The 115,343-nt window shown below is 32.3% G+C and carries 127 protein-coding genes, 3 pseudogenes and 1 riboswitch (2 of these 131 cut by a window edge); of the genes and pseudogenes, 106 read left to right on the top strand and 24 right to left on the bottom strand.

Features of this window, described 5'->3' with window-relative positions:
* The 16 genes from greA to EDD62_RS03925 all read left to right on the top strand — a co-directional run.
* Nucleotides 1-393, top strand: the 3' portion of a protein-coding gene (gene greA, locus EDD62_RS04000; protein WP_077140107.1) for a transcription elongation factor GreA. It extends 84 nt beyond the left edge of the window; the window shows 393 of its 477 coding nt (coding positions 85-477); its start codon lies beyond the left edge, outside the window; it ends in the stop codon at nt 391-393.
* A 26-nt stretch (nt 394-419) separates the two neighbouring features.
* Nucleotides 420-1,112, top strand: a complete 693-nt coding sequence (locus EDD62_RS03995) for a 5'-methylthioadenosine/adenosylhomocysteine nucleosidase (RefSeq protein ID WP_123807616.1) — start codon at nt 420-422, stop codon at nt 1,110-1,112.
* Between the two features lie 252 nt (nt 1,113-1,364).
* Nucleotides 1,365-1,922, top strand: a complete 558-nt coding sequence (locus EDD62_RS03990; RefSeq protein WP_123807615.1) for a YqeG family HAD IIIA-type phosphatase — start codon at nt 1,365-1,367, stop codon at nt 1,920-1,922.
* A complete protein-coding gene (gene yqeH / locus EDD62_RS03985; RefSeq protein ID WP_123807614.1) occupies nt 1,903-3,021 on the top strand; it encodes a ribosome biogenesis GTPase YqeH in 1,119 nt (372 codons plus the stop codon). The genes EDD62_RS03990 and yqeH overlap by 20 nt, the downstream gene beginning before the upstream one ends.
* A gap of 10 nt (nt 3,022-3,031) precedes the next feature.
* The gene (locus EDD62_RS03980; protein WP_123807613.1) at nt 3,032-3,829 is read left to right on the top strand and encodes a shikimate dehydrogenase family protein; all 798 of its coding nucleotides are present in this window, start codon (nt 3,032-3,034) and stop codon (nt 3,827-3,829) included.
* A gap of 56 nt (nt 3,830-3,885) precedes the next feature.
* Complete coding sequence (gene yhbY / locus EDD62_RS03975; protein ID WP_077140112.1) at nt 3,886-4,200, top strand: ribosome assembly RNA-binding protein YhbY; 315 nt, start codon at nt 3,886-3,888, stop codon at nt 4,198-4,200.
* Nucleotides 4,193-4,834: a nicotinate (nicotinamide) nucleotide adenylyltransferase gene (gene nadD / locus EDD62_RS03970; RefSeq protein ID WP_123807612.1), complete on the top strand. Its 642-nt coding sequence runs from the start codon at nt 4,193-4,195 to the stop codon at nt 4,832-4,834. Before yhbY ends, nadD begins: the two co-directional genes overlap by 8 nt.
* Entirely contained in the window at nt 4,800-5,372 is a 573-nt protein-coding gene (gene yqeK, locus EDD62_RS03965; protein ID WP_123807611.1) for a bis(5'-nucleosyl)-tetraphosphatase (symmetrical) YqeK, read from the top strand. The genes nadD and yqeK overlap by 35 nt, the downstream gene beginning before the upstream one ends.
* A gap of 17 nt (nt 5,373-5,389) precedes the next feature.
* Entirely contained in the window at nt 5,390-5,743 is a 354-nt protein-coding gene (rsfS, locus tag EDD62_RS03960; RefSeq protein ID WP_077140115.1) for a ribosome silencing factor, read from the top strand.
* Nucleotides 5,736-6,470 (top strand): class I SAM-dependent DNA methyltransferase, encoded by a 735-nt coding sequence (locus tag EDD62_RS03955; protein ID WP_148086836.1) that lies wholly within the window; start codon nt 5,736-5,738, stop codon nt 6,468-6,470. Before rsfS ends, EDD62_RS03955 begins: the two co-directional genes overlap by 8 nt.
* A 221-nt stretch (nt 6,471-6,691) precedes the next feature.
* Nucleotides 6,692-6,910, top strand: a complete 219-nt coding sequence (locus tag EDD62_RS03950) for a helix-turn-helix transcriptional regulator (protein WP_123807609.1) — start codon at nt 6,692-6,694, stop codon at nt 6,908-6,910.
* Nucleotides 6,897-7,292, top strand: a complete 396-nt coding sequence (locus EDD62_RS03945) for a hypothetical protein (protein ID WP_123807608.1) — start codon at nt 6,897-6,899, stop codon at nt 7,290-7,292. Before EDD62_RS03950 ends, EDD62_RS03945 begins: the two co-directional genes overlap by 14 nt.
* A gap of 263 nt (nt 7,293-7,555) precedes the next feature.
* A complete protein-coding gene (locus EDD62_RS03940; protein WP_123807607.1) occupies nt 7,556-8,083 on the top strand; it encodes a DUF421 domain-containing protein in 528 nt (175 codons plus the stop codon).
* An 85-nt stretch (nt 8,084-8,168) separates the two neighbouring features.
* A complete protein-coding gene (locus EDD62_RS03935) occupies nt 8,169-8,846 on the top strand; it encodes a helix-hairpin-helix domain-containing protein (protein WP_123807606.1) in 678 nt (225 codons plus the stop codon).
* Between the two features lie 23 nt (nt 8,847-8,869).
* Complete coding sequence (locus EDD62_RS03930) at nt 8,870-9,334, top strand: ComE operon protein 2 (protein WP_123807605.1); 465 nt, start codon at nt 8,870-8,872, stop codon at nt 9,332-9,334.
* A 255-nt stretch (nt 9,335-9,589) separates the two neighbouring features.
* The gene (locus EDD62_RS03925) at nt 9,590-11,812 is read left to right on the top strand and encodes a DNA internalization-related competence protein ComEC/Rec2 (protein WP_170152772.1); all 2,223 of its coding nucleotides are present in this window, start codon (nt 9,590-9,592) and stop codon (nt 11,810-11,812) included.
* A 56-nt stretch (nt 11,813-11,868) separates the two neighbouring features.
* Here EDD62_RS03925 and EDD62_RS03920 read toward each other — a convergent pair whose 3' ends face one another.
* Complete coding sequence (locus EDD62_RS03920; RefSeq protein ID WP_077140120.1) at nt 11,869-12,003, bottom strand: YqzM family protein; 135 nt, start codon at nt 12,001-12,003, stop codon at nt 11,869-11,871.
* 102 nt (nt 12,004-12,105) lie between these two features.
* On the opposite strand from EDD62_RS03920, the gene holA reads away from it, so the two are divergent.
* On the top strand, nt 12,106-13,068 hold the full coding sequence (holA, locus tag EDD62_RS03915; RefSeq protein WP_123807603.1) for a DNA polymerase III subunit delta: 963 nt from the start codon (nt 12,106-12,108) through the stop codon (nt 13,066-13,068).
* Between the two features lie 56 nt (nt 13,069-13,124).
* On the opposite strand, the gene rpsT is transcribed toward holA, so the two are convergent.
* Complete coding sequence (gene rpsT, locus EDD62_RS03910) at nt 13,125-13,376, bottom strand: 30S ribosomal protein S20 (RefSeq protein ID WP_077140122.1); 252 nt, start codon at nt 13,374-13,376, stop codon at nt 13,125-13,127.
* Between the two features lie 175 nt (nt 13,377-13,551).
* On the opposite strand from rpsT, the gene lepA reads away from it, so the two are divergent.
* The 20 genes from lepA (at nt 13,552) to EDD62_RS03810 (ending at nt 33,304) form a co-directional block, all read left to right on the top strand.
* Nucleotides 13,552-15,375, top strand: a complete 1,824-nt coding sequence (gene lepA / locus EDD62_RS03905) for a translation elongation factor 4 (protein WP_123807602.1) — start codon at nt 13,552-13,554, stop codon at nt 15,373-15,375.
* Between the two features lie 253 nt (nt 15,376-15,628).
* Nucleotides 15,629-16,777 (top strand): radical SAM family heme chaperone HemW, encoded by a 1,149-nt coding sequence (hemW, locus tag EDD62_RS03900; protein ID WP_123807601.1) that lies wholly within the window; start codon nt 15,629-15,631, stop codon nt 16,775-16,777.
* Between the two features lie 120 nt (nt 16,778-16,897).
* Nucleotides 16,898-17,905 carry a heat-inducible transcriptional repressor HrcA gene (gene hrcA / locus EDD62_RS03895; protein WP_123807600.1) on the top strand — a complete coding sequence of 336 codons (1,008 nt, stop codon included), beginning with the start codon at nt 16,898-16,900 and terminating at the stop codon, nt 17,903-17,905.
* A gap of 66 nt (nt 17,906-17,971) precedes the next feature.
* Nucleotides 17,972-18,649, top strand: a complete 678-nt coding sequence (grpE, locus tag EDD62_RS03890) for a nucleotide exchange factor GrpE (RefSeq protein WP_249037327.1) — start codon at nt 17,972-17,974, stop codon at nt 18,647-18,649.
* A gap of 94 nt (nt 18,650-18,743) precedes the next feature.
* On the top strand, nt 18,744-20,579 hold the full coding sequence (dnaK, locus tag EDD62_RS03885) for a molecular chaperone DnaK (RefSeq protein WP_077140126.1): 1,836 nt from the start codon (nt 18,744-18,746) through the stop codon (nt 20,577-20,579).
* Nucleotides 20,580-20,721: 142 nt separating this feature from the next.
* A complete protein-coding gene (dnaJ, locus tag EDD62_RS03880) occupies nt 20,722-21,849 on the top strand; it encodes a molecular chaperone DnaJ (RefSeq protein WP_123807599.1) in 1,128 nt (375 codons plus the stop codon).
* A 3-nt stretch (nt 21,850-21,852) separates the two neighbouring features.
* The gene (prmA, locus tag EDD62_RS03875; RefSeq protein ID WP_123807598.1) at nt 21,853-22,788 is read left to right on the top strand and encodes a 50S ribosomal protein L11 methyltransferase; all 936 of its coding nucleotides are present in this window, start codon (nt 21,853-21,855) and stop codon (nt 22,786-22,788) included.
* Nucleotides 22,788-23,549, top strand: coding sequence for an RsmE family RNA methyltransferase (locus EDD62_RS03870; protein ID WP_123807597.1), 762 nt, complete (start codon nt 22,788-22,790; stop codon nt 23,547-23,549). Before prmA ends, EDD62_RS03870 begins: the two co-directional genes overlap by 1 nt.
* 140 nt (nt 23,550-23,689) lie before the next feature.
* Nucleotides 23,690-25,048, top strand: coding sequence for a tRNA (N(6)-L-threonylcarbamoyladenosine(37)-C(2))-methylthiotransferase MtaB (mtaB, locus tag EDD62_RS03865; protein ID WP_123807596.1), 1,359 nt, complete (start codon nt 23,690-23,692; stop codon nt 25,046-25,048).
* 154 nt (nt 25,049-25,202) lie between these two features.
* On the top strand, nt 25,203-25,379 hold the full coding sequence (gene rpsU / locus EDD62_RS03860) for a 30S ribosomal protein S21 (RefSeq protein ID WP_077140130.1): 177 nt from the start codon (nt 25,203-25,205) through the stop codon (nt 25,377-25,379).
* Between the two features lie 140 nt (nt 25,380-25,519).
* Nucleotides 25,520-26,194 (top strand): NfeD family protein, encoded by a 675-nt coding sequence (locus tag EDD62_RS03855; RefSeq protein ID WP_123807595.1) that lies wholly within the window; start codon nt 25,520-25,522, stop codon nt 26,192-26,194.
* A gap of 65 nt (nt 26,195-26,259) precedes the next feature.
* Nucleotides 26,260-27,252 carry a flotillin-like protein FloA gene (gene floA, locus EDD62_RS03850; protein ID WP_077140131.1) on the top strand — a complete coding sequence of 331 codons (993 nt, stop codon included), beginning with the start codon at nt 26,260-26,262 and terminating at the stop codon, nt 27,250-27,252.
* A gap of 8 nt (nt 27,253-27,260) precedes the next feature.
* Nucleotides 27,261-28,076: a hypothetical protein gene (locus tag EDD62_RS03845; RefSeq protein WP_123807594.1), complete on the top strand. Its 816-nt coding sequence runs from the start codon at nt 27,261-27,263 to the stop codon at nt 28,074-28,076.
* Between the two features lie 301 nt (nt 28,077-28,377).
* Nucleotides 28,378-29,322 carry a PhoH family protein gene (locus EDD62_RS03840; protein WP_077140133.1) on the top strand — a complete coding sequence of 315 codons (945 nt, stop codon included), beginning with the start codon at nt 28,378-28,380 and terminating at the stop codon, nt 29,320-29,322.
* Nucleotides 29,323-29,781 (top strand): rRNA maturation RNase YbeY, encoded by a 459-nt coding sequence (ybeY, locus tag EDD62_RS03835; protein WP_123807593.1) that lies wholly within the window; start codon nt 29,323-29,325, stop codon nt 29,779-29,781. It begins immediately after the preceding gene.
* A gap of 82 nt (nt 29,782-29,863) precedes the next feature.
* Nucleotides 29,864-30,223 (top strand): diacylglycerol kinase, encoded by a 360-nt coding sequence (locus EDD62_RS03830; RefSeq protein WP_249037326.1) that lies wholly within the window; start codon nt 29,864-29,866, stop codon nt 30,221-30,223.
* A 62-nt stretch (nt 30,224-30,285) separates the two neighbouring features.
* The gene (cdd, locus tag EDD62_RS03825; protein ID WP_123807592.1) at nt 30,286-30,717 is read left to right on the top strand and encodes a cytidine deaminase; all 432 of its coding nucleotides are present in this window, start codon (nt 30,286-30,288) and stop codon (nt 30,715-30,717) included.
* A complete protein-coding gene (gene era, locus EDD62_RS03820; protein ID WP_123807591.1) occupies nt 30,718-31,614 on the top strand; it encodes a GTPase Era in 897 nt (298 codons plus the stop codon). It begins immediately after the preceding gene.
* A 5-nt stretch (nt 31,615-31,619) separates the two neighbouring features.
* Nucleotides 31,620-32,402 (top strand): DNA repair protein RecO, encoded by a 783-nt coding sequence (gene recO, locus EDD62_RS03815; protein ID WP_123807590.1) that lies wholly within the window; start codon nt 31,620-31,622, stop codon nt 32,400-32,402.
* Between the two features lie 194 nt (nt 32,403-32,596).
* The gene (locus EDD62_RS03810; protein ID WP_123807589.1) at nt 32,597-33,304 is read left to right on the top strand and encodes a DNA alkylation repair protein; all 708 of its coding nucleotides are present in this window, start codon (nt 32,597-32,599) and stop codon (nt 33,302-33,304) included.
* Between the two features lie 409 nt (nt 33,305-33,713).
* Here the strand turns inward: EDD62_RS03810 and EDD62_RS09425 are convergent, their stop codons facing one another.
* From EDD62_RS09425 to EDD62_RS03785, 7 genes and pseudogenes are all read right to left on the bottom strand, one after another.
* Nucleotides 33,714-33,839, bottom strand: coding sequence for an LPXTG cell wall anchor domain-containing protein (locus tag EDD62_RS09425; protein WP_161485389.1), 126 nt, complete (start codon nt 33,837-33,839; stop codon nt 33,714-33,716).
* A gap of 36 nt (nt 33,840-33,875) precedes the next feature.
* Entirely contained in the window at nt 33,876-34,049 is a 174-nt protein-coding gene (locus EDD62_RS09165) for a hypothetical protein (RefSeq protein ID WP_161485365.1), read from the bottom strand.
* Entirely contained in the window at nt 34,003-34,116 is a 114-nt protein-coding gene (locus EDD62_RS09420; RefSeq protein ID WP_414731055.1) for a hypothetical protein, read from the bottom strand. The genes EDD62_RS09165 and EDD62_RS09420 overlap by 47 nt, the downstream gene beginning before the upstream one ends.
* A complete protein-coding gene (locus tag EDD62_RS09415) occupies nt 34,116-34,187 on the bottom strand; it encodes a YSIRK-type signal peptide-containing protein (protein WP_414731054.1) in 72 nt (23 codons plus the stop codon). The genes EDD62_RS09420 and EDD62_RS09415 overlap by 1 nt, the downstream gene beginning before the upstream one ends.
* Before the next feature lie 494 nt (nt 34,188-34,681).
* Nucleotides 34,682-34,783 (bottom strand): SE2200 family small protein, encoded by a 102-nt coding sequence (locus EDD62_RS09330; protein WP_077140139.1) that lies wholly within the window; start codon nt 34,781-34,783, stop codon nt 34,682-34,684.
* A gap of 34 nt (nt 34,784-34,817) precedes the next feature.
* Entirely contained in the window at nt 34,818-36,317 is a 1,500-nt protein-coding gene (gene lqo, locus EDD62_RS03790) for an L-lactate dehydrogenase (quinone) (protein WP_077140140.1), read from the bottom strand.
* A gap of 134 nt (nt 36,318-36,451) precedes the next feature.
* Nucleotides 36,452-36,869, bottom strand: a pseudogene (locus tag EDD62_RS03785) (L-lactate permease); the annotation flags it as partial.
* Between the two features lie 187 nt (nt 36,870-37,056).
* Here EDD62_RS03785 and EDD62_RS03780 point away from each other — a divergent pair.
* A complete protein-coding gene (locus EDD62_RS03780) occupies nt 37,057-37,275 on the top strand; it encodes a hypothetical protein (RefSeq protein ID WP_123807588.1) in 219 nt (72 codons plus the stop codon).
* A 118-nt stretch (nt 37,276-37,393) separates the two neighbouring features.
* Here EDD62_RS03780 and EDD62_RS03775 read toward each other — a convergent pair whose 3' ends face one another.
* Nucleotides 37,394-38,782: a glycine--tRNA ligase gene (locus tag EDD62_RS03775; protein ID WP_077140142.1), complete on the bottom strand. Its 1,389-nt coding sequence runs from the start codon at nt 38,780-38,782 to the stop codon at nt 37,394-37,396.
* A gap of 556 nt (nt 38,783-39,338) precedes the next feature.
* Here EDD62_RS03775 and EDD62_RS03770 point away from each other — a divergent pair.
* The 8 genes and pseudogenes from EDD62_RS03770 to EDD62_RS09325 all read left to right on the top strand — a co-directional run.
* Nucleotides 39,339-40,169, top strand: coding sequence for a pyruvate, water dikinase regulatory protein (locus EDD62_RS03770; RefSeq protein WP_123807587.1), 831 nt, complete (start codon nt 39,339-39,341; stop codon nt 40,167-40,169).
* On the top strand, nt 40,150-41,979 hold the full coding sequence (gene dnaG / locus EDD62_RS03765) for a DNA primase (RefSeq protein ID WP_123807586.1): 1,830 nt from the start codon (nt 40,150-40,152) through the stop codon (nt 41,977-41,979). Before EDD62_RS03770 ends, dnaG begins: the two co-directional genes overlap by 20 nt.
* A gap of 108 nt (nt 41,980-42,087) precedes the next feature.
* On the top strand, nt 42,088-43,200 hold the full coding sequence (gene rpoD / locus EDD62_RS03760) for an RNA polymerase sigma factor RpoD (RefSeq protein ID WP_077140145.1): 1,113 nt from the start codon (nt 42,088-42,090) through the stop codon (nt 43,198-43,200).
* Nucleotides 43,201-43,300: 100 nt separating this feature from the next.
* Nucleotides 43,301-43,666, top strand: a complete 366-nt coding sequence (locus EDD62_RS03755; RefSeq protein ID WP_123807585.1) for a c-type cytochrome — start codon at nt 43,301-43,303, stop codon at nt 43,664-43,666.
* 376 nt (nt 43,667-44,042) lie between these two features.
* Nucleotides 44,043-44,738, top strand: a complete 696-nt coding sequence (locus tag EDD62_RS03750; RefSeq protein WP_123807584.1) for a tRNA (adenine(22)-N(1))-methyltransferase — start codon at nt 44,043-44,045, stop codon at nt 44,736-44,738.
* Entirely contained in the window at nt 44,725-45,840 is a 1,116-nt protein-coding gene (locus tag EDD62_RS03745; protein WP_170152771.1) for a Nif3-like dinuclear metal center hexameric protein, read from the top strand. The genes EDD62_RS03750 and EDD62_RS03745 overlap by 14 nt, the downstream gene beginning before the upstream one ends.
* A 223-nt stretch (nt 45,841-46,063) precedes the next feature.
* Nucleotides 46,064-46,639: pseudogene (locus EDD62_RS03740) on the top strand (IS6 family transposase).
* A 60-nt stretch (nt 46,640-46,699) separates the two neighbouring features.
* A pseudogene (locus EDD62_RS09325) lies at nt 46,700-46,867 on the top strand (IS3 family transposase); the annotation flags it as partial.
* Nucleotides 46,868-47,096: 229 nt separating this feature from the next.
* Here EDD62_RS09325 and EDD62_RS03730 read toward each other — a convergent pair.
* Complete coding sequence (locus EDD62_RS03730; RefSeq protein ID WP_123807581.1) at nt 47,097-48,062, bottom strand: 4-hydroxy-3-methylbut-2-enyl diphosphate reductase; 966 nt, start codon at nt 48,060-48,062, stop codon at nt 47,097-47,099.
* A 462-nt stretch (nt 48,063-48,524) separates the two neighbouring features.
* Here EDD62_RS03730 and EDD62_RS03725 point away from each other — a divergent pair, with 462 nt between their 5' ends.
* From EDD62_RS03725 to EDD62_RS03705, 5 genes are all read left to right on the top strand, one after another.
* Entirely contained in the window at nt 48,525-49,844 is a 1,320-nt protein-coding gene (locus EDD62_RS03725; protein WP_123807580.1) for a DEAD/DEAH box helicase, read from the top strand.
* 77 nt (nt 49,845-49,921) lie between these two features.
* Complete coding sequence (locus EDD62_RS03720) at nt 49,922-50,812, top strand: deoxyribonuclease IV (RefSeq protein WP_077140150.1); 891 nt, start codon at nt 49,922-49,924, stop codon at nt 50,810-50,812.
* A gap of 50 nt (nt 50,813-50,862) precedes the next feature.
* Complete coding sequence (locus EDD62_RS03715; RefSeq protein ID WP_225971401.1) at nt 50,863-51,612, top strand: metal ABC transporter ATP-binding protein; 750 nt, start codon at nt 50,863-50,865, stop codon at nt 51,610-51,612.
* Complete coding sequence (locus EDD62_RS03710; RefSeq protein WP_077140152.1) at nt 51,609-52,466, top strand: metal ABC transporter permease; 858 nt, start codon at nt 51,609-51,611, stop codon at nt 52,464-52,466. The genes EDD62_RS03715 and EDD62_RS03710 overlap by 4 nt, the downstream gene beginning before the upstream one ends.
* Nucleotides 52,444-52,854: a Fur family transcriptional regulator gene (locus EDD62_RS03705; RefSeq protein WP_077140153.1), complete on the top strand. Its 411-nt coding sequence runs from the start codon at nt 52,444-52,446 to the stop codon at nt 52,852-52,854. Before EDD62_RS03710 ends, EDD62_RS03705 begins: the two co-directional genes overlap by 23 nt.
* Before the next feature lie 43 nt (nt 52,855-52,897).
* Here EDD62_RS03705 and ispG read toward each other — a convergent pair whose 3' ends face one another.
* On the bottom strand, nt 52,898-53,983 hold the full coding sequence (gene ispG / locus EDD62_RS03700; RefSeq protein WP_192843531.1) for a flavodoxin-dependent (E)-4-hydroxy-3-methylbut-2-enyl-diphosphate synthase: 1,086 nt from the start codon (nt 53,981-53,983) through the stop codon (nt 52,898-52,900).
* 1,010 nt (nt 53,984-54,993) lie between these two features.
* Between ispG and EDD62_RS03695 the strand changes: the two genes are divergently transcribed.
* From EDD62_RS03695 to EDD62_RS03640, 12 genes are all read left to right on the top strand, one after another.
* Nucleotides 54,994-55,596: a superoxide dismutase gene (locus EDD62_RS03695; protein ID WP_123807579.1), complete on the top strand. Its 603-nt coding sequence runs from the start codon at nt 54,994-54,996 to the stop codon at nt 55,594-55,596.
* A gap of 212 nt (nt 55,597-55,808) precedes the next feature.
* The gene (locus EDD62_RS03690; protein ID WP_123807578.1) at nt 55,809-57,998 is read left to right on the top strand and encodes a peptidoglycan D,D-transpeptidase FtsI family protein; all 2,190 of its coding nucleotides are present in this window, start codon (nt 55,809-55,811) and stop codon (nt 57,996-57,998) included.
* Between the two features lie 503 nt (nt 57,999-58,501).
* The gene (locus EDD62_RS03685) at nt 58,502-59,653 is read left to right on the top strand and encodes a phosphate ABC transporter substrate-binding protein PstS family protein (protein ID WP_077140158.1); all 1,152 of its coding nucleotides are present in this window, start codon (nt 58,502-58,504) and stop codon (nt 59,651-59,653) included.
* A gap of 78 nt (nt 59,654-59,731) precedes the next feature.
* The gene (pstC, locus tag EDD62_RS03680) at nt 59,732-60,658 is read left to right on the top strand and encodes a phosphate ABC transporter permease subunit PstC (protein WP_123807577.1); all 927 of its coding nucleotides are present in this window, start codon (nt 59,732-59,734) and stop codon (nt 60,656-60,658) included.
* A 1-nt stretch (nt 60,659) separates the two neighbouring features.
* Complete coding sequence (gene pstA / locus EDD62_RS03675; RefSeq protein WP_077140160.1) at nt 60,660-61,556, top strand: phosphate ABC transporter permease PstA; 897 nt, start codon at nt 60,660-60,662, stop codon at nt 61,554-61,556.
* A gap of 72 nt (nt 61,557-61,628) precedes the next feature.
* A complete protein-coding gene (pstB, locus tag EDD62_RS03670) occupies nt 61,629-62,453 on the top strand; it encodes a phosphate ABC transporter ATP-binding protein PstB (protein WP_249037338.1) in 825 nt (274 codons plus the stop codon).
* On the top strand, nt 62,453-63,106 hold the full coding sequence (gene phoU / locus EDD62_RS03665) for a phosphate signaling complex protein PhoU (RefSeq protein WP_123807576.1): 654 nt from the start codon (nt 62,453-62,455) through the stop codon (nt 63,104-63,106). Before pstB ends, phoU begins: the two co-directional genes overlap by 1 nt.
* 89 nt (nt 63,107-63,195) lie before the next feature.
* Nucleotides 63,196-63,756, top strand: coding sequence for a 5-formyltetrahydrofolate cyclo-ligase (locus tag EDD62_RS03660; RefSeq protein WP_077140163.1), 561 nt, complete (start codon nt 63,196-63,198; stop codon nt 63,754-63,756).
* Nucleotides 63,756-65,408 (top strand): rhomboid family protein, encoded by a 1,653-nt coding sequence (locus EDD62_RS03655; RefSeq protein WP_123807575.1) that lies wholly within the window; start codon nt 63,756-63,758, stop codon nt 65,406-65,408. The genes EDD62_RS03660 and EDD62_RS03655 overlap by 1 nt, the downstream gene beginning before the upstream one ends.
* Nucleotides 65,405-65,617, top strand: coding sequence for a YqgQ family protein (locus tag EDD62_RS03650; protein ID WP_123807574.1), 213 nt, complete (start codon nt 65,405-65,407; stop codon nt 65,615-65,617). The genes EDD62_RS03655 and EDD62_RS03650 overlap by 4 nt, the downstream gene beginning before the upstream one ends.
* Nucleotides 65,604-66,578 (top strand): ROK family glucokinase, encoded by a 975-nt coding sequence (locus EDD62_RS03645; protein ID WP_077140165.1) that lies wholly within the window; start codon nt 65,604-65,606, stop codon nt 66,576-66,578. The genes EDD62_RS03650 and EDD62_RS03645 overlap by 14 nt, the downstream gene beginning before the upstream one ends.
* Nucleotides 66,579-66,600: 22 nt before the next feature.
* On the top strand, nt 66,601-66,912 hold the full coding sequence (locus EDD62_RS03640; protein ID WP_123807573.1) for an MTH1187 family thiamine-binding protein: 312 nt from the start codon (nt 66,601-66,603) through the stop codon (nt 66,910-66,912).
* Between the two features lie 88 nt (nt 66,913-67,000).
* On the opposite strand, the gene EDD62_RS03635 is transcribed toward EDD62_RS03640, so the two are convergent.
* Entirely contained in the window at nt 67,001-67,240 is a 240-nt protein-coding gene (locus tag EDD62_RS03635; RefSeq protein ID WP_077140167.1) for a DUF2759 domain-containing protein, read from the bottom strand.
* A 223-nt stretch (nt 67,241-67,463) separates the two neighbouring features.
* On the opposite strand from EDD62_RS03635, the gene EDD62_RS03630 reads away from it, so the two are divergent.
* The gene (locus EDD62_RS03630; protein WP_123807572.1) at nt 67,464-68,102 is read left to right on the top strand and encodes an MBL fold metallo-hydrolase; all 639 of its coding nucleotides are present in this window, start codon (nt 67,464-67,466) and stop codon (nt 68,100-68,102) included.
* Nucleotides 68,103-68,265: 163 nt separating this feature from the next.
* Here the strand turns inward: EDD62_RS03630 and EDD62_RS03625 are convergent, their stop codons facing one another.
* The gene (locus EDD62_RS03625; RefSeq protein WP_077140169.1) at nt 68,266-68,511 is read right to left on the bottom strand and encodes a DUF2626 family protein; all 246 of its coding nucleotides are present in this window, start codon (nt 68,509-68,511) and stop codon (nt 68,266-68,268) included.
* Between the two features lie 225 nt (nt 68,512-68,736).
* Between EDD62_RS03625 and comGA the strand changes: the two genes are divergently transcribed.
* The 10 genes from comGA (at nt 68,737) to gcvPB (ending at nt 77,141) form a co-directional block, all read left to right on the top strand.
* On the top strand, nt 68,737-69,762 hold the full coding sequence (comGA, locus tag EDD62_RS03620) for a competence type IV pilus ATPase ComGA (RefSeq protein ID WP_123807571.1): 1,026 nt from the start codon (nt 68,737-68,739) through the stop codon (nt 69,760-69,762).
* Nucleotides 69,740-70,780 (top strand): competence type IV pilus assembly protein ComGB, encoded by a 1,041-nt coding sequence (comGB, locus tag EDD62_RS03615; protein WP_170152770.1) that lies wholly within the window; start codon nt 69,740-69,742, stop codon nt 70,778-70,780. Before comGA ends, comGB begins: the two co-directional genes overlap by 23 nt.
* Before the next feature lie 85 nt (nt 70,781-70,865).
* The gene (comGC, locus tag EDD62_RS09320) at nt 70,866-71,216 is read left to right on the top strand and encodes a competence type IV pilus major pilin ComGC (protein ID WP_282957916.1); all 351 of its coding nucleotides are present in this window, start codon (nt 70,866-70,868) and stop codon (nt 71,214-71,216) included.
* Nucleotides 71,217-71,235: 19 nt separating this feature from the next.
* Nucleotides 71,236-71,649, top strand: coding sequence for a hypothetical protein (locus tag EDD62_RS03605; protein WP_170152769.1), 414 nt, complete (start codon nt 71,236-71,238; stop codon nt 71,647-71,649).
* A complete protein-coding gene (locus EDD62_RS09160; RefSeq protein ID WP_170152768.1) occupies nt 71,624-71,935 on the top strand; it encodes a hypothetical protein in 312 nt (103 codons plus the stop codon). The genes EDD62_RS03605 and EDD62_RS09160 overlap by 26 nt, the downstream gene beginning before the upstream one ends.
* Nucleotides 71,916-72,377, top strand: a complete 462-nt coding sequence (locus EDD62_RS03600; RefSeq protein ID WP_170152767.1) for a competence type IV pilus minor pilin ComGF — start codon at nt 71,916-71,918, stop codon at nt 72,375-72,377. The genes EDD62_RS09160 and EDD62_RS03600 overlap by 20 nt, the downstream gene beginning before the upstream one ends.
* A gap of 150 nt (nt 72,378-72,527) precedes the next feature.
* Nucleotides 72,528-73,034 (top strand): shikimate kinase, encoded by a 507-nt coding sequence (locus EDD62_RS03595; RefSeq protein WP_170152766.1) that lies wholly within the window; start codon nt 72,528-72,530, stop codon nt 73,032-73,034.
* Nucleotides 73,008-73,102: riboswitch (glycine riboswitch) on the top strand. Its footprint overlaps the gene before it by 27 nt.
* A gap of 95 nt (nt 73,103-73,197) precedes the next feature.
* Nucleotides 73,198-74,286, top strand: coding sequence for a glycine cleavage system aminomethyltransferase GcvT (gene gcvT, locus EDD62_RS03590; RefSeq protein WP_123807566.1), 1,089 nt, complete (start codon nt 73,198-73,200; stop codon nt 74,284-74,286).
* A 52-nt stretch (nt 74,287-74,338) separates the two neighbouring features.
* Nucleotides 74,339-75,685 (top strand): aminomethyl-transferring glycine dehydrogenase subunit GcvPA, encoded by a 1,347-nt coding sequence (gcvPA, locus tag EDD62_RS03585; protein ID WP_170152765.1) that lies wholly within the window; start codon nt 74,339-74,341, stop codon nt 75,683-75,685.
* On the top strand, nt 75,678-77,141 hold the full coding sequence (gene gcvPB / locus EDD62_RS03580; RefSeq protein ID WP_123807565.1) for an aminomethyl-transferring glycine dehydrogenase subunit GcvPB: 1,464 nt from the start codon (nt 75,678-75,680) through the stop codon (nt 77,139-77,141). Before gcvPA ends, gcvPB begins: the two co-directional genes overlap by 8 nt.
* Nucleotides 77,142-77,219: 78 nt before the next feature.
* Here the strand turns inward: gcvPB and EDD62_RS03575 are convergent, their stop codons facing one another.
* Nucleotides 77,220-77,606 carry a rhodanese-like domain-containing protein gene (locus EDD62_RS03575; RefSeq protein ID WP_123807564.1) on the bottom strand — a complete coding sequence of 129 codons (387 nt, stop codon included), beginning with the start codon at nt 77,604-77,606 and terminating at the stop codon, nt 77,220-77,222.
* 83 nt (nt 77,607-77,689) lie between these two features.
* On the opposite strand from EDD62_RS03575, the gene EDD62_RS03570 reads away from it, so the two are divergent.
* Entirely contained in the window at nt 77,690-78,526 is an 837-nt protein-coding gene (locus EDD62_RS03570; protein WP_077140179.1) for a lipoate--protein ligase family protein, read from the top strand.
* Between the two features lie 108 nt (nt 78,527-78,634).
* On the opposite strand, the gene EDD62_RS03565 is transcribed toward EDD62_RS03570, so the two are convergent.
* Both EDD62_RS03565 and EDD62_RS03560 read right to left on the bottom strand, forming a co-directional pair.
* Nucleotides 78,635-79,552, bottom strand: a complete 918-nt coding sequence (locus EDD62_RS03565; protein WP_123807563.1) for a DUF1385 domain-containing protein — start codon at nt 79,550-79,552, stop codon at nt 78,635-78,637.
* Nucleotides 79,553-79,623: 71 nt separating this feature from the next.
* On the bottom strand, nt 79,624-80,220 hold the full coding sequence (locus EDD62_RS03560) for a hypothetical protein (protein ID WP_077140181.1): 597 nt from the start codon (nt 80,218-80,220) through the stop codon (nt 79,624-79,626).
* Nucleotides 80,221-80,399: 179 nt separating this feature from the next.
* Here EDD62_RS03560 and EDD62_RS03555 point away from each other — a divergent pair, with 179 nt between their 5' ends.
* The 12 genes from EDD62_RS03555 (at nt 80,400) to EDD62_RS03500 (ending at nt 91,718) form a co-directional block, all read left to right on the top strand.
* Nucleotides 80,400-81,458: a M24 family metallopeptidase gene (locus EDD62_RS03555; protein WP_123807562.1), complete on the top strand. Its 1,059-nt coding sequence runs from the start codon at nt 80,400-80,402 to the stop codon at nt 81,456-81,458.
* 81 nt (nt 81,459-81,539) lie between these two features.
* Complete coding sequence (gene efp / locus EDD62_RS03550; protein WP_123807561.1) at nt 81,540-82,097, top strand: elongation factor P; 558 nt, start codon at nt 81,540-81,542, stop codon at nt 82,095-82,097.
* A 106-nt stretch (nt 82,098-82,203) separates the two neighbouring features.
* Nucleotides 82,204-82,680 carry an acetyl-CoA carboxylase biotin carboxyl carrier protein gene (gene accB / locus EDD62_RS03545; RefSeq protein WP_123807560.1) on the top strand — a complete coding sequence of 159 codons (477 nt, stop codon included), beginning with the start codon at nt 82,204-82,206 and terminating at the stop codon, nt 82,678-82,680.
* Complete coding sequence (gene accC, locus EDD62_RS03540; RefSeq protein ID WP_123807559.1) at nt 82,680-84,038, top strand: acetyl-CoA carboxylase biotin carboxylase subunit; 1,359 nt, start codon at nt 82,680-82,682, stop codon at nt 84,036-84,038. Before accB ends, accC begins: the two co-directional genes overlap by 1 nt.
* A 36-nt stretch (nt 84,039-84,074) precedes the next feature.
* Nucleotides 84,075-84,428 (top strand): Asp23/Gls24 family envelope stress response protein, encoded by a 354-nt coding sequence (locus EDD62_RS03535; RefSeq protein WP_170152764.1) that lies wholly within the window; start codon nt 84,075-84,077, stop codon nt 84,426-84,428.
* Between the two features lie 19 nt (nt 84,429-84,447).
* Nucleotides 84,448-84,837 carry a transcription antitermination factor NusB gene (gene nusB / locus EDD62_RS03530; protein WP_077140187.1) on the top strand — a complete coding sequence of 130 codons (390 nt, stop codon included), beginning with the start codon at nt 84,448-84,450 and terminating at the stop codon, nt 84,835-84,837.
* Between the two features lie 15 nt (nt 84,838-84,852).
* A complete protein-coding gene (xseA, locus tag EDD62_RS03525; RefSeq protein ID WP_123807557.1) occupies nt 84,853-86,202 on the top strand; it encodes an exodeoxyribonuclease VII large subunit in 1,350 nt (449 codons plus the stop codon).
* Nucleotides 86,186-86,419, top strand: coding sequence for an exodeoxyribonuclease VII small subunit (xseB, locus tag EDD62_RS03520; protein WP_077140189.1), 234 nt, complete (start codon nt 86,186-86,188; stop codon nt 86,417-86,419). The genes xseA and xseB overlap by 17 nt, the downstream gene beginning before the upstream one ends.
* A complete protein-coding gene (locus EDD62_RS03515; RefSeq protein WP_123807556.1) occupies nt 86,412-87,275 on the top strand; it encodes a polyprenyl synthetase family protein in 864 nt (287 codons plus the stop codon). Before xseB ends, EDD62_RS03515 begins: the two co-directional genes overlap by 8 nt.
* Nucleotides 87,276-87,413: 138 nt before the next feature.
* On the top strand, nt 87,414-89,288 hold the full coding sequence (gene dxs / locus EDD62_RS03510) for a 1-deoxy-D-xylulose-5-phosphate synthase (protein WP_123807555.1): 1,875 nt from the start codon (nt 87,414-87,416) through the stop codon (nt 89,286-89,288).
* Between the two features lie 17 nt (nt 89,289-89,305).
* Nucleotides 89,306-90,997, top strand: coding sequence for a DNA repair protein RecN (gene recN / locus EDD62_RS03505; RefSeq protein ID WP_123807554.1), 1,692 nt, complete (start codon nt 89,306-89,308; stop codon nt 90,995-90,997).
* Nucleotide 90,998: 1 nt separating this feature from the next.
* Nucleotides 90,999-91,718 (top strand): glycerophosphodiester phosphodiesterase, encoded by a 720-nt coding sequence (locus EDD62_RS03500; protein WP_123807553.1) that lies wholly within the window; start codon nt 90,999-91,001, stop codon nt 91,716-91,718.
* Between the two features lie 20 nt (nt 91,719-91,738).
* Here EDD62_RS03500 and EDD62_RS03495 read toward each other — a convergent pair whose 3' ends face one another.
* Nucleotides 91,739-91,969 (bottom strand): DUF2627 family protein, encoded by a 231-nt coding sequence (locus tag EDD62_RS03495; RefSeq protein ID WP_123807552.1) that lies wholly within the window; start codon nt 91,967-91,969, stop codon nt 91,739-91,741.
* A 145-nt stretch (nt 91,970-92,114) separates the two neighbouring features.
* Here EDD62_RS03495 and EDD62_RS03490 point away from each other — a divergent pair, with 145 nt between their 5' ends.
* The 5 genes from EDD62_RS03490 to EDD62_RS03470 all read left to right on the top strand — a co-directional run bounded on the left by EDD62_RS03490 (nt 92,115) and on the right by EDD62_RS03470 (nt 96,895).
* On the top strand, nt 92,115-92,993 hold the full coding sequence (locus EDD62_RS03490; RefSeq protein ID WP_170152763.1) for a phosphate acyltransferase: 879 nt from the start codon (nt 92,115-92,117) through the stop codon (nt 92,991-92,993).
* A 23-nt stretch (nt 92,994-93,016) separates the two neighbouring features.
* Nucleotides 93,017-94,117 (top strand): Leu/Phe/Val dehydrogenase, encoded by a 1,101-nt coding sequence (locus tag EDD62_RS03485; RefSeq protein WP_123807550.1) that lies wholly within the window; start codon nt 93,017-93,019, stop codon nt 94,115-94,117.
* Nucleotides 94,118-94,285: 168 nt separating this feature from the next.
* The gene (buk, locus tag EDD62_RS03480) at nt 94,286-95,341 is read left to right on the top strand and encodes a butyrate kinase (RefSeq protein ID WP_077140197.1); all 1,056 of its coding nucleotides are present in this window, start codon (nt 94,286-94,288) and stop codon (nt 95,339-95,341) included.
* 113 nt (nt 95,342-95,454) lie between these two features.
* Nucleotides 95,455-95,889 carry a BrxA/BrxB family bacilliredoxin gene (locus EDD62_RS03475; RefSeq protein ID WP_077140198.1) on the top strand — a complete coding sequence of 145 codons (435 nt, stop codon included), beginning with the start codon at nt 95,455-95,457 and terminating at the stop codon, nt 95,887-95,889.
* A gap of 25 nt (nt 95,890-95,914) precedes the next feature.
* The gene (locus tag EDD62_RS03470; protein WP_123807549.1) at nt 95,915-96,895 is read left to right on the top strand and encodes an aromatic acid exporter family protein; all 981 of its coding nucleotides are present in this window, start codon (nt 95,915-95,917) and stop codon (nt 96,893-96,895) included.
* Between the two features lie 100 nt (nt 96,896-96,995).
* On the opposite strand, the gene prli42 is transcribed toward EDD62_RS03470, so the two are convergent.
* Nucleotides 96,996-97,091, bottom strand: a complete 96-nt coding sequence (gene prli42, locus EDD62_RS09365; protein WP_123807548.1) for a stressosome-associated protein Prli42 — start codon at nt 97,089-97,091, stop codon at nt 96,996-96,998.
* A 102-nt stretch (nt 97,092-97,193) separates the two neighbouring features.
* On the opposite strand from prli42, the gene EDD62_RS03460 reads away from it, so the two are divergent.
* Both EDD62_RS03460 and gndA read left to right on the top strand, forming a co-directional pair.
* Nucleotides 97,194-98,303, top strand: coding sequence for a M20/M25/M40 family metallo-hydrolase (locus tag EDD62_RS03460; protein ID WP_123807547.1), 1,110 nt, complete (start codon nt 97,194-97,196; stop codon nt 98,301-98,303).
* A 29-nt stretch (nt 98,304-98,332) separates the two neighbouring features.
* Nucleotides 98,333-99,739 (top strand): NADP-dependent phosphogluconate dehydrogenase, encoded by a 1,407-nt coding sequence (gndA, locus tag EDD62_RS03455; RefSeq protein ID WP_123807546.1) that lies wholly within the window; start codon nt 98,333-98,335, stop codon nt 99,737-99,739.
* Between the two features lie 58 nt (nt 99,740-99,797).
* On the opposite strand, the gene EDD62_RS03450 is transcribed toward gndA, so the two are convergent.
* Both EDD62_RS03450 and zwf read right to left on the bottom strand, forming a co-directional pair.
* Nucleotides 99,798-100,646 carry an AraC family transcriptional regulator gene (locus tag EDD62_RS03450; protein ID WP_123807545.1) on the bottom strand — a complete coding sequence of 283 codons (849 nt, stop codon included), beginning with the start codon at nt 100,644-100,646 and terminating at the stop codon, nt 99,798-99,800.
* A gap of 16 nt (nt 100,647-100,662) precedes the next feature.
* A complete protein-coding gene (gene zwf / locus EDD62_RS03445; RefSeq protein WP_123807544.1) occupies nt 100,663-102,150 on the bottom strand; it encodes a glucose-6-phosphate dehydrogenase in 1,488 nt (495 codons plus the stop codon).
* 91 nt (nt 102,151-102,241) lie between these two features.
* Here zwf and rnz point away from each other — a divergent pair, with 91 nt between their 5' ends.
* The gene (gene rnz, locus EDD62_RS03440) at nt 102,242-103,171 is read left to right on the top strand and encodes a ribonuclease Z (RefSeq protein WP_123807543.1); all 930 of its coding nucleotides are present in this window, start codon (nt 102,242-102,244) and stop codon (nt 103,169-103,171) included.
* A gap of 81 nt (nt 103,172-103,252) precedes the next feature.
* Here rnz and EDD62_RS03435 read toward each other — a convergent pair whose 3' ends face one another.
* Nucleotides 103,253-104,200, bottom strand: a complete 948-nt coding sequence (locus tag EDD62_RS03435) for an alpha/beta hydrolase (RefSeq protein WP_123807542.1) — start codon at nt 104,198-104,200, stop codon at nt 103,253-103,255.
* Between the two features lie 46 nt (nt 104,201-104,246).
* Nucleotides 104,247-105,158, bottom strand: a complete 912-nt coding sequence (locus tag EDD62_RS03430) for an aldo/keto reductase (protein ID WP_170152762.1) — start codon at nt 105,156-105,158, stop codon at nt 104,247-104,249.
* A gap of 102 nt (nt 105,159-105,260) precedes the next feature.
* On the opposite strand from EDD62_RS03430, the gene EDD62_RS03425 reads away from it, so the two are divergent.
* The 3 genes from EDD62_RS03425 (at nt 105,261) to xerD (ending at nt 107,379) form a co-directional block, all read left to right on the top strand.
* The gene (locus tag EDD62_RS03425) at nt 105,261-105,803 is read left to right on the top strand and encodes an NUDIX hydrolase (RefSeq protein ID WP_077140207.1); all 543 of its coding nucleotides are present in this window, start codon (nt 105,261-105,263) and stop codon (nt 105,801-105,803) included.
* A gap of 163 nt (nt 105,804-105,966) precedes the next feature.
* On the top strand, nt 105,967-106,416 hold the full coding sequence (fur, locus tag EDD62_RS03420) for a ferric iron uptake transcriptional regulator (protein ID WP_077140208.1): 450 nt from the start codon (nt 105,967-105,969) through the stop codon (nt 106,414-106,416).
* A 69-nt stretch (nt 106,417-106,485) separates the two neighbouring features.
* Nucleotides 106,486-107,379 (top strand): site-specific tyrosine recombinase XerD, encoded by an 894-nt coding sequence (gene xerD, locus EDD62_RS03415; protein WP_123807540.1) that lies wholly within the window; start codon nt 106,486-106,488, stop codon nt 107,377-107,379.
* 104 nt (nt 107,380-107,483) lie between these two features.
* Here the strand turns inward: xerD and EDD62_RS03410 are convergent, their stop codons facing one another.
* On the bottom strand, nt 107,484-107,987 hold the full coding sequence (locus tag EDD62_RS03410; protein WP_123807539.1) for a DUF309 domain-containing protein: 504 nt from the start codon (nt 107,985-107,987) through the stop codon (nt 107,484-107,486).
* Nucleotides 107,988-108,089: 102 nt separating this feature from the next.
* Here EDD62_RS03410 and EDD62_RS03405 point away from each other — a divergent pair, with 102 nt between their 5' ends.
* The 8 genes from EDD62_RS03405 to EDD62_RS03370 all read left to right on the top strand — a co-directional run.
* Nucleotides 108,090-108,833, top strand: coding sequence for a segregation and condensation protein A (locus EDD62_RS03405; RefSeq protein ID WP_123807538.1), 744 nt, complete (start codon nt 108,090-108,092; stop codon nt 108,831-108,833).
* Nucleotides 108,820-109,395: an SMC-Scp complex subunit ScpB gene (gene scpB / locus EDD62_RS03400; protein WP_249037325.1), complete on the top strand. Its 576-nt coding sequence runs from the start codon at nt 108,820-108,822 to the stop codon at nt 109,393-109,395. The genes EDD62_RS03405 and scpB overlap by 14 nt, the downstream gene beginning before the upstream one ends.
* Entirely contained in the window at nt 109,385-110,107 is a 723-nt protein-coding gene (locus EDD62_RS03395; RefSeq protein ID WP_123807537.1) for a pseudouridine synthase, read from the top strand. The genes scpB and EDD62_RS03395 overlap by 11 nt, the downstream gene beginning before the upstream one ends.
* A gap of 89 nt (nt 110,108-110,196) precedes the next feature.
* Nucleotides 110,197-110,754, top strand: coding sequence for a thiol-disulfide oxidoreductase ResA (resA, locus tag EDD62_RS03390; RefSeq protein ID WP_123807536.1), 558 nt, complete (start codon nt 110,197-110,199; stop codon nt 110,752-110,754).
* A 114-nt stretch (nt 110,755-110,868) separates the two neighbouring features.
* Nucleotides 110,869-112,530, top strand: coding sequence for a cytochrome c biogenesis protein ResB (resB, locus tag EDD62_RS03385; RefSeq protein WP_077140214.1), 1,662 nt, complete (start codon nt 110,869-110,871; stop codon nt 112,528-112,530).
* Nucleotides 112,517-113,707 (top strand): c-type cytochrome biogenesis protein CcsB, encoded by a 1,191-nt coding sequence (gene ccsB / locus EDD62_RS03380; protein WP_123807535.1) that lies wholly within the window; start codon nt 112,517-112,519, stop codon nt 113,705-113,707. The genes resB and ccsB overlap by 14 nt, the downstream gene beginning before the upstream one ends.
* An 11-nt stretch (nt 113,708-113,718) precedes the next feature.
* Entirely contained in the window at nt 113,719-114,435 is a 717-nt protein-coding gene (locus tag EDD62_RS03375; RefSeq protein WP_123807534.1) for a response regulator transcription factor, read from the top strand.
* On the top strand, nt 114,432-115,343 hold the 5' portion of the coding sequence (locus EDD62_RS03370; RefSeq protein WP_123807533.1) for a HAMP domain-containing sensor histidine kinase. 915 nt of this gene lie beyond the right edge of the window; only the first 912 of its 1,827 coding nucleotides appear in the window; it begins with the start codon at nt 114,432-114,434; its stop codon lies beyond the right edge, outside the window. The genes EDD62_RS03375 and EDD62_RS03370 overlap by 4 nt, the downstream gene beginning before the upstream one ends.

Genomic DNA, 115,343 nt, shown 5'->3' with positions numbered 1-115,343 from the left:
AGACCAGAAGTCGTTGAAAAAATTAAAGTAGCACGTAGTTTCGGTGATTTATCTGAGAACTCAGAGTATGATGCAGCTAAGGATGAACAAGGATTTATCGAACAGGAAATCACTAAAATGGAAACAATGCTTCGTCATGCAGTCATTATCGAAGCGAATAAGAATTCAGATGAAGTACAACTTGGTAAAATGGTAACATTTATAGAAGTACCTGATGGTGATGAAGAAAGCTATCAAATCGTAGGAAGTGCTGAAGCAGATCCATTTGAAGGTAAGATCTCAAATGAAAGCCCGATTGCGAAAACATTACTTGGTAAAAAAGTTGGAGATAAAGTGACAGTACCATTACCTAATGGTTCATCAATGGACGTTGAAATTAAAAGTGTTAAATAATGACCTAGAGAAATGAGGGTAATTCAATGATTGCAATTATCGGTGCAATGCAAGAAGAAATTGATATATTAATCGATGAGATGACAGAAGTACAACAAATGAAGATGGGTGAAACGGACTTTTATCAAGGACAATTGAATGGACGTGATGTTGTCGTGTCTTTGGCTGGTATAGGGAAGGTTAATGCAGCACTTACGACGACAATTCTAATTCAGAAATATAATCCATCACGCGTAATCAATATTGGTGTTGCTGGAAGCTTGAGCAATAAAGTGAACGTTTTAGATACAGTTTATTCGACGGAGTGTACATATCACGATGTCAATGCAACACATTTTGGTTATGACATTGGACAAGTTCCTCAAATGGTTAAATCATTTATTTCAGATGAATATATGTTAGAACAAATGGAGTCTGTATTAGATCAACTACCGTATCCAATTCATAAAGGACAAGTCACGAGTGGAGATCAATTTATCGGAACGATAGAGCAAAAAAATAAAGTCACTGAAGTTCAGCCAGAAGCGATTGCGGTCGATATGGAATCAACAGCAATCGCACATGTTTGTCATCGACATCAGACACCATTTTTGATTATTCGTTCAATTTCTGATAATGCCAATGGTGAAGCGATGGATTCGTATGAAGAATTCTTAGAGGAATCTTGCAAACGTGCATCAAACATTGTAAAATTACTATTGAGGAATATGATAGATTAATTTCTATATCGGAGGCGACATTATGATTTTCATCATGGCAACAGCACTTGTGTTAACAGCAGTGATAGGATTTCTAATTTACACAGATACAGAAGTAGAAGAGACTAGCGAACATCAAATTTATGAATAATTCATTAAACCTCGTCAGCTGTCGAGGTTTTTTGTTTTTATTTAACCTCTATTTTCGATACGATATAGTTGAATTTAAATAAATTGAGTGCAGAGAATTTTATTAGTGAGGATTAATAATATATGAAAAAACAACTTCAAAATACAATCACTCATCATTTCATGCCGAATGAATTTGTTGATAATATATTTGAAATAACTCCTGAGCTTATTAAAGGATTGAATAAAAAAGCGATTATTACCGATTTAGATAATACATTAGTCGGGTGGGATACACCTAGTGCAACAGATGAAGTGAAAGAATGGTTTCACCGAATGAATGAGAATGGTATTAAGATTACAGTTGTATCCAATAACAATTCAGAACGAGTTAAAGCATTTTGTGATCCGCATGATATTGAGTTTATTGCAAGAGCACAAAAACCACGACGTAAAAGTTTAAAAAAAGCGTTGTCACAAATGGAGATGAATTCAGATGATACTGTATTAATTGGTGATCAAATGATGACTGATGTATTAGGTGGAAATCGTTTAGGATTATACACGATACTTGTTGTTCCGGTAAAAAACTCTGATGGTATGTCAACGAAAATAAATCGTATGTTAGAACGACGCGTGTTAAAATATTTCGAACGTAATAACTTGTTAAATAAAGGAGAAGATGACAATTCAAACATATAAGTGTATAGGTTGTGGTACAGCGCTTCAATCTGATCACCCTGATGCAGCAGGGTATGTTCCAAAAAGTGCGATAGATAAAGAAGATATAATATGTAAGCGTTGTTTTAGATTAAAGCATTATAATGAAGTACAAGATGTGAATATATCTGATGAACAATTTGAAAATATTATTCGTGGTTTGAAAGATGTCAATGGCCTTATTGTTAAAGTGGTTGATGCATATGATATTGAAGGCAGTTGGATTGAAGATTTGAATCATCTGATTGGTCGGAAAGATTTAATTCTTGTCATTAATAAAATGGATATATTACCTCACGCGATGAACCATACACGATTTAAACAATGGGTATACAAACGTTTGAAAGAAAATAAAATTAAAGTGTTAGACATCGTGTTGATGAGTGCGATTAAAGGCAACGGACTAACTGAATTAATGGAATCAATTGTGAAACATCAACTTGATCGTGACGTATACATTATAGGGACTACGAATGTTGGGAAGTCAACATTGATTAATAAATTGATTGAATCATCCGTTGGAGATAAAGATGTTGTGACGACTTCATTTTTTCCAGGCACGACTTTAGATATGATTGATATCCCGCTAGACGAGAATCACTTTATATTTGATACACCTGGGATAGTTTACCCACATCAACTGAGCTACTATTTATCGAGAGATGATTTAAAACTTGTCACGCCAAAGAAAGAAATTAAACAAAGAATCTTCCAATTATCGAGTGATCAGTCAGTATTTATTGGTGGGTTTGCAAGAATTTCAGTTGAATTTACTACAGATGACGAACGATTACCATTTGTATTTTTTCAAAACAATGAAATTCACTTACATCGAAGAAAGACAGAAGATAGTGATGCATTTTGGTTAGAACATATCGGTGGGCTTTTGACACCGCCAACGTCATCGATAGAGAATCTGAAAGATTCATTACAAACATATCGGTTTAATGCTGGCCAAGAGCGGTTAGATATTGTCATTTCAGGACTTGGATTTATAACGATTCCAGCATATGCTGCAATCGAAGTGACGACATTAAATCGCTTGAAAGTAGAATCAAGAATATCAATATTTGAGGGATAGGTGAAAGATAATGAATTACGGTTTAATTGGTGATCCAATCACACATTCATTATCACCATCGATACACAATAGAAATTTCGGTGCATTAAATGAATCATCAATTTATCATTTGTATGAAGACTACTCAATAGAAAAGTCATTGAAAGAATTTATGGAAGTCAATGATATTAAAGGTTTGAATGTTACATTTCCATACAAAAGTGTAGTGCTAAAAGATTTAAATGAACTCACTCCGATTAGTAAGCAATTAGGTAGTGTCAATACAATATTGAGAAATCATGATCAATTAATTGGTCATACGACAGATGGATTAGGTTTCATTGATGCATATAAAGAGATGATTATAGATAGTGAACACATTCTTTTAATTGGCTTTGGAGGCGCTTGTAAGCCAATCTTTTATGAACTGACGAAGTTGAACAAGGACATCACAATCATGAAGCGTAATATCTCCGAGTGCCAATATGAACCATTTATACATGATGAATCTAGAAGTGAGGTTAAAACAGTTGAGTTTGATCCTAATCATGTATTAGATGGTTACTGTTTAGTCGTCAATACAACACCTGTCGGAATGAATGATGAGATGGTCTTAACTAATTTTAATGTATTGCCAAAGTATGCCATTGATATTATTTATAAACCACTGATGACTCCATGGCTTGAGAGAATGAAATTACATGGTGTTACAGTGGATCATGGTATTGGAATGCTCGTACATCAAGCAGCACATGCTTACCACTTCTGGACATCAAGACAAGCGAGAATCGATTCAATGATTGAGGCAGTCCAAGACACTTTAAACTAACATTTATAATTGTCAGGGTTACAGTTAGAACAAAAATATGAATTAGAGGTGAAATCATGAAATTAACAGGCGCAGATAAAAGATATTTAAGAAAGTCAGCACATCATTTGAATGCACCGTTACAAATTGGAAAAGAAGGTATTAATGATAATATGTTAACTCAAATCAATGAGTATTTAGAGAAACATGAACTCATTAAAATTAGTGTGTTACAAAATAACGATGATGATATGAATGAGTTAGCAATGTCCCTTGCACAATCCCTTAAGGCTGAAGTCGTTCAAATTATTGGTTCAAAGATTATACTATATAAAAAGAACTATGAACTAAAATCTTCAAAATATAGTTTACCAAGTAAGTCTAATGACTAATATTGGTTTATACGGAGGATCTTTTGATCCGATTCATAATGGTCATGTGAGTGCTGCAATTCAAATGTATGAGTTATTGTCTTTAGATGAGTTAATCGTGATGCCTGCAAAGCAGTCACCACATAAATCAACTAGACCGAATGTAGAAGATCATCATCGTTATGAGATGTTGCAAATTGCGTTTAATGATGTTTCGACTACAATGAATATTGAGATTAGTTCCTTTGAATTAGAGCAAAAGTCGAAAAGCTACACGTTTAAAACGATTGAACACTTGAAGATGATTTATCCAAAGGAACGACTTTATATGTTGATTGGTGAAGATCAATTGTATGATTTCGATCAGTGGAAAAATGTAAAAATGATTATAGAAAATGTTTATGTTGTTATTGTGAAACGTTACAAAGATTCAAAAAAATTGGCTGATTATATTTCGGAACATGAACTGTTTAAGCATTACGAAGCACGATTCATACCAATAGATATACAAATTACTGAAATGAGTTCAACAGATATACGCGATAAGTTAGCACATCATGTGTCTGTTCGTCATATGTTGCCAAAGTCAGTGTATGACTATATTAAGGAGGAGCACTTATATGAAAGAAAAGAAAGCGACTCAATTAATTCATGATAAATTACCTACGAAAAGATACGAGCATAGCCTTCGTGTAAAAGAAACTGCTTTAAAAATTAGAAATGAACTGTCATTAGATGTTAATGAAGAACATTTGGTTATAGCAAGTATTTTACATGATTATGCAAAATACGACGATTTATCTTATATGTACCAAAAGATTACAGAATTCAAATTAGATAACGAATTACTCAGTTATGGCAGCGAAGTATTGCACGGTCCAATCGCTGCGGTAATCATGGAACATGAACATGGCATTACGAATGAAAATCTTTTGAATGCGATGAGGTATCATACAACAGGGCGTAAAGAAATGAGTACGTTAGAAAAAATCGTTTTTATTGCTGATTATATCGAACCAGCACGAGATCAAAAAGATGTCGATACTATACGTGACATTGTATTTAAAGAACATAAATTAGACAAGGCGATTTTTGAAATTACTAAGAAAAATATGCACTATTTGATCAAAAATAATAGTTCAATTTATAAATTGACGTTAGAGTGTTACAACTATTATAATATGACGAATTAATTGAAAAGGATGATTGAATGGAATCAAAAACACTAATGGAAATAGCTTATAATGCATGTGATGATAAAATTGCAGAAGATATTTTAGTCTTCGACATGAAAGGTAAATCACCAATTACTGATTATTTTGTGATTTGTCACGGTAATAGTGAGAAGCAAGTTCAAGCAATTGCTAGACATGTTAAAGAAGAAATAGAGAAGAATGGTGTAGAGATTAAACGATTAGAAGGATTTACTGAAGCAAACTGGATCTTAGTGGATGCAACAGATGTTGTAATCCATGTCTTCAATAAAGAAGAACGTAGCTATTACAATTTAGAGCGTCTATTTAAAGAAGCACCGATTGTAGAAAGTGAGACAATTAATGGGTAATGAATTAACTCAATATAATAATCTCGCTTCAATTTATGATGAATTGACAGACGATCATGATTTGGACGGTTGGATTTCAATCATTGAACAGTTTAAGCAACTTCAACATCAATCGATTCTAGACCTTGGCTGCGGTACTGGGAAATTATTGATGCATGATAAACTGTCAAATCAATTTAAACGTCGTGTAGGAATAGATTTGAGTGAATCAATGATTAATCTTGCACAGACTAAATCTAATCAAGTCGAATACCACGTGATGGATATGGTTGAAATGAAATTCAATGAAACGTTTGATATGTTGACATGTTTATGTGATTCGCTGAATTACGTGACAGAAATCGATAGTGTCCATCAACTGTTCAAACAATCATTCAACCATTTAAGCCCTGATGGGGTATTGATCTTTGACGTTCATACTTTAGAGAAAGTGAAGTTATTTACAGACGGTGTATTCTATGAAGATCGAGAAGAAATTTTTTATCATTGGACGAGTGATGTTGATGATGATGGTTATATTGATCATGAATTAACATTTTTCGTTAAAAAAGATGAATTATTTGAACGATTTGATGAATTCCATACACAACGTACATTTTCTAAAGAAATGTATTTAAATTTATTGGAAGATGTTGGTTTTAGTCGTATTGAAGTATTTTATGATTTCAATCGTGAAGATGTTCATTTCAACAACCAACATAGAATGTTTTTTGCTGCATTCAAATAATGGAATGTATTAAGCACAACAACTGTTGTGCTTTTTTTCATGCGCGCAAACGAGTTTTACGCGCATGATAAATAGGAAAACGATTGAAAAGGCTGCTATGGTGCGCGCAAATGAGTTTTACGCGCATCATATTTTATGTGTAAAGATATCTTTACATAAATGAATAAATATTCTAAACTAGATGTAAAGATATCTTTACATCTAGTTTGGAGGAGTGATTTTTGAAAGTAAAAAATAATATTAAAACAATTCGTCTTGAAAGAGGGATAACTCAAGTAAAGATGGCAGAAGACTTACACATTACTAGACAAACGATTAATGCTATTGAAAAGAGTAAATATAATCCTAGCTTAGAACTTGCTTTAAAAATTTCGAAATATTTTGATACACCATTTGATGAGATATTTAGTTTAGAGGAGGATGACAATGCACAAAAATAATATAACTAACGTGTATTTTACATGTGTTGGGTTAATGATAGGAATAACAATAGGAGCAACATTAATCTATTTATTTCAGGGATTTTTTCCGTATGAAGTCGTAATTGGTGGATTTTTTGGAATCACACTTTATGCATTGTTTCACTTTATAAAAATTAAATCAAATAAATCTAACTTAGTAGAAGTTGATGAACGAACGATAAAGAATTTTATAAAAATGAATTTATTGGGATCACACATTTTAATAATTATTATTTATCTTGGTATTTCACTTTTTACTTTATTAGACTATTCTTCAGTTCCAATTATTTATTTATGGATATTATTATTTATCTATATTTGGTGTGTTAGTATAACTTCAATAATTATAAAAAAACGCTAATATTATTAAATACTTGCGCGCAAAACGAATCTGCGCGCAAGTATGGCAAGAAAATGAATGGAATAGGGTCGTACTTGCGCGCAAAATGAATCTGCGCGCAGGTATGGCAAGAAAATGAATGGAATAGGGTGATACTTGCGCGCAAAATGAATCTGCGCGCAAGTATGGATAGAAAATGAAGTCTGCCTAAATTTATAGTAAAGAATAAAATATATTTCATTAGTTATATATTAATATATAATGTATTTCAAGGAGTTATTAATATGCTAGAAGAAATATTTTTTAAAGATATTAACATTATAATAAAAACAATTGTAATTGGAATTTTATCTTATATTTCACTCATCGTTTTACTAAGAATAAGTGGTAAAAGAACGCTCAGTAAAATGAACGCATTTGATTTAATTGTGACCGTTGCAATCGGTTCAATTCTTGCAACGATTATTATGAGTAAAGATGTTACGATTGCTCAAGGGATTGCAGCGTTATCAACGTTAATTATCATGCAATTTTTGATGACTAAAATATCTTATCATAATCAATTCTTTAGCCGTTTAATTAAATCAAATCCGACGTTATTATTTTATGAAGGTGAATACCTATATGACGCAATGAAAAGAGAACGTATTCTTGAAGTTGAGATCATGCAAGCTGTTCGTGCTCAAGGCATTCATAGTTTAAAAAATGTACAAGTGGTCATTTTAGAAACTGATGGTAGTTTTTCTGTCATTAGTAATGACAAACCAATTGATACTGATGAGAATGAGTTGTTCAATCATGTACAACATTAATTTATTGTAAATTTGTAAAGTTTTATTAAATATTTTAAGAAATTAGACCTTTTTTCACGATATATATAGTGAGGAGGTCTTTTTTATGTCAAAAATAAATCAAATTAAATATTGGTTACTTAACAACATTCCTATCGTGTGTATCTCACTTATGATGATGATTGTGTGTATTAGTATTGGAGTTAGTTATTTTATTAACCCTGTCGAACAAGATTCTGAAATTATGCAACTAACCAATCAAAAAAAATTAGAACAACAGGATTCACCAATAAAATCAGTTGAAGAGGTTCAGTCTAATGAGTCAATAAATGAGCAAATAATGGTTGAAGTGAAAGGGGCTGTTACTCATCCTAAGGTTTATGTGCTTTCAAAAGGTGATCGGGTTGATGATGTATTGAAACTTGCGAAACCAACTCAACATGCTGATTTAGCAAAAGTGAACATGGCAAAAGAGGTGCATGATGAAATGGTGATTTATATACCGGATCAACGACAACGTGATGATAGTATTGAAAAGTTTTATTCAAAAAATAATAATCACTCTAAAGAAACTTCAGACCAAGATATAGATCAACAATGTATCAATATTAATAATGCTTCAACAGCTGATTTACAAACGATTCCAGGTATAGGACCAAAGCGTGCATTAGATATTTCTAATTATCGGTCAGAGCAACCGTTTGATACAATTGATGAGATAAAAAATGTTTCTGGGATTGGTGACAAAACATTTGATACAATGAAGTCATATATTTGCGTGTAACGCTTTAATTATAGGAGGATATTATGAATAGACTACAATGGGATGAATATTTTATGGCACAAGCGAAGTTACTGGCAACACGATCGACGTGTACAAGATTAAGTGTCGGTGCAATTATCGTAAAAGATAAACGTGTCATTGCAAGTGGTTATAATGGTTCAGTGTCTGGTGATGAACATTGTACGGATGTTGGTTGCCTTATTGAAGGAGGTCATTGCATACGCACAATTCATGCTGAAATGAATGCAATTATTCAATGTAGTAAAATGGGTGTTGAGACAAACGGTGCTCACATTTATGTTAGTCACTTCCCGTGCATTCATTGTACGAAATCAATTATTCAAGCTGGGATTAAGAAAGTGTATTATGCAGAAAATTATAAAAATCACCCTTATGCAATTGAATTATTTAAAAAGAATGATGTTGAAATGGTACACATCCCATATGACCGTGAAAAAATGTTAAAAACGTTTAGTGATATTACATAAATAATAACTAGGTGATTCATAAAGATGTGGAAATATTATAGAGATTATTACTATTTGCTAGCGCTCATGTTATTTCTCATGTTTTTAAATGTTCCTATTTATTTGATGGTACTTGTCATATTCTTCTTTGTATGCGTCGTACATTATAAGTATCGCCAATTGATTTTTCTGTCTCGGTATCAGTTTATAAATGTAATGTGTATCATTATAATCAGTGCATTTATGATCGCTGAATATGTTAAATTTAACGATGGAATGATACATAAGCAATATAATGATTTAGATAAAATACTATCCGAGACGAACGATAAAACGTTCGACATATCATTTGATGGCCGACTAGATGAACAATCTGATGGTAAATATGTTGTCGGTGAATTTGTGACCGCAAGACTTAAAGGTGAAACATTTAAAATGAAAGCATATGTTCCAATTGATCTTGCGAGTGAATATGATCTTTACAAAAAGCATTGTAAAGTAACCGCTGAATTACAAATGTTTCAACCTAAACGAAATGATGTACATTTTGATTATCGAACCTATATGATCCGTAAAGGCTTCGTAAGACAGCTGTTTGTCGAAAGTATTGAACACTGTACTGATCGATCCTTAACTATGATTGAACATATACAATATTCACAAGAAAAATTTCTAGAAAAATTAAAAAGTAAATTACCTATAGAGAGTGTTCAAATGCTCGTATTACTTGTGTTCGGTGATCAACGATTTGTCGATCAATCAATGATAGATGAAACATTACACTTAGGAATATATCACTTATTTGCAGTGAGTGGATCACATTTAACGATGACGCTCGGGTTCATCACGTTGTTTATGCACATGGTTAAAGTGCCGCCACCCATCAGAACACTCATCATATTTTCTCTCTTATTTCCAATATTAATATTAACATCATTTGCACCGAGTTTGATGCGAGCAGCATCTTTATTTATTGTTTATGAAATCACTCAATATACCACTTTAAAATTTAAACCGATCGACTATATCGTCATAGCATTTTTACTCTATGTTTTGTTTTTTCCGATGGATGTCTATGATTTAGGTTTTCAATTATCTTTTGTCATTTGCTTAGGATTTGTCCTTCATTTTAAAACATTGCAACAAATTCACTCACCAATAATACTCTTTCTTTATATCAACTTCATGACGTTAGTGTACTCAATGTTTGTCCTTTATTTTATCCAACCGTCGACAAATCTTAACGCTTTAATTCATAATGTATGGGCCATTCCTTTACTCCAATCGATAATGTTTCCAATTGCTTTAATCATCATCGTATTTGAATTTATTATGCTCCCAACAGATCTTTTTATGTTTATATTTAATTACTTTGTATCTATTTATAATCTGATGATGAACATGATTGATACATTTCATTTTGATCGATGGTTGATTCATCATCGACAACTAGAAGGTATAGTTTTAAATTTAACATTGTTGCTTTGGATAATAATATTGAGTTTTATCGATCGGTTTATGCTCAGTGATTATGTCTCGAGGCTTAATATGTTAAAAAATATACGATTTTATTGTGTACTATTATTATTAATCTTATTTATCTATATCAATCATCTATTATATTATCAAGATGATATGGTTGTATCATTCATAGATGTTGGGCAAGGGGATGCAACATTAATCGAACACCGTAAAATAGGGAAGAATATTATGGTTGATGTAGGTGGACAAGTGGATTTAAATCAGCTTAATATATCTCAACCGAACCAAATTCCAATCAAAGAAAGCAATTATCAATTTACAGTAAGGGATGTATTAAAGAAAAGAGGCATTCATCATATTGATGCAATAATGCTGACTCATTTCGATGCCGACCATATAGGAAACATTCAATATGTACTAAAAGATTTTACTGTGGACAAAATTTATATACCAGATATTGATACAGAGAAGAAATTATATTGGCTTAACATGATGAGTCAATATGATGTAGACGTAATACCGGTTAGATTCGGAGATTACTTTCAATTCGGTAATACACGATATACGATACTGTCACCATTTAAAGATGATCATATGTTTCACAATAAGGATGGGTTTGATAACTATTATTCAATGGTGGTACATGTTGATCATGAAGTAGATTATTTATTGACAGGAGATATTAATAGGATAAAGGAGACTCGACTTTTACCTTATGTATCTCAGTTCAATGTTGACGTTTTAAAGGTCAGTCATCATGGAAGTGATGATGCGACGAGTGAGGCGTTGCTAGAAGAAATTCAACCTAAAATTAGTGTCATCAGTGTTGGAGAGCATAATCGATATCAACATCCGAATGAAAATGTCATTGAAAGATTGAATAAACAAAACTCTAAAATTTATCGAACAGATGAATTAGGCATGATTGAAATGCGAAACAGTCATGACAGATTAAAAATTAAACATTATAAGGATAAGAGGCATAAAAAGAGGATCGTTGGCAACGAAAAGGAGTAACCGTGTATTCTACGATTACTCCTGTCATTAAATGATAAAAAGTGATTAACCTGTGACTAACCTGCGACAATTTGGAAAACTTGTGCAATGATATAAATTGTTGCAAGACACCCAAACATTGTTAAGAATCCAATGGCTGAATCTGCTACGTCGTTATTTTTAGATTGTACGTCATGTTCAAATTTGTTCACGTAAAATCCCTCCTATTTAATTAGTATTATATGATAAAATAAATAATAAATCTATGAATATTTCAATTTATTCATCAGAAATTTACACATGGGTGTGACCTTATGATTGAAATACTCTATTCAAATGACGAGCAAATGGTTAAAAGAACTAGAGATGAACGAATTAAATCGTTATTATCTGAACCACGTGATGAATTTAATTGTGTGGTAATGTCTTTAGAACATAATACGACAAATGAAGTGATTGAGGAAATATTAACACTTCCAATGTTCTCACTAGAGAAAGTTGTTGTCATTAAGAACGCAACAATGTTTACCGGTTCAAAGGATAAACAAGTGACGAAAGAAGAAATATCGATGTGGTTAGACTTGTTAGAGCAACAAGTAGATAATCATGTCATTTTCGAAGTGTATCAAGAAAAATTAGATGGTCGAAAAAAAATTACAAAACTGATAGAATCTTCTCACCGAGCAACTGCGGTTGAACCTCCTTCTGAGCGTCAATTCAGTCATTATATCACAGAGCAACTTGCTAAAGACGACTACACGATGGATCAACCAGCGATGAAAAGATTTATCGAAAGAATTGGTGTGAACCTTCAACAAGCTGATATAGAAATTGAGAAGTTGAAAACATACACGTACGATTCGAGAGTGATTACATTAGAGGCGATTAACGATATTGTACCTGAATCAATCGAAGAAGAGATTTACATACTAACTGACTTAATTAAATCAGGAAAAAAACAACTTGCTGCTAAAAAGATAAGTGAATTAATTTTAAGAAAAGAAGAGCCAATTGCTTTACTTGGTTTAATTGCTTCTCAATATAGGTTGTATTACCAAACAAAGCTATTAAGTATGAAAGGGATGAATAAATTCGAAATTGGAAAAACACTTGGTGTTCACCACTTCAGAATTCAATTAGCATTAGAGCAATGTCATCGATTAGAGTTAATGGATATACTGGCGATGTTAAATATTTGTGCCGAGCTTGATTTTAAACTGAAAGATACAGCACTAGATAAAGAAGCGGTTATGCAATTGTATGTTGCTAATTTATAATATTTACAAAAAAGAACAGGATTCTAAGGTTAGAATCCTGTTCTTTTTGTGCATTATTATGCGTTTTTGCTCATTAATTTAGATTTAAGGCGAGCGGCTTTATTCGTATGAATTAAGTTGCTTTGGTTCGCTTTATCAACTAATTTAATTGCGTTGTTTAATAAGTCTTGAGCGTTGTCTGACCCTTCAGATTTTGCAGCTAATGCTTTTTTGACTGCAGTACGCATTTCGTTCTTTTGAGCGATATTACGGTCATGACGAGTTTGTGAAGTCGTTACACGCTTAATTGCTGATTTAATATTTGGCATTTATTTCACCTCCGAACAAAATATATCCCTGTCTAACCAATCTTATAAATTGATTGCAACAAAAAACATTTTATCAAAATAAACAGGACAATGCAATAGAAGATTGAAACTAAGCGTTCTAATTGATATAATCAAACGTATAATTACGGAGCTTAATAGAAAGTAGGATTATTGGATGACTTTTGAAAATAAGAGTGAAAGACAAAAACATATAAGGAATTTTTCAATCATTGCACATATTGATCACGGCAAATCAACGCTCGCTGATCGCTTATTAGAAAATACAAAAACGGTTGAAAGCCGTGAAATGAAATCACAATTATTAGATTCGATGGATTTGGAACGTGAACGTGGGATTACAATTAAATTAAATGCTGTTCAATTAAAGTACGTTGCAAAAGATGGAGAAGAATATATTTTCCATTTAATTGATACACCTGGGCATGTCGATTTTACATACGAAGTGTCTAGATCTCTTGCAGCGTGTGAAGGAGCCATATTAGTTGTCGACGCAGCACAAGGTATTGAAGCACAGACGTTAGCGAATGTTTATTTAGCATTAGATAATGATCTTGAATTATTACCTGTCATTAACAAAATTGACTTACCTGCAGCCCAACCAGAAGTTGTTCGTGATGAAATAGAAAATGTTATTGGAATTGACGCTAGTGAAGCAGTCCTTGCAAGTGCGAAAGCAAATATCGGTATCGAAGAAATATTGGAGCAAGTTGTCCAGAACGTTCCAGCGCCAAACGGAGATCCTAATGCACCCCTAAAAGCGTTAATTTTTGATTCAGTTTATGATGCATATAAAGGTGTCATTTCTTCGGTAAGGATTGTTGACGGTTCAGTCAAACCTGGTGAAAAAATCAAAATGATGGCGACGGGCAAAGAATTCGAAGTGACTGAAGTCGGTATCAATACACCGAAGCCAATGCGAGTGGATGAATTGAATGTTGGTGATGTCGGTTTTGTCGTAGCGAGTATTAAAAATGTCAGTGATGCTAGAGTTGGTGATACGATGACTCACGCAGCAAACCCAACCCCTGAAGCACTTCCAGGTTATAAAAAGATGAACCCAATGGTATTCTGTGGAATCTATCCAATCGATAGTGGAGATTACAATGACTTACGTGATGCATTGGAAAAGCTAGAACTGAATGATTCATCACTACAATATGAACCTGAGACGTCTCAAGCGCTAGGATTTGGTTTTCGTGCAGGGTTCCTTGGTTTATTGCATATGGAGATTATCCAAGAACGTATTGAAAGAGAATTTGGTATTGAATTGATCGCGACAGCACCTTCTGTAATTTATCATGTTTATACGACTGACGGTCATATGATAGAAGTTGATAATCCAGCACAGATGCCAGATCCGCAAAAAATCGATAAAATTGAAGAGCCATATGTTAAAGCAGAAATTATGGTACCGAATGATTTTGTGGGGTCGGTGATGGAATTATGCCAGAAAAAACGTGGTAATTTTATGACTATGGACTATTTAGACGATATTCGTGTCAATATTATTTATGAAATTCCGTTATCGGAAATCGTCTTTGATTTCTTTGACCAATTAAAGTCTAATACGAAAGGTTATGCATCATTCGATTACGAATTGTCAGGATATCAAGAAAGTAAGCTTGTGAAAATGGATATCTTATTGAACGGTGATCAAGTCGATGCGCTAAGCTTTATTGTACATCGTGACTTTGCATATGAACGTGGTAAAGCAATCGTTGAAAAATTGAAAACGTTAATTCCACGACAGCAATTTGAAGTACCAGTTCAAGCAGCCATTGGTCAAAAGATTATTTCAAGAACAAATATTAAATCTATGGGTAAAAATGTATTGAGTAAATGTTACGGTGGAGATATTTCACGTAAACGTAAATTATTAGAAAAACAAAAAGCCGGAAAAGCGAAGATGAAAGCTGTTGGCTCGGTGGAGATTCCACAAGAAGCATTCCTTGCTGTATTGAAGATGGATGATGAATAAGGTTTATCATTAGTTCAAAAAGAAGTGAGAAAGTATAATAGAAGATAGATTAAGTGACTCTTAAGAGTCACTTTTTTTATGAAGATATGTTTATCTATTCAACAATAAAATGACTGATAAATTAAATGATAGATTGAGATTATCGTTAATTATATAAAGATTAAAGAATAGAAATAATGATTAAAAAGAAATTAAATTTATAATGATAATAACAATTCGCTAAAATATAAAAAGTAGAAGAAAGGAGTATTATATGAATACTAAGATAAATAGTGCATATATTCATATCCCATTTTGTAAACATATATGTACTTATTGTGATTTTAACAAATATTATATAGATACCCAGCCCGTTGATGAGTATATTGACCAGCTCATTAAAGAAATAAAAAGTGTGCCTAAACAATCAATGCAGACTGTATTTATCGGTGGAGGTACGCCGACAGCGCTCTCTATTGAACAATTAAAAAGGTTATTCAAAGCAATATATGAACAATTTAATGGTATAGAAGAATTGACCGTTGAAGCGAATCCAGAAGAGTTAACGGATGATAAAATTGAATGTTTAAAAGCACATGGTGTGAATCGATTATCAATTGGTGTACAAACATTTGATGCGGAGTTATTGAATGTATTAGGAAGAGCACATTCTAAAGATCAAGCGATTCAATCTGTTTATAAAGCGAAAGACGTTGGAATAGAATCAATATCACTCGATCTAATGTCTGAATTACCTAATCAATCTTTAGATCAGCTAAAATCTTCGCTTGAAATAGCGTTGAATTTACCAATTGACCATATATCTATTTATGGATTGATATTGGAACCTCAAACAATGATGTATAACGCCTATAGAAAATCTAAATTAGAACTGCCAACAGAAACAACTATTGATGAGATGGATGAAATGATAGAGTCCATGATGGAACAAGTTCAAATGAAGCGGTATGAAACATCGAACTTTGCAACAAGTGAAGAGCATCAGTCAAAACATAATTTAACGTATTGGAATAATGATTATTATTATGGTTTTGGTGCAGGCGCACACGGGTATGTTGATGGTGTTAGATACTCCAACATTAATCCAGTGAATCATTATATTGAATCGATTAAGAAACATCATCATGCAAGACGTGATGAGCATCCAGTGACATTGAAAGAACAATACGAAGAATTTATGTTTTTAGGATTAAGGAAAACAGAAGGGGTTAGCCGTACAGAATTTGAAAGACGTTACGGCGTGACACTCGAATCTATTTATGAAGTGCCTTTGAATCAATTGATTTATCATCAAATGATTGAAGTGAATCCATTAAATGGTGATGATATTTATTTAACGAAAAAAGGAAAAAGACATGCAAACGAAGTGTTAAGTCACTTTATTATTGATGATCAAGATTGATAATAAATAACAGATCAATTATAGAGAAAAAAAGTTAAGTCTATTTGTTGACTTATTTTGACCAATTTGATAAATTATAATTAGCACTTGATACAGATGAGTGCTAAATGAGGTGTTCATGTGCTGACAAATCGACAGCAACAACTGTTAAATGTTATTGTAGATGCATTTATTGATGAAGTACAGCCGATTGGTTCTAATGCACTGCTTGACCGTTATCAATTGAATATCTCTTCTGCTACAATTCGCAATGAGATGTCTCAATTAGAGAAGTTAGGTTATTTATTGAAGCCACATCATTCATCAGGTCGAGTCCCTTCGAATGAAGGGTTAATGATATATATTAATGACTTAATGAATTTTGATATGGCTGACCAGCATGAACTTGAATGGATTCAAACGATCGTGAATACATTCATTGAAGAACCGAATATATTATGGTCAACACTCGCAGATAGTATTGCTCATACGACCGAACAAACGACTTTAATTACAACTGAATTACAACAGCAACCTAGCATTACGAATGTATATATTACACCTCTTGGAACAATTCATGCGGTATTAATCGTTGTTTATAACAATCAACGCATTTTGAAAAGTATGATTGATTTACCAAGGAACATTCATATCGATAGTTTACCGGTCATTTCTAATATTATTCAGCAAGGTAAACGAGGAGATGATGTTCATTCCAATGTTGAGGAATATATGCAAGAAATGTTTATTCAACACGTATCGAGTGAGTATAATTTAGTGAAATGGTTTACGATGCTCATTCAACATGAAGCATTGAATCCATTAAAGCAACAAAATGAAACGATTATTAGCGGTAAAGATCGGTTGTTAAATCAAATCAATGAGCAAAACATAGAATCGATGAAGGCTTTGCTGAAAATTTTTGAAACAGATGAATTGAATGAAGTCCCGTTTCATTCTACACTTGATGGGGTAGACGTTACATTCGGTAGTGATTTTGAGGAGACAATTGAAGGAATTAGCTTCGTATCGACTCAAGTTGAATGGTATGAAGGGTATGATACGACGATTGCAATTGTCGGTCCTATGACAATGAACTACAAAGAAATCATCCCGATGTTTAGAACGATATCTAAACTAGGGGTATAAATTATAAAAAAATACAATTTTGTTATCATCAAGATAGAATGTGCACCTAAAGGAGGTCGTTTTTTGATGGAAAAGGATAAAAAGGAACAATCACCTACGGGTGAACAAAATGAACAACGGCATGAAGACGTTGTGGATATGGAACAGCATGTTTCAGTAGATGGTCAATCAACACAATCAGAAAATGATGAAGTGCAGAAAAATTCAGATGCTAATCATACTGAAGAGTCAACTGCAGATGAAACATTAGAGCGAAATTCTGATGAAGAAACCTCTAAAGATGAAATCATTGAACTGAGTAAATCAGAATATGATCAATTGGTTCAAGATAAAGACTTAGCAGAAGATAAGCATTTAAGATACGTTGCAGAAACTGAGAACTTCAAGAAGAGAACTCGTAAAGAATACGAAACATTGAATAAATATAAATCACAAAGTGTCATCGAATCATTATTACCGACACTTGATAATTTTGAACGTGCGTTATCTCAATTCAATGACAAAGAAGATAGTTTCTATAAAGGCGTTGAAATGACATACAATAGTTTGTTAAACACGTTGAAAGAGCACGGTCTAGAAATCATTGAAGACGAAGGTGCTCAATTTGATCCGAATTTACATCAAGCAGTGATGCAAGAAGCGAACGACGATGTGGAATCAGGATATATCATTGAGAGCATGCAAAAAGGTTATAAACTTAAAGATCGTGTGATTAGACCAAGCATGGTTAAAGTTAGCGAGTAATCATATATTAAGAAGTTCAATTTACAATAAATTATTTATTCATTTAATAATTAATAAAGTTAGCAATATAATTAAAAATTAGGAGGAATTTAATATGTCTAAAGTAATTGGTATAGATTTAGGAACAACGAACTCATGTGTTGCGGTATTAGAAGGTGGAGAGCCTAAGGTTATTCAAAATCCAGAAGGTAATAGAACGACGCCTTCAGTTGTAGCTTTTAAAGATGGTGAAAAGCAAGTTGGTGAAGTAGCGAAGCGTCAAATGGTGACTAACCCTAATACAATTGCGTCAATTAAACGTCATATGGGTACTGACCATACTGAAGAAATTGATGGTAAAAAATATACACCACAAGAAGTTTCAGCGATGATTTTACAAAACTTAAAAGCAACAGCTGAATCATACTTAGGGGAAACAGTTTCAAAAGCGGTAATTACAGTTCCTGCATACTTCAACGATTCAGAGCGTCAAGCAACGAAAGATGCTGGTAAAATCGCTGGTCTTGAAGTAGAGCGTATTATCAACGAGCCAACTGCTGCTGCGTTAGCATATGGTCTTGATAAAACAGATAAAGAGCAACAAATCCTTGTATTTGACCTTGGTGGTGGTACGTTTGACGTCTCTATTTTAGAACTTGGTGATGGTGTATTCGAAGTACTTTCTACAGCGGGGGATAACCGTTTAGGTGGAGATGATTTTGACCAAGTCATTATTGATCACTTAGTACAAGAGTTCAAGAAAGAGAATAGCATTGACCTTTCTAAAGATAAAATGGCAATGCAACGTTTGAAAGATGCTGCTGAAAAAGCGAAAAAAGACTTATCAGGTGTATCTTCTACGCAAATTTCATTACCATTTATTTCAGCAGGTGAAGCTGGACCGGTTCACTTAGAGATGACATTAAGCCGTGCGAAGTTCGAAGAGCTTTCTCACGAATTAGTTCAACGTACAATGGGACCAACACGTCAAGCACTTAAAGATGCTGGATTATCTAAATCAGAAATTGATGAAGTGATTTTGGTTGGTGGTTCTACACGTATCCCGGCAGTACAAGAAGCTATCAAAAAAGAAATTGGTAAAGAGCCTAACAAAGGTGTTAACCCTGATGAAGTAGTTGCATTAGGTGCAGCTGTTCAAGGTGGAGTAATTACTGGGGATGTACAAGATGTGGTACTTCTTGACGTAACGCCATTAACATTAGGTATTGAAACAATGGGTGGTGTTTCTACACCATTAATCGAACGTAACACAACGATTCCGACGTCTAAATCACAAGTATTCTCAACAGCTGCAGATAATCAACCGGCGGTAGATATTCATGTGTTACAAGGTGAGCGTTCTATGGCGCAAGACAACAAAACACTCGGTCGTTTCCAATTGACTGATATTCCACCAGCACCACGTGGTGTACCTCAAATCGAAGTAACATTTGATATTGATAAGAATGGTATCGTTAATGTTACAGCGAAAGATTTAGGTACAGAAAAAGAACAAAAAATTACGATCGAATCTAGCTCAAACTTATCAGATGATGATATCGACCGTATGGTGAAAGAAGCAGAAGCGAATGCTGATGAAGATAAAAAGCGTAAAGAAGAAGTAGATTTACGTAATGAAGCAGATCAACTTGTCTTCACGACTGATAAAACAATTGAAGATTTAGGAGACAAAGTATCTGAAGAAGAGAAGCAAGAAGCGACGTCTGCAAAAGAAGCTTTAGAAGAAGCGTTAAAAGGTGACGACTTAGAAGAAATTAAAGCGAAAAAAGATGCGTTACAAGAAAAAGTACAAGCGTTATCTATGAAACTTTATGAAGAAATGGCTCAACAACAACAAGCCGCTCAAGGTGAAGAAGGTCAACCATCACAAGATGATGATGTTGTAGATGCAGATTTCACTGAAGTTGATGATGATAAAGATAATAAATAAGGCAAAACTTTTTAAACGATTATAATGCACATGGAAAAAGCCAAAGTCTTCAAATTTTGAATGGCTTTGGCTTTTTACTGTAGCATATCGTATATATACGGTATAATCATAACGTGTATAAATTACGGAAGGAGTGGATCATATGGCGAAACGAGATTATTATGAAGTATTAGGTTTATCAAAAGGTGCTTCTAAAGAAGAAATTAAACGTGCATATAAAAAACTATCTAAGAAATATCATCCAGACATTAATAAAGATGAAGATGCAGATGTGAAGTTCAAAGAAATCGCTGAAGCGTATGAAGTATTAAGTGATGAGCAAAAGAAAGCCCAATATGATCAATTTGGCCATGCTGGTATGGGACAAGGTGCAGGCGGTCAAGGATTTGGTGGATTCAACGCTGGCGGCTTTGGCGGCTTTGAAGATATATTTAGTTCGTTCTTTGGAGGTGGCGCTAGACGTGATCCAAATGCACCAAGGCAAGGCTCTGATTTACAATATACGATGTCAATAGACTTTGAAGAAGCCGTATTCGGTGGAGAAAAAGAAATTACGATTCCTAAAGAGGTCGAATGTGAAGTATGTAATGGATCAGGTGCTAAACCGGGCACTAAAGTGAATACATGTACTACATGTCGAGGTGTTGGACAAGTCCAAGTAGAACAAGATACACCATTTGGTCGTGTTGCAACACAAACGACATGTCCAGATTGTCAAGGCTCTGGTAAGACGTTTGAACATAAATGTCATAAATGTCACGGTGAAGGCACGCATACGAAAGATGTCAAAATTAAAGTGAATATTCCTGAAGGTGTCGATACCGGGCAGAAAATTCGCTTAGCGGGTAAAGGTGAGCCAGGCGTGAATGGCGGACCACAAGGAGATTTATATATCGTCTTTAGAGTTAAGAGTCACCCAACATTCACAAGAGATGGTGATGATATTCATCTATCGAAAATGATTTCATTTAGCCAAGCGGCGTTAGGTGATGAAATTGAAGTCCCTACGTTAACTGGTAAAGTGAAATTGACAATTCCGGCAGGTACTCAGACAGGTAAAAGATTTAGATTAAAAGATAAAGGTGTTAAAAATGTGCGTGGTTTTGGTCATGGTGATCAGTTTATCACGGTGAACATCGAAACACCGTCAAAACTTACCGAACGCCAACAAGAATTATTAAGAGAATTTGCTGAGATTAACGGTGAAACATTACAAGAACAACCGAATAATTTCTTCGATAAGACACGTAAATTCTTTAAAGGAGATTAAACGATGAAATGGATTGAACTTTGTATCAAAACGAGTAATGAATATGAAGAAACTTTATCATATATGCTGAATGAAATGGGCTCAAAAGGTGTGACCATTGAGCATTCAATCGACGTCATCAAGCAAAAAGTTGAAGACTTTGAGCGTGATTATAGACTAGACCCTAAAGATTATCCAGATAACCATATGGTTATTAAAGCATATTTCAATGAATTAGAGTTCGATCAAGACATTATCGATGAAGTTCTATCCAATATTTCTTCGTATCATTTACCAATTCATCGAGAAGATATCACCACTCAATCGATTAATGAGCAAGATTGGGAGAATGAATGGAAACAATATTATCATCCGATTGAAATTGGAAATCAATTTGTCATTGAGCCGTCTTGGGAGAAATATGACCAACAAACATCACGTCATGTCATTTCATTAGACCCAGGGATGGCATTTGGTACTGGAGATCATGCGACAACAAGCATGTGTTTAGAAATGTTTGAACAAATTGAAGTTGAAGATAAAGATGTCATTGATGTAGGGACGGGGTCTGGTATTTTATCCATTGGTGCACATCATCTGAAAGCACGTTCAATCGAAGCATTAGATGTTGATCGAATGGCTGTTAAGGTTGCTAAAGAAAACTTTGAACTCAATAATTGCTTAGAACATATAAATGTTCACACAGGTGACTTGCTTAAAGATATTCCACATGATTCGAAAGATATCGTGATCGCGAATATATTAGCCCACATTATTGATCTGATGATAGAAGATGCACACGACGTACTTCGATCAGGTGGATATTTTATCTCGAGTGGAATTATCGATGAGAAGTGTGAAGAAATTAAATCGAGATTGGATAAAGTAGGCTTTGAAGTGGTTGATGAGTCTCATAAAGAAGGCTGGACAGCATTGCTTGCAAGAAAGCGTGATCAATAATGCAACGTTATTTTGTTGAGCATTATGAACGAACTAAAGAACTTGATGAGATTACAATTTTCGATCAAGACATTATTCATCATATGAGAAATGTGATGAGAATGGCTATTGATGATAAATGTATATTGATGATTGAACAGGAACCTTATCAAGTTAAGGTTTTACAGCTTGATAAAGAAAGTATTTGCTGTCGAATCATTTCACGCATTCATGAGCAGACAGAGTTGACTGTGGATGTCACAATGGCTTTCGGCCTAAGTAAAGGGGATAAGCCTGAGTTAATCATTCAAAAGTGTACAGAGCTTGGAGCCAATGCATTCATACCACTAAATAGTGAACGGACCATTGTCAAACTTAATCATAAAAAAGAAAAAAAGAGAATTGATCGGTATGTGAAAGTGGCGAGTGAGTCGAGTGAGCAATCGTATCGACATAGAATACCTACCATTCACAATGTTCAATCATTATCTAACTTTTCGTTAACCGATTATGATCTTGTGATCGTAGCGTATGAAGAAACGGTAAAATCTAATCAATCCTATACACATTTAAGTCAATTACGACAACAAATTCAATCTTCTACAAGTGTATTATGCATCACTGGACCAGAAGGTGGTTTTACATCAAGTGAAATAGATCAACTCCAACAACATGACCATGTTATGACTGTTGGGTTAGGCCGAAGAATTTTAAGAGCAGAAACAGCCCCGATATATATGATGAGTGTTTTGTCTTATATGTTAGAAGCTAATGATTGTTAAAATGTATATAATGATTAATAATATATTGGAACAAACTAAAAAGCGATAACGCCTGTTATCGCTTTTTGCATTGAGAATAATAAAGTATTATGTTATTATGACATAATGAATAACTATATATAGAAAGTATGATGTGTATCATGAATAAAACAGTTGCCTTTCATACGTTAGGCTGTAAAGTAAATCATTATGAAACTGAAGCAATTTGGCAGTTATTTAAAGCTGATGGTTATGAACGAGTATCGTTTAATACAAATGCAGATGTATTTGTCATTAATACGTGTACTGTGACGAATACAGGGGATAAGAAAAGTCGCCAAGTGATTCGTCGTGCAATTCGATCGAATCCTGATGCAGTGATTTGTGTTACTGGATGTTATGCCCAAACGTCACCTGCTGAGATTATGGACATTCCAGGTGTTGACATTGTTGTTGGGACTCAAGACCGTGAAAAGATGCTACCTTACATTGAACAATACATGGAAGAGCGTCAACCGATTAATGGTGTTAAAAACATTATGAAAAACCGTACATATGAAGAGTTAGATGTACCGTATTTCACTGATCGTACGAGAGCAAGCCTGAAAATTCAAGAAGGATGTAACAACTTCTGTACATTTTGTATTATCCCTTGGGCGCGTGGTTTAATGCGTTCTAGAGATCCAAAGATGGTCATAGAACAAGCTACTCAACTTGTTCAATCTGGTTACCGTGAAATTGTCTTAACTGGAATTCATACAGGTGGATATGGTTCAGATTTGAAAGATTACAACTTAGCACAATTATTACGAGATTTGGAAACGATTGATGGATTAGAGCGTCTTAGAATTTCATCCATCGAAGCGAGTCAATTGACTGACGAAGTGATTGAAGTGTTAGATCAATCGAAGAAAGTCGTTAGACATCTTCACGTCCCATTACAATCAGGATCAGATACTGTACTTAAAAGAATGCGTCGTAAATATACAATGGCTGAATTCAGTGAACGCATCCAAAAACTTCATCGAATTATGCCTGATGTTGCGATTACGAGTGATGTTATTGTTGGATTCCCAGGTGAAACTGAGGAAGAATTTATGGAAACATATAAATTTATAAAAGATCATCATTTCAGCGAATTGCATGTCTTCCCATATAGTATGAGAACTGGAACACCAGCAGCGCGGATGGAAGATCAAATTGAACAAACAATTAAAGATGACCGTGTGGCTCGTCTAATTGAATTGAGTGACCAACTTGCGCTGAGCTATGCTAAACGTTTTGAAGGTGAAGTACTTGAGATTATTCCAGAAGAATATTCTAAAGACGATGAAGCGTTAATTGGATATACTGACAATTATATGAAAGTTGCACTTGCTGGTGACGAATCACTTGTAGGAGAGATTGTTAAAGTGAAAATTACACAAGCTGGTTACCCGATTAATCATGGTGAATTTGTAAAAATCGAACAACACGCTCACCATAAGGAAACTCGCTCAGAAGTAGAAGTGACGATATAATATTGCGTATGATGACAATGTTTTATTGAATTCTATTAGAGTGGGTTGACGACTTACTTACTATTCATTATAATATAGTAATATATGCTATCTTTAAATTGAGCATATATGATTTAAAAGTAACGTTGTCAATGTTCGGAGGGAGGGAAAACACATGTCTAAAACTGTAGTTAAAAAGAACGAAAACATCGAAGATGCTTTACGTCGTTTTAAGCGTTCTGTTTCTAAAAGTGGTACAATTCAAGAAGTACGTAAGCGTGAATATTATGAAAAGCCAAGCGTGCGCCGTAAAAAGAAATCAGAGGCAGCTCGTAAACGTAAATTTAAGTAGTTTTACGCTCCCTCGCGTAACATTTTCTTAATAGATAAACTCAATCTACTGTTTGTAGGTTGAGTTTTTTTGTGAATTGAGACGTAACATATATCAATATATGTTATAGATTGATATAATACACATATGGGGGTGATGGGGTGAACGAACTTTGGTCTACAGCATGGTATAACCACCCAATGCTATTGCTATTCTTGTTGTTGATTATTTTTTGTGGTGCACTATATCAACTGTATTCTAGACATATTAATATTGCAGGAATCATGAGTGCACTTGCACTGTGTTTATTTATTGTGACCCAATTTATTGATGGAGAGTCTAATGGTTTAGCAATTGTTTTATTTATTATTGGTATTTCACTTATTTTTGCTGAATTTTTTGTATTTGGTTTGATTACCGGAATTATAGGTGTCATTTGTGTCGTGTTAAGCTTTATTTTGATGGCTGATAACGTTACAATGATTTCTTTATTACTTGCAATCGTTAGTTTTGTATTGATTATTGAATGGGTTATTCTAGTAAAGGTGTTGAAGAAAGAAATGCCATTTTTTAAACGTTTAATTTTAACTGATTCTACGAATAAAGAATCAGGGTATACGTCGCATGATGATTTTACATACTTAATGAATGAGATAGGAACGGCGCATACGGATTTAAGGCCTTCAGGCACGATGTCTTTGCACGATAATCGATACGATGTAGTTGCTGAAAGTTCTTTTATCGCACGTGGTTCAACAATTAAAGTCATCAAAGTTGAAGGATCAAGAATTGTCGTGAGAAACATCACTGAATCAACAGATTCGGTGAATGATTAAATAAATTATTTTTAAAAATAATTATTAAACAATTTCATTATTAAATGAATAGAAGGAGAGAAATTATGGAAGGATTAATTGGTATTATCATTATTATTGTTATTGCATTTATCGCTATTAGTGTGTTCTTATCATTTGTACCGATTGGATTATGGATATCAGCGATTGCAGCAGGAGTAAATGTAGGGATATTCTCACTTGTTGGAATGCGCTTAAGACGTGTTGCGCCGAAAAAGGTCATTAATCCGCTTGTTAAAGCACACAAAGCTGGATTAGATATTAGTACGAATCAATTAGAGTCACATTACCTTGCAGGGGGGAATGTTGATCGCGTCGTTGATGCATTGATTGCAGCTCAACGTGCAGATATTTCATTAACATTCGAACGTTGCGCTGCGATTGATTTAGCAGGTCGTGATGTATTAGAAGCTGTTCAAATGAGTGTAAACCCGAAAGTCATCGAAACACCGTTTATCGCAGGTGTTGCTATGGATGGGATAGAAGTGAAGGCGAAAGCAAGAATTACAGTACGTGCCAACATTGAACGACTTGTCGGTGGTGCAGGTGAAGATACGATTGTTGCCCGTGTCGGTGAAGGGATTGTATCAACGATTGGTTCATCAGAACGTCATACAAACGTATTAGAAAATCCTGACATGATTTCACAAACTGTACTCGGTAAAGGATTAGATTCAGGGACTGCATTTGAAATTCTGTCGATTGATATTGCGGATGTAGACATCGGTAAAAACATCGGTGCAGATCTTCAAACTGAGCAAGCAGTGGCTGATAAGAACATCGCTCAAGCTAAAGCCGAAGAGCGTCGTGCAATGGCTGTTGCGAAAGAACAAGAAATGAAAGCTCAAGTTGAAGAAATGAAAGCTAAAGTTGTTGAAGCTGAATCTGAAGTACCTCTTGCAATGGCACAAGCATTAAGAGAAGGTAATTTAGGCGTTGGAGATTACTTTAATTTGAAAAACATCGAATCTGATACAGATATGAGAAATTCTATTAAAGATATGGGTAAAGGTCAAAACCATTCAACTGATAGAAATTAGGTGATCATATGGAAATCATACCTATATTAATATTTATCGGAGGTATTGTGTACTCACTGATTGAATCAAGCCAAAAGAATAAGCAAAAGAAAAATACAATGCCAACTTTTTCTGGTAAAGATGTGAAAGACCCTAAACCATCACCCCATAAAAAGAGTTCTAATACTCGTAATGAAACACATCAGAAAGGTCTTAATCAAGATAATGGTTCTAATCCTTCAGAAAAACGCGGTAATATTTTTCAAGAGATGTTAAAAGAAATTGAGAACGAAATCAATAAAGAACTCGATACAAAAGACACAGGTAAACCATTGCCTAATCAGAGTATTCCAAAGCATACAAAGCTCACTGAAAAGCAAATAAACGATTTATTACATGCATTAAAGAAGCAAAAATTCACGCAAATTGACTTGAAGACAAATGATCGCATTAAAAAACGTCAAAAAGAATTACATGATATTGCAAAATCATACGGGATATCATATGAACAGTTGATGAATGAAGTTGTTCCGAAAGTGTTGAATCGATTGCCTGTGGATGAAAATGGATCAAGACGTCCAACAAGAAATACAGCAGAGCGTCAGTCAACTCGAAAGATTGATGAGATTCAAAGGAAAACTCGAGATCAATATGAGATTGATCGGAATGAAACAGTTTACAATCGAGATAAAAAGCACAAAGGGACTCAAGAGAAAGATTTCATTAAGCAACATGATTTAACTGAAATACCGCAGCTACAATTTTCTCAACAAGAAGTCATTCAAGGGATGATTATGAGTGAAATTTTATCACCACCGAAGTCTAAGCAACGTATAAAAAGATAACGATTTAAAAGGCTAAGAAGTAAGAATATTAGAGAATTGCTCAATGGATTGAGTAGTTCTCTTTTTTATTTATATTTTTAATTGGATTGATGAATCATTATTATTTAATTTCTCTTGAACTTTTTAATTTTAAATAATACTCTAAATTGCAACATATATAATATTAGTGGTATCTTAATAGTGTAAAGTAAATAATGAAATTTAAGATTAGAGTTAAGATTCAAATTCAAATTAAAGTGAAGAAAAAATTAGGAAATAGTTAAGAAAAAGTCTAAACTAAATTGTTTAAAGGAGTCTTTGAATGCCAAATATTATAAGTATAGATAGTATGGAAGAAGCTCAACTACTCATTGGGAATGGTGATGAGCACATTTTAATGATTGAAGAAGCGTTTAATGTAGATATACATACACTTGGGTCTGAGATTACTGTAGCCGGTGAAGACGATGATATTGATCGTGCTGAGACCGTGTTAATTAATCTACTCAAAATTATCCAAAAAGGTATGTCTATTAGTAAGCAAGATGTTCAATCAGCTATCGAGATGATGAATAAAGGCACGATAGATTATTTAGCAGATCTATACAATGAAGATATCGCTAAAACCGTAGGTGGTAAAGGAATCAAAGCGAAGACAACGGGGCAGCGTAAATATATCGAAGCGATGAAAAAATGTGACCTCGTATTTGGAATTGGTCCAGCTGGGACTGGTAAGACATTTTTAGCGGTTGTGATGGCAGCGCAAGCCCTTCGAACAAATAAAGTGAAACGTATTGTTCTGACTAGACCTGCTGTTGAAGCAGGAGAGAACTTAGGATTCCTCCCGGGTGATTTAAAAGAAAAAGTAGACCCATATTTACGTCCTTTATACGATGGTTTGCATACGATATTTGGTGCTGAACATACACAACGGTTAATCGAGCGAGGAGCGATTGAAGTTGCGCCACTTGCATATATGAGAGGTCGTACATTAGATGATGCGTATGTTATTTTGGATGAATCTCAAAATACAACGGAAGCGCAAATGAAGATGTTCCTGACACGGCTTGGATTTAATTCGAAGATGATTGTGACCGGTGATGTCACTCAGATTGATTTACCGAAATCAGCGAAAAGTGGTCTCGTTGAAGCAACGCATCGGTTAAAGGATATTAAAGGCATTGAAATGATTGAATTAGATGAAAGTGATGTCGTACGTCACCCACTCGTATCGAAAATTATTAATGCATATAAAGGAGCGATATAAATGGGATTAATCGATATCATTGATGAAGAAGTAAAAGTATCACCTGATCATAAAACACTAATCGAAACGGTAATTCAAAAAGCGATGGAAGTCGAAGCAGTTGAAGATGCTGAAGTGTCAATCGTCATTGTGAATGAAGAGACGATACAACAAATCAACGCTGAATATCGTAACAAGAATCAAGTGACTGATGTCATTTCATTTGCGCTAAATGATGATGAAGATGAACCAGTGAGTGAAGAGATGGGGAATATGTTAGGCGATATTATTATTTGCTATGAAGTTGCCGAACAACAAGCGAATGATTACAATCACACGATAGAACGAGAATTAGGATTTTTGGCACTCCATGGATTCCTACATTTGCTAGGATATGATCATATGAATGAAGAAGATGAACATAAGATGAATCAAAAGCAAGAAGAAATATTGAATGAGTTAGAGTTATATCGAGATTAGTTTGTATAAAATGATCTTATTATTGATTAAATTATATTAATTAGTTCAAAAAATATTAGAACAGATTCACAAGGTGAATTCAATGAAGCAAATGATGAAACAAACAATTCAAAGATTTCAATACACGTTCCAAGGTTGTCGTTGGATGTTGAATAAAGACTCAAAGTTTTTACAGCACATCGTCATGGCGGTTGCTGTTGTCCTTTTAAATATTATTCTAGGGATTGATTCGATTCAATTTGCTTTGACGATGACTGCAGTATTTCTTGTAATCATTACTGAAGTGATGAATACAGCGATAGAATATGTTGTCGATCTTGTCACGGATGAATATCATGACCTTGCGATGAAGGCAAAAGATGTTGCGGCATTTGGTGTGTTGCTTGCTGCAATATATGCATTAATGATCGCAGCCATTGTTTATTTGCCTTATATGATGTAAGTTTATTTGTAATTTCATTACACAATGGTATATCCGTTATAACATTAGAAAAGAGTGGTTAAATGTATCGTTTAAATGATAATGATTTCAAAGAAGCCCCGTTAAATGAAGCGTGGTTTAAAGAAGCAAAGCGTGCGCGTGAAAAGGCTTATGTTCCTTATTCAGAGTTCAAAGTTGGATGTTGTTTAGTGACAGATCAGGGTCAATATATACATGGTGCAAATATAGAAAATGCAAGTTACCCAGCGTCAATTTGTGCTGAACGGAGTGCTTTAGTCGGTGCGTATAGTCAAGGTATTACAAATTTTGAAGCGTTAGTTATTGTGACAGATAATAAAGAACCGTCATCGCCGTGTGGCGTGTGTAGGCAAGTGATGAGTGAGTTATGTGACTTATCTACTTATGTTTATATGGCCAATTTAGATGGGGATTATATTGTTATGACAGTGGATGAATTATTGCCGTTAAGTTTTTCTAAAGGAGATTTAAAATAAATGAGTGAACATAAATCAGGTTTTATTAGTATTATTGGACGTCCGAATGTAGGGAAGTCTACATTTATGAATCAAATTTTAGGTCGTAAAGTTGCGATTATGAGCGACAAAGCTCAAACAACACGAAATAGAATTCAAGGGATTTTAACGAAAGATACACATCAATTAATCTTTATCGACACACCTGGTATTCATAAGCCTAAGCATGCGTTAGGTGATTACATGATGAGCATGGCGAAGAATACATTAGATGAAGTGGATGTCATTATGTTTATGGTGAATGTTAATGAGAAGCTGGGTAAAGGTGATGAATATATCATCAATATGCTCAAGTCGACGAAGACACCTGTATTTCTTGTGTTAAACAAGATTGATTTAATTCATCCAGATGAAATGCTATCTATTATAGAACAATATAGACAATTGTATGATTTCAAAGAAATAATTCCTATTTCAGCAATCAATGGCCAAAATATAGAGACGTTAGAAACTGAACTTGTAAAGTATATGGAAGAAGGACCACAATTTTTCCCACCAGATCAAGTGACGGATCATCCAGAGCAGTTCATTATGGCTGAAATGATTCGTGAGAAAATTTTACAGACGACAGAACAGGAAATTCCACATTCTGTTGGAGTTGTTATCGAGTCATTAGAACGCATTGATGAAGATCATGTCGATGTGAATGCGTTAATTTATGTAGAACGAGCGAGTCAAAAAGGAATTATTATCGGGAAAAATGGAGCCAAACTAAAAGAAATTGGTAAAAGAGCGAGAAAAGATATAGAACATCTTCTCGGGAGTAAAGTGTATTTGCAAACATGGGTGAAAGTGCAGGCGGATTGGCGAAATAAACCAAACTTTATGAGACAGATTGGTTATGTAGAGGATGAATAATTCAAATGCTCCAAAAAAAGTCGGGAATATTGCTTAGAAAAGTCAACTACGGAGAGACAAGCAATATTATTACGGTGTTGACTGAGGATAATCAGTTTGTACCGATGATGGTGAGAGGATTGAATAAGTCATCCAGTCCTTTTACTGTGTTGAAGCAAGGATATGTTAAAGCGGTATACATTTATTATCAATCTAAAGGGCTAGGTCAATTGAATGCGATTGATGTGGAACAGCGTTATTCGACGATAGAGCAGCATATTGAGAAGTATAGTTCCGCTCAGTTTATTAATGAAGTCATGTTAAGGTTACAACATGAAGAGGTTGATGGCATTGATTTGTTTAATCTATTGGTTAAATCGATGGAATTTATTGATCAATCAAATGGCAATGGATTGGACGTTGCTTCACTTGTATTATGTAAATTACAACAATTGTTCGGATTGAATTTTCAATTCAATCACTGCACTAAGTGTCATCGTATCAATGTGAAAGAAGTGAAGTTGTCAGCGTTTAGTTATGCGACACACGGCGTCATTTGTGAGCAATGTGTTCAAGCGATGAATGAGTCTAATGATCAAAGCGAATCTTATGCCTTTATTAATCCGAAAGCAATATATGCATTAGATCGGTTAAATACGGTGCCAATCCATCAGTTGAATTCATTGAACTTAAGTGATGAAATATCTCGGGATATGTTTATGTTGATGGAGATGTTATATCGAGATTATGCAGGTCATGTATTTAAGACGAGTCAATTTATAAGGCAATTGAATGAGATGGATATTTAGTTTTCATGAACATTAGATGGTATTTAATGATGATTGATATTCATTAAAAAGTTATTAATTATACAAGGTTATTAATCACAGATTGTTATTTGGTATTTATTAGTACAAAATAACAATCTATTTTTATTATTTTAAACTATTTCTTATAATATTAATTAAGCGAGTTTCAATAAATATATTAAGGCGGTGTATTAATGGATGTAATTGAAGTGATGGATGAATTAGAGCAACTAGGTAAAGAGCGGATAAAGAAAAGATATTTGAAAGAAGGAGATAAAGAACCACTGTATGGTGTTGCTACTGGTGATATGAAACCACTTAAGAAAATGATTAAAAAGAATCAGATGTTAGCTAATGAACTATACTCAACAGGAAATTATGATGCGATGTATTTTGCAGGTGTAATCGCAGATCCGAAAATTATGACACGTAATGAATTTGAACAATGGATCAATCATGCTTATTTTTATATGATTAGTGATTATGTTGTAGCGGTAACATTATCAGAATCACCATTAGTATATGACATTGCAGATGATTGGATTAATTCAGAGGATGAGTTGACTCAATCAGCCGGTTGGCACGCGTATTGTTGGTTAATAGGACATAAGAAAGATGATTTATTAGACATAGATCGTCTTAAATCATTACTTTATAAAGCTTCAGATAATATTCATGATCAATTATACCGTGTGCAAGTTGCAATGAGTTATTTTATAAGTTGTGTCGGTATTTCATGTGAACCTTTGCATGAATTAGCGGTTAGGATTGCTACTGAGTTAGGGGAAATTCATGTCACTAAATCATCTGGTGAAGAAGTGATACTGAATCCATTAGCTTCTATTGAAAAAGCAAAAGAGAAAAATCGCATTGGGTTTAAACGAAGATATGTTAGATGCTAAGTTTGAATTAATGAGGTGAGCACATTGAAAGTTAGATAAGTTATGCCTAAGGATGCACAAAAAAATTATATCGTATACAAAAATTATTGGATAACATACGAATCATTTATTATGGCTCTATACTATTTAGGTCTAGTGATTATCACCAGTCCTAAATAGTATAGAGCCCTTTTAAGTTGTTTAACCTTTTTTGTATTCCTAAAAATCTTTCTATAAGCATACAACATTCTACGTATCCAATTAACATTTAGTTGTTAAATCAAACCATTGAAATTATCATTCTCATAAATGATAAATAACTATTTCTATTTGATATAGAGACATTATAAAAACCCCGATGTTAAACTTTAAAATCCAGCATCGGGGTTTGTTAACATTTTACATTGTCAACATATTTTATGAATTAAATTCATTGCTTATCATTGCTGTTTTTACGGCGTTTACCGAATAACAAGATCGAACCTAGAGCTGCAAATAATTCACCGAATAATGGCGCGTTATTTGTGCTTTCTGTTTCAACTGTGTCAGGTAAAATTTCTTTCTTCTCTTTAGCTGCTTCAGAAGGTTTTTCTTACTTTTCAACTGCTGGCTGTTCCGCGCTTGGAGTTGGAGTAACAGATGGTGTAGTTGGTTCGGCTGGTGTTGGTTCTACTACTGGTTTGTAGAAGTCACTGTCAATTGTGTAGTTGTCCGCATTATCAATCGTAACTGTTGTTGACGCTGTCTGAATCCAATGCGTCGTCACCTACGTTGACAACCGTCGTTTCATAACCTACCGGTTCTGTGAAAATTACTGTATAATCGCCGTTTATTAGTCCAGTAAATTCATATTTACCATCGCTGTTCCTACTGTAAACTTTCTGATTGAATATTTGTTCTGAATATTAGGTAGAAAATCTAGTTTTTCACTAATTTTTTAAATACCACTCCCAATATATACTAATTACTAATCTATTAAATAACTTTATATAAAGTTATTTAATAGAAGTCAATTTGTTTTTTCAGTACAAACCATCAAATTCAAGAGAGAATTTTTGATAATTCTGATAAAATAAGAACTGGCTCAATCCTTCATAAAACTTAATATTCCTTCTCAAAAATATACCTAATAGTAAAAAAAGATCTATACAAATATTCAAAAAATAACCACATTAGCCTATACTGTTCAATACATATACAAATTAACTTGTTTCAATAAAAAAAAGCCGAGAAATCCAAGGGATTTCTCGGTCTTTTCTTCTGTTTTATAGAATTTAGTTGCGTTAACTGAGTAAAATAACAAATAAGAACAACACAAACTAAATGTTAAGCTAAAATAATATATTTTCGTTGTACTTGATATACTCTCTATTACACAATATACACTAAATGTTTTTATTAATATTCGATATTAGGCGCCTTATTAACATGAGCTTGATAACGTTTTAATCCCAAAAAGGCAACAGTAATAACTACTAAAATTGTTAATATCTTATTCATTACAAACCTCCTATATCTCAACTTACGCTATAAATTATTTACTGCTCGTATAATAATTTAATTCTAAGTCTTTTGATGTTTGTTGACGTGTTTTTCTCATCAGTTCGATATCCTCAATTAATGATTTGCCATAAGATGGAATCATTTTTTTAATGATTGGCATCCATTGCTCTTCATATTCTGGGAAATTCTTTTCAATTACTTCTAACGCTACAGATACTGAAGTTGAAGCCCCAGGAGATTCACCTAATAAAGCGATAACTGAATGATCTTCAGAGTTAACTACTTCTGTACCGAATTGAATAAATCCTTTTCCGTATTCTGGAGTATCCTTAATGACTTGAACACGTTTACCAGCAGTGTATAATTGCCAATCTTCATCACGAGCTTCTGGATAGAATGTACGTAAATGATTCATACAACCTTCTTTAGTCATTAAAATTTGGTCAAATGAATATTTGATTAATGGTAAGTTCTTAGCTGCTGAAGCTAATAATGTCATAATATTGTAAGGCTTAACTGATTTGAACAAATCTAAATTAGAACCATTTTTCAAGAACTTAGGTCCTATGCTGGCAAACGGTCCGAACAATAATGTACGTTCTCCGTCAATGTAACGCGTATCCAAGTGCGGTACCGTCATAGGAGGTGTACCTGGTGGTTCTTTACCGTATACTTTAGCATCATGTTTTTCAATTACAGATGGGTTTGTACAAGTTAAAAATTGTCCTGTAATAGGGAAACCACCTAAATTTTTACTTTCAGGAATGCCTGTCTTTTGTAATAGTGGAATTGCGCCACCGCCTGCACCGATAAATACGTAATCTGCAAGCTCTGTTTGAACATCTGCGCTGTTACGTTGACGTACTTTAACTTCCCACTTGCCATCTTTACGATGATTAAAGTCAATGACTTCATGATTGTATTGAACATTTGCATTTGGATGTTCCTCAATACTCTTAGCCATTTTACGAGTAAGTTCTCCAAAATTGACATCTGTACCTTCATCAATTTTACTTGCCGCCATAATGTCGCTAGCACTATGCCCTTGCATCATTAATGGAATCCATTTTCTCATTTCTTCAATATCTTCGGTATATTCAATGTTATCAAACATTGGGGCATCTTTCATAGCATGATAACGGTCTTTTAAGAATTGAACGTTATTTTTTCCTCGCACGAAACTGATGTGAGGTAATGGTTTAATAAACTCTTTTGGATTAGAGATATTGTTACTCTTTACTAAATAGCTCCAGAATTGTTTTGAGATTTCAAATTGCTCATTAATCTCTTTTGCTTTCTCAATATCAATCGAACCATCAGGTTGTCTCACAGTATAATTTAATTCACATAAAGCTGCGTGACCTGTTCCTGCATTATGACGCTCATTTGAGCTTTCAATACCAGGTCGGTCTAAGCGCTCATAAAGTTTTATTTTCCAATTTGGTTCTAATTCTTTAAGCATAGAACTAAAAGTGGTACTTAAAACACCAGCGCCAATAACAACAACTGTTTTTGACTCTTTATTATTCATAATTGACTCCCTTTCTTATTTTGAATACAGAAAACATTATAATACAAAAATCAAATTAATGAAAATACTAAGTTTCAATATAAATCATTCTTTTATGGAATATAAGCCTAGATTTATCATTGTCTAATAGTACCTTAAGTTATAAAAATGCTAAGAATAAATGGCCAAATACACACAAATATAAGGAGACCTATACTAAAACGCATGGTCATTTTCATCAATTGTGATTTCATTCCCTACTTCATTAACTGCTGCGGTAGCAATAGCAATAGATTGTGGCGATACAATTTTAGCAGTTACACCACCAGCAACATTAGCAGCAACCAATAAAGAACCTTTAAGATCAATTTGAGTCGCAACGGATGCTTGGATAGGTGCAAAGAGAACATTATTATTCACAACAGAGCCTGTCATAAATACACTAATCCACCCTAATATCGGAGATAACAATGGGAAAATAGAACCTGACTTCGAAATACCTTGTCCCATTGCACTACTTAAACCACCGTAAGTTGTCACCTTAGATACTGCTAAAATAAAGCAAATTGTTATAAATAACTCATTAATCTATTTTGCTGTAGGATATTATACCTTTCATTATTTTGTTAATAAAGCTATTGATAAGGGGATTTTAGGTAGCTATTAGTCTCAAGTATCAAAATTTATTCATTGGAAATTGTTATAAAGGTTAAACATGTACTGAGTTATTGATTAGAACTTAGATAATAGGAGATTTTTTATGAAAATTTTAAGAGAAATAACGTATGATGATAAAGAAGAGTATATTGAATATATGAACCATTGGGATGATTCTGAAAATATTGTACCATCATCCACTGATTTTAAAAAGTACGACAATTTTGAAGATATTATAAAAAAGTTAGAACTTAGAAAATTTGATCAGGAATGGTTACCTAATACAACATTAAACATATTAAAGATTTACAAAAGTATATAATTGATTAGGAAAAATTTAATACGTTATGGATTAAACGTTGTTCAGATTGGATGAATAATATTGACAACTTATAAAAAAACCATTGCCTATATAAAATATAGGCAATGGTTTAAAATATTTATTGATTAATCTTCTCACGTAAAAAGTCATTCAATTCGCTAATTGGCATACGTGTTTGTTCCATTGTATCACGGTCACGTACAGTGACTTGTTGGTCTTCTAATGAATCGAAGTCAAATGTAATACAGAATGGTGTTCCGATTTCATCTTGTCTTCTATAACGTTTACCAATCGACTGAGATTCATCAAATTCTACGTTAAATTCACTTGATAATTGCTCATATACTTTAATCGCATCATCACTTAACTTTTTAGATAAAGGTAAGATGGCTGCTTTGTAAGGTGCTAATTTTGGATGGAAGCGTAACACTGTTCTTGTCGTGTCATCTTCTAACGTTTCTTCATCATATGCATCACATAAGAATGCAAGTGTTACACGGTCAGCACCGAGTGATGGTTCGATTGTGTATGGGATATATTTTTCATTATTTGCTTGGTCATGGTACATGAAGTCGTCATTTGAATGATCCATATGCTTCTTCAAGTCATAATCAGTACGACTCGCGATGCCCCATAATTCACCCCAACCAAATGGGAATTTATATTCGATATCCGTTGTAGCATTAGAGTAGTGTGATAATTCATCTGCATCATGGTCTCTTAATCGTATGTTATCATCTGATAGGTTCAAATCCTTCAACCAATTGTGTGCAAATTCTTTCCAATACACTTGCCAATCAACTTCTGTTCCTGGTTTGCAAAAGAATTCAAGTTCCATTTGTTCGAATTCACGTGTTCTGAAAATAAAGTTACCAGGTGTGATTTCGTTACGGAATGACTTACCAATTTGCCCGATACCAAATGGTACTTTTTTACGCATTGTACGTTGAACATTTTTAAAGTTGACGAATATACCTTGTGCTGTTTCAGGACGTAAGAAGATTTCATTCGTAGATGATTCTGTAACACCTTGGAACGTCTTGAACATTAAGTTGAATTGTCTTACTTCAGTCCAATTGCTCGTATTACTTTGAGGACATACAATCCCTTTTTCATGGATAAATTTTTCCATTTCATCGAAGCTCATACCATCTGCGATAAAGTTTTCATCACCTTCAACGTTTTGCATATAATCTTCAATCAATTTATCTGCGCGGTAACGAACTTTAGAGTCTTTATTATCGATCATAGGATCATTGAAATTACCTAAATGACCACTAGCTTCCCACGTTTTCGTATTCATTAAGATGGCCGCATCTAATCCAACATTGTATGGAGATTGTTGAATAAATGACTTCCACCATTGTTGTTTAATGTTGTTTTTCAATTCAACCCCCAGTGGACCATAGTCCCATGTATTTGATAAACCACCATAAATTTCACTACCTGGGAAGACGAATCCTCTTGTTTTCGCTAAGTTTACGATTGATTCCATTTTGTTAGACATTTGATTAGCTCCTTTTGTGTTTGTATTTTTGAATTAATAATAAAGATTAAAGAATAAAAATTAAAGATTAAGGATTAAAGATAAAAATGAATTCATTCATTTTATAACTTTAGTACAGTATAATAAAGTTGAAATAAATATAAGAATTATAAAAATTATAAAAGTTGAAATAAATAAAGTCCCAAGACAATGATATTTACATTGTCTTGGGACGAGTGATATAATTTATATTTACCCGCGGTTCCACCCAATTTAGTGTATCCACTCACTTTTAAATATTTAATCTGACCAAAGTTATTGTGTTAAGCTCTCACTATCCTTAACTCGCTTAAATTTATCTTAAGTAAAATATATTGAAGATTGATTGAATTGTCAAGAGAAGTACATTGTTGGTTATGATATATCCATTATGAGCGTATTATATTCTAATTTTTATTAAGGTATTATATTTAATATTTATTGTTTAACATCATTTACTATATAGATAGATATATGTATATGGAGTAAAAAGTAGTAAGTCACTTTAAATACATAATTTACTTAATGGAGGTTCATTATGATTGAAATCATGGTCTTATCAGATTCAGTTGGCGAAACGGCTGAATCCGTCATTGATGCGTGTACTGCACAATTTAATATTGATGAAGAGTCTTTAACATTGACGCGAATTCCATACATTAAATCCACCGACCAATTAAATGTACTATATGATATTGAAGATGTGCAAAATACAATTATTGTGTATACGTTTGTTGTGCCGGAGATTAAATCACACGTTGTAAGGATTGCGGATGAATTAGGGATTGTTGCGATTGATTTAATGAATCCATTATTGGATGTTCTATCGACGAAACTTGGTCAATCTCCGAAGAAAAAACCTGGTTTAGTGCATCGACTGGATGAAGAGTATTTCAAAAAAATTGATGCGATTGAATTCGCTGTCAAATATGATGATGGTCGAGATGTGACGGGACTCGATAAGGCGGATATCGTATTGATTGGTATTTCAAGAACGAGTAAAACACCATTAAGTCAATATTTAGCACACAAAAGTTATAAAGTAATGAACGTACCGCTTGTGCCAGAAGTGGATCCTCCTGAAGAACTATTTAATATAGATCCTAATAAATGTATCGCATTGAAGATAGATTCTGTTAAATTAAATGAAATTAGGAAAGAACGATTAAAACAGCTTGGTCTTGATGACCATGTATCCTATGCACGGAGTGAAAGAATTGAAGAAGAACTTGAACATTTTCACTGTGTTGTGGAACGTCTTCAATGTGAAGTGATTGATGTAAGTCATAGAGCGATTGAAGAGACTGCAAATTTAATTATTAAAATAATTCGTAAGAAGCGTGGTGCGCATGAGAATACCAGAGGATAGAATAGAAGAAATCAAAAGTAAAGTGAATATCGTTGACGTCGTGAGTCAATATGTAAAACTTGAAAAAAGAGGGAATAATTATGTAGGGTTGTGCCCATTTCATGACGAAAAAACACCATCATTTTCGGTTAATGAGCAGAAACAACTTTGTCATTGTTTTGGGTGTAAAAATGGGGGAAGCATCTTTAGTTTTATTCAAAAAATTGAAGGTATTGACTTTCCTGAAGCCGTCATGAAAATTGCGAAAGAATATAACATTGAGTTACCTGACAATATTACCTCGAATACACCTGACATATCGACTGAAGAAATTCAGATGATTAAACTCCATGAAGTGGTCAGAGATCATTTACACTTTATTTTAATGAATACGAAAGAAGCTGAACCTGCTCTTGAATATTTATATTCACGCGGTTTTACTGATGAAATGTTGTCGGAATTAAAGATCGGTGTAACCATTAATCATCCGTCTTATGTGACGACATTTATTAAAGAGGAGACTGACTTTGAACAAGAGTTGGCATATCTTGCTGGTGTCATTAGTAAAAACGAAGAGACGAATCAATACTATGATTATTTCAGAAATCGAATCATATTTCCGTTGAATAATCATAAAGGCCAACCAGTTGGTTTCTCAGGGAGGACATACTCTAATGAAGAACCTAAGTACTTAAACAGTAAAGAAACACCACTGTTTCAAAAACGCAAAATGCTTTATAATTTACATGGCGCACGAAAAGCAATACGTGATCAAGATGAAGTGATTGTGGCAGAAGGCTTTATGGATGTCATTAAAATTAATAAAGCAACTCAAAATGTTGTTGCCACAATGGGAACTGCATTAACAAAAGACCATATTAATGCATTAAAGCGATTAACGAATCATATTACATTGTTATATGATGGAGACCGTGCAGGAATTGAAGCATCTTATAAAAGTTCCGAGCTCATCATGAGTGAACAATTAAATCCATATATTATTCGATTGAAAGATGGATTAGACCCAGATGAATTTATTGAATCTAAAGGTGTAGAGGCATTTAATTCATTTATTAAGCATCATAAAACACATTATCTTATTCAAAAAGTGAATGATTATGAACAGGAAATTCATGATAATGATGTTCAGTTCGAGAGAATTTACAATGAAATCACAAGTGAAATTCCGATGATTAAAAGTAGTGTATTACGGGAAAAAGTAATAAAACATGTATCCTCTGTATTTCAGATTGATGTTCAGACCATTACGCAATCATTACCTGTGTTTCACCAATCTAATAATGAACAAGAATATTATAATGTCCCTGTAGAGCAATCTGTAGAACATGAGTTAAATCGTTATTTAAAACAGAATCCTTATGCTAGAAGTGAATTGATGTTATTGAAATATTTGACGAATCATTTAAATATATTTGAGCAGGTGAGAGAACACATTGATGAGGACCACTTTAAAGAATATGCGACAAAAGATATCTATAATGATTTGAATCGTCAATATGACAATCATAAGCAGTTTGATTTATCTGAAACGTTAACTCAACTACAACATATCGATGACAATTATTCACAAGAACGAAAATCATTAACCAAGTCAGATGTATTGCTATTGATGGATCAAATGAATATTCCTGATGAGCCATCATTACAAGAAGTTGAAGAATATATTGATAACATTGTTTATAAACGTATTCTTGAAGAGAAATATAAATCACTTCAATTAAAGTTGAGTCACCTGGATAATTCTGAAATTGAATTAGTGAGTGAATATGTTCAAAAGATGATTGATATTCAGAAACAGTTAAAAGAGTAAAAGAAGACAAATGAACTAGTAATATAAATAATTCATGTTTGATGTATATATTCATGTGAGATTCTAGTATACTAACAATGAGTAGCATTTGTGCGAGAGGAGATATTTATGACTAAAAAAGACGAGCTAGTAACAATTAAAGCCCAAACGATTGATCCGACATTGACTGTTGAACAAGTAAGACAACAGTTAATTGAACAAGGGAAGAAAAATGGTCAATTAAGCCATGAGGAAATTGCTGATAAATTATCCAATTTCCAAATGGACGCTGATCAAATGGATGAGTTTTTTGATGAAATTAATGCGCAAGAAATTCAACTCATTAACGAGAAAGATTCTAACGATTCAGATGATAAATTAGACTTAAATGATTTAAGTGCACCACCTGGTGTGAAGATTAATGACCCGGTGAGAATGTATTTAAAAGAAATTGGGCGAGTCGATTTATTAACTGCGCAAGAAGAAATTGAACTTGCGAAACGAATCGAACAAGGAGATAAGATGGCTAAAGACCGTCTTGCTGAAGCCAACTTAAGATTAGTTGTAAGTATTGCTAAGCGTTATGTAGGCCGTGGTATGCTATTCCTAGATTTAATACAAGAAGGGAACATGGGTCTAATTAAAGCGGTAGAAAAGTTTGATTTCAATAAAGGATTCAAGTTTTCAACGTATGCGACTTGGTGGATTCGTCAAGCAATTACTCGTGCAATTGCAGACCAAGCGAGAACAATTCGTATCCCAGTTCATATGGTGGAGACGATCAATAAATTGATTCGTGTTCAACGCCAATTGTTGCAAGACTTAGGTCGTGAACCTTTACCAGAAGAAATTGGTGAAGAAATGGATATCCCAGCTGATAAAGTGCGTGAGATTTTAAAGATTGCCCAAGAACCGGTCTCTTTAGAAACGCCAATTGGTGAAGAAGATGATTCGCATTTAGGAGACTTTATTGAAGACCAAGAGGCTCAATCACCAGCTGAACACGCAGCATATGAGTTGTTAAAAGAACAGCTAGAAGACGTGTTGGATACATTAACCGATAGAGAAGAGAACGTTTTAAGATTAAGATTTGGTTTAGACGATGGGCGTACAAGAACTTTAGAAGAAGTTGGGAAAGTTTTTGGTGTGACACGTGAACGTATTCGACAAATTGAAGCAAAAGCGTTAAGAAAGTTACGCCACCCAAGCAGAAGTAAAAAGTTAAAAGATTTTATGGATTAATATATTTTGATTAAATAGTTTGAATAAATGCTTTGAAAATTAAACAAAGTAGTATAAAATAGTATTTGCATATGTGTAAAATAAAAGGGAGGAACTTATTATGAATCGTAATCCTATTATTCCATTCTTACTCATCATGTTATTAGGCGTAGGCTTAATTTTCTTCATGTCTTCAATTGGAGCAAACCAACCTGAAGGTGGAGAAGGTGAAGAAGCTGGACAAGAGCAAGCTGAAGGTGGCGGTGGAGAGTTCGACGCTGCTTCATTTGCTAAAGATAACTGTGCATCATGTCACGGTCAAGATTTATCAGGTGGTATGGGACCTGCATTAGCGGGGAACTCTAAAGATGATGCTGAACTTAAAAAAATCATCCGTGAAGGTAAAGGAAGCATGCCTTCATTTGATGAAAGTAAGATCGCTGATAAAGATCTAGATGCATTAATTAAACACTTTAAAGAAATGTAATACAGTTTAAATAATCATAAAAGAACTTCGGTATTGAATTGAATCACAAGCGTTTTAATTTTTGTGATGCCTTCATATCGAAGTTCTTTTTTTGTTTTATATATTAATTTGAATTTTAAAGTAACATATTTAAATAATGTATGTACAATTGGTATAATAGACTAATAGTAGAATAAAAGATATGACCAAGAATATTATTAATTAAAATAAAACGATAATAAATAAATTTAAAATAATTAATAGTAATTAAAAATAATTAAAATGATTAAAAATAAATAAGAAGGACATATTAATTTATATGAATTATTGCTATTCAATAATCTGATTGAAAGAGTAAATGATATATATTAATTTAGTATAAAAATGGAGTTTAACTATGAATATTCAACAACGATTACAACGAGTATTAGATTATATAAATGGTAACACAAGGATTGCAGATATAGGCAGTGATCATGCGAAGCTTTTGATTAAAGCACATGAATTAGGAAAGCTTGAGTTTGGTATTGCAGGAGAAGTGGTGAATGGTCCTTTCAATGCTTCAGTTGAAGCAATCCAAAGTGCAGGGTTAAGTCATAAAGTCGATGTTAGACTGGGTGATGGGTTAATGGTTGTGAATCCATCGGATGAAATTGATACGGTCACGATATGTGGAATGGGACAAGAACTAATTGCTCATATTTTGCATAAGCAACTTGATCGTTTAAACTCCATCCAACATGTTATATGTCAGAGTAACACATTTTCATATTTGATTCGTGATGAATTAGTCGCTCAAAACTTTGAAATTATGGATGAATTGATCATGCGTGAAAATGGACATACGTATGAAATTATTTATGCAAAACGTAATCATGAGGAAGTTCCAAAATTAAGTGAGAAAGAAAGACAATTTGGGCCTGTTCTGTTAAAAGAAAAGGGTGAAATGTTTAATTTAAGATATCAAAATGAAATTCAACATTTAGAACGAATTGTTCATCAAATTGATGAGTCAAAACATCGTGACAAGGTGGTTGCTTTGACAGAAAGAATAAATATGATTAAAGAGGTGATTGATGATGAAAATCAATAAATTGTTAACTGTATTAAATGATATTGCTCCATTTGAAACGGCTGAGTCTTGGGATAATGTTGGTTTAATTGTAGGTGATTCTAATGAAGAAGTTAAAGGGATTACTGTGACGCTTGATGTGACATTAGAAGTCATTGATGAAGTTGTCGAGCAAGGTCATAATACTATCATAGCCCATCATCCGATCTTGTTTTCAAAGCGACAAAATATTACCAATGACTATGAATCTCAAATAATTAAAAAATTAATTAAACATGACATTCAATTGATAGCACTTCATACAAACTTAGATAAGTTTAATCAAGGTGTCAGTCATATGATGATGAAGCAATTAAATATTGATTCAACAGAAGTATTGTCTAAAGAGACAAAAGATTATTATAAGCTAAGAATATTTGTACCGAATGAATCTGTTCGCGATGTCGAATCAAAACTTTCATCTTATGGTATTGGATCACAAGGTAATTATGATGAGTGCTTTTACAAGTTGCAAGGTGAAGGGCAGTTTAGACCAACGGCTGAAGCGAATCCTCATATTGGGAAGGCTGGGGAATTAACGACTGTTAATGAAGTCGTGATTGAAACAATGGTAAATGATATTCCTAAAGAGAAAATTGAAGCGATAGTGCATGAGATACACCCTTACGAGGAACCTGTCTTTGATCTTTACAGATTAAATAAGCAAGAAGATTATGGAATCGGTATAATTCATGAATTTGAAAATGGAAAAGGTATTGAAGAATTTGTTCAAGATGTGAAGATTGCCTTTAATCTTCCATTCATTGATGTTGTTGCATCATCTAATAGTGTAAAGAAAATTGCTTTAATCGGTGGAAGTGGTTCACCATATTTTGATGTGTGTAGACAGAACGGAGTCGATACGTTATTGACAGGAGATATAAAGTATCATGAGGCACAATATGCTGAGCAAATTGGTTTAAATGTATTAGATATTAAACATTACAGTGAATCATTTTTTAAAGGATATTTCAAAACTTATTTAGAAGAACAATTAACTCGATTAGATAAATACGATCAATCCAATCATTTTATAGAAATTAAAGAAAGTTTAATTAATACAAATCCTTTTAAAGTACTATAAGTTAAAATATTTTAACTTATATAAAATAGATAAAAACTTGTTTAGTGATAGTGAAGTGCACCCTTAAAGTTGAACCTTAAAATTCAACTTTAAGGGTGTTTATTTTGAATAAAAAGCATGATCTTGATGGTTCTGTTGCAAAGTTGAATTTATAGTATAATTTTAACAAAAAGGAGCATGCTATATGAACTATTTCAGATAGAAATAATTTAACAAGGACGTCATCACTGTAGGCGTCGGCTACTATTTAAGATACGCGCTGAGTTATCGCGATATATCTGAAACACTAATAAAACGTGGTGTAAATGTTCATCGTTCAACGATCTACCGTTGGGTTCAAGAATATGCTCCAATTTTATATCAAATTTGGAAGAAAAAGCATAAAAAGTCTATTATAAATGGCGTATTGATGAGGCGTACATTAGATATTTGGTTGCGTAAGCAACGAGATCATCATTCAGCGTATGCGTTTATCAAACGGCTCATTAAACAATTTGGCAAACCTCAAAAGGTGATTACAGATCAGGCATCTTCAACGAAGGTAGCAATGGCTAAAGTAATTAAAGCGTTTAAACTGAATCTCGACTATCATTGTACATCGAAATACCTGAATAACCTCATTGAGCAAGATCACCGTCATATTAAAGTAAGAAAGACAAGATATCAAAGTATCAATACGGCCAAGAATACTTTAAAAGGTATTGAATGTATTTATGCTCTATATAAAAAGAACCGCAGATCTCTTCAGATCTACAGATTTTCGCCATGCCATGAAATCAGTTATATGTTAGCCAGTTAAACGAACACTGACAGGATAAAATGGTGATCAGCTATACTTTTTCTAACTTTGCAACAGAACCAAAGCATGTCTAGAAAAGGTAATTGTCTTGATAATTCTCCGATGGAGAATTTCTTTGGTATTTTAAAATAAGAAATGTTTTATGGAGAAACATTTGATTCTTATGATGAATTAGAAGAGGATATTATTGTTTATATGGAGTATTATAATTTAGTCAGAAAGAAGTGAAAATAAAAAAGCAAGACTCCTGTAGAATACAGAAATCTTACTTTTATGAAAGTAACTTAATAAAAAGTTCAACTTTTTTGGGTTCATTAGATAGAGTTAAACGGGTTTTTGATAATATTCTTATTTAAATTATACTTTCTTAAAACTATTTATATTTTCAAAATTATTTTATATATAATATGATTCGGTTAAATTCAGTTTAAGTCAATAACCTCAAACCTCACCATACCTAATCCATGATCTTAACAGGCTTAGGATTTTTAATTTTAGGTAGTATTTTATTCATCGGAACTTGGCTAGGTCCAATGGGTTGTTTGTTCTCTTCATCATACTTCTTAATATAATCGATCACTTCCTTAACGATCGGTGTTGGTGTTGAGGCTCCGGCTGTAATGGCAACTGATTCAATGCCTTCAAACCAAGTTGTATCAAGTTCGCTAATGTCTGCAATTCGATATGCATTCGTATGTGCAATTTCTTTAGACACTTGTGCTAGACGGTTAGAGTTATTACTCTTAGGGTCACCAACGACGATTAATAATTCGGCTTGTTGTGCTTGTTCTGCAACTGCTTCTTGTCGTACCTGCGTTGCTAGGCATATTTCTTTATGCACTTCAATATGAGGATAACGCTCTTTCAATCGATCCATTAAGTGAGATACATCCCATTGACTCATTGTTGTTTGATTCGTAACGATAAGTTTTTCATTCACTAATTCTTTTGGTAATTGTTCGACATCTTCAAGATTCTCTACTAAATGGACGATATCCGGTGCGACACCTACGGCGCCTTCTGGTTCTGGGTGTCCTTTTTTACCAATGTAAATAACATGATAGCCTTTTGCTTTTTTATTACGAATCAGTTCGTGTGTGACTTCAACATCTGGACATGTTGCATCGATGCAAGTTAGTCCTTTTTCTTTAGCACGTTTTTTCACCTCTGGTGAAACACCATGTGCTGTGAAAATAACAGTGCCTTCCTCAATTTGTTCTAAGATTTCTAATCTATTTGGACCGTCTAATGTATAAATACCATCTTCTTCGAACGCATCCGTAACATGCTTATTATGCACAATCATTCCAAGTATATAAATTGGTCTTGGAAGTGATTTGTCGAGTGATGCATTACGAGCAATCACCATTGCATCGACCACGCCATAACAATATCCACGGGGAGTTATTTTTATAATATCCATATAATCCTCCTACAAATCATTTGTGGTATAATTATATATCATTCTAACAATGAACACAAAAATGTGTAATGCTTATGTTCTATTCTCTATGATTAAGATTAATATAAGATGACTGAATAGAAATCGATTGAATTGTGATTGATTGATTATACTAGATGTATTAAAATATAATGATTACGATTTATAAATACTATCATTCACGTTATAATAAAAGTATTATAATAGTGTTTAATTGTATTAACTCAATGGATTTACGAATTGTATTTAATAATCGCTATTTTTACCTCATGGGTTGTCAATGATCTTTTTGACATTTGTGAGTTTAAACTGATTGTAAAAATATCGTTGAACCAACAGTTTAATACCTGATTTAACGGAATGTTCAACAGAGTAAAAAATTAAGCGAATCGGATTATGTATTTTAAATGATAGATAGAATGAAAAATAAAAGAGGTGAATATTATGACAAACGAAAAACATTCATTTGAGCACTTAGGGCTTAATGAATCATTACTTAATGCCATTACAGATTTAAACTTCAAAAAGCCAACAGAAATTCAACAACGTGTCATTCCAAAAGTATTAGCAAATAAAAATTTAGTTGCTCAATCTCAAACAGGGACAGGTAAATCTCATAGTTATCTATTACCGATTATCGAAAAAGTTGACGCTCTTTCTACAGATGTCGAAGCAATTATTTTAACGCCTACACGTGAACTTGCTCGACAAGTTTTTGATATGACGAATCACTTAATCCGATTTGATAAAGACGTAACAGCAGGTATTTACATCGGCGGTACAGACTTCTTTAAAGATGCGAATAAAAAAATTCCGAATATTGTTATTGGTACGCCTACAAGAATTAAAGAGTTAAATCGTGAAGGTAAGTTAAATATAAATGTTGCCAATACAATCGTACTGGATGAAGCAGATTTAATGATTGATCTCGGATTTATGGAAGATGTTGACCAACTTGTTAGTCACGTTAAAAAAGATGCGCAATTATTAGTATTCAGTGCGACAATTCCAAAGGGTTTACATCCATTTTTGAATAAATATATTTCTAATCCAGAATTTGTGGAGATTGAGCCTCAGTCAAAAACGAGTAAAAACATCGAACATTTGTTAATTCCAACACGATCGATGTCAAAAGAAGATAAGTTGATTGAAATTACAAAGACAATTAATCCATATTTAGCAATTTTATTTGCTAATTCTCGTGAAGCATGTGATGAATATTATCAATATTTATTAAATGCTGGAGTGAATGTAGGAATTATCCACGGTGGTTTAAGCCCAAGAGAGCGTAAGCAACAGATTACAAAAATTAAAAACTTAGACTATGTCTATGTCGTAGCGAGTGATTTGGCAAGTCGAGGATTAGACTTTGACGGTGTGTCACATGTCATAAACATTGATATACCGAATGATTTAGAGTTTTTCGTTCATCGCGTGGGAAGAACTGGACGCGGGGATTATAAGGGTGTTGCCATTACGATGTATACACCAGATGATGAACGCGCGATTGATTTAATCGAAGAGCGAGGGATTAAATTTAATCACGTTGACATTATGAAAGGTGAAATCAAGCCAATCAAACCGAGAACTGAGCGTAAAAACCGTGCAAAGAATCAAATGACTATTGATAAAAACTTAAAACATAAAGTCAAATCATCGAAAAAAGTTAAACCAGGATATAAAAAGAAATTCAAACGTAAACTGGATGATTTGAAGAAGCAAGAAATGAAACGATATGGAAAAGTTCAAAAGAGAAAGAAATAATATCGTTATATTTGTAATTAATAGGAAAAGTAAAGCTGAATAATTCATTAAATCACATAATAAAAGGAGATCAATCAATGCTATTAGGATCACATGTTTCAATGAGTGGTAAGAAAATGTTATTACAATCAAGTGTTGATGCGGCAAGTTATGGTGCGACAACAATGATGATTTATACAGGAGCTCCACAAAATACGCGACGTAAACCGATCGAGGAATTGAATATTGAAGCGGGTCAAGAACATATGAAAGCGAATAATATTTCAAATTTAGTCGTTCACGCACCGTACATTATCAATATCGCGAATACAACAAAGCCGGCAACATTCGAACTTGGTGTAGAGTTTTTACAAAACGAAATCATCCGCACTGAAGCTCTTGGTGCTAAACAAATTGTATTGCATCCAGGAGCACATGTTGGTGCAGGAAGTGACGCTGGGATTCAAAAGATTATAGAAGGATTAAATGAAGTTCTAACAAATGATCATGACGTTCAGATTGCTCTAGAAACGATGGCTGGAAAAGGCAGTGAATGTGGTCGAACATTTGAGGAACTCGCTCAAATTATCGATGGCGTAACACATAACGAACGATTGTCTGTATGTTTTGATACATGTCATACACACGATGCAGGGTATGATATTGTTAATGATTTTGATGGTGTTTTAGAAGAATTTGATCGAATTATTGGAGTAGAACGTATTAAAGTTGTACATGTGAATGATTCAAAAAATGTTTGTGGCGCGCAAAAAGACAGACATGAAAATATTGGGTTTGGAGAAATTGGCTTTGATGCGTTGAATTATATAGTCCATCATGATCAGTTTAAAGATATTCCAAAAATACTTGAGACACCATTTGTTGGTGTTGATAAGAAAAGTAAAAAGCCACCATATAAATTAGAAATTGAAATGTTACGTGCAGGACAATTTAACCCAGAATTGCAAAATACTTTATTATCTGAATAGGTGATATGATGGTGAATGACAACAAAAAATATCAAAAACCTATTTTTGAAATGAATGACGTCAGTTATCAATATGAAAATAAAAAAGCACTAGAGCATATTAACTTAAAAATTTTTCAAGGTGAATTTATGGCCATTGTTGGTCCTAACGGTTCTGGAAAATCAACATTATTGAAATTAATTTTAGGACTTCTTGAAGTGCAACATGGTGAAATTTTAATCGATGGTAAGAAAGTCAATCACTTTAAACATTGGGAAAAAATTGGTTACGTATCTCAGAAGTCTAATGCATTCAATCATGGATTTCCAGCGACTGTTGAAGAAGTCGTTTTAAGTGGTTTGACTAAAAGTAAAAAAATTTATCAGAGATTTAATAAAAAGGATAAACAACTTGTTAAAGATATATTAAAAGAAGTGAATTTAGAAGGCTTCGAAGATCGCAATATTAACGAACTTTCAGGAGGTCAGCAACAACGTGTATTCATCGCAAGGACACTTGTTGCTGACCCTAAAGTATTAGTCCTTGATGAACCGACGGTAGGGATAGATGCTTCTCAAATTGCTCATTTCTATGATATTTTGAATCGTTTAAAACGAAGTCAATTAACGATACTATTAGTTAGTCATGATATTGGAATTGTGGCAGAACAAGCTGATAAAGTGGCTTGTATTAACAAACATCTTCATTTCCATGGGACAAATGATGAATTCAAACAGCTTAATGAAGTTGACTTGAGTAAGATTTATGGTCATCCAGTCAAATTTGTCGATCATGACCATGAAAGGGAGTGTTGCAAATGATTGAAGCAGCCTTTGAATATTCCTTTATCCGTTATGCCTTAATATCAGGATTAATCGTCGGTTTTATTGCACCGTTGATTGGAACATTTATCGTCGTACGTCGCCTATCATTAATTGCTGATGCATTAAGTCATATATCTCTTGGTGGTATTGCATTTGGTATGTATTTAACTTCAATAACATCGATATCTATTTTAACTCCAATCAATATGGGGATTGTATTTTGTGTTATTGGAGCACTACTCATTGAGAAATTAAGAACATTGTATAAAGCATTTGAAGATTTAGCGATACCAATTATTATGTCATTAGGGATTGGCTTAAGTGTTGTATTTATCTCATTAGCTGATGGCTTTAACCAAGACTTATTTGGCTATTTATTTGGTTCAATCAGTGCGGTGACATGGTCTGATATGATATTTATTATCATCGTTTTATTGATTGTGATTATATTCATAACTTTATTTTTTAAGGAGCTATTCTTGTTAAGTTTTGATCATGAATATAGTAGAGTGGTCAATATCCCTCAATGGATACACACATTGTTTATGCTTGTCGTTGCTATTGTTATAGTAGCGAGCATGAGAATTGTTGGGACATTACTTGTGTCAGCCCTTATTACGATACCAGTCGCGATAGGGTTAAGAGTAACGAAAGGATTTAAGCAATTAATGATTGTCAGTATAATTGTGGGTGAAATAGGAGTTATGATTGGAATGTTCACGGCATTTTATCTCGATATTTCTCCAGGAGGTACAATTGTATTAACACTTATATTAATGCTTCTATTTACATTCCTATGGAATATGATTCAGAAACGAGGTGTAACACGTGCAAGTAGAAGCAGCAATTAAATTATTGAAAGATGAAGGATACAAATATACGGATAAAAGAAAAGACATTATTTCTTTTTTCAACGCCCATGATAAATATATTAGTGCGAAAGACTTACAGTTGCATTTAGATAAAAAGTATCCAGGGATTAGCTTTGATACAATTTATAGAAACTTATACCTATTTCATGATTTAAATATTATCGAACAAACAGAATTTAATGGTGAAATGAAATATCGCATTTCATGTAGTGACCATCATCACCATCACTTCATATGTACTGAATGTGGTAAAACAAAAGTGATACATTTCTGCCCAATGGATGAATGGCAAAAAGAATTGCCTGATGTTGAAATTGATTCACATAAAATTGAATTGTTTGGTAAATGTAAAAATTGCAATGCCTAAAATGAGGCATTGCAATTTTATTATACAGCTTTATTCATATTTTTTATTGAGCTTTACGTTCTTCTTCCATTTCTAGTGCAAGTCGATCGATTTCTTTCTTTAATTCGTCAACCATTGTTTCTTCTGGTACTTTACGAACCGTCTTACCTTTCATGAAGAGTAATCCTTCTCCACGAGCACCAGCAATTCCGATATCCGCTTCACGAGCTTCACCAGGACCATTTACGGCACAACCTAATACAGCAACTTTTAAAGGAACTTGCAATTTAGAAATATATTCCTCAACTTCATTTGCAATACTGATTAAATCAATCTCAATACGGCCACACGTCGGACACGCAATTAACGTTGCGGCATTACTTGCTAAACCGAAAGACTTCAACAGTTCACGAGCAACTTTAACTTCTTCAACAGGATCAGCTGATAAAGATATACGCAATGTATTTCCAATACCTAAACTAATGATTGCACCTAATCCCGCAGCTGATTTAACAGTTCCTGCAAATAAAGTACCACTTTCTGTAATACCTAAGTGCAATGGATAATCGAATGCTTGTGCAGCTTTAGTATACGCTTCAAGTGCTAAATTGACATCACTTGCTTTCATAGAAACGATAATATCATGAAAGTCTAAATCCTCAAGAATCTTTATATGATGTAATGCACTTTCAACCATACCATCAGCAGTAGGGTAACCATATTTTTTGATGATATGTTTTTCTAAAGAACCAGCATTTACACCAATTCTAATTGGAATACCTTTTGCTTTAGCAGCTTCAACAACTGCTTCGACCTTTTCACGACGGCCAATATTACCAGGATTAATACGGATTTTATCAGCACCGCCTTCAATCGCAAGCAATGCTAATTTATAATCGAAGTGTATATCGACAACAAGTGGTATATTGATTTGTTTTTTAATCTCTTTGATAGCTAATGCATCTTCTTCTTTAGGACAAGCAACACGCACGATCTGACAACCTGCTTCTTCTAATCTTTTGATTTCAGCGACCGTTGCTTCTACATCATGTGTTTTTGTTGTAGTCATACTTTGAATTACAATCTCGTTGTTGCCACCAATGGTTAAATTTCCAACCTTAACAGGTCTTGTCTTTGTACGATGAATGATTTCAGACATTTATCGGCACTCCTTTAAGTTATTAATACATTAATTAATACTATATCATAAGCTGTCGTGTTGTCATATATTTCGCATATTTTGTTCATACAATTTATCTAAATAATAATGACAAACGTTATTTTTATATGTTAATTAATCATTGATTTTTTATTTGCGTATATGAATTTTAATAATTCTCGAGAGTAAATATAGACTGTAAAGTATGATCAAAAGTACTAAGATCCTTGAAAAATTGTGATTTAAAGTGGTGAAATTATTTTGTATCAAAATATATACAAATAGCAATATATATATAGGTGTCAAGACCAATACAACGATCTTAAACAGTGTACCAAAGGTAATGATACGTTTAGATGATAATATTTTAATGAATATAAAACATAGATAACTTAAAATTATAATAACAATTAAAAGTGATAGATTAACTAAAAATAAATAAAACAATATATAAATAAAGCTCATTAGTTGCCAAATGTCATGGTACATTTGTGTAGAATGAATTGTTTCATAAAAAAAGGGATCTTTAACCATTTCAAGGGATAAAAACAATAGCGATATTAAGACAAGATGTATCCATACATATCTAAATTTCAATGTGCGGATTTTCTGATGGGAGCCTATAGGGTTTATAGCATTCAGTAGATGTTTTGAATAATGGTGCATTGTACTTTTATTTTTTGATTTATAGTTTACGTTTTTTTGACTATTTATCCTAAAACCTTGATGCCGATCTTCTTTTTGTTTTTGTGTCACAATAAATCTCCTTTTCATTACAATAGATTTGATATTAAGTGATTTAATCAATATAAAGTTATAATAGAAATTCTTGTTTAATAAATCATAAATAAAAACAATCAATATTGCTTAATAATTTAATTGTAATTGATTATATTATACAGTATACACACGTAATTAGATTGACCGTGAGCAAAATAATGTTTAATAATACTTCGTTTTGTTAATATAATAAGTGAACAAACTATTAGGAGGAATTAATTATGGCATTTGAATTACCGAAATTACAATATGATTATAACGCATTAGAACCAACGATTGATGCTAAAACGATGGAGATTCATCATACGAAACATCACCAAGGTTATGTTGATAAAGCAAATGCTGCTTTAGAAGGTACTGAATTTGCTGATAAATCTGTTGAAGAAGTTTTACAAAACATCGATTCAATTCCAGCTGATAAAAAGACTGCAGTAACAAATAATGCTGGTGGACATGCAAACCATTCATTATTCTGGTCTATCATGACACCAGGTGGTTCTGAATTAACTGGAGAATTAAAAGAAGCGATTGAAGCTAAATTTGGTTCTGTAGATGAATTCAAAACTAAATTTGAAGAAGCGGCTAAAACACGTTTTGGCTCAGGTTGGGCTTGGTTAGTTGTTAATAATGGTGAATTAGAAGTAACTTCTACGCCGAATCAAGACTCTCCTTTAATGGAAGGTAAAACACCAATTTTAGGTCTTGATGTTTGGGAGCATGCTTACTACTTAAATTACCAAAACAAACGTCCTGAGTATGTTTCATCATTTTGGAATGTTGTAGACTTTAATAAAGTTTCAGAATTATATTCTCAAGATAAATAATTAGTAGTTTTTATTTCTAATTAGATATATTGCTTGATATTACTTTTAGGAAAAGGAATCTCTATATAGAGATTCCTTTTTGTTCGTATTTAACATTGTTGAAAAAGGATCAATGGATATCTATTATTATTTATGACATAGACAATACGCTATGATAAAATAATTATATTCAAATCTTAATCAATAGAATTAAAAGATAATAGGTGAGTTTTGTGGAAAAACGCTTTGATAGAAAAACCGTTCAAGATAAACTAAAACAATCGTTAAACCGTCGAATTAATATAATATTTTTAATTATTACTGCGCTCATTATGCTATTAATATTGAAAGTAGGTTATTTACAACTCATTAAAGGTGAAACATATGCTGCGCAAATTGCAGCAGTTGAAAATGTTGAAATTAATAACTCTGTGCCACGTGGACGAATATTTGATCGTAACGGTGTCCCACTTGTTACAAATAGCTCACAAAAGAGTATCATGTACACTCGAGATCGTGTTACAAGCCAATCCGAATTGTTAGATATTTCTAAGAAACTAACAAACTATATTAAAATGCCTATTGATAACATAACGGAAAGAGATAAAAAGGATTTTTGGATCATTAGTAACCGAGACAAAGTTGAAGAGAGAATGCAAAAAGAACTGGATCTGTTCAAAGATGGTAGTTTAAGTCAACAAGAGTATGATCAAGCATTATTGAAGAAGATTACAAATAAGGATTTAGAATCAATTTCTGATGATGAATTACAACAACTTGCTATCTTCCGAATTATCAATGGTGCGAGTGAACTTGCTCCAGTTGAAGTTAAAGGTGAAGATGTAACAGAAGAAGAATATGCAACTGTTTCTCAAAATTTAGATGAGCTTCCTGGTGTTTCCACATCAATGGACTGGGATAGAGTATACCCACAAGGAGATGTGTTAAAGACAATTTTTGGTAAAGTTTCATCTAAAGAAGAAGGTTTACCGAAAGATTTACTGGATTATTATATGGCACGTGGATATGAGCGTAATGATAGAGTGGGAAAAAGCTTTCTAGAAGAACAATATGAGTTAACACTTAGTGGTAAAAAGACAAAAATGAGATATGTTACCGATAAATCTGGGAAGATTAAATCAACAGAAGTGATTGAACCAGGGCAACGTGGAGATGATCTCGTTTTAACAATAGATATTAAGTTTCAGAAGAAATTAGAAGAAATAGTTGAAAAACATTTAAAGAAACTTCAAAAAATGGATGAAGAGTGGTCTGAAGAGCCAATTATGGACAGAGCATTTATTGTAGTTCAAGACCCTAGAAATGGTGATATATTAGCCATGGTTGGTAAAATAATAGATGAAGATGGTAACGTGTCAGATTATGCGTATGGTACGTATCAAACACAATATATGCTTGGATCTTCGGTAAAAGGTGCGACAGTACTCACTGCATACCAAAATAATGATTTAAAAGTTGGACAAGAAATTGTCGATGAAGGATTGAAGTTTAAAGGACGTACTTCGTTGATGACGTCATTCTTTAACCCTACAGGTAGTAAATACCCAATGGATGATCGAGAAGCATTACAAAGATCATCGAATATTTATATGTATAAATTGGGACTCAAAGCAATGGGGTTAAATTATAGTTACAATATGGGTTTGCCATTAGATGTATCTGAAGCAAGTGAAGATTTTCAAAAAGGATTCCATCAATTCGGATTAGGTGTCGAGACACAAATAGATTTACCTAATGAATCTAAAGGATATCAACCGAAATTGGAAGGAAACTTTGCAGCGATTCAACTATTACAAGCGACAATCGGGCAGCATTATTCGTATACACCAATGCAGGCTACACAATATGTTTCATCGATTGCAAATGATGGTTATCGGTTAAGACCGCATATTGTTAAAGAGGTTAGAAGTGCTACGAATAATGATGAACTAGGACCAATAAAAAGAAATGTAGAAGGTACTATATTAAATCGAATCGATAATTCAAATAAGGAATTTAAGCAAGTGCAAAATGGGTTTTTGGATGTTTATAATAAATTATACGGAACGGGTTATGAATATTTCGCACATAAACTTCCTGTTACTGCAGCAGGAAAAACAGGTACAGCACAAAGATATATTGGTAAAAAAAATGGAGAAGACCAATTTGTTTATAATTTAACAAATGTTGGGTACGCTCCAGCTGAAAATCCAGTGATTTCTTTTGCATCAATCGTACCTGATACACCTATGAAGCCAGATAGAACATTTCTACCGTCACATGAAATAGAAGCTGAAATGATTACAGAGTATTTCAAATTGAATAAACATCTGCTACCTGAGAATAGTAAAGGATTTACAGGTGAAGATGAACAAAGTGTGAAAGATGGTAATGATCAATTAGAAACTATTAATCAGAATTAAAGTGGTTAACAACTACAAGGAAATAATATGAATCAAGAAAATGAAGTTGATTAAACAAACCCTAATAATGTATTGATACAACAAGGGAAAACAACAAATAGTGAGTAGTAATTTGATAATAGAAAGTGATTTTTGATCACAAAAACACCTTCGAGACTTAGAGTATTAAGTTTCGAAGGTGTTTTATATTGTGTAGCATTCCTTCATACAATAGTTTAGTGAACAAAAGTAAATAATTTTATCATTAGGCTTTCTTATTCGATATTTCAATAATGAATGTAATGTAAAGTTTATGTAAATATATTCAATTTTAATTGATTGTTTTTAGACAACATTGTATAAATAAATTAAGTGATACATTTATCAATTAAATTTAATTATAAATTAATTAATGAGTTTATTTAAATAAATCTTTACACTAAATTTACATTAATTTAATTGTTAATTAACAATGGTTGTGTATCATTAAATTGTAAAATTATTTCTTGGGAGGAATTATAATTATGAAAAAATGGCAATTAATATCAACAACAGTACTTGGTTCAGCATTAGTATTAGGAGCTTGTTCTGACGATTCTTCATCTGAAGAGGATTCAAAAGAAGAAACTACTGAAGAAACGAAACAAGAAGAGTCAACTGAAGAAGGTTCAGAAGAGTCGACTGAAGAAGATTCAGAAGAGTCAACTGAAGAAGATTCAGAAGAGTCAACTGAAGAAGATTCAGAAGAGTCAACTGAAGAAGGTTCTGAAGATGAAGCTGGTTCAGAAGAGGGAGCTTCAGAAGCTAAAGTTATCGAATACGAAAAATCAGAAGATGCTCAAGGTACTGTAACTGGTGGTGGTTCTTCAACTGTAGCTCCAATCATGGAGAAAGTTGTTAAAGATGTAACTAAAGAATACCCTGGTATCAAAGCTACAACTTCAGGTGGAGGATCAGGTGCTGGTTTTGAAAAATTAATCGCTGGTGAATATGATTTCTCTAACGCTTCTCGTCCAATCAAAGATGAAGAGAAGAAACAATTAGAAGATGCTGGTGTAGAATTCACTGAATTCAAAGTAGCTAACGATGGTGTTACTGTTGCAGTAAACAAAGAAAATGATTTCGTTGACTACTTAACTTTTGATGAGTTAAAGAAAATCTTCTCTGGAGAAGCTAAAACTTGGAAAGATGTTCGTGAAGACTTCCCTGAAGAAGAATTAAAAGTATTCGGTCCTGACCAAGCACATGGTACTTATGACTTCGTTAACGAAGAAATCGTTGAAGAAGCTGGAATTAAAGGTGACTTAAACAACGATACAAACGTTGCAGTCACTGGTGTTAAAGGAGAGAAAAATGCAGTTGCTTTCTTCGGTTACAACTTCTACTTAGAAAGTAAAGATGATGTTAAAGCAGTACCATTAACTAAAGATGGTAAATCAGCTGATGAAGCTGTAGAAGTTTCTGGTGATACAATTGAAAGTGGAGAGTACCCATTATCTCGTCCATTATTCGTATATGCTAACAATGCGAAAGTTAAAGAAAATCCTGGATTCCAAGAATTCTTAAAATTCGCGATTGCTAATTCACCAGTTGCAGCTCAAGATTCAGGATATGTTCCATTGAAAGAAGATCAATATAAAGAACAAATTGATAAAATTGATGAATTAGCAAAATAATAGCTAGTCATTTTGAATAATAATCAATTGCAGGGACGATATTGCATCGTCCCTTTATTTGATGGATAGGAGTAAATTATGGCAGAAAATAAAGTTCGTGACTTGATCAAACAACGTCAAGGGAATAAAAAAGGTAATTTTATTGAGAAAATTATACCAATTATTCTATTTTTAATTGCTTGTGTGTCTGTGTTAACAACATTAGGAATTGTCTTTACATTACTATTTGAGACAATTACATTCTTTACTAGAGTATCAATTGTAGAATTTTTCACAAATAATAATTGGGCTGCCTTTAATGCAGAACCAGAGTGGGGTATTTTTCCGCTGGTGTTAGGGACACTTAAAATTACTGCTATTGCTGCAGTTGTATCAGTTCCTTTAGGCTTAGGTGCTGCAATATATTTAAGTGAATATGCGACTGATAAGGCACGTCGTATTATTAAACCAATTCTAGAAGTTTTAGCAGGTATTCCGACAATTGTATATGGTTTCTTTGCGTTAACATTCGTAACGCCTTTACTTAAAAATATCGTTCCTGATTTAAATATATTCAACGCTTTATCACCAGGTATCGTTGTAGGTATAATGATTATTCCTATGATTGCAAGTTTAAGTGAAGATGCAATGAACTCAGTTCCAAATGCTTTACGTGAAGGAGCGCTTGGACTTGGGGCGACTAAATTTGAAGTAGCCATGAAAGTTGTATTACCTGCTGCATTATCAGGAATATTAGCTTCTGTTGTACTTGGTTTATCACGTGCAATTGGTGAAACAATGATCGTCTCTATTGCAGCTGGTTCTTCACCAAATAATACATTAAGTATTACGGATACGATTCAAACGATGACAGGTTATATCGTTCAAGTTGCAACTGGAGATGCGACATATGGATCTGATGTTTACTTTAGTTTATATGCAGTAGGAACGACTTTATTTGTATTTACATTAGTGATGAATATCATCTCTCAATGGATTACACGTCGATTTAGAGAGGAGTACTAATATGAATTATATTAATAAAGATAAAGTTAATAACCGTATGGGCCCTCGTGCAACGAAAAATACTGTTATGAAATGGGTATTGTTTGCATGTACATTAGTAGGAATGGTTGTTCTTGCAATGTTGTTATTTGATGTTATTACTAAAGGTGTTAAGTTTTTAGATGGTGACTTTTTAACAAATTTTAACGACACTGCAAACCCTGAAAATGCAGGAGTAAAAGGAGCATTGATTGGTTCATTATGGTTGATGACAACGATGGCTCCAATTGCGATAATATTATCGGTTGGAACAGCGATTTATATGGAAGAATATGCAAAAGATAATTTAGTAACTAGATTTATCGATGTCAATATTGCAAACTTAGCTGGTGTACCATCAATTGTATTTGGACTTTTAGGATTGACAATATTTGTGCGTGGTGCAGGTATTGAACAATTAAGTTTAGGTGTATCTGTTCTTGCAGGTGCCTTAACAATGGCCTTAATGTTACTACCCGTTATTATCGTTTCTTCCCAAGAAAGTTTAAGAGCGGTACCGAATGCAATTAAAGAAGCAAGTATTGGTATGGGTGCGACAAAGTGGCAAACAATTACGAATGTTATTTTGCCAGCAGCAATTCCTGGTATAGTGACAGGGGTTATTTTAGCATTATCTCGTGCAGTCGGAGAAACTGCTCCACTAGTTGTTATCGGTGTACCAGTAGGGATGTACTTTACACCAACGAATGTAATGGATACTTTTTCAGCATTACCAATGCAATTGTTCCAATGGGTACAACTACCAAAGGCTGAGTTCCAAAATGTAACAAGTAGTGGTATAATAATATTATTGGCGTTATTATTCATTATGAACTCTGCAGCTATCTACATTCGTAATAAATACTCTAAACGATATTAATAAGAGGTGTGACACGATATGGAAAAGAATACAATGAACAAGCAAACAGAAAGAACAGAACAAAACGAATCAATGCATGAACCAAAGGCTAAAGTGAATGTAGAAATTAATGAAAATACAAATGATGTTCCTGATATTGATAAAGAAACTGTATTTTTAACGAAGAACTTTAATTTATGGTATGGTGATAATCATGCATTAAAGGATATCAATCTAGATATTAAAGAGCATGAAGTTACAGCAATTATAGGACCCTCTGGTTGTGGTAAGTCTACTTACGTTAAAGCATTAAACCGTATGGTTGAATTAGTTCCTATTGTAAGAACTGAAGGAGATATCTTGTACAAAGATCAAAATATCTTCGACAAAAATTATTCTAAAGAACGTCTTCGTACAAATGTAGGAATGGTATTCCAAAAACCAAACCCATTTCCTAAATCAATTTACGATAATATTACTTATGGTCCTAGAATTCATGGGATTAAAGATAAAAAAATCTTAGATGAAATTGTTGAAACTTCTTTAAAAGGTGCTGCAATTTGGGATGAGGTAAAAGATCGTTTAGATACGAATGCATATGGTTTATCTGGTGGACAACAACAACGTATTTGTATTGCGAGATGTTTAGCAATTGAACCTGATGTTATTTTAATGGATGAGCCTACAAGTGCACTTGACCCAATCAGTACAAATAAAGTTGAAGAATTAACTCAAGATATTAAAGACAAGTATAGTATCATTATCGTGACACACAACATGCAACAAGCAGCTCGTATTTCTGATAAAACTGCTTTCTTCTATGAAGGTGAAGTTGTTGAATTCGATAAAACTGATACGATTTTCTCAAATCCAAATGATAAGCGTACTGAAGATTATGTATCAGGAAGGTTTGGATAATTATGATTATTCGAAAAAAATATGAGGGACAATTACAAGATCTTCACGAACTTGTTATTGATATCGGTGTAAAGTCTTATAACCAAGTGGATAATGCAGTAGATACACTTAATGATGATTCACCAGATCGTGCACGTGAAATTATAGAAATTGATCAAGAAATTAATTTATTAGAAAGACGAATAAATGATGATGCAATTTCACTCATTATGAAGCAACAACCTGTTGCGACTGACTTGCGAGTAATAATCTCTAGCATTAAAATTGCGAATGACTTAGAACGTATTGCTGATAATGCTTCTAATATTGCAGAAGTTAGAAAGCGTGTTAGAATCTCTGATGAATATTTATTAATGAAATTACGCACAATGGAGAAACTTGCGTTACTTATGCTTGCGGATGTACATCACGCTTCCGAAAATGATGATGTTGTCTTGCTGAATGAAATTATTATGAGAGATTCAGATATTGATGAGTTATTTAGAGACATTATTAATTCAAGTAAATTAATTGATAATGATCCATTCGTATCTAATCAAGCAAATTTAGTTGCTAAATATTTAGAACGCATTGGAGATCATATTTGTAATATTGCCGAAAGTGTTTATTACATTAAAACGGGGACTCGTTTTGAAATGCAAGAAGAGATATAATATTTATAACTATATATACAGTGAAATACTGTATATATAGTTTTTTTATTTATGTATGATTCGTGTATAATATACATGAGGTGATACCGTTGAATCACAATAAGTCAAAGATTAGAAAACAAATCATTGATAGATTAAAGAGAAAAGATATTTTAGATAAATGTGAAGAAGAACTTAAAATATATAAGACATTATTTAATATTAATGACTGGAAAGGTGCTAAAAATATTGGCATAACGATTTCAATGGGACATGAAATTAATACATACCCAATTATCAGACAAGCATTAATGGAAAATAAACAAATTTTTGCACCTATTAGTAATTATCAAAATAAAACTATGAATTTCCAACCATATGACGGATCATATAATTTTAATGTGGATCAAAAAGGGATTCCTTATCCATATGAAACAATTTATGAAGAGATTGAATTAGATTTATTAATCGTTCCTGGCGTACTATTTGATCAAAACGGATTTCGTATGGGTTATGGAGGAGGTTTTTTTGATAGATACATTAGTAGATATAATCATTTGAATACAATTGCATTAGCATTTAATGAACAAATAGGTGATGTGATTGTAGAACCCCATGATCAAAAACTGTCTAAAATTATTACGGCAAAAGATGTTATAGAGGTGAAATAGTGAATATTGATGATAAACTTTCAAAGGTTAGAAATATTGTCTATAAATTTGATGAATATTTATTATACGAAAATAAAATACAAGATGATTATTGGCTTTACCATGGTGAAGGGCACTTGATAAGAATATTAGGACGAGAGGTTCATGAGGAAAAATTAAAACAGATTAAAGAACATTTTGTAAAAAACTTTGACCAAGTTGAAGATGAATTTAATATCAAAATAAACAAGCTTTCTGTCATTAGTGTTTCATTAGAACAAAATAAACATTTTAGTATGTTTGATACTGTATATCCGTGTCAAATACAAATTTTCAGACGAACATTGTTAGATATAGAAGAAGAGTTGACTGAATATATTCATAATGAAATATCTGGTACGACAACTAATGATGATAAAAATCAAGCGAATGAGGAAACAAATGAAGAAAACCTTAATTTTGATCAAAAAGATAAATCTTCTAAAGCTTCACATGATGATAATAATGATGTAAGAAATAATGTGAAAGAAAAAATGAATCAAAAGATGAATAAAATTGTTCATATTAAAGATTTAAAAAAGAAGAAAAAGCAAAAGGATAAGAGCAATCGTCGACAAGTAAATCGTTTTAAAAACCATCATATCGATACAACCTCTTCGCTACAATCTATTATGAGTCAAAAAGCTTGGTTTACTTACATAATGATAGGTCTTAATGTAATCGTGTTTATACTAAGTGTAATCACACGTAATTTATCTAAGTTAGATTGGGTTCATGATTTTGGGTTGAATCACTTTTATATTGTCAATGGTGAATATTACCGAATTGCTACATCGATGTTTCTTCATATAGATTTCGAACATTTATTAATGAATATGCTCATTCTTTATATTGCAGGAACTGCTGTTGAAGTAATCTTTGGCAAAATTAAATTTTTAGTTATATATTTATTTGGTGGTTTAATCAGTCATATTATCAGTTTATTATTTCAAACTGAATCTATATCATTAGGAGCGAGTGGAGCAATTTATGCTCTGATTGGTGCATTAATTGTATATATTATTATATATCGCCAGTTTAATATTAAAGCATTATTACAAGCACTATTCATTGTCGTGTTATTTACAGTATTAATGAGTATTTTTGAAATGAGTTCTGTAAACCATTTAGCTCATATCGCAGGGTTCATTGCCGGTGCTTTAATGATGGTGGCCATCTCATCTATTTCAAATATGTATAGAGTGATTGCATTATTACTATTAATTATTGTACCAACTGTTAGCCTTTATTTAATATTCAGTAAAGATACAGAGCATATATTAAATAAGGATGCTAGAATAGCACTAAATAATGCAAACTTTAAAACAGCGCAACAACTGATGAATAAAACTTTTTCGAAAAATATGCAAAATGGAGAGTCATACTATATATATGGATTTGTTTTGGCAAATAATGAAGGGAAAAGACAAGCGGTTGATATGTGGCGTAAAGGATTAGAAAAATACCCTAAAGATAAAGATTTACTTTATCAAATGGCTGTTGTTGAAAGAAGTAATGATCAACTTAAAAGCAGTTATGATTATGTCATTAAAGCGTTAGATAGTGATCCAAAAAATAAACAATATGTTATGTTTAAAGAAGAGCTTGAAAGAAGAGGCGTTGAAAATCAATGATCAATAAAAGTATCACAACATTTAAAGATATTCAGGATTTATTATTAAAATTTGGATGTTTTGTCTATTTTAAAGATGATTCTGAAACAATCGAAATGATTGAATATGAATTAAAATCTTTATACAAATCCAACTTAATAACGAAAGAACAATATATTCAATGTAAATATGTTTTAATTGAAAGGGGGAAAGCCAATGGAACAAAATAAGTATATCCTTGGTGTTGATATTGGAGGAACAACATGTAAATGTGGAATTTTCGATTTGAATTTAACCTTATTAGAACACTTTGAAATTAACACCGATACGTCTCATAATGGGCAAAATATTATTAAGAATATTTATACTTCATTTACGAAATATTTTGACGAACCATTGACTGATATTAATATCGCCGGTATTGGTATTGGTGTACCTGGTCCTGTAGATCATACGAATGAAATCATCAGAGGTGCAATTAATTTAGGCTGGCCGGATTGGTATAATGTCTCAGAACAAATGAAAAAATATATCAATACAAAAGTCATTGTCTTAAATGATGCAAATGCAGCTGCATTAGGTGAACATACTCAATCGAACTCATCTCATGAAAGTTCTGTATTAATTACACTCGGAACAGGTGTAGGCGGTGGGATTGTATTAAATAATCAATTGATCACAGGTGAAAATGGAGCTGCAGGTGAGCTCGGTCATATGCCGGTTGATACAATGTTTAATTTCAAGTGTAATTGTGGTTTAACGGGATGTCTTGAGACAGTAGCAAGTGCTACAGGTATAGTGAATATCGCAAAATATTATTATGAACAAAATGATGAAAAATATTCATCATCACTTTATAACTTGATTGAAACAGATCAACTGACGGCTAAGGAAGTATTTGATGCAGCTAAACAAAATGATAGATTAGCTCATCATATTATTGATATTATTTCATTATATATTGCTAAAGCAATTAGTATGATCTCAGTTACAGTAAATCCATCACTTGTCTTAATTGGTGGAGGGGTTTCAAGAGCAGGGGACATATTGATGAACCGAATTAAAAAGCATGTTGGGTCGTTAACGTTTAATCGTGCCTATGAAGAGTTAACGATTGAATATGCAACACTATTAAATCAAGCAGGTATCTATGGAGCAGCTAGTATTATTAAAACAAGCATTGACTCATAAATAATCATAAGGAGGAATAAACATGGCGATTATAGATTTTGTTGTAATTCCTGTCGGAACTCAAACACCGAGCATATCAAAATATGTAGCAGAGGTACAAACAATTTTAGAAAGATATAAACAACAAGGAGATATAGATTATACGTTAACACCAATGAACACTCAAGTTGAAGGTGATTTGAGTACACTACTTAGTGTGATAGAAGAAGTCCATGAAGTACCGTTTAAACATGAAGATATCAATAGAGTGTCAACGAATATTAGAATTGATGATCGTAGAGATAAACAACGTAAAATGATTGAAAAGATTGATAGTGTGAATAAGCATTTATAAGTTATATTAACTCAATTCAACAGAATACAATTTGTATAATTATAAAAATAGGATGATATGAAAATCATATCATCCCTTTAAATTTTTGTTATTGTTGAAGTAAAGGATATCCATATGTAAAAATCGTTGCTAATGCAAAAAATCCGAAACATAATGTAGATAAACCAGCAAAAATAATTGCAATTATATTTTTTTCACGAATTGCATTAATAGTACCAAACAATGTCAATACTGCTACTGCTAACATTAAGATTGCAAAAATATTAACACCAATATGAATATCTACACCAAATAATGTAAACAATTTACCTGTATCAATAAAAGGCATTGTAACCCTCCTCAAATAATTCCGTAAATTAATATCAAATATATTGTATACTTAATTTAAAACTTTGTCGAGTGATATTTAGATATTTATCATTCGCAATGTAAGTATTTTAACTGTATAATTTGAATCAATATTGACATAGGTATATCATACCGTATTATAAATACTTTAAAGTTATATAGAGTTTACATTATCCAAATATAAAATTAATGGAGGAGATTCAATGATTATAAAATATAAAGCATTAGGACCAGTAGAAACAAATTGCTATGTGATTAAAAATCCAGAAAATAATGATGCTTTAATTATTGATCCAAGTGCTAATGCTGAATCAATCATACAATTAGTGGATGAATTGGATGCTAAACCTGTAGCAGTACTGCTTACACACGCGCATTTTGATCATATTGCGGCATTAGAAGATATAATGAAGCATTATCAAATTGAAGTCTATAGTCATCCGATAGAGCACTCTTGGTTGAAGGATTCATCGAAAAATGGTTCAAATAAATACATTTCATTTGGATTACCTGAAATATCTTTTCAATCTGTCAATCCTATTCAATTAACTGAAGGGACACATAATATTAAAGGATTCAACATTGATGTTAGACATACTCCAGGACATTCACCAGGCAGTTTGACATTTGTTTTTGAAAAATTTGCAGTAGTTGGAGATACATTATTTAAAGAAGGTATAGGTCGAACAGATTTATATCAAGGTGAAGAAAATACACTAATAAAAAGTATTCACGAACAATTATTAACGTTAGATGAAGAGATGATTATTTATCCAGGACATGGAGCAAAGACAACGATAGGTCAAGAGTTAGATACTAATCCATTTTTAAGTGGGTATTAGGATATTGGTATATTGTATTTTTTATTGAATTGAATAATTGTGTATATCTAGTTATTATCGAACAATTGAAACATAACCCCCCAAGTGAATTGAAAATCACTTGGGGGGTTATGTTTGTTGTTTATAATGATAGTAAATTGCTCATTATAAATATTATGTTGAATTATTGGTTACCAAAACTTGGTTCTAGTAAGAATGTTGAATAATATGTAAATCCTACAAAGAATAAAATCAAATACGCACAAAATACATACATATACATACGTTCAGTTAATTTCATATAGCCAAGTAAAATAAAGAATCCAGTTTTAGCAACGAATAGTATTGTCATCATTGGCATATGACCAACGTAGAATAAAATTGCAAACATTGCACACCAAAATCCTAAAGTTTTAAATACTTTATCCACTTGAGTCGCCCCCTTATGGCCTGTAGTTTATTTATCATTAATCATTATACTTAATTATGATATTAAAGTAAATACGTTTTATAAAAATGATTTTTTGAAACAACATTTAAGTTATAGTGACTAATTAATAATAAATTGGACGATTTCACTACTATAAAATTTTGTTTGCATTTTTTAAGAAATTCTCCCTCTGAAAAACGATATATATAGTAGGGGGTAATTTTTATGGAAAAATTGTATCAAATATTAAATAAAGCAATTGCGTCAAAAGTCACTGATATCCATCTTAATCCTAAATATGATGATCAATCTAAGGATAAAAAAGATAGTATGTATGAAATTATATTTAGAAGAAGTGGAGAAATTTATCATTTCGATGTGTTAACAAACGTAGAAAGTATAGCCATTATTAATCATTTAAAATACGAATGCCACTTAGATGTAACGAATAAACATAATGCTCAAAGTGGTCAAATGTCATTGAAATTAAAAAATAAACAATTCAATATTCGTGTTTCGACACTACCGTTATTCTTTGATTGTGAAAGTATTAGTATTCGTATCTTATATGATAGTGAACATGACAATAAAATTGAATATTATAACCAAAGCCAATTTGAAACATTAAAGAAAGCTTCATTGCTTAAAGATGGGTTGATTATTATATCTGGTCCGACTGGATCTGGCAAAACGACACTATTATATGAACTCATTGAACATGTGAATAGTCAATGGAATAGAAGAATATTAACAATTGAAGACCCTGTCGAAAGGCATATCATTGGTGCACTACAAGTGAATTTGAATGACCAGGCTGGGATATCGTATGAAGAAAGTGTAAAAGCATTTATGCGTTGTGACCCTGATATTATTTTAATCGGAGAAATTAGAGATGCAAAAACAGCTAAAGAGGTTGTACGGGCAAGTTTAAGTGGACATTTAGTTTTGACAACAATACATGCACAAAATGCAACAGGAGTAATTCATAGAATGCTCGAATTTGGTGTGGGTCTAAATGAACTTATGCAAAGTTTAACGATTATTAATAACCAAAGACTTATACGATTAGCTGATAAAAAAATGACAATTATATCAGAACAATTAAATTTTAAAAATATTAAACTCGATCAAATGAAACACTTAAATGAAATTGAAACTGTAACGATTCATGAGCAAGTTAAAAAAATGTTTTTAAACAAGGAGATTCTGCCAGAGGAGTATGAAGCGTATGTCTTGGATGAAGTCGAATAAACTTAAGCGCGACAAAATCCTTTTTTTAATTAAAGTAAAGCAACTCATCGAGAAAGGATTCCCACTGCAACATGCGATGAAATTTTTATTTGAACAAATGCATGTATTATCTGATCAAGATAATACATTAATTATCGATGAAATTGAAAGAGGTGCGAGTTTGAGTGACGTACTAAATCAGCTTAACTATCATCAGAAAATAGTGCATATCATTTCGATGGGTGAAAAAACAGGACACTTGTTATTATCTATCCAATCATCTATTGAATTATTAAAGACATATGAAGAAGAACGGAAAAAACTAATTAAAACAATACAATATCCTTTGATGTTAATCATGATTTTTATGGTAATGATTATTGCGCTTAAAATATTTGTATTACCACATTTTAATCATTTATATACATCGATGAATATTGACGATGAAACATCAATTAGACTGTTGAAGGTACTCATATTTAACTTACCTAATGTAGTATTGATTGTTATATTTCTTAGTATATTATTCTTAATTATTTTATATGTTTTAAATGCGACTCTCCCAAAATTAAAGTTCGTTCAATTATTATTGAAAATACCAATTATAAATCTATATTATAAAGAATATTTAACATTTACGATTTGTTATGACTTTTCATTATTTATGAAAAGCAATATCGCATTTAAAGAAATGATTGACTGTTGGAAAGAAGATCAAAAAGACCGATTTTTATATGAACTATCATTAGAAATTGAAAATGAATTAAAGAAAGGCACTTCATTTATTGATGCCTTAGATTCTTTATCTATCGTTACGGGTTCATGTATTGATTATTTGAAGTTATCAAAGTCAACGCATCATATGGATGAGGAATTAAAATTGGTTGCTGAATTTTCACTATTTAACTTTAAGAAATACTTAACACAGGATTTAAAAATAGTGCAGCCCATTCTATTTACCTTGATTGGATTTATCATTATGAGTATCTATTTAATTTTAATATTACCAATGATTCAAATGTTACAAGTGATTGAATAATACAATTTAAGGAGTGCAAAATATGAAAAATATTTTTACTTATTTACAACTGAAAGATTTGAATAACCGTGTTGCTAGTCAAGTAATTGATGATAAATTAGTATATAAAGTTAATAAAGATACATTAACCTCAGATTCTAAATACCATCTAAAAGGGTTTACACTGATTGAAATGTTACTTGTGTTACTCGTGATCTCAGTGTTGATTATATTAATTATTCCAAATATTTCAAAACAAAGTGAGAGTGTACAAGAAACAGGTTGTAAAGCACAAGTTAAAATGGTTCAGGGACAAATTGAGGCGTATAAATTAGATAATGGTACAGCACCGTCTTCAATTAATGCTTTAGTTCCAGACTATTTAAACGATAATCAAATTTCTTGTCAAAATGGGCAAAACATAACGATAACGAATGGTAAAGCGGTTGCGGGTTAGAGGGTTTTCATTAATAGAGATGATTATTATTTTAAGTATCATCTCTATTATGATGGTTTTAACCTTTACACAATTTAATACTAACAAGCCATCACACGTTCAAGGTCAATTAGAAATTAATCATCTGAAAGCAGTGATGTATCAAGTACAGTCTAATGCAATTATAGACGAGAAAGATTATAGTATAATGTTTGATATCGCCAAAGATCAACTGGCCATAAAACAAGTAAAGTCAAACAATTTAACGATTCATTCTCTTAATCTTTGCAATATAAAATCTGCACATAATGTTTCAAAAATGATCTATAGACCAGATGGTACAGTAAATACATTTGGAACAGTAATCATAGCTTGTGGACAAGATTTATATCATATGAAAATTATGTTAGAGAAAGGATTGATTGAGATTGAACGAATTAAAGAAATCACTTAATGGATATATTTTAATAGAGCATATCATTTCATTGTCTATGATTATCTTCTTTGTATTGCTATTTATTCAATTTAAAGAAAATCAAAATAAAGTTATTGAGCAGTATAATCAGAAATTAATGATAAGTAGACATCTTTTTACTTTATCAGAAACTTACACAGAGAATATTACAAATAAACCGATTCAATTTGATGAAGTTAATAGCGTTGAAAACTTTATAATAACACTCAATAAAAATGAATTTTGTATTGAAATGGAAAACGATAATGAATGCAAAATATTATAGCATTATATTTCCAAGTCACAATCAAAGACTGCCTTTAAAGGGATTTACACTCGTAGAAATGATTATTAGTTTAATGATTGCTTCAATGATTGTCATGATTGTACCGCTCTGGTTAAAAATTATGTATGTAGACTTACAAAATTTTAAAGCATACGAACGATATGAATTCGAACTATTTGTAACTCAATTAACGCATGATTTAAAAAAAGCTAAATCCTATGAAATTTTGCCTACTGAAATAACATATATTGATGGAGATGAAAATGATTATAAAGTCTCTGTTAAACATGGGCGGGTTATTAAACAAAAAAATGAGCAAGGATATATTATTATGATTGATCAAATTAAGGGGATGAGCAATATTTGTAATCAATATACATGTGAGATTAATATTGAGAGGAATAATGAACATGAAACTATCTATTATTTCAGACATGAGTAAGGAATTAAAAGGCTTTATCATGCCAATGGTCATTGGTATAATTGTATTAAGTATATGGGCTGTTGATATCATGTATACATCTTATATGATGAAGTTGAAATTGATAGACTCTTTGCTAACCCTATATCAAAGATAAATGAGTGTGAAACTATGTTTTATTTTGTTGGATTTATGGGCACTGGTAAGTCAACCATTGCGTCATTGCTTAAAGAAAGATATGGAATGATAGTGTACGAACTTGATCAACTGATTGTTGAACATATGAATTTATCTATTCCGGAAATATTTAATCAGTTCGGCGAAGAAATATTTCGCCAAGCTGAGTATGAAATGTTAATAAAAAAACGTGAGCAATATAGTATAATCAGTTGTGGTGGTGGGATTGTAGAGACAAAAGATTGCCTTGAATTTTTGAAGGATAAATATGTTATATTTATTGATACACCATTTGAAATCGTATATGACAGAATTTATAACGATAATAATAGACCGAATGCACATAACAAATCTAAAAATGACTTATTTCAGTTGCACAATAAAAGATATTCATTGTATAATGAAATCGCTACCAACAAAATAGATGGATCATTATCGATCGAAGAAATAGTAGATAATGTCTATTATTATATTAAACAAAGTATTAGAGAGAATAAGTGAAAGTAACTTATCGCCGAAGGTGCAACTTTAACAAGGAAACTCTCAGGCAAAAGTATAATACTTTGATACACCTGAAATTGCAATGACAGGGAAGTGAATACTTCCTTGTCTTTTTTTGGTAGTTTATTTTTTGAAAATTTCAATAAAATAAGGAGTGTATAGTATGACTGAACAATTAAAGAAAACGCCTTTATTTAATACATATGAAGCAATGGGAGCAAAAGTAATTGATTTTTCAGGTTGGGCATTACCAGTTCAATTTTCAAGCATTAAAGAAGAGCATATTGCAGTTAGAGAAAATGTCGGTATGTTTGATGTTAGTCATATGGGTGAAATCTTCGTTTCCGGTAAAGATGCAACAGCCTTTTTGAACTACGTTTTAACGAATGATGTAACGAAAGCTACAGCGACAAAAGCGCAATATACAATTCTATGTAATGAACACGGTGGTACGATTGATGATTTAGTCTTGTATAAACTGGGAGAAGAAGAATATCTGCTCGTCGTAAATGCTGGGAATACAGAAATTGATTATGAATGGTTTGTTAAACAGGCTAATGACTATACAGTGAGTATTGATAATCGCTCTAATGATTTTGGTCAACTAGCGATACAAGGACCGAATGCTGTTGACATTGTTTCAGAATTAACTGATGAATCTATTGATGACATGAAGTTATTCGAGTTCATTAGACATGTAAAAATAGATGGTAAAGACGTCTTATTAAGTAAATCAGGATATACCGGAGAAGATGGCTTTGAGATTTATTGTCGTGCAAAGGATACCGTTGAACTTTGGGATAAATTTATAGAATTAGGTGTTGAACCTTGTGGGCTTGGTGCTCGAGACACATTACGCTTAGAAGCAGGACTCCCGCTACACGGTCAAGATTTATCTGAAGAAATTACACCGATTGAAGCGGGGGTGGGTTTCGCTGTAAAAGTAAATAAAGAAAGCGATTTTATTGGTAAAGATAAGCTAGCCGAACAAAAAGAAAATGGACCTAAAGTTAAATCTGTTGGATTAGAATTATTGGAACGTGGTATTGCGCGAACTGACTATACAGTATTATCGGAAAATGGAGAAGAAATTGGTTTTGTTACAAGTGGGACAAAGTCTCCATTGACAGATAAATCGATTGCGGTGGCATTGATTAATTCAGAATTAGCTCAAGTAGATAAAGAAGTGATTGTTCAAGTACGTAAAAAGGAAGTCCGTGCGAAAATTGTTAAAAAACCATTCCATAAATAAGATAATTTATATTAAATCAAAAAAGTTTTCGAGATAAAAAGGAGGAAATTATATGAATGAACATCGTTATCTTCCGATGACAATATCAGATAAAGAAGAAATGTTAGATATTATTGGTGTTGAAACTGTAGATGAGCTATTTTCAGATATTCCTGAATCTGTTCGATTCAAAGGAGATCTAAAGATTAAAGAGAAAAAGAGTGAATCAGCATTATTAAAAGAACTTCAAAAGTTATCAAATAAAAATATAACCGCTGAAACACACGCTTCATTTTTAGGTGCTGGAGTATATGATCACTATATGCCTACAGTTGTCGATCATGTCATTAGTCGAAGTGAGTTTTATACAGCATATACACCGTATCAGCCTGAAATTTCACAAGGTGAATTACAAGCCATATTTGAATTTCAAACGATGATTGCTGAGCTAACAGATATGGATGTAGCGAACTCATCAATGTATGACGGTCCGACTTCTTTTGCAGAATCTGGAATGCTTGCTTGTGGAACTAAGAAGCGTAAAACACTTGTAGTATCAAAAGGGGTTCATTATCAGTCGATTGATGTATTGAAAACTTATGCAAAAGGACAAGGTATTAATGTTGTCGAAGTTGATTTAACTGGTACAACAACTGATATAGAGTCTTTAATAAATATTATAGATGATGATACGGCTGCTGTAATGATTCAATACCCTAACTTCTTTGGATCTTTAGAAGATTTAGAAGCGATCGAAAAAATTACACACGATAATAAGTCATTGCTTGTCGTTTCAAGTAATCCATTAGCGTTAAGTGTAATCACACCACCTGGAACATTTGGTGCAGATATAGTCGTTGGTGATACTCAAGTGTTCGGTATTCCGGCACAATATGGTGGACCTCATTGTGGATATTTTGCCGCAACGAATAAACTCATGCGTAAAATGCCTGGAAGGCTCGTTGGAGAGACGGCAGATGCAGAGGGGAACAGAGGATATGTCTTAACACTTCAAGCACGTGAACAACATATTAGACGAGATAAAGCGACTAGTAACATCTGTTCTAACCAAGCGTTAAATGCGTTAGCATCTTCTGTAGCAATGACTGTTCTTGGAAAACAAGGCATAAAAGAAATGGCTAAACAAAACATTGCAAAAGCAGAATATATGAAAAAGGCACTTATTTCAAAAGGGTTCGAAGTACTTGAAGGTGCTACGTTTAATGAGTTTGTTGTCAATGTTAAGCAACCAGTCAGTATGTTAAATGATAAATTATTGGAAGATGAAATGATTGGTGGATTTGACTTATCAATCGTGGATGACCAATACAAACAACATATGTTAATAGCTGTTACTGAATTAAGAACGAAAGAAGAAATCGACTTATTTGTTGAGAAAGTAGGTGAGTTAAATGCTTAAAGGATCATCTAAATTAATTTTTGAAGGTTCAACAGAGGGAAGAACTGGTTTTTCATTACCAACATTAGATGTAGAGTCAGTTGAATTAAGTGACTTATATGAGGAAAAATATATTCGTCAAACGGATGCAAGACTTCCAGAAGTTTCTGAGTTGGATATAATGAGACATTATACTGAGCTTTCAAACAAAAACCATGGTGTTGACACAGGATTTTATCCACTCGGTTCATGTACGATGAAGTATAATCCTAAAATCAATGAAAAAGTTGCTCGTATGGGTGGTTTTTCACATGCTCATCCGTTACAACATTCAAAAACAGTTCAAGGATCGTTAGAAGTAATCTATGAAATGCAAGAAAGTTTAAAAGAAATTACAGGGATGGATGAGATTACTTTACAACCAGCAGCAGGAGCACAAGGTGAATGGACAGCATTAATGATGATTCGTGCATATCATGAAGCGAATGGAGAAGGTCATCGAAATAAAGTTATTGTGCCCGATTCGGCACACGGTACAAACCCAGCTAGTGCCACTGTTGCAGGATTTGAAACTGTGACTGTAATGTCCAATGAAGAAGGACTTGTAGATATTGATGACTTAAAGCGTGTTGTTGGAGATGATACAGCAGCTATTATGCTGACAAATCCTAATACTTTAGGTTTATTTGAAAGAGATATTATGGAAATCAGAGATATTGTTCATCAAGCGGGTGGTAAGTTGTATTATGATGGTGCAAATTTGAATGCGATCATGTCTAAAGTAAGACCGGGTGACATGGGATTTGACGCGGTTCATCTTAATTTGCACAAAACGTTTACAGGCCCTCACGGTGGTGGTGGTCCAGGTTCCGGTCCAATTGGTGTTAAGAAAGATTTAGTTCCATTTTTACCTAAGCCTATGGTCGTTAAAAAAGATGGTTCGTTTGAATTGGATAATAATATTCCGCAATCCATTGGAAGAGTGAAACCATACTATGGAAACTTTGGAATTTATTTAAGAGCCTATACTTACATTAGAACAATGGGTCCAGATGGTTTAAAAGAAGTATCAGAGAATGCGGTCATTAATTCTAATTATATGATGAGAAGGTTACAAAATTCATTTGTTTTACCGTATGATACACATTGTAAACATGAATTTGTAATTAGTGGCTCTAAACAGAAAAAACAAGGTGTAAGAACACTGGATATGGCTAAAAGATTGTTAGATTTTAATTATCACCCACCAACAATTTATTTCCCATTAAATGTTGAAGAATGTATGATGATTGAACCGACTGAAACAGAGTCTAAAGAAACATTAGATGGTTTCTGTGATACTTTAATTAAAATTGCAAAAGAGGCAGAAGAAACACCAGAAGTTGTATTAGAAGCACCGCATACAACGGTTATTGGTCGATTAGACGAAACTCAAGCCGCTAGAAAACCTGTACTCAAATACAAATTTGAAGATTAAGTTAAATATTGAAGTACTGATTTAGTAAAAATAAAAAGCAACGTGAATCATTTTATTGATTCACGTTGCTTTTTATTTTTATTTTGTTTTAGATTTAATTTTTCCATTCCATTTACTAATACCATCTTTTAGCACATATATGTCTCTATAGCCTTTTTTCTTAAGCACTTGTGCAGCCCTTAATACGGTAACACCATTTTTGTCGTATAAATAAATGGGTTGATCTTTTCGTAAGCCCTGTGCACGCTGTCTAAATAATTCATACGGTATATTTCTTGCACCGATAATATGCCCATACTCATATGAGTCTTTGTCTCTTACATCCACAACTTGTGCTTTACGAATATTTTGTGTAAATTCTTCTTCTGTTAAGAAAGTAATCCCTTTTCGTAACCTAAAATAATTAATTGCTGCAATTACTACGAATGCAACAATCACGATCAATAAAACAATCCACCATTCCATAATCTCACTCCTCAACTTTTGCATATAAATGTATTATAATAGTTATATTGTCATTTGTAAAAGAGATAAAGGAGTTTAATTTTATGTCAAAACAGAATTGGTTATTTATTAATACTAAAAGACAATCAGCAGCCTATAATATGGCATTAGACGAAGTGTTGTTGAATAATGTATCGAAAGGTAATATGCCTCCTGTCATTCGTTTTTATCAATGGGAGAAGCCGAGTTTATCGATAGGGTACTTCCAACGAATACATAGAGATATTGATGTAGATATGGTCCATCAAAAAGGGTATGACCTTGTTCGCAGAGCAACAGGTGGGCGTGGTGTGTTGCACGATAAAGAATTAACATATAGTGTTATTGTGCCTGAAGATTATGAAGGGATGCCAAAGACCGTTAATGAGGCATATAAAGTCATTAGTCAAGGTCTACTTGAAGGGTTTAAAAAATTAGGGTTAGACGCCGAGTTTTCTGTACCAACAACAGTGGCAGAGAGAGAAGTATTAAAGGATACACAACGCAGTGCAGTATGTTTTGATGCGAGTAGTTGGTATGAGTTAGTCGTAGAAGGTCGAAAGGTTGCAGGAAGTGCTCAAACTAGACAAAAGGGTGTCATTTTACAACATGGTAGTATCTTATTAGATTTAGACATTGATGATTTGTTTGATATGTTCATTTATAAATCAGATCGAATTAAATCAAAGATGAAAGATATATTTAAAACAAAAGCTGTTGCAATCAATGATTTAACAGACCATTCGTACACAATAGAAGATTTGGAACAAGCGTTTTATAAAGGCTTTCAAAGTGGATTGTCTATTCAGTGTACACCATTTGAATTAACCGATGAGTTAAAAGATGAAGTGAAAGAACTTGAGAAAGTATATGCATCTGAAGAATGGACATATAGAAGATAATTTCTATTTAAATCATTGATTATTAAAACCATGTATTGAACAGTTTCAATTCAATACATGGTTTATGTTTTTAATTCATTTATTTTTTTCAATCGTTAAAACATCATTCTATAGTTGCTGTTTCGTCATTTCACTTTTAGTAAGTAAATAATTAAACGAATGAATTGCGACTTCAACTTGTTCATCATTTGGTTGTTTTGTCGTCAATAATTGGACCCATAAACCTGGGTAACCTAACCATGATAACAACTTAATATTGCGGACTGCATTCGTTAATTGTAATAATTCAAACGATAAGCCAATAATGAGTGGAATTAAAATAATACGATACACTATTCTTAGCCACAAAGGATCAGTTGGTACAAATAAAAATACAATAAAACCTATAAAAACAGTAAAAAGTATAAAAGAACTACCACAACGATAATGCAGACGACTTGATTGTTGAACATTACTAATCGTCAATGGTAAGTTTTGTTCATAACAATTAATGACTTTATGTTCTGCCCCATGGTATTGGAATAACCTTCTAATGTCAGGGATTAAAGATAATCCAAACAAATATATAATAAGAAATAACAATTTAATCAATGTTTCTAAAATGACTTGCCCAATGTGATTCGGCACGATAAATTCAAACCAGTCTGCTACTAATGCAGGAACTACGGTAAATAATCCCTTTCCTATAAATAATGATATGATTGTAATTAACACCGTTGTAAATACGATAGTCGTTAATGAATTATTAGACTGTTTAATCGTATGATCATCTTTAGGGTCTACGTCATATCTAGATGAGGCAAAATCCATATGCTTCATTCCATACATACTTGATTCAATTAATGCAAAAAATCCCCTGATTACAGGTATTTTTTTTAATGATTTAACCCATTTTTTTTGAACTCTATCAAGTTCAAAGTAGTCAATTGAATGATCATTTCGACGGATTGCGGTCACCATTTTATTAGAATCAGTAAACATTACACCTTCCATAACCGCTTGTCCACCATAAACTTTTTTTGTCATAATATACTCCTTCACAGTTCACATTGTAATTGATTTTTGTTTATTTCGATCAAGTCTACTTCTATAATATTTTATTCATAGAAATGAGTAATTTGTTTTTCAAGAGATTCCAATAGAATGAAACCTTCTTTGATTAATTTTTCGTCTTTTTCTTTATAACCTTCGTATAATTTTTTTATCCCTTTTTTAAATGTATTATTTATTTCAATTAAATCTTTCTCCATCGTTTGATGGCTAGAGTTAAGTAATGGCTTATTAATTGATTTATTGAATTCGTTTGAGCTGCTATTAATATCTTGATCAATTGATTTCAATTTACTTAATACATCTTTGTCGGACTTATTGTCTTTAATATTTGATATGAGTGGTTTCAATTGTTGTAAAGACTTTCGTTGTTTCTTGGTTAATTTAGAGATTGCATCCTTAAATGCTTCAGGTGATGTGTAATGTTTTAGTTCTTTTTCGGATTGTGGTAGTTGTTGAATTTCTAAATTGGCTTTTAACTTTTGCTTTTTTGCATTTAATTTTGAAATCTCATTATTGAGTGTTTTAATTTTGCTGTCATTATCTTTAATAAGTTGTTCATTTTGTTTTGCATTAGATTGACAGCCTAATGAGATTAACATAGTCGTCAAAATGATTAAAAATAATAGAAGAATTTTTTTCATTGATTTAATACCACCTTCATAATGCATTGAATTGAATAAATTTATACTGTATTATGCAAATTATTTATATAAAATAATAAATATATAAACCACCTATAATTATTATGAGTATTATTATATTTTATAATATAATATATTCATGATAAAATAAAACTATTGTAGAAAATGGAGGATATATTATGAGCCATAAAGTTGAACAAATTAGGAATCACCTCATCGAACATAATCATGATGCAATGGTCATTATGAGTGATTTAAACAGACGTTATTTAAGTGATTTCACTGGTAGTAGTGGCGCTTTATTGATTACACAAGAGAATGAATATTTAGTGACTGATTTTAGATATTTTGAGCAAGCAACTGAACAATCTGACTTTCAATTAATTAAGCAAACGGGTAAACTAACAGACCAGTTGAATCAGTTGATCGATGAATTGAAGCTTCAAACGATTCAATATGAATCACATTTGATGACGGTTGATTTATATAATAATTTGAATCGTGATCATATTGAGATGGTACCGAATCAACAAATCGTTGAAACGATACGACAAATAAAATCACCTAAAGAATTAGAATTGATTGAAAAAGCATGTCAAATTGCCGATAAAACATATAGTCATATATTAAAGTTTTCTGAAAAGGGTAAAACTGAGATTGAAATAAAAAATGAAATTGAACGCGTTATGCGTGATCTTGGTGCATCTGGTGCGTCATTTGATATTATCGTAGCAAGTGGGCATAGAGGTGCACTTCCACATGGTGTAGCATCGGATAAAAAACTTGAACAAGGCGATATGGTTACATTAGACTTTGGATGTTTTTATAAAGGGTATGCAAGTGATATGACAAGAACGTTCAGCGTTGGTGAACCATCAAAACAAATGATTGAAATATACAATATAGTACTTGCAGCCGAAGAACTTGCATTGAAACAAATTAAACCAGGAATGACTGCAAAAGAAGCTGATAAAATTGCACGTGACTATATTACTGAGCATGGTTATGGTGATGCTTTTGGTCATTCTCTAGGTCATTCATTTGGACTAGATGTACATGAAACACCTGTTCTATCAAGTAAAGTGGATACTGTATTAAAAGAAGGTATGGTTGTGACTGTTGAGCCCGGGATATATGTTGAAGGTGTTGGTGGTGTTCGCATAGAAGATGACTGTCTTGTGAATAGTGATGGATTGAAAAGACTAACGCATTCTACAAAAGAGTTAATTTATGTATAATTTTAAAAGAATCATGATAAAATATATACATTGATATAAAATAGTAAGATAATTTATTTGATGAATGATGGGGGTTAAAATATGATTTCAGTAAATGATTTTAAGACAGGTTTAACAATTGAAGTGGATAATGGGATATGGAAAGTTATAGAATTTCAACATGTGAAACCTGGCAAAGGTGCAGCATTTGTTCGTTCTAAGCTTAGAAATTTAAGAAATGGTGCTATTCAAGAAAAGACGTTTAGAGCGGGTGAAAAAGTAAGTAAAGCTCAAATAGACAATCGTAAAATGCAATATTTATATGCTGATGGTAACGATCATGTATTTATGGATAACAGTTCGTTTGAACAAATTATTATTCCAGCAGATAATCTTCAAGACGAACTAAAATATTTGCTAGCAAATATGGAAGTTAGCATACAAATGTATGAAGGTGAAACAATTGGTGTTGAATTACCGAAAACGGTTACACTCGAAGTGACTGAAACAGAACCGGGAATTAAAGGTGATACAGCTAGTGGTGCAACGAAAACAGCCACTGTTGAAACTGGAGTCGATTTACAAGTTCCTTTATTTGTTAACCAAGGTGACAAGTTAGTGATCAATACTGAGGATGGATCATACGTTTCAAGAGCTTAATAAATGGAAATAAAAGGGCGAATGCTCTTTTATTTTTTTAATCATTGAATTGGTCTGACCACTAAAGTAAAATAGCAATGTACTCATTGTAGGAGGAGAAAAGTTTATGGAATATAATAAAATTAAAGAACTTATAGATGTATTAAATGAATCAAATTTATCGGAAATCTCAATAGAAGATGATGAACATAAAATCACATTAAAGAAAGAGCAAAAACAAGTTGAATATGTGCAACAGCATTCCATTCAACAGCCTAATGAAAATAATCAAAACTTAGCTAAGCAAGAAGACTCACAAATTCAGATCAATAAAAATGCTAATCGTGAAAATCAAGAAGAAGACTTATCTGTTCAATATGTCAAAGCACCGATGGTTGGTACATTTTATAAAGCACCATCACCTGAAGAAGGAGCATATGTTGAAGTAGGAGATCGTGTGACTGAAAGTAGTATCGTATGTATATTAGAGGCAATGAAGTTATTTAATGAAATACAAGCTGAAGTATCTGGTGAAGTCATAGAAATTCTAGTGGAGGATGGGCAAATGGTTGAATACAATCAACCATTGTTCAAAGTGAAATAATGAAAAAAGTACTCGTAGCGAACCGTGGCGAAATAGCTGTAAGAATTATAAGAGCTTGTAGAGAATTAAATATTGAAACCGTTGCTGTCTATTCTGATGTTGATGCAGACTCGTTACATGTTAAAATTGCGGATGAAGCATATTGTATTGGTCCCGCATTAAGCAAAGAAAGTTATTTAAACATGTCTAACATTATATCTGTTGCAACATCAACTAATTGTGATGGTATACATCCTGGATATGGTTTTTTAGCTGAGAATGCTGATTTTGCAGAGCTATGTGAAGCGTGTAATATAAAGTTTATCGGACCGAGTTATCAAACAATTCAAAAGATGGGAATTAAAGATGTAGCTAAAGGTCTTATGAAAGAAGCGCATGTTCCATGTGTCCCAGGAAGTGATGGAATTATCGATACAGTAGATGAAGCTATCCAAGTTGCTAATGACATTGGCTATCCTATCATTATCAAAGCAGCGCATGGCGGTGGTGGTAAAGGAATCCGAAAAGCATATGATGAGGAAGAATTAATTCAAGGATTCAATATGACACAAAAAGAAGCCGAATCTGCATTCGGAAATAAAAGTGTTTATTTAGAGAAATGTATAGAAAATTTTAGACATATTGAATTTCAAATTCTTGCTGATGAATATGGACATGTGATTCACCTTGGTGAGAGAGATTGTACTATTCAAAGAAGAATGCAAAAACTGATTGAAGAGGCACCATCTAGAGTACTCACCGAACGAATGCGTCAAGATATGGGGGAAGCGAGTGTTAGAGCAGCTAAAGCGTGTGACTATAAAGGTGCTGGAACAATAGAGTTCATATATGATCTAGACGCTAATGAATATTACTTCATGGAAATGAATACAAGAATACAAGTAGAGCATCCTGTAACAGAAATGGTTACGGGGATTGATTTGGTTGCTTGGCAACTTAAGATTGCAAGTGGTGTCCATTTAACAATTCATCAAGAGGAAGTTAATTTAAATGGCCATGCTTTTGAATTTAGAATCAATGCTGAAAATCCATTTAAAAATTTTATGCCTACTGCAGGTCGTATTAAAGATTATATATTACCCGGTGGTTTCGGAGTGAGAATTGATAGTGCTTGTTTTAATGGGTACGCTATCCCACCATATTATGATTCAATGGTTGCTAAACTAATAATACATGCTGATAACCGACAAGAAGCGATAAATAGAAGTAAAAGAGCATTGGAAGAGTTTAATATAGGTGGTATATCGAGTACGATACCATTCCATCTTGCGATGTTAAATAATGAAGATTTTAACAATAATAATTATAATACGAATTATTTATCAAAACATGATATCATGGGGAGTATAGATGAATAATTTAAATTTAATTTTATAGGATTAGGTGATAATATGGTGTTGTTACAACAGGATAATACTGAGCTTGGACATATTAAAATTTCTATGGAAGTGCTTGAATTTATTGCAAGTCATGCAGCCAAAGAAATCAAAAATATTCGCTTAGAAAATAACTTCGCCTCTGGAAACTTTGAAAAACTTGGGAAAAAGTACCGAGGCCGTGGCATTAGGATTGAACAACATGAAGACTCAGTGAGTGTTGATGCTTTTGTCAGTGTAAAAAAGGATATTAATATTTCAAAAAAAGCGAGTGAAATACAGTCGACCATCAAGTCATCAATGAAACATATGACAGGTATCGAGGTTAAAGAAGTAAATGTACACATACTATATGTTCAACTAAAGAAATAATGAAGGCTAAGGTGTAAACATGAGTAGAAGAAAAGACAGAGAAGCAGCATTAAAAGTTTTATTTCAAATAGAAAATAAAACTTTAGCAATTAATAAAAATACTGCATATGAAGTGTTGGAATTAAAATATGATAGTTTTAGTGGACAAATTGTAGAAGGTGTCATAGAACATGAAGAAGAGCTAGTGTCATATATAACGCCTCACTTAAAAAATTGGACGTATGATCGATTGAATAAAATTGATAAAGTACTACTCAAGATGGCAAGCTATGAAATTACGTATAAAGATACACCTATTAAAGTCATCGTTGATGAATACGTCGAACTTTCAAAAATGTATAGTGATGATGATCAGTACAAGTTTATTCACGGTGTGATTAGTAAGTTAAATCAAGATAAAGAAAAGTAATAAGGGGCATTTTAGATGGACCAATACTTAACTGTAACAGCATTAAGTAGATATATTGAGCATAAATTTGATCATGATCCGCACTTGCAACAAGTATATGTAAAAGGTGAATTGACTTCAGTGAAGCATCACAATAGTGGAAATATTTACGCCCAATTAAAAGATCAAGAAGGACAAAATGTGATCAATATTAATGTCTTTAGGAATGCAAAAGAGCGTATTGAATTCGCACCAAAGGATGGAGACGAAGTATTAATATTAGGGCGTGTAAATGTTTATTCGCCGCATAGTAAATACAATATTATTGTTAATCAAATGAGTTTGAGCGGTGAAGGGATTTTAATGCAAAAGTTAGAAGCATTAAAGAAAAAGTTTGAATCCCTTGGTTACTTCGACGAAAAACATAAAAAGCCGATCCCACGATTGCCTGAACATATAGTTGTCGTAACAAGCTCTACAGGTTCTGTAATTCAAGATATCAATAGAACTTTGTCAAGACGATATCCACTAGTTAAAGTGACTTTAATTAATACATTGGTTCAAGGCTCTAAAGCTGCTAAACAATTGGTTGAACACGTTAAAATTGCTGACCGATTAGCAGCAGATATTGTTATCGTTGCTCGTGGCGGTGGTTCCATGGAAGATTTATGGTGCTTTAACGATGAACAACTTGCTAAAACCATTTTTGAAATGAATACGCCTGTAATTACAGCAATAGGACACGAAACGGATCAAACGTTAGTAGATTTTGTATCGGATCGAACGACATCAACACCAACTGCGGCAGCAGAAGTTGCATCGAAAGATAAAGAGGAAATTTTTAACTATTTGAAGTTTTGTGAAGATAATTTTAACTATTATATGAATCAAAAGTTGTATCAATATAATGAATCAGTTAATAACTTAACTCAACATCCGTTCTTAAAAAATCCAAGTGCATTATATGAAAAGAAAATTATGCAAAGAGATGAACAAGAAACATTATTAAATAATTTGATAAGAGACTCTATAAGGCAGATAACTGCAAAATACGAAACTAGTATCGAACAAATCAACGTATCAAATTTAACCCGAAAAATTGAACAAAGAAAATATTTACTTTACGATATGATTGAGAAACGAAATAATCTGGTTAATTCATCGGTTACTTTTTCTAAACATCAATTAAAAGAACAAATGATCACTTTACACAATGTGAGTCCCTTAAAGATTATCGACCGTGGGTTCACATTGACTGAAAAAGGTAACCAAGTCGTAAAAGATGCTAGCATGATTAAACAAGATGATCATATTAAAACTACATTTAGAGACGGTTTTGTATTGAGTCAAGTATACGAGGTGAATCATAATGACAAATCAAAATGAATTAAATGAATTAAATGAATTAACATTTGAAGATATGATTAGGGAGTTAAAATCAATCAATGACCAACTTTCATCAGATGAAATTAGTTTAGATAAGGCAATGGAATTATATGAACGCGGAGTTAAACTATCAAATGAATCAAAGAAGAGACTACAGGAAGCTGAATATAAAGTGGAAGAGTTGAAAAAGGGTCAAACGGAGTTATCGAATGAATAGTTTGGATGAATTATTAACGTATACGAAATATCAAATAACTGAAAACATGAACCAGTATATACCATCTTATGACCGTATTCATGAAGCAATGCATTATGCAATGAAGGCTGGTGGGAAAAAAATAAGGCCAGCACTACTTTATGCTATATTAGATATATATGGTTCTGACAAAAATTCAGCTCATATTGCTGCATTATCTCTAGAAATGATTCATACATACTCACTAGTCCATGATGATTTGCCAGCAATGGATGATGATGACTTAAGGAGAGGCAAAAATACTGTACATATCGAATTCGATGAAGCAACTGCGATTCTTGCGGGTGATGGGTTATTAAATCATGCCGTTACATTGTTAACATCTATGAATTACGATAGTGAAATTGTATTGGACGTTATTCGAGTTATATCAGAAGCTGCAAGTATTGAAGGAATGATTTTAGGACAAAGCAAAGATATTCAAGACGAAGTTGATACAATTGAATCATTAAATCAATTGCACGCTTTGAAAACTGGTAGATTATTATCTGCTCCAGTAGAGGTTGGTGTTATATTAAGCGATGCTAAACAAGATTTGGAACAGTGGCGAACGATTGCGTATAATATTGGTTTAATGTTCCAAATTAAAGATGATTATCTTGATGTGTATGGTAAAGAAGAAGAAATAGGCAAAAGAGTTGGCAGTGATGCTTCATTGAATAAAACAACTTACATCACTTTAATCGGTCAAGAAGAGACCAATCTTCTTTTACAAAGTAAATATGATGAAACCGTAAATCTCTTAAAAGAACTAAATCATCTTGATACATCATTGATTGAACAAATTATGAAATATGTAATAGAACGGAAAAAATGAGTGGTTATAGTTTCAATGCTCGGTACACATCGTTTTATATAATAAAATAGTCTTATTGGTAGTAATCCTTGTGTCCACACAAGGATTTTATTATATGATAAAATGAAAATTATGAGAAGTATGTAAAGGATTGATACGATGGAATTACAAAAAATTAATTCTCCAAAAATGATTAAACAATTAACAAATAAAGAGCTTGAGATTCTTGCAAAAGATATCAGAAAATTTCTTATTGAAACATGTGCTGTGACGGGTGGACACATCGGTGCAAATTTAGGTGTAGTAGAATTAACGCTCGCACTCCATAAACACTTCGATTCACCAACTGATAAATTGCTATTTGACGTCGGACATCAAGCATATATTCATAAAATATTAACTGGCCGCTCAGATGCTTTCCATTCACTAAGACAATATAAAGGGTTATGTGGTTTTCCAAAACGTAATGAAAGTGAACATGATGTGTGGGAAGCAGGTCATTCATCTACATCGTTGTCAGGTGCAATGGGCATGGCGAAGGCACGAGATATTATGGGTGAAAATTATCATGTTGTGCCGATTATAGGTGATGGAGCAATCACTGGTGGTATGGCATTAGAAGCACTAAATCATATCGGTCATGATCAAACAAATATGACAATTATATTAAATGATAATGAAATGAGCATAGCACCTAATGTAGGTGCTATGCATAATATGTTTACAAGACTAAGAACTAATGCCCATTACAATCGATTCAAAAATGATGTCGATGGGGTATTAAGTCAATTCCCAATGATGAGAAAAACTGCGGACAGAATGAAAGATAGTGTCAAATACTTCGTGATGGATGGTATCTTTTTTGAAGAGTTAGGTTTACAATATATCGGTCCAATTGATGGACATTCATTTGAAGAGTTAGAGGAAGCAATAGAATTAAGCAAAAAAACAAAAGGTCCTTCCATCATTCATGTTATTACTAAAAAAGGAAAAGGATTCAAACATGCTGAAGATGATATGATCGGGACATGGCATGGACTTGGACCATATAAAATTGAGACTGGTGAAGTGATTAAAAGTGAATCAGTGGGTAAGTCTTGGGGTTCAATTATTAGTGATGAATTATTAAAATATGCTTCAGAGGATAGAAGAATCGTAGCGATTACACCAGCGATGCCAGTCGGTAGTAAATTGACTAAGTTCCAACAAGAGTTACCAGATCAATTCTTCGATGTAGGTATAGCAGAGCAACACGCCATTACAATGGCAGCTGGTCTTGCTGCAGTTGGTATGAAACCATTTGTTGCAATATACTCAACATTCTTACAAAGAGCGTATGATCAATTACTACATGATGTAGATCGTATGAAGTTAAACGTGATTGTAGGAATCGATCGTGCGGGACTCGTTGGAGCAGATGGAGAAACACACCAAGGTGTATTTGATATCAGTATAGTTGCAGGACTTCCAAATACTGTGATCATGATGCCAAAAGACGCTTTTGAAGCTCAAGATTTAATGAAAACAGCGATTGAATATAATGAAGGACCGATTGCAATTCGATATCCAAGAGGGAATAGTCTTACTTCGGTTGCTCAAGATTATGTACCATCACGTGTTGAAATTGGAACATGGGACTATATTGTTGAAGATGTAAATAGTGATGTAACAATAATTACGTATAGTGAGTCAATGATTCATATGGCTATAGAAGTAAGCCAACTGCTAAAACAAGACAATATATCAATTGATATTGTCAATGCACGTTTTATTAAACCGATCGATAAAACAATGATGCAAACTATTACTAGAAAAACGAAAAACATTGTAGTCATTGAAGAAGTTATAAAACATGGTGGATTAGGCTCGATTGTAGCAAATTATATAGTAGATCATAGATTATCAAACGTACTCGATAGAATTGGTATCGATGATGTATATATTGAGCATGGTGATGTACCTAAGTTATTATCTGATATTGGCATTTCAAGTGAACAGATAGCAGCTCAAATTAAAAAGATGATGAATGACTAAGTGAATGAGGGATATTAATGTTAACTTCTATTAGGATTTCTAATGTAGCGATCATCAATGAACAAACGATTGACTTTAGTAACGGATTGACTGTATTGACAGGAGAGACAGGTGCTGGAAAATCTTTGATTATACAAGCCATTAGCTTAATTTCTGGTCAAAGGGCACAAAGTTCTATCGTAAAAAAGAGTAGCGAGAAAGCAACCATTGAAGCTGTATTTGATTTAGATGATCGACGAGATATCATTGAGTTGTTGGAACAACATGATATCGAGTTAGATGATTTTATAGTTGTTGAAAGAGTTATTTATAAAAATGGTAAAAGTTTAGCAAAAATAAATCATAAAGTTGTATCTTTAAAAGTATTAAAAGCAATTACAGCACATTTTATTCAAGTATTTGCTCAACACGATGCCTATGAATCGTTGTTAAAGTTACATCATCATGAATTATTAGATGAACATATTGATGAGACATTGTTGAATGATTATGAAAAATGTTATAACGAATATTTAAAAAACAAAAAGAAATATGAATCATTTAATGAGTCCATTCAATCTGATCAAGAGCGAATAGATTTATTAAAATTCCAACTTGAAGAATTATATAACATTGATATAAAGCAAAAAGAAGATATTGAATTACAACAAAAAATTGCCTACATGACAACATTTGAAGAACGATTGAAATTATATGAGCAAACTCGCATGTTGATTGATGATGAAGGTCTTCAAAATAAAGTTGTTCAGTTAGATCAACTATTGAATTCAATGATATCTTTAGATGATAAACAAAACGAACATCAATCAACTGAAATTAATCATGAAATGACTCATCCCCAATCAATTACTTCAGAATTTAATTATGCATTAGATGATATTAGAAGTTATGTAAATGATGACTCTATGATTGAATATGATAGTGAACAATTAAATGATTGGAACTTAAGATTGAGTGAAATTGAACGTATTAAAAATAAACATCAAAAAACAATTGATGAACTTCATATCATGCAATCTGAATATGAGACAGAACTATATGATTTAGAACATCAACAAATTTCTATTGAGGAAGTTAAAAAACTTTATGATGAATCTTATCATCAGTTAATTGAATTTGGTAAGAAGATCACTGACAAAAGAAAAAATATTGCTATAATGATTGAAAAACAAGTGAAAAATTATTTAGATGAGCTTGAGATGAAAGATGCTGAGATTAAATTTGACTTTGCCGAAGAACATATTAATAGATATGGTATTCATCAAGTAAACTTATTTATTAAAACGAACAAAGGAGAAGACTTTAAGCCAATCAATCAAGTTGCTTCAGGAGGAGAAATCTCGAGGATACAACTTGCTTTGAAACAAGTATCAGGTTTAGAGCAACATGATGCACTATTTGTATATGATGAAATTGATACAGGCGTTTCAGGGCCAGTAGCCCACAAAATAGCAAAGCAATTAAAATTTTTAGCCAATAAAAATCAAGTCATTTCCATTTCACATTTACCACAAATGGCGGCTATTGCTGATCAACATTTATATGTAGTAAAGTATACTGATCAATCCAATACGTACTCAAAATCAAATTATTTAAACAATGAAGAAAGAATCAACGAAATTGCTCGGATGATTTCTGGTGATTCAATCACTGAAGAAGCAAAGTCTACAGCCAAATTATTGCTAGATTCAAGTCAGGTGAAGAATTAATATGACTAAAATTATTGCTCATAGAGGATATTCAAGTTTATATATTGAAAACTCTGTTGAATCATTTCGGAAAGCTTACGACCACATGGCCGATGGTGTAGAGCTTGATGTGCATCTTTCAAAAGATGGTGAAATCATTGTCCATCATGATAAAACAATTAATCGTATGACCACGAAGAAAGGTTCGATAAAAAATTTAAATAGTAATGTTCTATCTCAAATTGCACTAAAAAAAACAAAACACAGTTCATACCAAACAATTCCATTATTATCGGATGTACTATATCATTTAGAGCCGACACCATTATTAATTAATATTGAAGTTAAATCTCCAACTGTTGAGATGTGCAATCGATTAATCGAAGTCATTAAATCTTTTGATATAAGTGATCGAGTAATTATTTCAAGTTTTCATTTAGATTTTTTGAAGATGATTAAAGAGCGTGATGTCAATATTCATACTGCATTTTTGTACTCTAAGTTAATTGGTAATTTAGAACAAACAATTAAGGATAATTATATTGACAGTATTCATCCTCATTTATTGTTTGCATCAGAAAGTATTATGGAACAAGTCATGCCAATGAATGCAAAAGTAAGAGTATATACAGTCAATAAAAAGACCGATATAGAATACTATATCGGCATAGGTGTGGACGCCATTATAACAGATGAAGTTGAACTAGCTTATCAAGTTAGAGAGGCTTTAATTAAAGAGTGACATTAATTTTAATGAATGATTTATTTGTTTGATTGTTTGTTACGGTGTTCAAATTTGTTTTCTCGATGAAAGAAATAACCACCTAAAAACCAAATGCCAAACACAATACATATTAGACTAACAATCAGTTGTAAATAGATGTTGGGAAATAGGTCAAGCTGTACTCCGAATACTGTATCACGTAGTAATTTAATCCCAACACCTAAAATTACTGCAGGAATAACAAGTATTAACAAAGCAATATATTTCATTGTAATCACCTCTCATGAGTTATAATGATGATAGAATTTATTATTAAATATTCTCTGTAATCATATTTTTAATTTTGGTTAGAATCATTATCCAACCATAAAATAATGATATAAGTGAATGAATTCAAATAGATTGGAGTACATTATGAATTATGAAGATATTTTAAATAAAGGTCTGAATAAACCACAAACAGTCGGTGTGATTAATCCATATGATTCTAGCACTATAGAAGCAATTAATCAAGTTCTGGAAACAACAGATCAAATTCAATTTAAATTATATGGACAAGTTGAATCAATGAGTCATTTTGAAGATATCGATAATGAGCAAATTGAGCTCAATTTGTATGATCATAATGAGGATGCATTAAAAGCTTGCTTTAATGATTTAAAGTTAGGTCAATTTGATGTATTGATGAAAGGTCTTATTGAAACTAAATTGTTACTTAAAAAAGTAATTAATAAAGAATATAATTTAATTGAATCAGGTCAGTTATTAAGTCATATTGCTCTGTTTGATATTCCAACTTATGAAAAACCAATATGGATCACTGATTGTGCAATGAACTTATATCCTGATCTTGACGCCAAAAAAAGAATATTGGATAACACTATTGAAAGCGTTTTCAAAGTGGGGTATGATAATATTTGTGTTGGAATACTTTCAGCTACAGAAACAGTTAATCCTAAGCTCCAATCATCAGTTGATGCAGATCAACTAGCAAAAGAGTACATAGACAACGAACATATTCATATCGATGGCCCACTTGCGTTAGATATTGCAATAAACAAACACGCTATCGAACAAAAAAATCTGCAACTAGATACTAATGGAGCTTGTGATGTATTGTTAGTACCTAGCTTAGATGTTGGTAATGTTTTATATAAAAGTCTTATATATTTCGCCAATGCAAATGTCAGTGGTATATTAGTAGGTGCAAAGCATCCAATCGTCTTAACAAGTCGAGCTGATAGTGCGCAAAATAAATTTAATTCGTTAAGACTTGCATTATCAGTACAATAATTATTTAATAAGGAGAGATAAGTATGATTTTTGAACGAATGGAACATGAAGATTATGAGCAATTAGTGTTTTGTCATGATAAAACATCGGGTTTAAAAGCGATTATAGCAATTCATGATACAACTCTAGGCCCAGCTTTAGGTGGCTGCCGTATGTGGGATTATGCATCAGAAGAAGAAGCTATTGATGATGTGTTACGCTTGGCTAAAGGTATGACATACAAAAATGCTGCTGCAGGATTAAACTTGGGCGGTGGTAAAACGGTAATTATCGGTAAACCTGACCAAAAATCTGAATTTATGTTCAGAGCATTAGGTCGATATGTTAACAGCTTAAATGGTCGTTATATTACAGCAGAAGATGTCAATACAACAGTTCAAGATATGGACTATATCTATGAAGAAACTCCTTATGTCACTGGTATTTCAGAAAGTTATGGATCAAGTGGTAACCCAAGTCCTAAAACTGCTTATGGTGTTTATATTTCGATGAAGCGAACAGCTAAAGAGGCATTTGGAGATGATTCATTGAAAGGCAAAAAGATTGCCGTTCAAGGTGTTGGTAATGTTGCATATACGATGTGTGAGTATATACATGATGAAGGTGCTGAATTAATCGTTACTGACATTAATGAAGATAGTGTCCAAAGAGCAGTTGATAACTTTGGAGCGCAAGCCGTTGGAATCGATGAAATATATTCTGTTGATGCAGATATTTTTGCACCATGTGCACTCGGTGGAATATTAAATGACGAGACAATTCCGCAGTTGAAGGTTAAAGCGGTATGTGGTTCTAGTAATAATCAATTAAAAGAGATCGCCAAGCATAGTAAGATGTTACAAGATCACGGTATCGTTTATGCACCTGATTTCGTAGTGAATGCAGGTGGAGTGATTAATGTAGCTGATGAGTTACAAGGGTATAATGAAGAACGAGCGACTAAGAAAATAGAAGAAATGTATGATCAAATTGGAAAAATTTTCGATATTGCTAAAAGAGAAAACATTACAACGGCTGAAGCGGCGGATAGATTAGCTGAAGAGCGTATTGAAGGTTATAAAAATGTATCATCAACGTTCTCACTTCATAATAAGTCATTAATTGAAACTCGAAAAAATAAATAATTATAACGATTGATATTATTGTTTAAGCCAACACAACTAGTCTATTTGTGTTGGCTTTTTAGTAATTAGTATTAGTATCTGGTGTTAATTACTTGTCATATCATTTTAAACATAATATCATTAATCTATAAAAAGTGGTCAGACCACTATAGATTAGGAGTATTAATTATGAATGTATTAGTTATAAATTTCGGCAGTTCTTCATCAAAGATTGCATATTATTCAAATGATGAATGTGCATATATTAATAAAATTGAACATACGCATGACGAAGCCTTATTATCAAATAGTGAACAATATCATTTAAGATATAAAGCAGTAGATCAATTCATTCGACAAAACAATATTCAAAAGGGTGATATTGAAGCAATTGTAAGTAGAGGTGGTTTAATGAAGCCGATTGAAGGCGGTGCTTATAGAATTAATGAAAAGATGTATAACGATTTATTGAATTGTCATTATGGTGAGCATATATCTAATTTGAGTGGTGTCGTGGGATATAAGTTAGCAGAAGAATTAAATATTAACGCCTACACGGTTAATCCAGTTATTGTAGATGAAATGATACCTGAAGCGAAATTAACAGGTATAAAAAATATTCGTAGGCAAAGCATATTTCATGCATTAAATCATAAAGGTGTATCAAATTTCTATGCAAAATCATGTCATAATTCATATGAAGATATTAATGTAATTGTAGGTCACTTAGGGAGTGGTATTTCCATTGCCGCACACAATAAAGGTAAAGTGATTGATGTAAATAATTGTTTCCATGGTGATGGACCAATGTCATTAGAAAGAAGCGGGAATATTCCTAATAAAGCGTTGTTGAAATGGTATGATGAAAGTGGATTTACATTAGATGAGGCAATAAGTTATTTAACAAAACAGTGTGGTGTAAAGAGTTATTTTAATACAATAGATTTTAAATCAATCTCTGATCGTTATGTTTCGGATAAGGAATGTCAGCAATTTATCGACGCGTTAGCATATCAAATCTCAAAAGAAATTGGCATGATGTCAGTTGTCTTAAAAGGAGATGTGGATCAGATTATATTGACTGGTGGGCTAAGTAATTCTAATATTTTAGTAAATTTAATAATAGAACATGTTAAACACATATCTAATGTGACAGTTTATCCGAATGAATTTGAAATGCAATGTTTGAATGACGGAGTTACAGATGTTTTGAAAGGTCATAACTTATTTAAAGAATATAATTAAATCGTTAAAGTAGATAATAAAAATATGATTGATATGTTGAATTAAATACATTTAAATCTTTTATATCAAATGGTAAGATAGTGTTAGAATAATAAATTCAAGGAGAGAATATAATGGATTTTAACATGTTTATGAACGATATCGTTGAACAAGCAAGAACAGAAATTGAAGCTGCAGGCTATAAGCAATTGACTTCAAGTGAAGAAGTCAAAGATGCGTTAGGTCAAGAGGGTACATCATTTGTTATGATTAATTCAGTGTGTGGTTGTGCTGGCGGAATCGCAAGACCTGCTGCTGAGCATGTTTTGAACTATGACAAATTGCCAGATCATCTATATACAGTTTTTGCAGGACAAGACAAAGATGCTACAGAACAAGCAAGAGAATTTTTTGAAGGATATCCACCGTCAAGTCCATCATTTGCATTGCTAAAAGATGGTAAAATTGCAGGAATGGTTGAACGCCATCAAATTGAAGGTCATGAAATTACACGTGTAATGGAACAAATTCAACAGTTATTTGATGAATATTGTAAACCAATTGCATAGTGAATAATCATTAGGGTGAGAACTTATGGGGGTATTAAAGCCATATCGTATTGGTTATCGCACTGTAAAAACAGCGCTTGGAATGACTTTAGCAATTATTATTGCACAATATTTAGGTATTTTGAACTTCGCAAGTGCCGGTATATTGGTTGCGCTCTGTATTAAAAGCTCAAGAACTAAGTCTTATGAGGCGGCATTTAGTCGCCTTATTGCATGTGTTGTTGGAATGACTTTGAGTTTCATTTTATTTGAATTGATTGGCTATGAACCATATGTTTTAGGCATCATTATATTGTTATATATCCCTCTTACCGTTTCTTTAAATATAGAAGAAGGACTGGTGACTGCAATTGTCATTATTATTCATTGCTTCTCATTTGGTGAATTTACATATAATATATTTTTCCAAGAATTATTACTGTTAATCATTGGTATTGGGATTGCATTGTTGCTTAACTTATATATGCCGAGTATGAATAATGAACTATTAGAATATAAAACTTCAATCGAAAAAAAATTTAAATCTTTTTTAATACAACTATCTAATCGGTTAGATCATGATGATTCGATTGATCAAACATTAATAGATAGTTTGGTTGAAGAATTAAAAATTGCCAAGACAAAAGCGTTTATTGATGTTGAAAATCATTATGTTAGAAATGATAATTCATTTTATTATTATTTCGACATGAGAGAAAATCAATTAGAAATTTTAAGACACATATTGCTTAGAATTGATGAAATAAAACATCATTCTGAAATTAATCGCAAACTAAATAAGAAATGCTCTGAATTTATTAAAGAAATGGCGGAGATGGTGAGTAGTACAGATTATACTTCATTGAGATTGCATGAACTTTATAAACTTAGATTAGAAGTTGATAAAGCCGATTTACCACAGTCAACTGAAGAGTTAAATGAAAGAGCAATGCTTCTTGAACTGTTACATGATATTGAAGCATACTTGAAAATTAAATCGACTTTTGGAAATTTAGAATATAAGTAAAATTTATAATTAATAGCCTCCCTATGTTTTTAGAAAACATAGGGAGGCTATATTATTTGATTTTTGGACATAAAACCATTAAATATCATGATGTTAACGATTATAATAAAAATGAAAAACCATACACAACAGTAGATAATAACATCAAAATAAGCATAAACCAAATAAAGATTCGTTGTACTTTTTTATTTCCCATAGAATCACCTTTCTAATCTGTATGTTTATCAATTAATTTGATAAAATATAATTATAATTATTCTAACATAAAATATCATTTTTTAAATATAGGAGTGTTTATATGAATAAAGAAAGATTAATCAATGAATTTATTGAGCTTGTCCAAATTGACTCAGAAACAATGAATGAACAACAAATCGGTCCAGTGATTGTAAATAAAATGAAGTCACTAGGTATGGAAGTGACATTAGATCATAGTCAATCTAAAACAGGTTATGGTTTTGATAATGTATATGGTATTTTAAAAGGAAACGATTCATCCAAGAAGACAGTGTTCTTTACAACACATATGGATACAGTGACACCTGGAAATGGTATTAAACCAATCATCAATAATGATTATATTGAAACAGATAACACAACTATTTTAGGTGCTGATGATAAGGCAGGAATTGCAGCATGCTTTGAGAGTATTCGTCATATCCAAGAACAAGATATTAAACATGGTGATATTGAATTTGTTATTACGGTCGGTGAAGAAAGTGGTCTTGTCGGTGCGAAAGCATTCGACGAATCTTTGATTAAAGCTGACTTTGGTTATGCAGTAGATGGAATGGGTCCTATAGGTACTATGGTCGTTCAAGCGCCAACTCAGAGTAAAATTAAAATTAATATTCAAGGTAAGAAAGCACATGCAGGCATGGCACCAGAAGAAGGCATTAGTGCAATTGAAGTTGCTAGCTTGGCAGTATCTAATATGCCACTCGGTCGTATCAATGAGAATACAACCGCAAATATTGGTACATTTATTGCTGAAGGACCAACAAATATCGTATCAGATTCTGTTGAAATTATTGCAGAGGCACGCTCTTTAATTGATGAAGAAATGTCAGACCAAGTAAATAAAATGAAAGAAGCAGTTAAGGTTGCTTGCGATCAATATAATACAACATATACTTTTGAACATGAAGTGATGTATCCGAGCTTTAAGTATACTGAACAAGATGAAGTTGTATCGATAGCCAAAAACGCTACAGAACGCATTGGTCTTGAAGCTAATATTATAAAAGCAGGTGGAGGCAGTGATGGTAATGTCTTCTCTGGTAAAGGTAAACCGACAATTATACTTAGTGTTGGATATGAAGATATTCATACAACTGATGAAAAAATGAGCATTGATCGTCTAGTTCAAGTGACTGAGCAAATTAGCTCAATTATTGAAGGTATGTAAAAAAATAAATACAGGCTAAGGTGAAAAATATGAAAATATATGATGTAGGTGTAGTTGGCCTTGGTGTAATGGGCAAAAATTTAAGCAAAAATATCGCATCGAGAGGATACAAAGTTGCTGCATTTGACTACTTTGAAGAAGTTAGGGATAAAATGCAAGTAGAATTAAATGATGAACAAGATATTGAACTGTTTCATGATATTGAATCATTTACAGCTTCATTAAAAGGACCGAAAAATATTTTAATGATGGTACAAGCGGGTCAAGCAACTGATTTAACGATTGATATATTAACGCCCTATCTAGGTCAAGGAGATTCACTCATTGATGGTGGGAATGCAAATTTCAAAGAAACAATTAGACGAAACATTGAATTGAGTGAATTAGGAATAAACTTTATTGGCGTTGGTATATCTGGTGGGGAAGAAGGTGCATTAAATGGTCCATCTATAATGCCAGGTGGTCAATTAGATGCTTATCAAAACGTTGAATCGATTTTAAAAGATATTGCTGCTGTTAAGAATGGAGAGCCATGTGTGACTTATATTGGGGATAATGGTGCAGGGCATTACGTGAAAATGATTCATAACGGTATTGAATATGCGGATATGCAGTTGATTGCAGAAGCATATAGTATTATGAAAACTGTATTAAACATGAGTCACGAAGAAATGAGTTCAATTTTTGAACAATGGAATCAAACTGAACTTAATAGTTATCTTATTGAGATTACTAGTCACATTCTTATATACAAAGAGAATGGTGAATATTTAGTTGAAAAGATAATGGATAAGGCTGGACAAAAAGGAACAGGGAAATGGACTGCTATTGATTCGCTTGAATTAGGCATTCCATCTACAGTAATTTCAGAGAGTGTATACGCACGTTGTATTTCGAGTTTAAAAGATGAAAGAATTAAAGCAAACAAACTATATAATTTTAAGCAGAACAATAATATTCAAATTGATAAAGAGCAAGTATTAGACCAACTGAGAAATGCGCTTTATATTTCTAAAATTTGTACTTATGCGCAAGGGTTTAGACAAATGAAAGCAGCAGAAGTTGAATATGGATGGTCATTACCTCTAGGTGATATTGCCAAGATTTGGAGAGAAGGCTGTATTATTCGTGCAGAATTTTTAGATGAGATCACGAATGCTTTCGAAAGAAATAATCAGTTAGATAATTTATTATTCGATGATTATTTTAAATCTCGAATCATTAATCATGAAAGTGATTTAAGGGAGATTGTAAAATTATCAATAGATACTAAAATGCCAATCCCTGGATTTTCATCATCATTGACTTATTTAGATCAAGCAAGATCTGAACAACTGAGCGCAAATATGATTCAAGCTCAGAGAGATTATTTTGGAGCACATACTTATGAAAGAATAGATCAAGAAGGTAAATTCCATACGGAGTGGAAAAAATAAATTATTAATAATATGATGAAAAGAACCTTGATTATAAATAATGATCAAGGTTCTTTACTTATTCAATAGGGAGCCATAATTCAGCAATATGTTCTGGATGATCAATCGTTGCATCAAATGTAATACGTTCAATGGTAATGTCATCGATAATGTTAAATCCTGATTTGATTGACCATTGCTGATATGCAAAATCTAATGCATCTTGCGTTGCATGCTTCAATGGTCCAACGAGTTCAAACACACTATAACGGTGTGGATACAATGTCTCATATTCAAAACGATTAGAAGGTGTTTTTGACGAGACACCAATCATATATTCTATGTAATCACCGAGCGGAATGGTGATGATAAATATACCTTCAATGTGACCATCATATAGAGTTAAAATATCGTCTAAAATTCCACTTTTCTTTATGTTTAATAAAAAGTTATATTTTAAATTTACATCAAGATATTCAGATTTGGAGACAGAAATTTTAACTCCCGTAATGTTTAATGGAGGGGGGCTAATGATTTCGTAATGGATATGGTCTAACGGCCTTACATCTAATGATACACTTAATGGAGATAAGTAATTCGTTTTAACCCCTTTTTGTTTTGAACGAATTGGTGAAACGTGATGAAAAGACTTAAAATGATCAGTAAATTGATCGATATTTGCATATTGATATTTATGTGCTATTTCGGTCATTTTTAAATGACCTAATTTAATATCTTTAAGGCATTCTGTTAATCGCCGTTGATTGATATATTCTTCAATATCTAAACCTACAACAGCAGTAAATTGTTCTGTGATTGTTTTATAAGTTATATTCAATTCTTTTGTTAAAGCATTAATATCTATATATTCTATTAAGTGGTCTTCAATATATGTGATTGTACGTTGGACATTTTGTATATGTTTCATATCATCCACCTAAATTTTAGTTATTTTCCCACCAAGCAAAACCGTCCTTTGATAACAATAACTCACTTTGTCTTGGTCCTTGAGAACCTGCTCTATAATTTGGAAAACTTGGTTTATGCTGTTGCCAGACATCATGAATACAATCAACCAAATTCCAAGATGCAATTAGTTCATCGAAGTGCGTAAAATTAGTAGAATCACCAAGTAAGCAATCATATAAAAGAGATTCATAAGCATCGAAAGGGTGATATTCCTGATCTTGAACTAAATCATAATGCAATTTGACTGGTTTTGTACTCATCCCTTCAGAATAATGCTTAGCATTCAGTGTAAATTCAATGCGTTCTTCTGGTTGTACGTTTATAATTAATAAGTTTGAGTCTAACTTTTCTTCTGATTGATAATATAAGTTTAAAGGCACTTCTTTAAATTCAATCACTATTCGTGTAGATTTTTCTTTCATTCTTTTTCCAGTTCGAATGTAGAAAGGCACACCTGCCCATCTAAAGTTATCTATCATTATTTTAGCTGCTATAAAGGTATCTGTATTTGAGGTATTACTAATACCATCTTCTTCACGATAACTTTTAACAGATTCATCTGAAATGTTTCCTGAATCGTACTGGCCTCGAATATAATCACTTAATACTTGCTGTTTTGTTGGAAGTTTAATTGACTTTAAAGCTTTTACCTTTTCATTTCGTATATCTTCACTTGATAAGCTAATCGGTGGTTCCATTGCTAGTAGTGCCACAATTTGTAATAGATGATTTTGAAACATATCTTTTAAAGCGCCACTTTGGTCATAATAACTCGCTCTATCCAAAACTCCAATGGATTCAGCAGCTGTTATTTGGATATTTGATATGTAATGATTGTTCCACAGTGGTTCAAAGATAGAATTCGCAAATCGTATGACTTCGATATTTTGAATCATATCTTTACCAAGATAATGATCAATTCTAAAGATTTCATGTTCTTTAAATGTTGTCGAAATTTCATTGTTTAATTGTATTGCGCTGTTTAAACTGTCACCAAATGGTTTTTCAACAATAAGTCTTTTATATCCTTTTACAGTTGTTAAACCGGAACTATCAAGAAAGTCAGTAACGTCATTAAATAGTTTTGGTGCTAAGGCTAAATAAAATATTCTATTTTGAGGTATATCATACTTAGATTCTAAATCATTAACTTTTTGATTTAATTTGATGTAACTTTCTTCTGAAAGAACATCTTGTTGTGAGTAATAAAGATGTGTTAAAAATTCATCGAGGTGGGTGAAGTCAAATGACTTTTTACTGATGGATTCTTTAATCATCTGTCTAAAATCGTGATCAGTTAAATCTTTACGTGACGTACCCACAATACAGAAATTTGAAGGCAGCTTATTGTATATATATAAATGGTATAAAGATGGGAATAATTTGCGCTGACTTAAATCTCCAGTAGCACCAAATAAAATGATAGTGGTAGGTACGATTTGATGTTTCATTGTTTTCCTCATTTCTAAAGTTCTTTAATTATCATTTTTTCATAAGTTTACGTAAAAAACAATATTTATATGCTATAATTGACCGGTAAAAGGAGTGTATCACATGGAGGTAATGTTTCTAGGGACAGGTGCAGGTTCACCATCAAAAACTCGAAACACACAATCGATGATTTTAGATTTAAGACAAGAAATCCAAGAATTATGGATGATGGATTGTGGAGAAGGGTGTCAACATCAAATATTAAATACATCATATACATTAGGTAAAGTAAAAAGAATTTTTATAACACATTTACATGGTGATCACATTTTTGGTTTATTTGGAGCAATATCGAGCCGGTCTTTCCAAGGGGGCGAAGGGTCTAAATTATTTATTTATGGACCTATTGGTATTAAAAAACTTGTTGATAATGTTTTAAAAATTACCGGTACTCATTTAAATTATCCAATTGAAATTGTAGAAGTAAATGAAAATGATGAATTTAATATTAACCGTTTTGTCGTAAAGGTCAAACCTTTGCAACACACGATTAAAAGTTTTGGTTATATTATTTGTCAAGAAGAACAATTGGGTTCAATTAAAGTTGATGCACTTAAAAATATTGGGTTAAAACCTGGACCTTTGTATAAAGAAATAAAGACTAACAATGAATTTACTCATAATGGAAAAACATATTTATCGAAAGACTTTATGACAGATAGTAAGAAAGGGATCAATATTGCAGTACTAGGAGATACGATGTATTTCGATGATTTAATAACGACGTTAAGAGAATGTGATATTATCATCATGGAATGTACTTATTTAGAAGGTGATTACGCTACTGCAAGGAAATATGGGCATATACATTTGAATGATATTCGAATGATTCAAAGTGAATGTCAGATGAGTGCGTGTATTTTGACACATTTATCAAATAGATATAACAATTATGATTTGCAAAGAATAATAAATGATAGTATTTCAACATTGCCATATAAAACATATTTAGCAAGTGATTTTAAAAAATTTAAATTCATAAACCATAAATAAAGATTCAAAGGATAAGCGTTGTGACTTGAAATAATAAACAGAAGACAACTTTTGAGATGCACCTCAAAAGTTGCCTTCTGTTTATTTAGATTGTAAATCATATGGGATGTCATATTGATTGAAGAACTCAATTACTTTATTTTTATAGCTTTTTGAGTGTATGTTGTAGCTTGTTGCATGATCACCTTTAGTGGGTAACCATAACATTTTTGCATTTGACTTATTATTATACAAGGACTGAGTATGTTGATAAGGAATAAATGTATCATTTTTAGTATGAATAAATAAAATAGGGATATTAATCTGTCTAACACTTTGTTTTGGTGAAATTTGGTACAAAGAATATGTGGTCCTGATTTGCAGAGCTTTATTAATAAAGTATATAAGGATCGGTGTAAAAACCTTTAATTTTGAATATATTTTTTCTTTGACTAAATAAATAATTTGTTGATCTAATGAAGAAAATGCACAATCAGAAATTAAGAATTGAGCTTTTCCATTTAATGAACCTTGATATAGTAATGCTGTTGCTGCGCCCATTGACTCACCATGTAAGCCTAAATAAATATTATCATATTTATGATACAAAAAGTCGATGACTGTATTTAGATCATCTTTCTCATAATAACCGTAACTAGAATGTTCCCCTCCACTTGAACCGTGTCTTCTATGATCATATAATACGACATTGTAACCTAGGCTATGAAACAACATCATATATTTATTAGATGAAATTTTGTTTTCTGTCACACCGTGTAAACATATGATAAATCTATTATGTTCATAAGCTTTGAGTTCAATACCACTCAGCTTATAACCATGTTTAGAATCTATTTTAAATGGTGTGATAGGCAATGCGTTAAATGTTTGTGGGCTTAGTCGATTTCCTTTTATTTCTCTTCGTCGAATAATACCAACATCTCTTAACTTAAAGTTTAGTAAGTAATTGACCGCAAAAAATCCAATAGATAAAAGGGATAAGATAATGACTGAGAGTGGGATGGAAATAAAAAATAAAGTCTTTTTCATAGATTTACCTCATTAGGTTTAAATATTTGAATTGTTAAGAGTTATATTAAATGTTGTGATTTATATAACTAATATCTTTAAATACATTCTTATTGTTATGAACATCTTTAAGTTCATTTAAATTTTGATATGATTCAATGTTCGATTTCAATTGATTCAATGAGCTTGCTCCTACAACGATACTTAATACATTTGCATGATCTATAATATACTTATAGGCATATGTTGTTAAATCGTTATAGTCTAATTCAATTTGTCTTAATTGCTCACGAAGTTCATTTGACGAGACAGATTCAAATCCATCTGAAAATTTATCGATTAAAACTTGTTCATAGTTTTTAGTGAATAATCCTTTCATAATTGGACCCCTTACAAGAACGGGGATATCATGTTTATCAAGTAAGTTAAATATTGACTCAGGTCTATTATCGATAGGGTTATACTGCATCATAACGGTTGCTAATTCACTATGGTTAACGTATTCTTTAATAACATTAGGTCGGATTGAAGATAATCCATAAGAGTCAATTAAACCGTCTTTTTTAAATTGTTTGACGGTTTCTATGGTTGCTACTAAATCATCTTCAATCGTTCCACCATGTATTAAATATAATGGTATTTTATCTAACTTCAATCTGTTCAAACTTTGTTCTAGTGCAAATCTCAAATACTCTGGGTTAGGATCCCATTGGAATGATTCAACATCATGAAATCGATTACCACCTTTAGTGCCGATAGTAACATTACTATCTTGTTGCATTAATTCACGTACAATCGACCCCACAATGGTTTCATTTTGTCCTCTTTGATATACATCTGCTGTATCAAAATAGGTAATACCTTGTTCGTATGCGTAGTGTATTATTTGTTCAGTTTCACGAATATTGTCCAAAGGTAGATTCATACAACCTAACCCTAATATTGAATACTCATTGTTTGATCGCATCTTAGTTTGCATCATTAAATATTATCCTCCTCATGTAAGAAATGATATAATTTATATAACATAATACAATCATACAACATAATGCATTTTGTGATAAAGTGAGGGACTTAATACATGGGAAACTCTGAAAAAAAATTATACGAAACAACTGAATTTAAAGGACGTATTATCGAAGTCAAAAAAAGCGAAGTATTGCTTCCAAATGGAAAGAAAGCAAACAGAGAAGTAGTTTATCATCCTGGTGCAGTTGCTATATTGGCAATTAATGAACGACAAGAAGTAATTTTTGTAAAACAGTATCGTCTATCCGTTGATCAAGAATTACTCGAAATCCCTGCTGGAAAGATTGAGCAAAATGAACAACCTATTGATTGTGCAAAGCGAGAGTTAATGGAAGAAACGGGATATAGTTCAAATGATTTACGACTTATAGCAGATGTCTATGTTTCACCAGGTATTACAGATGAAAGATTGTACATTTATCATGCTCAAAATATTAGTGAACAAACAAATCAGTCATTAGATAGTGATGAATTTGTTACCTTAGAGTATTTAACTGTTGAAAAAATACAAGAAGGATTAGAAAATTTGACATTTAATGATGCAAAAACAGTTATAGCATTGCAATATTATCTGAACACTCTCGATGATGAATAGTGGACAAAATTTTATTACTAAGATTTAAGTTCATTAAGCAACCATTTATTGAGTATTATTCTAAGATTATTTTATTATATTTTTAGTATATTGAATAAACAACTTATTATTTATAATAATTTTAAATTATGGTATAATTGCTACGATTAAGGTGGTGTACCGAGTGGAAGATCGTATTCAAAAAATAAAAGACCAAATGAAAAAATCCTCTTACAAACTTACATCACAACGCGAGGCAACCGTTAGAGTATTGTTAGAAAATGAAGCGGATCATTTAAGTGCTGAAGATGTTTATTTGAAAATAAAAGAGAAATCTCCTGAAATTGGTCTTGCAACTGTCTATAGAACGTTAGAACTACTCACAGAAATCAATATCGTAGATAAAATTAGTTTTGGCGATGGAGTACAACGTTTTGACCTGAGAAAAGAAGGAGCTAACCATTTTCATCACCATTTAGTATGCATCAAATGTGGAAGTGTTGATGAAATTGAAGAAGACTTGCTTCCAGAAGTAGAACGTAAAGTTGAGACTAAATATGATTTTCAAATCCACGATCATCGTCTAACGTTTCATGGGATTTGTAAAAAATGTAAGGAAGACGATCAACAGTAAGTAAAGTTGGTCGTCTTTTAATATTAAATTTGTATATAAATTTTTGATTTAGCATAGAGGAGTGACTTTATGAATTATCAAACCATTGATGAATATTTGGACTTCGTAAGATTAGAAAAAGGTTTATCACATAATACGAGACAAGCCTACAGACTTGACTTAGTACAATACATTGATTATATGAAAGAACATAATATATCAGACCTGAATGGTATAGTGCCACCCATGATACAACAGTATATACGAACCTTAAACGAAACAGGTAAATCAAGCAAATCAATTGCTAGGCTCATATCTACTTTAAAAGGGTATCATCAATTTTTGATTAGAGAACAATACATGACGAAGGACCCAACAATCTTGATAAAGCCACCGAAGACTAAATCTAGTTTACCTGATGTTTTGACAATTGAAGAAATCAACCGGTTATTAGATTTTAAATCTGGTGATAAACCGATTGATTGTAGGAATAAGGTTATGCTTGAATTGTTGTATGGATGTGGTATTAGAGTATCTGAGTTGATTAGTTTAAATTTATCTGATATTCACTTATCAATGGGTTTTATTCATGTTACAGGTAAAGGTAATAAAGAAAGAATTGTTCCGCTTAATCAGACGTGTATTGATATATTAAGTGATTACATTAATCTATTCAGAACGGATTTAGACCATAATAATTCTAATACTTTAATATTGAATTACCGAGGTCAAATGATTAGTCGTCAAACGGTGTGGAAAGTTTTGAAAACAAGAGCAATCGAAGCAAATATTAATAAAACGATTTCACCACATACATTGCGCCATTCATTTGCAACCCACTTGTTAGAAAATGGTGCAGATCTAAGAAGTGTTCAAGAATTATTAGGGCATAGTGATATATCTACAACACAAATTTATACACATATTAACTCTAAACAAATTAGAGATATTTATAACCAGTATCATCCACGTGCGAAGAAATAATTAATAATCTATAATTTTTTTATGATATTTATAGTTTTTTTATTATAGGAGGATTTTTCATGAAAGGTAATCGTTATATTACATTAATTATATTAATTGCATTATCAATCATTTGGGGTATCTGTTATTGGGTTTTTCTTGTTTAATTTTTGTTTTCTTAAATTAATAATATCACTTCTATCTCTAAGCTTATGCTTCAATATGATTTCTTTATCTGATGTTATTTGACTGGGATATAGATGACTCAATTGATCATCTAAATGCGGTAGCATAATATGGTTGAATTGTTGTTTCGTTAAAATATCGTGTTCTATTTGATGACATTGAACAATCATTTTTTTTGGACTTATATTAAATGCTTCAAGGCTTTTAGGGTGTTTTGATAAAATGGTTGATGCTTTCTTAATACACGTCAATGCACCTTTAAAATTTAATTGCCTATAATGGTACAATGAAACGGCATATAACGTGAGTCCGACAAGAAAGTCATCTTTTTTATGATTGTTGTTTGATTTCCAAGCCTCTTCTAATAGTTCATGACACTCAAAATAATCCTGTTGGATATAGAATTGTTGATAGAAATGTTCTATAAGTTGATTAGAATACATATTTTCACCCCTTGTTGTTTAAAAATTATACTTTTTAAAATAACATAGACTTAAAATAACATAGACGATATTAATTAGAAAGAAGAAAGGTTATTGATCAATATGACACAAACCCATCTATATGAAGTTCAATTGGATGCCTTTGTTGGACCGCTAGACCTGTTACTTCACTTAATTAAAGAATATGAAATTGATATATATGATATACCAATGAGCGAACTGACGAATCAATATATGTCTTATATTCATGCCTTTGAATCACTTGAAATTAATTTAGCAAGTGAATATCTTGTGATGGCGTGTGAATTAATTAGAATTAAAAGTGAATTATTACTTCCGGTTGATGATGATATTGAAGTCGATGATCCGAGGGAAGAGTTAGTTGAGCAATTACTTGAGTACGATAATTATAAGCAATCAGCACAATTGCTAGAAGAAAAATATAACGAAAGATTGTTATACGTGAGTAAAACACCGATGGACTTAACACCATATTCAAATAGCCAAGTAGAATTATCTGATGATTTATCGTTATCTGATTTAATTATTAGTTATCAAAGAGTAAAACAAAGAAAAAAAATGATTCAACAAGATGAAGTGGTGATATATGAAGATCAATATAGTGTGCTTGAAATGAATCGATTAATTTATAAGCATTTGGATTCTTCTGACAGAGAGTATGTACAATTTTCAAACCTAGCAAATGTCATTCAACATATCAATGGAATTGTAACGATTTTTATTGCAATGCTTGAGATGATAAAACATCAACAAATTATAATAAAACAAGAAAAAGCGTTTAGTGAGATACTGATATATAGAGGTGACTATTATGGACGACTTTGATTCAACTATAAAATCATTTGATAAAATGCAAAATATATTGTTGTCATTATTATTTGTGGCGGGTGATGAAGGGTTACAATTTTCAACAATTAAAGATGTACTTGACGTTGATCAACATATTGTTCAAGAACTTATATCTTCATTTAATTCTGAAGTATTCCAAATTCATCATTATGGTGATCAAATTTTATTAACACTGACGAATGAATATTCACCGTATATAAAAGAACTGATTATATCAAAAGAAAAAAAGTTATCACAACAAGCGTTAGAAACGCTTGCTATTATTGCATATAATCAACCAGTCACACGAAATGACATTGAAAATTTAAGACAAGTAAACTCAGATGGTGCAGTGAATACGTTGTATGCACTTGGGTTAATTGATAAATTAGAAGTTGAAGGTGAACGAAGCCAACAACTCATTACGACAGAATTTTTCTTAAATAAATTTGGATTAAAATCGATAGCGGACTTGCCGACAATGAATGATGCAAAAGAAAGAGAAGAACTTGAAATGTTCTTCAATGAACTAGAAGGGACTGATTCTAATGAATCATAAAGAACGTGTACAGAAAATTATAGCGAATAGTGGTATCACATCAAGAAGAAAAGCAGAACAATATATATTGGATGGACGTGTATCTGTCAATGGTCAAATCATCACTGAATTAGGAGTTAAAGCTGGTTCTAATGATCGAGTAGAAGTAGATGGAGTTCCAATTGAAAAAGAACAACCTATATATATATTGATGTATAAGCCAAGAGGTGTTGTGTCTACTGTTGAAGATGAACATGATCGTAAAACAGTCATTGATTTATTAGAAGGATTAAACTTTAGAATTTATCCTGTTGGAAGACTCGACTATGAGACGACGGGGTTGTTACTTCTAACAAATGATGGAGATTTAACATATCAATTAACACATCCCAAATTCAAAGTGATGAAAAAATATTTAGTTACTTTAGATGGCATATTGTTGAGAGAAGAAATTAAGACATTAGAAAAAGGGATTATGTTGGATGATGGTATGACAGCTAAATGTAAAGTGAAAGTTATACAAGAAAATAAAAAAGAAAATAGTTCACAATTAGAACTTACGATTCATGAAGGACGTAATCGTCAAGTAAGACGAATGATTGAATACTTTAATTATAATGTTAAGAAACTGAAAAGAATTCAATATGCTCAGTTGACGCTTAAAGGTTTGAAAGAAGGAGAGTCTAGAGCGTTAACACCACATGAGGTAAAACAATTAAAGGAATTAACATAGAACATATTATAATGTCAAACATTTGTCACAAGTGATATTATGCCCAATGATATAATGATGAAGACATTATTTGTAACGGGGGAATAATAATGAAGAAAAAAACAAGAAATATGATTCGAATAATAGTATTATTGATTGTATTTTTAATGTTAGCGATCACACTATATTTAAATTTTACAAAAGATAAGTCAAATATTGAGGTCGGTGCACAAGCTCCAGATTTTTCGTTGAAAAGTACTGATGGAGAGACTGTAAAATTATCTGATTATAAAGGGAAACCTGTCATTTTAAATTTCTGGGGAACATGGTGTGAACCTTGTAAAGAAGAGATGCCAGATTTTGAAAAAACTTATGAAAATGCTGACGGCAATTTTGAAATTTTAGCACTTCATGTAAAAAACTCACCACAACAAGTTGAACAATTTATTAACGATTTGCAAACAGAAATTTCTTTTCCAGTGATTTTAGATAATGCCAATGGAGATGTTACAAAAGCTTATGATATTGGTCCTTTACCAACAACAATGGTGATTGATAAAGAGGGTAAAATCGAGTATATCCAACAATATATGATGACTAAAGATCAATTAGATCAAATTGTTCAATCATTCGAAGACGGATCGAAGATAGAAAAGATTGACTCTTAAAACGTTAACAAATTTAATATGATTAATTATTATATGGATTGTATTGAATATGTGACGGATGATTTTGTATCTTAAGTTAATGAATGAACTATTTCATAAAAGAGAAGTGATAATATGAAAGATAATTTTAAAAACAATGAACAAACAAGTAAGAATGATGATTACATCATATGTTCATGTGGTCAAAAAAATGAGCCTGGAACTCAGTTATGTATTTCTTGTGGTCGAATGATTAATGAAGACTATGATAAAAAGAAAATACAAGATGTGATGCGTTATGACGGTTCGGCAGTACGCTCGAAAGTCAGAAATAAAACAATCATTGATAAAATTTGGAATTGGTTTGCGAGTATAAAAGTCGGAGTGACTCTTATTGCATTAACTGCAATAGCCGCTGCAATTGGTACAATCTTTCCTCAGCAGTATTTCATCCCAGTAGGTGTTGATCCATCTATATATTATAAGGAGAATTATGGTGCTCTTGGAGAACTCTATTATCAATTAGGCTTCCATAATTTATATTCTTCTTGGTGGTTTATTGTATTGTTAGCTTTGATTGCGTTAAGTATTATTGCAGCAAGCATAGATAGAGGAGTACCGTTATTCAAATCATTGAGTAATCAACGTGTAAAAAAACATCCATCATTTTATAGTCGACAAAAAATTAATGAAAGTTTTCCAGCAAAAAATTTAAACCTGAAAGATGTTGAATCTCAATTAAAATTGCAACGATATAAAACTCGACAAGATCAGGGACATATTCTTGCTGAAAAAGGTCGATTCAGTCGATATGGTCCATATATCAATCATTCAGGTTTAATTATACTGTTAATTGGTAGTATGTTGAGGTTTTTCCCTGGCATGTATGTAGATGAATTGATGTATATTAAAGAAGGTGACAGAAAACCAGTCCCTTCTACGAACAGAGAGTATTATGTTGAGAACAAAAAGTTTACGGCTGAAAATTATGATGCTTCTGATGGCGAGGCATTCCAACAGGCTATTGAAAAGTCTCAAGGCATGATTGCTAAAAATTATCAAACAGACTTAACTTTATATAAGAATACTTCAGCAATGTTAGGTGAAAGTGACGAGTTAAAAAAAGTTGATGAAGGCTCAATTAGATTGAATCATCCTTTCAAATTTGACGATTATCATTTATATCAATCGAGTTATGATCAATCTCAGATGAAAACGATGACATTTAAATTGATTGAAAAATCATCACAAAAACAAATTGGTCAACCATTTGAAGTGAACTTGGATAATCCAAAGGAGCATTATACAATTAATGATCAAATATCAATAGACATTAAAAGCTATGTACCTGATTTCAAAGAAATATCATCACAAGGATCACTTGTATCAAAATCACCAAATACGATTAATCCAGCTTTTGTATTTGATTTAAATGAGAAAGGTGAAGAGAGTGAATACAGTTTCATTAAAATAAAGGAAGCTAAAGAGATTTCTGAAGGAAATCATTATGAAATAAAATTTGATGGTATGACAAATCATATGGCCACAATATTAACTGTTAAAAAAGATAAAACATTGCCGTTTATTTTCACAGGTTTTATTATATTCTTAATTGGTGTATTTATTGGTTCATATGTTAACCATCGTAGAATTTGGTTAAATATTAGTGATGATGGTCAAACCTTGAATTTAGCAGCACATACGAATAAAAATTATTTCGGATTAAATAAAGATATAGAAAAAATGGCGACTCAATTAAGCCTTCACAAAGGAGTTGAAAATAATGTTGACGATTAGTAACTTTGCTTTATATAGTGCTTTTATCATTATGTTAGTCGCACTCGTTCCATTTTCTTTGGCAGTAAAATCAAAACATAAAGATAAATATAATAAAATTGCAATCATCATGACCTCGATTGCATTCGTACTACAAATTGTATATTTTATAACGAGATGGATCGTAGCAGGTCATGCACCTGTAAGTAATTTATATGAGTTCGTATCATTCTTCGGTATTATGATCATTGGTGGGTTTTTATTATTCAATATGATATATAACACACCAGTATTGGGATTATTTGCTATCCCCATTGCATTGTTAGTTATCGGATATGCTAGTATGTTTTCAAGAGATGTATCACCTTTAGTACCTTCACTTCAGTCTCACTGGCTAGCAATCCATGTAATAACTGTAAGTATTTCATATGGTGTATTATCCATCAGTGCAGTTGCAGGATTAATATATATTATTAAAACAACAGAACCTTCAATTCGCAATAAGGAATTTTTCGGGATAGAAATGATTATGTGGTTTATCGTTACGGTGATCGCATTTATTCTTATCACTATTACGATGAAAGGTATTATTCAATACGAAGATTTATACTTATATACTGATAAAAATGATCAAACACAAGTTGCAGAATATCATTTGCCTGCAATTACTGTTTTTGACAGTTCTGTACCAGTGAATGATCTTGGTGATAATCAATATGAACAAATTGATGGTAATCAAGGATTTATAAAACTTCCACCATTTATTAACGCTCAGAAAGTAAATACTGTAATCTGGTCAATCTTTGGTGGAACACTGTTATATGGTTTAATACGTCTATTCGTAAGAAAACCTTTATTCATGCTTGTTAAACCTTGGACTAGAAATGTTAATATTGAATTAATGGATGAGATAGGGTATAGAAGTGTAATTATAGGTTATCCATTATTTGCACTTGGTGGACTGTTATTTGCAGCAATATGGGCACAAGAAGCATGGAGTAGATTTTGGGGATGGGACCCTAAAGAAACATGGGCATTTATTACATTTATGTTTTATACAGTATTTCTTCACCTCCGTTTGAACAAAGGTTTTGATGGTAAAAAAAGTGCATGGTTAGCAGTGATAGGAATGTTAGTGATTCTCTTTAATTTAATTGCTGTGAATCTAATCATTGCAGGATTACACTCGTATGCTTAGGAGGGGTATAAATGACGAATGACCAATATAGAATATTACTCGTTGATGATGAAGATCGTATTCGAAAATTATTACATTTATATTTAACAAGAGAGCAATTTGAGGTTACAGAAGCACAAAATGGTCAACAAGCGTTAGAACTTGCTTTATCAAAAGATTTTCATTGTATATTGCTGGATTTAATGTTACCGGAATTATCTGGTGAAGAAGTGTGTCAAGAAATACGAAAAGTTAAAGATACACCCATTATTATGCTTACAGCTAAAGGTGAGGAAACAAATAGAGTTGATGGATTTGAATTGGGAGCAGATGATTATATTGTTAAACCGTTTTCACCTAGAGAAGTTGTATTACGAGTAAAAGCTTTGTTGAGAAGAACATCTGAAGAAAGCTTTTCAAAAAAGTCTATGTACACGAAAGATTTAATAGTGTTTAATCGATTGGTGATTGATAATGATTCACATAAAGTTACAATTGATCAACGAGATGTAACGTTGACACCTAAAGAATATGAACTATTATTATTTTTAGTTAAAACTCCAGATAAAGTGTATGATAGAGAGGATTTATTGAAATTTGTCTGGAATTATGAGTTCTATGGTGATTTAAGAACAGTTGATACTCATATAAAAAGATTGCGTGAGAAAATGAATAAAGTAGCCCCTGGAAGTGGACAAATGATTGCAACAGTTTGGGGTGTAGGTTATAAGTTTGAGGAATTGACATGAAGATTTTTAACAGTATTGTGATAAAGCTGTGGTTAACGATTATTATAATCGTTACTGCAGTTTTATTGTTGTTATCTATTTCTTTATTCTATGTTATGGAACATACGTATAAAGATAAAGCGCGTAGTGATTTATTGTCCCATGCCGTAACGATTCAAAAATACTACACTCAAAACCATCAAACTGAGGTCAGTGAAATTGAATTATCAAATCATATAAATGAAGATGTTGGATATTTATTCTTTAACCGGTTTACAAATGAAATTATGAGATCAAATGATATTGATCCAGACATTGAAAAAGTATTGACAAAACAGATGGACTCAACGCTAATTACTAAGCCTATATCTCAATTTATTGAGTTAGATCGTTCTAATTATGATAAGCAATATGTCATTGTTAAATACCCTATTAAAATTTATTCTGAAAATGGAATGTCAACACATACTTTAATTATTTTTCAGGACCTGTCAATACTAGGCCCGTTGATGAATTCTTATATGCTTGTTATATTTATTGTTCTATTATTAATGCTATTAATCGTTACAATATTTGCGTTTTATTTGATTAATCGACTTGTCAAACCTTTGATTTCAATGAAAGATAAGACGTTAAAGATGGCACAAGGTGATTACAATCAAAAACTACAAATTCCATCTAAAGATGAAATTGGGGAATTGGCTATAGCGATTAATAAAATGTCGAAAGATACACAATTATATATTTCATCTATTGAAGCGCAACAACAATTTAACAAAAAGCTGTTAGAAGAAATACCAGAGCCTATATTTGTTTATGAAAAAGATCGTGACGATGAAATATTAATGAATAGTGCCGCAAAAAAATTATTACCATTTTTTAATCAATTATCGTTAAATGTTTCTGATGTGTTTAGAATGATTCAAACA

Origin of the sequence: Abyssicoccus albus (genome assembly GCF_003815035.1) — a bacterium.
GTDB classification, from domain to species: domain Bacteria; phylum Bacillota; class Bacilli; order Staphylococcales; family Abyssicoccaceae; genus Abyssicoccus; species Abyssicoccus albus.
Note: the sequence above shows the minus strand (reverse complement) of the source record. Positions and strands in the feature narration are given on the sequence as shown.

Coding starts and splice junctions, on each gene's coding strand:
- EDD62_RS03995 (WP_123807616.1), top strand. CDS start 420: ATGATTGCAATTATCGGTGCAATGCAAGAAGAAATTGATATATTAATC.
- EDD62_RS03990 (WP_123807615.1), top strand. CDS start 1,365: ATGAAAAAACAACTTCAAAATACAATCACTCATCATTTCATGCCGAAT.
- yqeH (WP_123807614.1), top strand. CDS start 1,903: ATGACAATTCAAACATATAAGTGTATAGGTTGTGGTACAGCGCTTCAA.
- EDD62_RS03980 (WP_123807613.1), top strand. CDS start 3,032: ATGAATTACGGTTTAATTGGTGATCCAATCACACATTCATTATCACCA.
- yhbY (WP_077140112.1), top strand. CDS start 3,886: ATGAAATTAACAGGCGCAGATAAAAGATATTTAAGAAAGTCAGCACAT.
- nadD (WP_123807612.1), top strand. CDS start 4,193: ATGACTAATATTGGTTTATACGGAGGATCTTTTGATCCGATTCATAAT.
- yqeK (WP_123807611.1), top strand. CDS start 4,800: ATGAAAGAAAAGAAAGCGACTCAATTAATTCATGATAAATTACCTACG.
- rsfS (WP_077140115.1), top strand. CDS start 5,390: ATGGAATCAAAAACACTAATGGAAATAGCTTATAATGCATGTGATGAT.
- EDD62_RS03955 (WP_148086836.1), top strand. CDS start 5,736: ATGGGTAATGAATTAACTCAATATAATAATCTCGCTTCAATTTATGAT.
- EDD62_RS03945 (WP_123807608.1), top strand. CDS start 6,897: ATGCACAAAAATAATATAACTAACGTGTATTTTACATGTGTTGGGTTA.
- EDD62_RS03940 (WP_123807607.1), top strand. CDS start 7,556: ATGCTAGAAGAAATATTTTTTAAAGATATTAACATTATAATAAAAACA.
- EDD62_RS03935 (WP_123807606.1), top strand. CDS start 8,169: ATGTCAAAAATAAATCAAATTAAATATTGGTTACTTAACAACATTCCT.
- EDD62_RS03930 (WP_123807605.1), top strand. CDS start 8,870: ATGAATAGACTACAATGGGATGAATATTTTATGGCACAAGCGAAGTTA.
- EDD62_RS03925 (WP_170152772.1), top strand. CDS start 9,590: ATGATACATAAGCAATATAATGATTTAGATAAAATACTATCCGAGACG.
- holA (WP_123807603.1), top strand. CDS start 12,106: ATGATTGAAATACTCTATTCAAATGACGAGCAAATGGTTAAAAGAACT.
- rpsT (WP_077140122.1), bottom strand. CDS start 13,376: ATGCCAAATATTAAATCAGCAATTAAGCGTGTAACGACTTCACAAACT.
- lepA (WP_123807602.1), top strand. CDS start 13,552: ATGACTTTTGAAAATAAGAGTGAAAGACAAAAACATATAAGGAATTTT.
- hemW (WP_123807601.1), top strand. CDS start 15,629: ATGAATACTAAGATAAATAGTGCATATATTCATATCCCATTTTGTAAA.
- grpE (WP_249037327.1), top strand. CDS start 17,972: ATGGAAAAGGATAAAAAGGAACAATCACCTACGGGTGAACAAAATGAA.
- dnaK (WP_077140126.1), top strand. CDS start 18,744: ATGTCTAAAGTAATTGGTATAGATTTAGGAACAACGAACTCATGTGTT.
- dnaJ (WP_123807599.1), top strand. CDS start 20,722: ATGGCGAAACGAGATTATTATGAAGTATTAGGTTTATCAAAAGGTGCT.
- prmA (WP_123807598.1), top strand. CDS start 21,853: ATGAAATGGATTGAACTTTGTATCAAAACGAGTAATGAATATGAAGAA.
- EDD62_RS03870 (WP_123807597.1), top strand. CDS start 22,788: ATGCAACGTTATTTTGTTGAGCATTATGAACGAACTAAAGAACTTGAT.
- mtaB (WP_123807596.1), top strand. CDS start 23,690: ATGAATAAAACAGTTGCCTTTCATACGTTAGGCTGTAAAGTAAATCAT.
- rpsU (WP_077140130.1), top strand. CDS start 25,203: ATGTCTAAAACTGTAGTTAAAAAGAACGAAAACATCGAAGATGCTTTA.
- floA (WP_077140131.1), top strand. CDS start 26,260: ATGGAAGGATTAATTGGTATTATCATTATTATTGTTATTGCATTTATC.
- EDD62_RS03845 (WP_123807594.1), top strand. CDS start 27,261: ATGGAAATCATACCTATATTAATATTTATCGGAGGTATTGTGTACTCA.
- EDD62_RS03840 (WP_077140133.1), top strand. CDS start 28,378: ATGCCAAATATTATAAGTATAGATAGTATGGAAGAAGCTCAACTACTC.
- ybeY (WP_123807593.1), top strand. CDS start 29,323: ATGGGATTAATCGATATCATTGATGAAGAAGTAAAAGTATCACCTGAT.
- EDD62_RS03830 (WP_249037326.1), top strand. CDS start 29,864: ATGAAGCAAATGATGAAACAAACAATTCAAAGATTTCAATACACGTTC.
- cdd (WP_123807592.1), top strand. CDS start 30,286: ATGTATCGTTTAAATGATAATGATTTCAAAGAAGCCCCGTTAAATGAA.
- era (WP_123807591.1), top strand. CDS start 30,718: ATGAGTGAACATAAATCAGGTTTTATTAGTATTATTGGACGTCCGAAT.
- recO (WP_123807590.1), top strand. CDS start 31,620: ATGCTCCAAAAAAAGTCGGGAATATTGCTTAGAAAAGTCAACTACGGA.
- EDD62_RS03810 (WP_123807589.1), top strand. CDS start 32,597: ATGGATGTAATTGAAGTGATGGATGAATTAGAGCAACTAGGTAAAGAG.
- EDD62_RS09330 (WP_077140139.1), bottom strand. CDS start 34,783: ATGAATAAGATATTAACAATTTTAGTAGTTATTACTGTTGCCTTTTTG.
- lqo (WP_077140140.1), bottom strand. CDS start 36,317: ATGAATAATAAAGAGTCAAAAACAGTTGTTGTTATTGGCGCTGGTGTT.
- EDD62_RS03780 (WP_123807588.1), top strand. CDS start 37,057: ATGAAAATTTTAAGAGAAATAACGTATGATGATAAAGAAGAGTATATT.
- EDD62_RS03775 (WP_077140142.1), bottom strand. CDS start 38,782: ATGTCTAACAAAATGGAATCAATCGTAAACTTAGCGAAAACAAGAGGA.
- EDD62_RS03770 (WP_123807587.1), top strand. CDS start 39,339: ATGATTGAAATCATGGTCTTATCAGATTCAGTTGGCGAAACGGCTGAA.
- dnaG (WP_123807586.1), top strand. CDS start 40,150: ATGAGAATACCAGAGGATAGAATAGAAGAAATCAAAAGTAAAGTGAAT.
- rpoD (WP_077140145.1), top strand. CDS start 42,088: ATGACTAAAAAAGACGAGCTAGTAACAATTAAAGCCCAAACGATTGAT.
- EDD62_RS03755 (WP_123807585.1), top strand. CDS start 43,301: ATGAATCGTAATCCTATTATTCCATTCTTACTCATCATGTTATTAGGC.
- EDD62_RS03750 (WP_123807584.1), top strand. CDS start 44,043: ATGAATATTCAACAACGATTACAACGAGTATTAGATTATATAAATGGT.
- EDD62_RS03745 (WP_170152771.1), top strand. CDS start 44,725: ATGAAAATCAATAAATTGTTAACTGTATTAAATGATATTGCTCCATTT.
- EDD62_RS03730 (WP_123807581.1), bottom strand. CDS start 48,062: ATGGATATTATAAAAATAACTCCCCGTGGATATTGTTATGGCGTGGTC.
- EDD62_RS03725 (WP_123807580.1), top strand. CDS start 48,525: ATGACAAACGAAAAACATTCATTTGAGCACTTAGGGCTTAATGAATCA.
- EDD62_RS03720 (WP_077140150.1), top strand. CDS start 49,922: ATGCTATTAGGATCACATGTTTCAATGAGTGGTAAGAAAATGTTATTA.
- EDD62_RS03715 (WP_225971401.1), top strand. CDS start 50,863: ATGAATGACGTCAGTTATCAATATGAAAATAAAAAAGCACTAGAGCAT.
- EDD62_RS03710 (WP_077140152.1), top strand. CDS start 51,609: ATGATTGAAGCAGCCTTTGAATATTCCTTTATCCGTTATGCCTTAATA.
- EDD62_RS03695 (WP_123807579.1), top strand. CDS start 54,994: ATGGCATTTGAATTACCGAAATTACAATATGATTATAACGCATTAGAA.
- EDD62_RS03685 (WP_077140158.1), top strand. CDS start 58,502: ATGAAAAAATGGCAATTAATATCAACAACAGTACTTGGTTCAGCATTA.
- pstC (WP_123807577.1), top strand. CDS start 59,732: ATGGCAGAAAATAAAGTTCGTGACTTGATCAAACAACGTCAAGGGAAT.
- pstA (WP_077140160.1), top strand. CDS start 60,660: ATGAATTATATTAATAAAGATAAAGTTAATAACCGTATGGGCCCTCGT.
- pstB (WP_249037338.1), top strand. CDS start 61,629: ATGCATGAACCAAAGGCTAAAGTGAATGTAGAAATTAATGAAAATACA.
- EDD62_RS03650 (WP_123807574.1), top strand. CDS start 65,405: ATGATCAATAAAAGTATCACAACATTTAAAGATATTCAGGATTTATTA.
- EDD62_RS03645 (WP_077140165.1), top strand. CDS start 65,604: ATGGAACAAAATAAGTATATCCTTGGTGTTGATATTGGAGGAACAACA.
- EDD62_RS03640 (WP_123807573.1), top strand. CDS start 66,601: ATGGCGATTATAGATTTTGTTGTAATTCCTGTCGGAACTCAAACACCG.
- EDD62_RS03635 (WP_077140167.1), bottom strand. CDS start 67,240: ATGCCTTTTATTGATACAGGTAAATTGTTTACATTATTTGGTGTAGAT.
- EDD62_RS03630 (WP_123807572.1), top strand. CDS start 67,464: ATGATTATAAAATATAAAGCATTAGGACCAGTAGAAACAAATTGCTAT.
- comGA (WP_123807571.1), top strand. CDS start 68,737: ATGGAAAAATTGTATCAAATATTAAATAAAGCAATTGCGTCAAAAGTC.
- comGB (WP_170152770.1), top strand. CDS start 69,740: ATGTCTTGGATGAAGTCGAATAAACTTAAGCGCGACAAAATCCTTTTT.
- EDD62_RS03605 (WP_170152769.1), top strand. CDS start 71,236: ATGATTATTATTTTAAGTATCATCTCTATTATGATGGTTTTAACCTTT.
- EDD62_RS03600 (WP_170152767.1), top strand. CDS start 71,916: ATGAATGCAAAATATTATAGCATTATATTTCCAAGTCACAATCAAAGA.
- EDD62_RS03595 (WP_170152766.1), top strand. CDS start 72,528: ATGTTTTATTTTGTTGGATTTATGGGCACTGGTAAGTCAACCATTGCG.
- gcvT (WP_123807566.1), top strand. CDS start 73,198: ATGACTGAACAATTAAAGAAAACGCCTTTATTTAATACATATGAAGCA.
- gcvPA (WP_170152765.1), top strand. CDS start 74,339: ATGAATGAACATCGTTATCTTCCGATGACAATATCAGATAAAGAAGAA.
- gcvPB (WP_123807565.1), top strand. CDS start 75,678: ATGCTTAAAGGATCATCTAAATTAATTTTTGAAGGTTCAACAGAGGGA.
- EDD62_RS03575 (WP_123807564.1), bottom strand. CDS start 77,606: ATGGAATGGTGGATTGTTTTATTGATCGTGATTGTTGCATTCGTAGTA.
- EDD62_RS03570 (WP_077140179.1), top strand. CDS start 77,690: ATGTCAAAACAGAATTGGTTATTTATTAATACTAAAAGACAATCAGCA.
- EDD62_RS03565 (WP_123807563.1), bottom strand. CDS start 79,552: ATGACAAAAAAAGTTTATGGTGGACAAGCGGTTATGGAAGGTGTAATG.
- EDD62_RS03560 (WP_077140181.1), bottom strand. CDS start 80,220: ATGAAAAAAATTCTTCTATTATTTTTAATCATTTTGACGACTATGTTA.
- EDD62_RS03555 (WP_123807562.1), top strand. CDS start 80,400: ATGAGCCATAAAGTTGAACAAATTAGGAATCACCTCATCGAACATAAT.
- efp (WP_123807561.1), top strand. CDS start 81,540: ATGATTTCAGTAAATGATTTTAAGACAGGTTTAACAATTGAAGTGGAT.
- accB (WP_123807560.1), top strand. CDS start 82,204: ATGGAATATAATAAAATTAAAGAACTTATAGATGTATTAAATGAATCA.
- accC (WP_123807559.1), top strand. CDS start 82,680: ATGAAAAAAGTACTCGTAGCGAACCGTGGCGAAATAGCTGTAAGAATT.
- nusB (WP_077140187.1), top strand. CDS start 84,448: ATGAGTAGAAGAAAAGACAGAGAAGCAGCATTAAAAGTTTTATTTCAA.
- xseA (WP_123807557.1), top strand. CDS start 84,853: ATGGACCAATACTTAACTGTAACAGCATTAAGTAGATATATTGAGCAT.
- xseB (WP_077140189.1), top strand. CDS start 86,186: ATGACAAATCAAAATGAATTAAATGAATTAAATGAATTAACATTTGAA.
- EDD62_RS03515 (WP_123807556.1), top strand. CDS start 86,412: ATGAATAGTTTGGATGAATTATTAACGTATACGAAATATCAAATAACT.
- dxs (WP_123807555.1), top strand. CDS start 87,414: ATGGAATTACAAAAAATTAATTCTCCAAAAATGATTAAACAATTAACA.
- recN (WP_123807554.1), top strand. CDS start 89,306: ATGTTAACTTCTATTAGGATTTCTAATGTAGCGATCATCAATGAACAA.
- EDD62_RS03500 (WP_123807553.1), top strand. CDS start 90,999: ATGACTAAAATTATTGCTCATAGAGGATATTCAAGTTTATATATTGAA.
- EDD62_RS03495 (WP_123807552.1), bottom strand. CDS start 91,969: ATGAAATATATTGCTTTGTTAATACTTGTTATTCCTGCAGTAATTTTA.
- EDD62_RS03490 (WP_170152763.1), top strand. CDS start 92,115: ATGAATTATGAAGATATTTTAAATAAAGGTCTGAATAAACCACAAACA.
- EDD62_RS03485 (WP_123807550.1), top strand. CDS start 93,017: ATGATTTTTGAACGAATGGAACATGAAGATTATGAGCAATTAGTGTTT.
- buk (WP_077140197.1), top strand. CDS start 94,286: ATGAATGTATTAGTTATAAATTTCGGCAGTTCTTCATCAAAGATTGCA.
- EDD62_RS03475 (WP_077140198.1), top strand. CDS start 95,455: ATGGATTTTAACATGTTTATGAACGATATCGTTGAACAAGCAAGAACA.
- EDD62_RS03470 (WP_123807549.1), top strand. CDS start 95,915: ATGGGGGTATTAAAGCCATATCGTATTGGTTATCGCACTGTAAAAACA.
- prli42 (WP_123807548.1), bottom strand. CDS start 97,091: ATGGGAAATAAAAAAGTACAACGAATCTTTATTTGGTTTATGCTTATT.
- EDD62_RS03460 (WP_123807547.1), top strand. CDS start 97,194: ATGAATAAAGAAAGATTAATCAATGAATTTATTGAGCTTGTCCAAATT.
- gndA (WP_123807546.1), top strand. CDS start 98,333: ATGAAAATATATGATGTAGGTGTAGTTGGCCTTGGTGTAATGGGCAAA.
- EDD62_RS03450 (WP_123807545.1), bottom strand. CDS start 100,646: ATGAAACATATACAAAATGTCCAACGTACAATCACATATATTGAAGAC.
- zwf (WP_123807544.1), bottom strand. CDS start 102,150: ATGAGGAAAACAATGAAACATCAAATCGTACCTACCACTATCATTTTA.
- rnz (WP_123807543.1), top strand. CDS start 102,242: ATGGAGGTAATGTTTCTAGGGACAGGTGCAGGTTCACCATCAAAAACT.
- EDD62_RS03435 (WP_123807542.1), bottom strand. CDS start 104,200: ATGAAAAAGACTTTATTTTTTATTTCCATCCCACTCTCAGTCATTATC.
- EDD62_RS03430 (WP_170152762.1), bottom strand. CDS start 105,158: ATGCAAACTAAGATGCGATCAAACAATGAGTATTCAATATTAGGGTTA.
- EDD62_RS03425 (WP_077140207.1), top strand. CDS start 105,261: ATGGGAAACTCTGAAAAAAAATTATACGAAACAACTGAATTTAAAGGA.
- xerD (WP_123807540.1), top strand. CDS start 106,486: ATGAATTATCAAACCATTGATGAATATTTGGACTTCGTAAGATTAGAA.
- EDD62_RS03410 (WP_123807539.1), bottom strand. CDS start 107,987: ATGTATTCTAATCAACTTATAGAACATTTCTATCAACAATTCTATATC.
- EDD62_RS03405 (WP_123807538.1), top strand. CDS start 108,090: ATGACACAAACCCATCTATATGAAGTTCAATTGGATGCCTTTGTTGGA.
- scpB (WP_249037325.1), top strand. CDS start 108,820: ATGGACGACTTTGATTCAACTATAAAATCATTTGATAAAATGCAAAAT.
- EDD62_RS03395 (WP_123807537.1), top strand. CDS start 109,385: ATGAATCATAAAGAACGTGTACAGAAAATTATAGCGAATAGTGGTATC.
- resA (WP_123807536.1), top strand. CDS start 110,197: ATGAAGAAAAAAACAAGAAATATGATTCGAATAATAGTATTATTGATT.
- resB (WP_077140214.1), top strand. CDS start 110,869: ATGAAAGATAATTTTAAAAACAATGAACAAACAAGTAAGAATGATGAT.
- ccsB (WP_123807535.1), top strand. CDS start 112,517: ATGTTGACGATTAGTAACTTTGCTTTATATAGTGCTTTTATCATTATG.
- EDD62_RS03375 (WP_123807534.1), top strand. CDS start 113,719: ATGACGAATGACCAATATAGAATATTACTCGTTGATGATGAAGATCGT.